The organism is Bradyrhizobium sp. ISRA464, assembly GCF_029910095.1.
In the GTDB taxonomy this organism is placed as follows: domain Bacteria; phylum Pseudomonadota; class Alphaproteobacteria; order Rhizobiales; family Xanthobacteraceae; genus Bradyrhizobium.
Map to the genome: position 1 here is coordinate 1,196,995 of NZ_CP094526.1, position 114,175 is coordinate 1,311,169.

Genomic DNA, 114,175 nt, shown 5'->3' on the forward strand with positions numbered 1-114,175 from the left:
CCAAGACCGCCTCCGACGCCGTCAGACCATCGCGCGCCCTGCGCAGGGAACCGGTCGATGCCGTCGGGGACGACAGCATGCTGCAATTGGGCGAACTGTCCGGACTGCTCGGCTATTCGTTGAAGCGCGCACAGCTCAAGGTATTCGAGGACTTCCTGCGCTGCGTCGCGCCGCTGCAGCTGACGCCGGCGCAGTTCTCGGTACTGCTCCTGCTCGACAAGAATCCCGGCCGCAACCAGACCGAGATCGCCAATACGCTCGGCATCCTGCGGCCGAACTTCGTCGCGATGCTCGATGCGCTTGAGAGCCGCGACCTCTGCGCGCGGATGCGCTCCACCAATGACCGCCGCTCCCACATCCTGGTGCTGACCGACAAGGGCCGTGCCGTGCTGGCGCGCGCCAAGAAGCTCGTTGCCAACAAGCATGAGGCGCGGCTGATCGAGGTGCTCGGCCCCGCCAACCATGCCGCGCTCTTGGAAATGCTGGCGAAGCTCGCGCAGGAGTTTTGAGGGGCGGCACGCGCCGCGTCACTCGACGTCATTGCGAGGAGCTCGCGACAAAATTGCAAAGCAATTTTGCGCTGAAGCGACGAAGCAATCCATGCCTCCGCAAGCGGCGCGATGGATTGCTTCGCTTCGCTCGCAATGACGGTGAACTAGTCGACCAGAATCACCCGCACATCGTTGACGTTGGTCAGCGTCGGTCCGGTCAGCAGCAGATCGCCGGTCTTGGCGAAGAAACCGGTGGCATCGTTGTTCTCGAGATAGGCCTTGGGATCGAGGCCCATCGATCTCATTTTCGCGAATGTCGCCTGATCGATCATGGCGCCGGCCGGATCGGTGGCGCTGCCGGCACCGCCGTCGGCGCCGTCGGTATCGGCGGCAAGCGCCGACACATTCGGCGTATCCTTGAGCAGGTCGGCGAGCGCCAGCGCGTATTCCTGGTTGGGGCCGCCGCGACCGCTGCCGCGCACGGTCACCGTGAGTTCGCCGCCGGACAGGATTGCGACGCGCTTGCCTTCGCTGCGGGCCTTGAGCGCGAGGCGCGCATGTTCGGCCGCAACCTCGCGCGCCTCGCCCTCGAGATCGGCGCCGAGCGCAATCGTCTCGTAGCCGGCGTCCTGCGCGACCTTCACCGCGGCATCGATCGAGGCTTTCGGCTTCGCCAGCAGCTCGAAGGTCGCGTGGGCGAAAGCGGGGTCGCCCGGCTTGCAGCTTTCATTGCTGACATCGTCGAGCGCGCGGCGCACGGCATCGTCGATCGATAGATTGTATTTGGCGACCAAAGCGCGGGCATCCGCCAGCGTGGTCGGGTCCGGAACCGTTGGTCCCGATGCGATCGCGGAGGGATCGTCATGCGGGACATCGGAGATCGCCAGCGTGACGATCTCAGCGGCGTGCTGGCCGGCACGGGCCAGCCGCCCGCCCTTGATGCGCGACAGGTGCTTGCGGACGGTGTTCATCTCGCCGATCGGTGCACCCGAGCGCAGCAGCGCGCGGTTGACCTGCTGCTTCTGCGCAAAGGTAACGCCTTCGACCGGCGCGATCCAGTTCGCCGAACCGCCGCCGGTCAGAAGCACCAGCAGCAGGTCGTCAGGCGTCGCCTCCGCGGCGAGCCGCAGCGTATCGTCGGCTGCCCTCAAGCCGGCCTCATCGGGCACCGGGTGGCCGGCCTCGACCACCTTGATGCGCCGCGTCGGCACGCCGTGACCATGGCGGGTGGTCGCGATGCCGACCAGCCGCGCCGGATCGAGGCCGAGCGCGTCGAGGTAATGGCGCTCGGCCGCTGCAGCCATCGCGCCGGCGCCCTTGCCGGCGGCGAGGATGATCACGCGTCCCTTCGGCACCGGTCGCAGCCGCGACGCCAGCACGACGTCGGGGTGCGCAGCGGCGACCGCCGCATCGAAGATCGAACGCAGGAAGGGACGTCGGTCGGTCATGATGATGCTTCCGCGAGCGCCAAGGTGAGATGAGATCGGGCCGGGTTGTGTCCGCGAAACGACTGCGTTCCCTCTCCCGCTTGCGGGCGAGGGTTAGGGTGGGCGTGCTGCCACGAGTCGTATTGCGGAGAAAGCCCCCACCCGGATCGCATCTTCGACGCGATCCGACCTAAGAGCGAGTTTCGCTCGTCTCGACCCCCGCAAGCGGGAGAGGTGAAGCGCGCCGGTGGAGGCATAGATTGAAACAACAGTGCTGTCCTTAGTTGCCGGAGATCTCGCCGCTGATGACGTCGCCGAACAACTGCCAGCGCTCGCCCTTGAACTGCATCAGCTGCAGCTGCTCGATCGGCTGGAAGTCGTTAGGCCCGGTGGTCAGCGTCACGCCCGGCAGCAGACCGCCTTGCGCGAACTGCTTCAGGCTTGCGGCCTGCGCCATCACATTGGCGCGGGTGAGATCGTCGCCGCAGCGGCGCAGCACCTCAACCATGGTGGTCGCCATGTTGTAGCCGGTCATCGCCGAGGATTCGACGCGGTTGGTGTCGGGCATGTACTTGGCGAGCAGTTCGTCGAAGGCCTTCATGCCGGCATCGTCCTTCCACTGCGGATCGCTGGCATCCTTGGCGTAGGCCGCCGAGATCACGCCCTGCGCATTCTCGAGCCCCGCCGGCCGCATCACCGTCGCTGTCGAGGCCGAGACGTTGGAGACGATGGTGACCGGCTTCCAGTTCATCTCGCCGAGCTTCTTGATCGCCTGCGCGCCGAACTTCGGCGTGGTGAAGAAGATGACGACGTCGGGATTGTACGATTTGAGCCGCACCACGTGGGAGTCGATGGTGGGTTCGGCGACCTCGTAGCTCTCCTCGGCGACGATGCGCGAATGATCGCTGGCGAAACCGTCCTTCAGACCCTTGAGATAGTCATTGCCCATGTCGTCGTTCTGGTAGAGCACGGCGACCTTGGCGGTCGGTTTCTCCTTGAGCAGGTATTTCGCGTAGATCAGCGACTCGCTCTGGTAGCTGGGCAGCCAGCCCATGGTCCAGGGGAAGGTCTTCGGGGCGTTCCACTTGGTCGCACCGGTCGCGACGAACAGCTGCGGCACCTTCTTGGCGTTGAGGTATTTCTGGATCGCGGTGTTGGAGGCGGTGCCGAGCGTGCCGAACAGGAGCAGCACCTCGTCGCTCTCGACGAGCTTGCGGGCCTGTTCGACCGCCTTCGGCGGCGAATAGGCATCATCGTAGGAGATGAAGTTGATCTTGCGTCCGTTGATGCCGCCTTCGTCGTTCACCTTCTTGAACACGGCGGCCATCGCCTTGCCGACCACACCATAGGCCGAGGCCGGGCCGCTATAGGGCACGATGTTGCCGATCTTGATCTCGGTGTCGCTCGCACCCGTATCGTACTTCTTCTGCGCCAGCGCGGCGTTGCCGGTCGCGGCGGCGACGGCAAGGCCGAGAAGGGCGGTTGCGACACGGTGTCGGATCGGCATCGGCATGTCCTGAAAGCTCCTTGTTTGTTGCCGCCATTCTGAGACGGCTGGTTTCTTGTTGGTCTGCCGCCGGTCTACCTAGCGCATTGCCAGGCAAAGTGTAAGCGGGCAGCGCCCGCGGCCGGTTTTTCCGGTCAGTCCGTCAGGGCTTATAGCTAACGAAAAGCCCCCTGCGACGGTATCGCAGGGGGCCGCGTCATTCGACTTTGGCGGAAGGTCAGCCGCCGACATCGGCGCTGATCACGTCGCCGAACAGTTCCCATTTCTCGCCCTTGAACTTCATCAGCTGGAGCTGGCTGATCGGGGCGAAGTCGTTCGGGCCGGTGTTGATCTTGATACCGGGCAGCAGCACCTCGGTGCGGAAGTCCTTGAGGCTCGCGGCCTGCTTCATGACGTTCTCGCGGGTGAGATTGTCGCCGCACTGCTTGAGCACCTGGACCAGGGTCTGGGCCACGCCGTAGCCGGTCACGGTGCCGCCATCGAGCTTGTCGCCTTCGGGGAAGTCCTTGGCCATGAAGACGTAGAATTCCTTCATGCCGGAATCATTGTCCCACTGTTTGTCGGAGGCGTCCTTCAGATAGGCCGCCGAGATGATGTCCTGCGCATTCGCGTAGCCGGCGGGCTTGATCACGCTGCCGACGGAGGCCGATACGTTGTTGAGGAAATGGGTCGGCTTCCAGCCAAGCTCTGCGACCTTCTTGATCGCCTGCGCCGCGAATTTCGGCGTTGCGATGTCGATGAAGACGTCGGCGCCGCTCGCCTTCAGCTTGACGATGTGGCTGTCGATGGTCGGCTCGGAGGTCTCGAAGCTCTCCTCGGCGATGATCATGCTCGCGGCCTTCTGGCCGAGCCCGTCCTTCAAGCCCTTCAGATAGTCCTTGCCGTAATCGTCATTCTGATACAGCACGGCGATCTTGGCATTCGGCAGATTCTTCAGGATGTATTTCGCGTAGATCTGGGTCTCGCTCTGGTAGTTGGGCTGCCAGCCCATGGTCCAGGGGAAATCCTTCGGATCGTTCCACTTGGTGGCGCCGGTCGCGACGAACAGCTGCGGCACTTTCTTGGAGTTCATGTATTTCTGGATCGCCGAGTTCGACGGCGTGCCGAGCGAGTTGAAGATCAGCAGCACCTCGTCGCTCTCAACGAGCTTGCGGGCCTGCTCCACGGCCTTTGGTGGCGAATAGGCGTCGTCATAGGAGATGAAATTGATCTTGCGGCCGTTGATGCCGCCGGCGTCATTGATCTTCTTGAAGTAGGCGGCCTCGGTGCGGCCGATAATGCCGTAGGCGGATGCGGGGCCGCTGTAGGGCATGATGTTGCCGATCTTGATCTCGGTGTCGCTGGCCCCGGTGTCGTATTTCTTCTGGGCAAGCGCCGCACCACCTGATGTGGCGACGAGCGCGAATGCGGCCGCAAGGACCGCCAAGCGTCGAGTAGCGGACATATTAACGTCTCTCTCCCTGTTGTCAGACTGATGTATCGCGGCCTTTTATGTCGAAGGCTCTTCTATTGTTCGACGTGATTATCATTTTGCTGGGGGCGCCTCAATGAAAAGCCCCTGCGACGTTGCCGCAGGGGCTGCGTCTTTAGTCTGTCCTTAAGGCTTAACCACCGACATCGCTGCTCAGGATGTCACCAAAGCGCTCCCAGGTCTCGCCCTTGAAACGCATCAGTTGCAGTTGCGAGATGGGCGCGAAATCGGTCGCCGAGGTGTTGACCTTGACGCCCGGTAGCAGGCCGAGAGGTTCGAAGTCCTTCAGGCTGGCCGCCTGTTTCATGACGTTCGCGCGGGTCAGGTTGTCGCCGCAGGCCTTCAGCACGTGAACAAGGCCCTGGGCGACGATGAAGCCATACATCACCGAACCGTCGGCCCGGTTGGCCTCGGGATAGTACTTGTCTAGGAACGCATTCCAGGCCTTCATTGCCGCATCGTTCTTCCATTGCGGATCAGTGGGATCCTTGAAATAGGCCGACGAGATGATGTCCTGCCCATTTTCAAAGCCTGCCGGCTTCATGACGCTGCCGATCGAAGCGGACACGTTGTTGAGGAAGTGCAGCGGTTTCCAGCCGATCTCGGCGTTCTTCTTGATCGCCTGCGCAGCGAATTTCGGCGTGGTGATGTTGAAGAACACGTCAGCGCCGGACGCCTTCAACCTCACGATGTGGGAGTCTATGGTCGGCTCCGTCACCTCGTAGCTGTCCTCGGCGACGATCATCGACGCCCCCTTCTTGCCGAGCCCGTCCTTGAATCCCTTCAGATAGTCCTTGCCGTAGTCATCGTTCTGGTAGAGCACGGCAATCTTGGCGTTCGGATGGTTCTTCAGGATGTACTTGGCATAGATCCTGGATTCGCTCTGATAGTTGGGCTGCCAGCCCATGGTCCAAGGGAAGTCCTTCGGATCGTTCCACTTGGTGGCACCGGTCGCGACGAACAACTGTGGCACCTTCTTCTGGTTCATGTATTTCTGGATCGCCGAGTTCGGCGGGGTCCCGAGCGAGTTGAAGATCAGCAGCACCTCGTCGCTCTCGACCAGCTTGCGCGCCTGCTCCACCGTCTTCGGTGGCGTGTAGGCGTCGTCATAGCTGATGAAGTTGATCTTGCGACCGTTAACGCCGCCCTCGGCGTTGATCTTGCGGAAGAAGGCTTCCTCGGTCTTGCCGATCACCCCGTATGCGGACGCCGGACCGCTATACGGCATGATATTGCCGATCTTGATCTCGGTGTCGGAGGCGCCGGTGTCGTATTTTTTCTGTGCGATGGAGGGGCTCGTGGTCGCTGCGAGCAGCGCGAGGGCGGCCGAGAAAACCCCCAATCGCAGATGGGTAGCAGGCATTTTGATCTCCCTTGGATCACGTTGGATGTGTCATGTTTTTTTGATTGGAAGCACTTCGCGGCTCCTCGCGGCATTGAATACCTTTCGCCTGGCACCAGCAACAAAAAGCCCCCCGCGACCGGGTCGCGGGGGGCGTCATTTAGTCGAAGGTGCGGGCCGGGGAACGCCTGGCCGGCGCAATCTCAGTTGCTCAGGTCGCCCGACATGATGTCGCCGAACAGTTCCCACGTCTCGCCCTTGAAGCGCATCAACTGGAGCTGCTTGATCGGCGCAAAATCGGTCGGCGAGGTGTTGATGGTGATGCCCGGCAGCAGCGTGTCGGGAGCAAAGCCCTTCAAGCTCGCCGCCTGCTTCATGACGTTGGCGCGGGTGAGATCGTCACCGCACATCTCCAGCACCTTCACCATGGTCTGCGCCGCGGCGTAACCGAAGGCGATGGCGCCGTCGAGCCTGTTGCCTTGCGGATAGTCCTTCTTCAGGAAAGCGAGGAACTTCCGCATGCCGGGATCCTTGTCCCACTGCGGATCGGAACCGTCCTTGAGAAAGGCAGCGGAGAGGACTCCTTGCGTGTTCTCGAATCCCGATGGCTGCATCACGCCGCCGACGGAGGCTGAGACGTTGGCGACGAATTGCAGCGGCGTCCACGCAATCTCAGCGACCTTCTTGATCGCTTGCGCTGCGAATTTCGGTGTCGTGATGCTGATGAAGGTGTCGGCGCCGGAGGCCTTCAGCTTGACGATGTGATTGTCGATCGTGGACTCAGAGGTCTCGTAGCTTTCCTTGGCTACGATCATCGACGCCTTGTCGCCAAAGCCATCCTTCAGGCCCTTGAGATAGTCCTTGCCGAAGTCGTCGTTCTGATAGAGCACGGCGACCTTGGCGTCCGGCTTATGGCTGATGATGTACTTCGCATAAATGTGCGCCTCGTCCTGGTAGCTCGGCTGCCAGCCCATGGTCCAAGGGAATTCCTTGGGGTCGTTCCATTTTGAGGCGCCGGAGGCAACGAACAGCTGCGGCACCTTCTTCTCGTTCATGTATTTCTGGATCGCGGAGTTGGTCGCGGTGCCGAGCGAGTTGAACACCAGCAATACCTGGTCGTTCTCGACGAGCTTGCGCGCCTGCTCCACCGTCTTGGCCGGCGAGTAGCCGTCGTCGTAGGAGATGAAGGTGATCTTGCGGCCCCTGATGCCGCCGGATTCGTTGATCATCTTGAAGTAGGCGGCCTCGGTCTTGCCGATCACGCCATAGGCCGAGGCGGGACCGCTGTACGGCATGATGTTGCCGATCTTGATCTCGGTGTCGCTGGCCCCGGTGTCGTATGTCTTCTGAGCCATTGCGGCATTGCAGCTCGTCACGATCAGCGCGAGCGCCGACGAGAGCGCCGTCAGGGACAGGCGTACTGCTGTCATGGTCTCCCCACCTCGTTTTATTGGTTCGTGCATTCAATACCATCGGCGCCGAGCGTCAACAAAAAGCCCCCGCGACATCAATCGCGGAGGCTTGTCGTTTTGTTTCTGCACTGCAGCGTTATTCCGAGGGAACGTCGCCCGAAATGATCTCGCCGAACAACTCCCACTTCTGACCCTTGAAGCGTTGCATCTGCAACTGAGCGATCGGGGCGAAGTCGGTGGCGGAGGTGTTGATCTTGACGCCGGGCAGCAGCGTGTCGGGCGTGAAGTCCTTCAGGCTCGCCGCCTGCTTCATCACGTTGGCGCGGGTGAGGTCGTCACCGCACATTTCCAGCACCTTGGCCAGCGTTTGCGCCGCGCCATAGCCGTAGACGACGCCGTTGTCGGTCTTGTCGACGCCCGGCATGTACTTGTCGAGGAACGCATTCCACTTCTTCATCCCGGGATCGTTGGCCCATTGCGGGTCGGAGCCGTCCTTGGCATAGGCCGCCGAGAGCACGCCCTGGGCATTCTCGAAGCCCGCCGGCTGCATGACGCTGCCGACCGAGATCGAGACGTTGGTGATGATCTGCAGCGGCTTCCAGCCGAGCTCGGCGGTCTTCTTGATAGTCTGCGCCCCGAACTTCGGCGTGGTGTAGATCAGCAGCACGTCCGGGTTGGCGGCCTTGATCTTGACGATATGGCCGTCGATCGACGGCTCGGATACCTCGTAGCTCTCCTCCATGATGATGCTGGAGGCCGCCTTGGCGCCGAAGCCGTCCTTGGTGCCCTTGAGGTAGTCTTTGCCGAAATCGTCGTTCTGATAGAGGATCGCGATCTTGGCGTCGGGCTTCTCCTTCATCAGCCATTTGGCATAGATGTGCGCTTCGCTCTGGTAGCTCGGCTGCCAGCCCATGGTCCACGGGAAGTGCTTCGGGTCGTTCCACTTGGTGGCGCCGGTGGCGACGAACAGCTGCGGTATCTTCTTGGAGTTGAGATACTTCTGCATCGCGGTGTTCGACGGCGTGCCGAGCGGATTGAAGACGGCGAGAACCTCGTCGCTCTCGACCAGCTTGCGCACCTGCTCGACCGCCTTAGGCGGCGAGTAACCGTCGTCATAGGTGATGAAGTTGACCTTGCGGCCGTTGATGCCGCCCTGGTCATTGATCATTTTGAAATAGGCTTCTTCGGTCTTGCCGATCACGCCATAGGCGGACGCGGGGCCGCTGTAGGGCATGATGTTGCCGATCTTGATCTCGGTATCGCTTGCCCCGGTATCGTATTTCTTCTGGGCAAACGCGGCAGTGGACGACGCAGCAAAGGCGGCGACCGCCGCGGAAGCCGCGGCGATCCGTAGTGCAAAAAGCATAGTATCTCCTGGTTGGTCTTCTTGGGGTTTCTTAGTTCTTCTTGAACTTCCCGATCAGTTGCTGGGCAACGATCGCAACCTGCCTTGCGCCGTGCGGCACGAGGAAGATGACGAGGAACAGCAGCACGCCGAACACCGCCCCCGAAAGGCCCTTGGAGACGCTCTCGGCGATGTTCGGTACGAAGATGATGAAGGCCGACCCCACGATCGAGCCGGGCAGCCAGCCGACGCCGCCGACCACCATGCCGAGGAACAGCGAGATCGCCAGCTGGATCGTGTAGCCGTCGGGCGCCACGAACTGCACGGCAATGGCCCCGAGACCGCCGGCAACGCCGGTGATGCCGGCGGAGACGCCGAACGCCAGCGTCTTGTAGAGCGAGACGTCGACGCCCATTGCGGAAGCCGCAATCTCGTTGTCGCGGATCGCCATGAAGGCGCGGCCCGAGCGCGAACGCAGGAGGTTCACGGAGGCGACGTAGATCGCGATCGTGATCGCCAGCGTGAAGTAGTAGAGCCACATGTCCTGCGAGATCTTCAGGTGGAGGCCCGACAGCACGCTTTGCAGCACCTCGGGCGCATCCGGCTTGGTCACGACGAGGCCCTGCACGCCGCCGGTCCAGTCCTCGAAATAGCCGAGCTTCAGAAGCTGCGGCATCGCGGTCGCGAGCGCGAAGGTCGCAAGCGCCAAATAGACGCCGGACAGCCGCAGCGCGGGCAGGCCGAACAGGAAGCCGAAGCCAAAGCAGATGACGCCGGCGATCGGCAGCGTCAGGGCATAGTTCATGCCCGCATGCTCCATCAGGATCGCCGACGTGTAGGCGCCGACCGCATAGAACGCGCTCTGTCCGAGCGAGAACTGTCCGCTGCCGCCCGTGAGGATGTTCAGCGCCAGCACCGCCAGCCCGTAGATCAGTAGCATCGTCAGCTGGAAGATGATGAAGTTCTTGACGAACAGCGGGACGATGAGGAGCACGGCGAGCAGGACGAGCGAGGTGCCATAGCCGAGCGTCATGGCGCGCTTGGGCACGGCCTCGACGGCTGGGGCTTCCGTGACGACTTCTTCAGCTGCGCTCATGATCAAACTCGCTTCACGATGGCGCGGCCGAACAGGCCTGCCGGTTTGACGACCAGGACGATGACGATCAGCGCGAGCGCGATCGGAAGTTTCAGTTCGTTGCCAACGCCGGGGATGTAGGTCCCGACCAGGTTCTCGAAGATGCCGACCAGGAAGCCGCCCATCACCGCACCGAACGGGCTGCTCAGGCCGCCGAGCACGGCGGCGGCAAATCCGTAGATCAGCACGCCCAGCATCATGTTCGGCTCGAGGAACACCACCGGCGCGATCATCATGCCGGCGATCGAGCCGATCGCGGCCGCCATGCCCCAACCCAGCGCGATCATCCACGAGGTGTTGATGCCGACCAGCCGCGCCGATTCAGGCAGTGCCGCGGCCGCGCGCATCGCAAGGCCCACCCGGGTGAAGCGGAAGAAGAAGAACAGCAGAACCAGCATCAACAGCGTCACACCGATCATGCCGGCCTGGTGGGTCGAGATCAGCTGGCTGCCGAGGAACGGCGCGGAGCCGAACGGCGTAGGATACTGCTTGATGGTGAAGTCCCAGATCAGGCCGGCGACCGAGTTGATGATCGCGTACAGCGCGATAAACCCGGCGACGTTGGTCAGCACCGGCGCCTTCGCCAGCGGCTTGAACAACAACCGCTCGATCACGATACCGGCGGCGAACGAGAACACGACCGTGATGACAAAGGCGCCCCAGTAGGGCACGCCCCATTGCATCAGCTGCCAGGACACGAAGGTCGAGAACATCGCCATTTCGCCCTGGGCGAAGTTCAGGTGATCGATGGCCTGGTAGATCATGACCACCGCGAGCGCCATGCAGGCATAGATCGCGCCAGTGGCGATGCCGGCCAGGATCTGGTTGGCAAAAAGCTCCATTGTGCCAGCTCCTCAGTAGCCGAGATAGGATTTGCGGACGTCTTCGTTGTTCGCGATGTCCTTGGCATTGCCCGACATCACGATCCGTCCGGTTTCGATCACATAGGCCTGGTCGGCGAGCTCCAGCGCGAGCTGCGCGTTCTGCTCGACCACCAGGATCGTCACCTTTTCCTCACGATTGATCTTGCCGAGGATCCGGAACAGGTCGCGCACGATCAGCGGCGCAAGCCCGAACGACGGCTCGTCGAGCAGCATCAGCCGCGGCCGCAACATCAGCGCGCGGGCGACCGCAAGCATCTGCTGCTCGCCGCCCGAGAGCGTGCCGGCCTGTTGCGAGTAGCGCTCCTTCAGCTTCGGAAAGTGGTCGTACATCCGCTCGATGTCGGCGACGATGTTCTTCTTGTCGGTCCGGGTGATGGCGCCGAGCTGCAGGTTCTCCTCCACCGTCATGGTGGTGAAGGTGCCGCGGCCCTGCGGCACATGCGCGATGCCGAGGCGAACGACGTTCTCGGTCGAGCGGGTGCCGATCGGCTTGCCTTCGAACTCGATCGATCCGGTCGAACGCACCATGTTGCAGATCGCCCGCAACGTCGTGGTCTTGCCGGCGCCGTTGGCGCCGAGCAGCGTGGTCAGCGAGCCTTCGTTGAGCGAGAAGTTGAGGCCGTGCAGGGCCTGGACCTGGCCGTAATAGGCGCGAAGGTCCTTGACGTTGAGCATCGCGGTCATTGGTCCTTGCTCCCCAGATAGGCTTTGATGACATCCGGGTCGGCCTGGATCTGGGCCGGCGTTCCCTCGGCGAGCTTGCGGCCGAAGTTGAGCGCGACGACATGGTCGGCGATCGACATCACGAGGCCCATGTGGTGCTCGACCAGCAGCACGGTGATCCTGCGATCGGCACGGATTTTTCGGATGAGGTCGCCGAGCACATGTACTTCCTCATGGTTGAGGCCGCCGGCCGGCTCGTCGAGCAGCAGGATCTTGGGATCCGCGGCGAGCGCGCGCGCCAGCTCGACCCGCTTCTGGGTGCCGAAGGGCAGGCCGGAGACCACCGTGTGGGCGACATTCTCGAGGTCGAGATAGGCGAGGATCTCGTGCACCTTCCTGTTCATGTCGGCTTCGCCGCGGCGGACCCAGGCAAGGCGGAGCGAGTCGCTGATGATGTCGCTCGAGGTGCGCGCATGGGCGCCGACCCGCACATTGTCGATCACGGAGAGATTGGGAAACAACGCGACGTTCTGGAACGTGCGGCCGATCCCGATCTCGGCGATCCGGTGCGGCGGACGCGTCAGGATGCTCTGGCCTTCCATCAGGATGTCGCCGGACGACGGCTGGTAGAGCCGCGACAGGCAATTGAACAGCGTCGTCTTGCCGGCGCCGTTCGGTCCGATCAGGCCGAGGATCTGTCCCTGCCGCATGTCAAAGGACACGCCGTTCAGCGCGATGATGCCGCCGAACACGACGCTGACGTCGCGAACCGCGAGCAGGGGCTGTTGTCCCTGCGCGAGCTGTGCCTGCGTCATCTCGTCTCGCCCGCCATCATTTCGCGGTGCGAGTGACCTTGCGATATGGTTCGCCGGTCGCGATGGAGGCTATCTGATCCCCTCGGCCAAACGTGCAAGTTTCCCTCCTACTCTGGACTTTTTGCTTTCTTCTTTTTTTGATTGCGGCGCCATCCCACCGAGCGCCTGCTCGATGTTCCTTACCATCGCGACAAGGCGAGGTCCAATGTCGTTGCGCAATCTATCTTCCGTGAAGCGGAATGCCGGTGCGCCGCAGTTGAAGGCATAGGGACCGGTTCCGTCATTCAGCTTCAATCCAACGCCCACCGCGGCGACATCGTTCTGCCAGTCGCCCGTCGACATCGCGAATCCGTGCTTCGCCACCATCTCGCCGGAGCGCTCGATGCCGTCGCGCATCTTGGCCCAGCGGCTGCCATAGTGGTCCCGCAGCTCGCGCAATAATGCCGTACGCTCGTCCGGCGGCAATGCCCAAATATAGGCACGCCCCATCGCGGTGGTTGCGATGGGTATCCTTGAACCGACGTCGAGTTGCACACCGAGCGTCAGGCCGTTCCGGCTCTGGCCGAAGTAGATCATGCTGTGACGGTCGCGGCCACCCACTGCAACGGCCCCGCCTGTCGCGCGCATCACTTCTTCTCGATACGGCTCGGACAAATGCCGAACCCCCAGATTTGCTAGCGCTGCATAGCCGAGCGCCATCGCCGACGGCGCAAGCTGGTACTTCTCGAATTTCGGAACGGGTGTAAGGTAACCCAGCTTGGTCAACGTATAGGTCAACCGGGAAATGGTTGGCTTCGGCAGTTTGGTGCGCGCCGCAATCTCCTGATTGCCGAGAAGCCCGTCATTGGGTTGGAATGCACGCAAGACATCAAGTCCGCGGGAAAGCGCGACGACGAAATTGCGATCGGTCGCAACTTTCTTGCCAGAACGTTTCATTCCCTGCCGCTTTGTCATGCTCGTTGACAAGGCTCGTGCTTCAAAATAACCCTCGCTGTCAAGATGTGGAATTTAATTTCGCAGTGCGAAATTAGTCGAAGCATGGCGGCGTGACGCAAGTCGCGCAGCTACTCAACACAAGTTCAAGAACAGCAGCCAGGGAGAGTCCCCGTGAGTGAAGTGGTCAAGCTCGAGCGTCATGACAACATTGCTGTCGTCACGGTTAACAGCCCCCCTGTGAACGCGCTGAGCGCTGCGGTGCGCGGCGGTATTTTCGAATGCATGAAGAGCGCGATTGCCGACCCGCAGGTGCAGGGCATCGTGCTGACCTGCGGTGGCCGCACCTTTATCGCCGGCGCCGACATTACCGAATTCGGCAAGCCGCCGAAGCCGCCCGGTCTCGCCGAAGTGCTGAGCCTGATGGACGACTCCCCGAAGCCGATCGTCGCCGCGATCCACGGCACTGCGCTCGGTGGCGGTCTCGAGGTCGCGCTGGCCTGCCACTATCGTGTTGCCACCAAGGACGCCAGGCTCGGCCTGCCCGAAGTGAAGCTCGGCCTGCTGCCGGGCGCCGGCGGCACCCAGCGGCTGCCGCGTGCGGTCGGGCCGGAACTCGCCGTCAAGATGATCGTCGGCGGCGACCCGATCAGCGCCGACGCCGCGCTGAAGGCGGGCCTGATCGAGGAGATCGTCGAAGGCCCGGCATCGGGCGGTGAGGCATTTGCACGCAAGGTGGTCGCCGAGAAGCGTCCGCTGCGCAGGCTGCGCGACGACGACTCCAAGCTCGCCGCGGCCAAGGCTGATCGCTCGATCTTCACCAATGCCGTTGCCGCCATGACCAAGAAGTCGCGCGGGCTCGAGGCGCCGTTCGCGGCCGCGGACGCGGTCGGTGCCGCGATCGACCTGCCGTTCGATGAAGGTCTGAAGAAGGAGCGCGAGGGCTTCCTCAAGCTGGTCTCGAGCGACCAGTCGAAGGCGCAACGCTACGCCTTCTTCGCCGAGCGCGAGGCCGCCAAGATCGCGGGCGTGCCCGACGGCACCAAGGCGCGCCCGGTGGCGCGCGTCGCCATCATCGGCGCCGGCACCATGGGTGGCGGCATCGCGATGTCGTTTGCCAATGCCGGCGTTCCGGTCACTCTGATCGAGACCGGCGAGGAGCCGCTCAAGCGCGGCATGGGCATCATGCAGAAGAACTACGAGGCGACCGCGGCGCGCGGTGGCATCCCAGCGGATGCCCCGGCCAAGCGGATGGCGCTGATCAACGGCGTCGTGGGACTCGAGAACGTCAGGGATGCTGACCTGGTGATCGAGGCCGTGTTCGAGACCATGGCGGTCAAGAAGGAGGTATTCGGCAAGCTGGACCAGTATGCCAAGCCCGGCGCCGTGCTTGCCTCCAACACCTCGTATCTGAACATCGACGAGATCGCGAAGGAGACCAAGCGTCCGCAGGACGTGCTGGGCATGCACTTCTTCTCGCCGGCCAACGTGATGAAACTGTGCGAGATCGTCCGCGCCGACAAGACCGCGCCGGACGCGTTGGTCACGGCTGTCTCGATCGCCCGCAAGATCGCCAAGGTGCCGGCGGTGGTCGGCGTCTGCGACGGCTTCGTCGGCAACCGCATGCTGGCGCAGCGCGGCAAGCAGGCCGAGAAGCTGCTGTTCGAGGGCGCGCTGCCGCAGCAGGTTGACGCCGTCGTGACCAAGTTCGGCATGCCGATGGGGCCGTTCGCGATGGGCGATCTCGCCGGCCTCGATATCGGCTGGCGCTCGCGCAAGGACCGCGGCATCAAGTCGGAGATCGCGGACGCGCTGTGCGAAGCCGGCCGTTTCGGCCAGAAGACCGGCAAGGGTTACTACAAGTACGAGGCGGGCTCGCGCGCGGCGCTGCCCGATCCGGAGGTCGAGAAGCTGATCGACGAGACCCTGGCGCGCCTTGGCCGCAAGAAGCGCGTGGTGACCGACGACGAGATCCTCGAGCGCATGATGTACCCGATGATCAACGAGGGCGCGAAGATCCTCGCCGAGGGCATCGCGGCACGGCCGAGCGACATCGACGTGGTCTGGCTCTACGGCTATGGCTGGCCGATCTATCGCGGCGGCCCGATGTACTGGGCCGACACGGTGGGCCTGAAGCACATCGCCGATCGTCTCGCCTTCTACGCCAAGGAGACCAACGATCCCTCGCTCGAGCCGGCGCCACTGCTCAAGAAGCTCGCGGACGAGGGCAAGACCTTCGCCTCGCTCGCCGCGCCGTCGAAGGCGGCGTGATCTTCCCCGGCGCCACGGGCTCGGTGTTCGGGTTCCCTCCCCCTTTGCGGGGGAGGGTTAGGGAGAGGGCGGCCGCATCGGGATTCCTCGAGTGAACCCCCTTCCCCATCCCCTGAGAGCGAGCTTCGCTCGTCTCGACCCCACAAGGGGAGGGGAGCCGATGCGCCGGTGCTCGCTTAACAGCAGTCAAATGTTTTTATGACCCATCCTGGCGAACAATTTTATCCGAAGGGCGTGCACTGGAGCGACGAGATCGCGCGCGGCACGCTGCCGGACCTGCTCTCGACCGCGGCCGCTGAGTTCGGCGTGCGTCCGGTGATCGAATTCCGCGACCGGCCGATCAGCTACAGCGAGCTGGAGGCCCTGGTCGAGACCGCCGCCAGCGCTTTCATGCGCGCGGGCTACGGCAAGGGCGCATCGGTCGCGCTATTTCTCGGCAACACGCCCGATCATCCGATCAATTTCTTCGGCGCGCTGAAAGCGGGCGCCCGCGTCGTGCATCTGTCGCCGCTCGACGGCGAGATCGCGCTGTCACACAAGCTCTCCGACTCCGGAGCGCGGGTGCTCGTCACCAGCAATCTGTCGGCGCTGCTGCCGACCGCACTGAAATTCCTCGACAAGGGTCTGCTCGACCGTTTGATCGTCTGCGAGGACGACAATTGGGCCAAGGTTGGTACGCCGCAAACCGCATTGCCCGACAACCCTGCGATCATCACGCACAGGCAGTTCATCGACGGTGCGACCAAGCCCGTGCAATGGCCCGCGGTCAACGTCGAGGACGTCGCGCTCCTGCAATATACCGGCGGCACCACCGGTCTGCCGAAAGGCGCAATGCTGAGCCACGGTAATCTCACGGCCGCGGTGTCGATCTACGACGTCTGGGGCAAGCCGGGCCGGCTCGAACGCAATGCGATCGAGCGCGTGATCTGCGTGCTGCCGCTGTTCCATATCTACGCGCTCACCGTCGTGCTGCTGTCGGCAATCCGGCGCGGCCATCTGATCTCGCTGCACCAGCGCTTCGACGTCGAGGCGGTGATGCGCGACATCGAGGTCAAGCGCGCGACCGTCTTCCCCGGCGTGCCGACGATGTGGATCGCGATCGCGGCGCTTCCCGATCTCGACAAGCGCGATCTCTCTTCGCTCGTGGTCGCCGGCTCCGGCGGCGCGCCGCTGCCGGTCGAGGTCGCAAAGATCTTCGAGCGCCGCGTCGGCATGAAGCTGAAGAGCGGCTGGGGCATGACCGAGACCTGTTCGCCCGGCACCGGCCATCCGAAGGAAGGGCCGGAAAAGCCCGGCTCGATCGGGCTGATGCTGCCCGGCATCGAGCTGGACGTGGTGTCGCTCGAGGACTCCACCAAGGTGATGCCGGTCGGCGAGGTCGGCGAAATCCGCATCCGCGGTCCGAACGTCACCAAGGGTTACTGGAACCGGCCGCAGGAGACCGCGGAGGCCTTCGTCGGCGACCGCTTCCTGACCGGCGACATCGGCTACATGGATGCCGACGGCTATTTCTATCTGGTCGACCGCAAGAAGGACATGATCATCTCCGGCGGCTTCAACGTCTATCCGCAGATGATCGAGCAGGCGATCTACACGCATCCCGCCGTGCAGGAGGTGATCGTGATCGGCATTCCCGACGATTACCGCGGCGAGGCGGCCAAGGCCTTCATCAAGCTGCGTGACGGCGAAAAGCAGTTCTCGATCGACGAGCTGCGCGCGTTCCTCACCGGCAAGGTCGGCAAGCACGAGCTGCCGGCCGCGGTGGAGTTCGTCGCCGAGCTGCCGCGTACGCCGGTCGGCAAGCTGTCGCGCCACGAACTGCGCGAGCGGCAACCGAAGACATCGCAACCCACACCCCACCAGACCGCAGCAGGATCTCGCTCATGACCGACGCCGTTATCGTCTCCACCGCCCGCACGCCGATCGGCAAGGCTTATCGCGGCGCGCTCAACGTCACCGAGGGCGCGACCCTGCTCGGGCACGCGATCGGCGAGGCGGTGGCGCGGGCCAAGGTCGATCCCAAGGAGATCGAGGACGTGGTGATGGGCGCGGCGCTGCAGCAGGGCGCGACCGGCGGCAACATCGCGCGCAAGGCGCTGCTGCGCGCCGGGCTGCCGGTGACGGTCGCCGGCACCACCATCGACCGCCAGTGCGCCTCCGGCCTGCAGGCGATCGCGCTCGCGGCACGCTCGGTGATCTTCGACGGCGTCGAGATCGCGGTCGGCGGCGGCGGCGAATCGATCTCGCTGGTGCAGAACGACAAGATGAACGCGTTCCACGCCCAGGATCCTGCGCTACTCAAGATCAAGGGCGAGGTCTACATGCCCATGATCGACACCGCCGAGGTGGTCGCCAAGCGCTACAACATCTCGCGCGAGAAGCAAGACGAGTATTCGCTGGAGAGCCAGCGCCGCACCGCGGCCGCGCAGCAGGGCGGCAAGTTCAAGGACGAACTCGCGCCGATCAAGACCTCGATGGCGGTCACCGACAAGGCCACCGGCGCGGTGTCGATGAAGGAGGTGACGCTGTCGCAAGACGAGGGCCCGCGGCCCGACACCACGGCTGAAGGACTCGCCGGCCTCAAGCCGGTCCGCGGCGAAGGTTTCACCATCACCGCCGGCAATGCCAGCCAGCTCTCGGACGGTGCCAGCGCCTCGGTCATCATGAGCGACAAGGAAGCCGCCAAGCGCGGGCTGAAGCCGCTCGGCATCTTCCGCGGCTTCGTTTCCGCCGGCTGCGAACCGGACGAGATGGGCATCGGCCCGGTGTTCGCCGTGCCGCGCTTGCTCAAGCGGCATGGCCTGAAGGTCGACGACATCGGTCTCTGGGAACTGAACGAGGCCTTCGCGGTGCAGGTGCTCTATTGCCGTGACAAGCTCGGCATCGATCCGGAGAAGATCAACGTCAATGGCGGCGCGATTTCGGTCGGCCATCCCTATGGCATGTCGGGAGCCCGGCTCACCGGCCACGCACTGATCGAGGGCCGCCGCCGCAAGGCGAAATACGCCGTCGTCACCATGTGCGTCGGCGGCGGCATGGGCGCGGCCGGTCTGTTCGAGGTGGTGCACTAATTCTGTCGTCCCGGCCAAGCGAAGCGCGAGCCGGGACCCATACGCCGCGGCCCTCGTAAGAGGCACAAGCGGCAGCCGGCTTTACCAGTTGCGATGGTCGGTGGTTATGGGTCCCTGCTTTCGCAGGGACGACGGGAAGAGAATGACGAGGCAGTTGAATTTCAAAAGGAGGATCCGATGGATCTCGCTTTTACCAAGGAAGAGATAGCGTTTCGTGAGGAGGTGCGGGAGTTCTTCAAGAACAACGTGCCGCCGGAGACGCGGCGCAAGCTGCAGGAAGGCCGTCATCTGTCGAAGGACGAGATGGTCACCTGGTGGCGCATCCTGAACAAGAAGGGCTGGGGCGTCACCCACTGGCCGAAGGAATATGGCGGCACCGGCTGGACCTCGGTGCAGCACTACATCTTCAACGAAGAGCTGCAGTCCTATCCGGCGCCGCAGCCGCTCGCCTTCGGCGTCAGCATGGTCGGCCCGGTGATCTACACCTTCGGCAACGAAGAGCAGAAGAAGAAGTATCTGCCGCGCATCGCCAATGTCGACGACTGGTGGTGCCAGGGCTTCTCCGAGCCGGGATCGGGCTCCGACCTTGCTTCGCTGAAGACCAAGGCCGAGCGCAAGGGCGACAAGTGGATCATCAACGGCCAGAAGACCTGGACCACGCTGGCCCAGCACGCCGACATGATCTTCTGCCTCTGCCGCACCGATCCGGCCGCGAAGAAGCAGATGGGCATCTCCTTCATCGTCTTCAGCATGAAGTCGAAGGGCGTCACGGTGCGTCCGATCCAGACCATCGACGGCGGCCACGAGGTCAACGAGGTGTTCTTCGACGACGTCGAAGTGCCCTACGAGAACCTGATCGGCGAGGAGAACAAGGGCTGGGATTACGCAAAGTTCCTGCTCGGCAATGAGCGCACCGGCATCGCCCGGGTCGGCGTGTCCAAGGAGCGGCTGCGCCGCATCCGCGCGCTGGCATCCAAGGTCGAGGCCGGCGGCCGTCCCGTTATCGAGGATCCGGCGTTCCGCGAGAAGCTCACGGCCTGCGAGATCGAGCTGAAGGCGCTTGAGCTTACCCAGCTCCGCGTCGTCGCCGACGAGGGCAAGCACGGCAAGGGCAAGCCTAATCCGGCGTCCTCGGTGCTCAAGATCAAGGGCTCGGAGATCCAGCAGACCACCACCGAGCTCCTGATGGAGGTGATCGGTCCGTTCGCCGCGCCCTACGACGAGCACGGCGATGCCGGCTCCAACGAGAGCATGGACTGGACCGCGCAGATCGCGCCGAGCTACTTCAACAACCGCAAGGTTTCGATCTACGGCGGCTCCAACGAGATCCAGCGCAACATCATCAGTAAGGCGGTGCTGGGGCTGTAAGCCACACATTCATCTGTCCCCCGCGCAGTCGGGGGACCCAGTACGCCGCGGCGGTCACGGCTCACGAAGGCGGCCGCTGAGTACTGGATCCCTGCTTTCGCGGGGATGACGATCAAGGATCAGGGCAGGCGCCCGCGTGATTTTGGAGAGATGGTAAAATGGATTTTGATCTGACCGAGGAGCAGCGGCTTCTCAAGGAAAGCGTCGACGGGCTGCTTGCTGACGCCTACGACTTCGATGCGCGCAAGAAATACATGAAGGAGAAGGGCGGCTGGAGCAAGGCGATCTGGGGCCGGCTCGCCGAGCAGGGTCTGCTCGGCCTGCCCTTCGCGGAAGCCGATGGCGGCTTCGGGGCCGGCGCGGTCGAGACCATGATCGTAATGGAAGCGCTCGGCAAGGCGCTGGTGGTCGAGCCTTATCTCGCGACGGTCGTGATCGCCGGCGGCTTCCTCCGCCACGGCGGCTCGGCCGAGCAGAAGGCGAAGTACATTCCGGGCATCATCGACGGCAGCAAGACCTTCGGCTTTGCGCAGCTCGAGAAGAACTCGCGCTACGATCTGCACGACATCGTCACCACGGCGAAGAAGAAGGGCGACGGCTGGGTAATCGATGGCGAGAAGTTCGTCGTGCTCAACGGCGAGAATGCCGACGCGCTGATCGTCACCGCGCGCACCAAGGGCGGCCAGCGCGACAAGGCTGGCATCGGCCTGTTCCTGGTGCCGGCAGACGCCAAAGGCATTACCCGGAAGGGCTATCCGACCCAGGACGGCCTGCATGCAGCCGACATCACTTTCACCAATGTCGAGGTCGGTGCTGACGCTGCGATCGGCGATCCCGAGAACGGCCTGCCCTTGATCGAGCGCGTGGCGGACGAGGCCCGCACCGCGCTGTGTGCCGAAGCCGTCGGTGCGATGGATGAATCGCTGAAGACCACCATCGAGTACATCAAGACGCGCAAGCAGTTCGGCGTCGCGATCGGCTCGTTCCAGAGCCTGCAGCACCGCGCTGCCGACATGTTCGTGGCGCTGGAGCAGGCCCGCAGCATGTCGATGTTCGCGACCATGGCGTCCGACTTCGACGATGCCAAGGAGCGTTCGTCCGCGGTCGCGGCCGCCAAGGTGCAGGTCGGTAAGTCGCTGAAGTTCGTCGGCCAGCAGTCGATCCAGCTTCATGGCGGCATCGGCATGACCATGGAGGCCAAGATCGGCCACTACTTCAAGCGGCTGACCATGATCGAGAACACGCTCGGCGACACCGACTATCACCTCCGCCGCGTCAGCGAGGGCGGCGGCCTGTTGGCCTGAGCTGTCGTTGCCGGGCTTGACCCGGCAACCGATCGCTCTTGAAAAGATGGATGCGCGGGTCAAGCCCGCGCATGACGAGTCTTTTGCAATCGTCAGGGAGGCAACAACAATGAAGAACACTCCATTCGATCTCACCGGCCAGGTCGCCGTCGTCACCGGATCGAGCCGCGGCATCGGCCGCGCGTCGGCCGAACTGCTGGCGCAGCTCGGCGCCAAGGTCGTGATCTCCTCGCGCAAGGCGGATGCCTGCAAGGAGGTCGCCGACGGCATCAACAGGGCCGGCGGCGATGCGATCGTGATCCCCTGCAATATCTCGCGCCGTGAAGAGGTCGAGGCGCTGATCTCCGGGACGATCAAGCATTACGGCAAGATCGACACCCTGGTCTGCAACGCCGCGGTGAACCCGTATTACGGCCCGCTGCTCGACATCAAGGACGAGGCCTTCGACAAGATCATGGACTCCAACGTCAAGAGCAACATCTGGCTCTGTGCGCTGGCGGTCCCGCAGATGGCCGAACGCGGCAAGGGCTCGGTCGTGATCATCTCTTCGATCGGCGGCCTGAGGGGGTCGACAGTGATCGGCGCCTACGGCATCTCGAAGGCGGCGGATTTCGCGCTGTGCCGCAGCCTCGCCGGCGAGTGGGGCCCGAAGGGCGTGCGCGTCAACTGCGTGGCGCCGGGCCTGGTGAAGACCGATTTCGCCCGCGCGCTGTGGGAGGATCCGGAGAACCTCAAGCGCCGCACCGCGTCCTCGCCGCTGCGCCGCATCGGCGAGCCGCACGAGATCGCGGGCGCGGTGGCCTATCTTGCCTCCGCGCCTCGACCTTCATGACCGGGCAGACCATCGTGATCGACGGCGGCGTCACCACGGCAGCGACGTAACTGCTGACTTGCTTCGCCTCTCCCGCAAGCGGGAGAGGGAGGACAGCTCATTCCGGGGCGTGCGTCAGCCTCAGACCTGGTCCAGCGCCTGTTCGAAATCCTCGATCAGGTCGTCGGCATGCTCCAGCCCTGCCGAGAAGCGGATGAAGCCCTCGCTGATGCCGAGCTCGGCGCGCGCCTCCGGTGCCAGGCGCTGATGCGTCGTGGTCGCCGGATGCGTGACCAGGCTCTTGGCATCGCCGAGATTGTTGGAGATGCGCGAGATCTTCAGCGCATTGAGGCAGCGGAAGGCGCCGGCCTTGCCGTCCTTCACCTCCAAGCCGACCAGCGTCGAGCCGGCTCCCATCTGCTTTTTCACCGTCTCGGCCTGCGGATGATCGGGGCGGCCGGGATAGACCAGCCGCGTGATCTTCGGATGCTTCGCCAGCGCCTCGGCGATCTTCGCCGCGTTGTCGGTCTGCGCGCGGACGCGGATGCCGAGCGTCTCGAGCCCCTTCAGCAGCACCCAGGCGTTGAACGGCGACAGCGACGGGCCGGTCTGGCGCATGAAATTATGGATGTGCTCGGCAATGAACGCTTCCGATGACAGGATGATGCCGCCGAGACAACGGCCCTGGCCGTCGATGTGCTTGGTCGCGGAATAGACCACGACGTCGGCGCCGAGCGACAGCGGGCTCTGCCAGATCGGGGTCGCGAACACGTTGTCGACGATCAGCCGTGCGCCGCCGCTGTGTGCGATCTTGGCGATTGCGGAAATATCCAGCACGTCGAGGGTCGGATTGGTCGGGCTTTCCAGGAAGAACGACTTGGTGTTCGGCCGCAAGGCGCGCTGCCACTGGTCGAGGTCGAGGCCGTCGACCAGCGTCGTCTCGATGCCGTAGCGTGGCAGCAGGTCCTGCACCACGTAAAGGCACGAGCCGAACAGCGCTTTCGACGCGACCACGTGATCGCCTGCCTTCAGCGGCGCAAGGATCGCGGTCGTCACGGCGGCCATGCCGGTCGCGGTCGAGCGCGCGGCTTCCGCGCCCTCGAGCTCGATCATGCGGCGCTCGAACATCGCGATGGTCGGATTGGAGTAGCGCGAATAGATGAAGCCGGAGTCCTGGCCCTTGAAGCGTGCCTCGCACTGCTCCGCGGTGTCGTAGACGTAGCCCTGGGTGAGAAACAGCCCCTCCGACGTCTCGCCGAATTGCGAGCGCAGCGTGCCGCCATGGACGAGGCGGGTTTCGGGGCGATAGCGGCGGGTAGCTTCAGATTCAGACATGTGACCTCCGACGCGGCCATTTTCCTTAAGAAAATAGCCACAAAAAAACCGGCCTGGAGCAACCTCCACAGGCCGGGATCACACTGTCCCCGGCCTGTTTAGCGACTTATTTTACGTGGCTGCAAGCCGGCCGGCTCAAATCACCACGGGATAAGTGTTGCTGATATTCCCTCGTGCCCTTTCCGTCAAGGCGGTCATCAGATAACCCGTAAAAGCTCATATTTTTGGGCTTGGATGGCCATTCAGGGTATGATTAGGGCCATCCTCGGGGGACCTGCGCCGTGTCATTCGAGCTGGAAAACGAAGCCAATGGAATCCTGCCCGACCGCATGATCGCGGAGATGGCGGATGCTGGCCTCATTCTGCCTGCCTATGACTTTGTCGAGAGCCAGATCCAGCCGGCGAGCCTCGACCTGCGCCTTGGCGATATCGCCTACCGGGTCCGCGCCAGCTTTCTGCCCGGCCCCGACTCCACCGTTGCCGAGCGCATCGACGAGTTGAAGCTGCACGAGATCGACCTCTCCGACGGCGCGGTGCTGGAGACCAATTGCGTCTACATCGTCCCGCTGCTGGAAAGCCTTGCGCTGCCGCCGCAGATCGTCGCCGCGGCCAACCCGAAGAGCTCGACAGGCCGGCTCGACGTCTTCACACGTGTGATCGCCGACGGCACCCGCCGCTTCGACGTGATCGGCACCGGCTATCACGGCCCACTCTATGCCGAGATCAGCCCGAAGACGTTTCCCGTGCTGTTGCGTGAGGGCTCGCGGCTCAGCCAGATCCGCTTCCGGATCGGCGATGCGGTCCTCACTGCCGACGAGCTCGACGCGCTGCATGCAGCCGAGCGACTAGTCGATATCGACGATGCGGATCTCACCCAGGGGGTTGCGCTCTCGGTCGATCTGTCCGGTGAGAGTTCGAACGGCTTCGTCGGCTACCGCGCCAAGCGCCACACCGGCGTGGTCGATATCGATCGCCGTGGCGGCTATCCGGTCGATGAATTCTGGGAGCCGATCAAGGCGCGCCCCGACGGCAGCCTCATTCTCGATCCCGGCGAATTCTATATCTTGGCGTCGAAGGAGGCCGTCCAGGTGCCGCCGGATTACGCCGCGGAAATGGTGCCGTTCGATCCCCTGGTCGGCGAATTCCGCGTCCACTATGCGGGCTTCTTCGATCCCGGTTTCGGCTATGCCGGCGCCGGCGGGAAGGGCGCGCGCGCGGTGCTCGAAGTGCGCTCGCGCGAGGTGCCGTTCATCCTCGAGCACGGTCAGATCGTTGGCCGTCTCGTCTATGAACGCATGCTGGAGCGCCCCGACGCACTGTACGGCCAGCGCATCGGCTCGAACTACCAGGCACAGGGCCTGAAGCTCTCGAAGCATTTTCGCGTGTAGCGAAATTCCGTAGGCCGGATTTCGCATCACGCCGTGATCGACAGATCGGCGTGAAGGTTCACCCGCAATCGTGCAGGTCCCCCTTGCGTTCCGCGCACGTGGAATCTGCCGCGGTCATGGTAGGGAAGCACCATGGCGCGGCTCCCGAAGATCGCGCGCGGGAGTTGAAATGTCCGATCTCGGCCTCGCCGAAATACCCGTCGATGAAGACGAACGTCCGCTGCCGCCGCCGGTGACAAGGCCGGCGCGCAACGCGCTGCTCGATGGGCCGATCCTGCGTACGCTGCTGTGGCTCGCCTGGCCGAACGTGATCGCGCTGTCCGCCGGCACCTGCGTTGTGATCGCGGAGACCTCCTATATCGGCCGCCTCGGCGTCGAGTCGCTCGCGGCGATGGCGCTGGTGTTTCCCTGCGTGATCCTGACCATGACGATGTCGGGCGGCGCCATGGGCGGCGGCGTCGCATCCTCGATCGCACGCGCACTCGGCGCCGGCGAGATCGAGCGCGCCTCGACGCTCGCGGCACACGCGCTGCTGATCGGCCTGACTTTCGGCGTCACATTCATGCTGGGCATGCTGATTTTCGGGCCGCGCCTGCTCGAGCTGCTCGGCGGCCGCGGCAACGTGCTGGCGCAGGCCATCGCCTATTCGCAGGTCTTCTTCGGCGGCGCGATCCTGCCCTGGCTGATGAACACCATGGCCGGCATCCTGCGCGGCACCGGCAACATGAAATTGCCCTCCACGATGATCCTGTCATCGGCAGTTTGGCAGATCATGTTCGGCGGCGCGCTCGGGCTTGGCCTCGGACCGGTGCCGCAATTCGGCATGCGCGGTGTCGCCGCTGGCGCGCTGATCGCCTATTCGATCAGCATCAGCGTGATGGGCTGGTATCTGTTCTCCGGCCGCGCCCGCGTCAGGCCGAAGCTCAAGGGCCTGCGTGTGCAGTGGGTGATGTTCATCGACATCCTCAAGGTCGGCGCCGTTTCCTGCTTCTCGCCGCTGCAGTCGGTCTTGACCATCTCGATCTTCACCCACTTGCTGGCACAGTTCGGCACCGCGGTGCTTGCCGGCTATGGCATCGGCGCGCGGCTCGAATTCATGCTGACCTCGGTGGCTTTCGCCGTCGGCATCGCGTCGGTCCCGATGATCGGCATGGCCGTCGGCGCCGAGCGCGTCGCGCGCGCCCGGCGCATCGCATGGACTGCGGGCACAGTGTCGTTCCTCGCGGTCGGCGTGGTCGGCAGCTTCATCGCTGTCTTCCCCGACCTCTGGGTCAATCTCTTCACTGACGATCCGCATGTGCGGAGCACCAGCCATCAATATCTCTCGACCGCCGCTCCGATGTACGCCTTCATCGGCCTTGCGATGTCGATGTACTTTTCCTCGCAGGGCGCCGCCAAGGTGTTGGGCCCGGTACTGGCGCAGACCGCGCGGCTGATCTTCATCGGCAGCGGCGGCTGGTGGCTCACGACGCATGGGGCGACCGCGCAGAATTTCTTCACGCTCGCCGCCGCCTCGATGGGTGTGCTCGGCGTGCTCTCCTGCCTCAGCGTGATCCTGACGCGCTGGGGCAAGCCCGCGCCACTCGCCAAGGCGCAGCCGGCGCTGTCGTAAACGAGGCTTCACGACTCTTGCACCGTCATCCTGAGGAACGCATAGCGCGTCTCGAAGGATGCACGGCCCCCGATATTTCGCACTGGTCACGGCGAGAGCCGGGCCGTCGCACTTCGAGACGGCCGCTTCGCGGCCTCCTCAAGGTGACGGTGACGGTTTCGAATGCGCCCGCGAAGATCTCGTTGCAGCTCACGCTGCGCTTGCCGTCCTGGCCGATTGGGCAAGCGCCGTCTGCATCGCGAGCGCGCCCTGGTCCATCTGACCGGCGATGTACGGCGCGATCTCGTTCGGCAGCAGATCGACAATCCAGGCCACGCGGCTGCGTCCGTCACCCTCGGCGAATACCTGCACCGAGGCCGAATGCTGCTTCAGCCGTTCGCTGACCACGGCATACACCAGCCGCCGCCGCGCATCATCGCAATCGACCAGCAGTTCGCGTGCCACCGTGCCGTTGGCGAAGCTGACGATGCGCGCGTCGCCGTCGAGCGTGGTGTCGGTCACGAAGCCCGGCACCAGCCGCGTGTGCAGCGCGCCGAAATCGCGCAGCGCGCCCCAGACATGGTCCGCCGGCGCGTCGATCGGGATATCCTTGTGAATGGAGGCCATGGTTCGGTCCTCTCGCGAGTTGGATAGTCGTCATTGCGAGGAGCGAAGCGACGAAGCAATCAATGGATTGCTTCGCTTCGCTCGCAATGACGATGAAGACTCAGGCGCACACCGCCTCGACATTGTTGCCGTCGGGGTCGATCAGGAACGCAGCATAGTAGGTCGGACTGTAATCCTTGCGGCGGCCCGCGGCCCCATTGTCCTTGCCGCCGGCCTTCATGCCTTCGGTGTGGAATGTCTTGATCGCCTCGTGGCTCGGGGCGCGGAAGGCGACATGGGCGCCGCCCGGAGCCTTGCCCTTGTGCAGATGCAGCCAGAGCGCCGGCTGATCCTTCGGGCCGAAGCCGGCGCCACTGTCGTCGCGTGAGCACAGGACGAAGCCGAGCGGCGCCAGCGCTGCGGTGTAGAAGCGGACACTGGCGTCGAGATCAGCAACACGCAATCCGATATGGTCGTACATGATGGTCTCCAGAAATGGGCGCGTCGGCGACGCGCGGCCTGGAGCGACCCTAGCTATTGCAGTGCAAGGCGTTCTTGGAAAATCTTGCGGTCGCCGCGGGAGGCCTGGCGGAACTTGAGGGGCGAGGCGCCGGCGGCGCGGTGGAAGCTGCGCACGAAATTGGAGAGGTCGCCGAAGCCGACGTCATAGGCGATATCGGTGATCGGGCTGTCGTCGTCGGCAAGCCGGCGCGCCGCATGGCGCAACCGCGAGCGCACGAGATATTGATGCGGGGTGACGCCGAGTACGGCGGAAAACAGCCGCAGGAAATGGAACGTGCTGAGGCCGGCCTGCTTCGCCGCATCGTCCAGATCGATCGCGCGATGCGAGTTGGCGTCGATCCACAGCGCCGCCTCCACCGCCCGGCGGCGGTCCCGCAGGCCGGCCGTGAGGGGCTTTGCCTTGCGGTCGGACACCACCTCGACGAAGCGGCTGGCAAGGAGATGCCCGACCTCGTCGAGGCCGACGTCGCTGTTGCCATCTGCCGCCGTTTGCGCGAGCTCGCCGAGCACCATCAGTTCCGGCAGCGGCGGCACCGAGCCGACCTGCCAGGCCGCGGCGCGGTCGCCAATCGTCTCCACCAGCTCCGGGTCGAGGAAGAACGACAGGCACTCGTCGCCGACGACATGGTCGTGGGTGCAGATGTATTCGTCGCCGGGATGGCCAATCAGGAATGATCCGGCCACCAACTCGTGGAAGCGGCCGCGACAATGGCAGCCGAAGCTGCCCTTGAGCACGTAGGACACCGAATGGCAGGCGAATTGCTCGGCGAACGGCTTGTCGCCAGGCTCCGCCGTGCAGCGAAACTCGTTCACGGCAATGCGATCGCGCTGCAACAGCGTGGTGCGGTTCATTCGCTGAATTTAGGGGTGGGGCCGCGGCGGCGCAACGGACAGCAGCACGTCGAACAGCGTCTTGCTCGCGGTCGGGTGCCCGCCTTCGATCGAGAGCAACCGCCGCTTGGAGACGCTGCCGCCGTTTGGCGAGATGCGGTCTGCATAGTGACCGGCCTCCAGCACGCGATGGCAGGGCACGATAATCATGAAGGGATTGCGCCTGATCGCCTGGGCCACCGAATGGGTCGCGCCGGAGGCGCGCAAGGCGCTGGCCACTTCGCCGTAGGTCCGGGTTTCGCCGCGCGGAATCGTCCGGGTCAACTGGTAGACGCGCTGGCTGAAGGCCGGGATGCCGGTCATGTCGAGCGTGACGCCGGACAGGTCCCTGTGGCCGCCGCGCAGGATCGTGGTGATGCCCTCGATCGCGATCTCGATGTCCTCAGGTGGCCGCATCTCCCGTGCGTCGGGATAGAGCTGGAACAGCCGCCTGCGAGTCTCGATCTCGCGCGTCTCGGGAAGCTGCACGCCGGCGACGCCCATCTCGCCCCATGCAATGCCGCATCGGCCGACTGCCGTGTCGAAAATGGTGTACCCGCGCCCCGCCATGACGCCACTAACCCCGCGAAAGGATCATAACAGCCTCGGGATCGCGCGCATCTGGAATCTTCACATTCGGTTAAGGATACGACGGATGGGGTAGCTGATGTCGAGCGCCTGCGTTCGCTCACCCATCTTAAAGGCTTGAGCGATATCTATTTCGCTCGAATTTGCAGCTCCGCGACATTGCGGCCTCCCGATGGGTTCGGCAGACGAATGACGAGACCAGGCGCCGATCCATCGCCGGATGACATGGCCAAAGCATCGACCGGACGCTTCCATGGTCTGGCGCCGTTGGTGCTGCTCGCCCTGGCGCTACGCCTCCCGCTGGCGTTCTGGCCCAACATCATCCATCCCGACGAGATCTTCCAATATCTCGAGCCGGCCTGGCGGCTGCTGGGTCATGACGGCATCGTCACGTGGGAGTGGCGTTACGGTATTCGCGGCTGGTTCCTGCCGACCTTGCTGGCGGGCCCGGTCGCGTTGGGTGACCTTGTCGCGCCTGATGGCGCAGGGGCCTTCGTCGTGCCTCGTCTAGTTGCCGCGCTCGCATCGGTGTCGATCGTGGTCAGCGCCTGGTTCTTTGGCGCGCGGGTCTCGCGAGCCCACGCCATCGTCGCGGCCTTCGTCGCCGCTATCTGGTTCGAGTTCATCCTGTTCGCGCCGCATACGTTGAGCGAGCCCTTGGCGACGGCGCTCATCGTGCCGGCGGCGCTGCTGCTGACCGACGGGCCGTCGCAGCGACGCCTCGTCATCGGCGGGGCCTTGCTTGGTCTCGCCTTCGTCTGCCGCTTTCAATATGCGCCGGCCATTGCCGTGCTTGCCATCGGGGCGTGCTGGCGGTGCTGGCGAAACGCGATTCCGATGGTGGCCGGCGGGCTGGTCCTGCTGGCGTTCGCGGCAGTGATCGATCTCGCGCACGGTGTAATCCCGTTTAGTTGGCTGGTCGCCAACGTCGAACAGAACCTGTTGCACGATCGCGCGGCTGAGTTCGGCGTGACGTCTTGGGTGACCTATCTCGTCAGTTTCTGGGTGGTATGGTCCGTGGCGATCGTGCCGCTGACGTGGGCGATCTGGCGGGGCTTTCGGCACGCACCGCTCCTGCTCGCAGTAGCGCTCGTGAACCTCGGCTTCCACAGCCTGATTGGGCACAAGGAATACCGCTTCATATTCCTGTCGGTGGTCCTGCTGATCATAGTGGCGGCGCTGGGATCAGCCGATTGGATCCAGTCGTTGCGTGCGAGACGCGCATGGCGGCCCTGGGCGTTGCCGATGATCACAGGCGTGTGGGCGCTGCTCTCGGTGCTGCTTGTTGGGGCGAGCCAAGAGACGCGTGACGACTGGATGCGCGGCGTCGGTGCAGCACGCCTGGCGGCAGACCTGCGCGGTGATCCAGAACTCTGTGGTCTCGCGCTCTACAATCTTCCGTTCCACCTTCTGCCGGGGCGGGAACGACTGTCGGGCCCGTCGCCGCTTTATTCGCTTCAGCCTCGCGATCCGCTTGTAAAGGGACGCCTCCCGGCCGTGGTCCAGGCGACAAACCCTGCCTTCAACCGAGTCCTCGCGCGCCCGGACTCGGCAGACGATCTCCCGGCAGGATTTTCACGGCGCAGTTGCGCCAGAGTCGGCAACGGCGACGCCTGCATCTTTGCCCGAAACGGGACCTGCAGCGCGATACCCGCCGCGGCGCCATTTACAATCAACGATGTACTAGTGCGGCTCGACTACTAGAGCATTTTCGGTTCTGATTGAATCAGAACCGAAGCTCGAGATTGTTGTTTTGACGTGTTTTCTTCGCGCGAACCGGTGTCCACTTCGCTCGAAAGCGCTCTAGTCAGGGGAGATCCGCGGACCAACGCGAATGCACGCTTGATCCCTTGCCTTGCCCCGGGCTATGGTCCGGCAGGTCTCGCAAGGTGAGGCCAACCCAAGCGACCGAGATCGCGGGCGTAGTTCAATGGTAGAACGGCAGCTTCCCAAGCTGCATACGAGGGTTCGATTCCCTTCGCCCGCTCCAACGCTCGTTTTCGTGCATCCAGATCTACGCGTCGGCATTCTGCCGCATCACAGCGTGCTGGTCCCAGTTAGCGGAAGCTGACTGCCGAGCCGCGTGAAGCTGTCGCGGATATGATCAGCGCCAGCCGAGGGCGGGCGCGATCTGTGTCAAAATCGTTTCGATGACATGTGCGTTGTAGGCGACCCCGAGCTGATTGGGGACCGTCAGCAGCAGGGTGTCGGCCTCTGCGATGGCCTCGTCGGCTTTGAGCTGCTCGATGAGCTTGTCCGGCTCGGCTGCGTAGCTGCGGCCGAAGATTGCACGCGTCTTCTCGTCAATGAAACCGATCTGATCTTCCGCCTGGTCGTTTCCGAAATAGGCGCGATCGCGGTCGTCGACCAGCGCGAAGATGCTGCGGCTCACGGAGACCCGGGGCTCGCGCGCATGACCGGCCTCCTTCCAGGCCGCACGGTAGGCTCGGATCTGGGCAGCCTGCTGGACGTGGAAGGCTTCGCCCGTTTCGTCGTTCTTGAGGGTCGAGCTCTGCAGGTTCATGCCGAGCTTCGCCGCCCACACTGCGGTGGCGTTGGAGCCGGCGCCCCACCAGATGCGGTCGCGCAGACCTTCCGAATGGGGTTCGAGCCGCAGCAGGCCGGGAGGATTGGGAAACATCGGCCGCGGATTCGGCCGCGCAAAACCCTGTCCGCGCAGCAGGTCGAGGAATATCTCGGCGTGACGCCGCCCCATCTCGGCGTCGGTCTCGCCCTCGGGCGGCTGGTAACCGAAGTAGCGCCAGCCATCGATCACCTGTTCGGGCGAGCCACGGCTGATGCCGAGTTGCAGCCGGCCGCCGGCGATCAGGTCGGCTGCGCCGGCATCCTCGATCATGTACAGCGGGTTCTCGTAACGCATGTCGATCACGGCGGTGCCGATCTCGATGCGGCTGGTTTTGGCTCCGACCGCCGCCAGAAGAGGGAAGGGCGAGGCAAGCTGGCGGGCGAAGTGATGGACGCGGAAATACGCACCGTCCGCACCCAATTCCTCGGCGGCGACGGCGAGGTCAATGGATTGCAGGAGCGTATCCGCAGCCGAGCGCGTCTGTGATTGCGGCGAGGGCGTCCAATGCCCGAACGAGAGGAATCCGATCTTCTTCATACCGGCAATGTAGTCACGTCCGACGCGGTTTGCGATCATCGATATGCCGCGACGATGGTGGAAAAGTGTTTACCAACCCACCAAAATTGACTGGAGCTGAGGCCTGGTCGTGGTGCGGATATCCGTCCCTCGCTCCTCGCATGCATCCAGCTCCTATCGCCTGCGTCGTTGCGCGGCTTGCGGTGAGGCGGCGAGCCGCCTAGCTTTCGGCCATCACTTGCCCGCCAGCACGCTCCCGCAGGTCCTGATGTCGCAGCCGCTTCTGTTTCAGCCGATCACGCTTCGCGGCGTGACCTCCCGCAACCGTATCCTGATTTCGCCGATGTGCCAGTATTCGGCGATCGACGGCCTCGCCAAGGACTGGCATCTCGTGCATCTCGGCAAGTTCGCCCAGGGCGGTGCCGGACTTGTGATGGTCGAGGCTGCCGCGGTCTCGGCCGAGGGCCGCATCACCCATGGCGACGTCGGAATCTGGAATGACGAGCAGATCGCGCCGCTCGAGCGCATCGCCGCCTTCCTGAAGGACAACGGCGCCGTGCCGTCGATCCAGCTCGCGCATGCCGGCCGCAAGGCCAGTATGCAGCGCCCGTGGTACGGTAACGCCGTGCTCGATGCGGCCGATCGTGCACGCGGCGATCTGCCATGGCGGACGGTTGCGCCGAGCGCGATCCCGATGGAGGAGGGCTGGCTGATGCCGCATGCGCTTGAGGTCGACGAGCTGGCCGCCCTCAGGGAGCAATGGCGTCTCGCCACCTTGCGCGCACTGGAGGCCGGGTTCGAGTTCGTCGAGGTGCATTGCGCGCACGGCTATCTCCTGCACGAATTCCTGTCGCCGCTGTCGAACCGCCGGACCGACGCCTATGGCGGCGATCGCGACGGGCGCATGCGCTATCCGCTCGAGATCATCGAAACCGTGCGTGCGGCCTGGCCCGCCGAGCGGCCGCTGTCGGTGCGGATTTCCTCGGTCGACGGCATCGATGGCGGCTTGCAGCTCGACGACCAGATTGCGTTTGCCCGCGAAGCCAAGGCGCGTGGCGTCGATCTGATCGACTGTTCCTCCGGCGGTCTGCTCGGCTCGGCGACCGCGGCGCGGATTCCGCGCGGCTACGGATTCCAGGTGCCCTATGCCGATGAGATCCGCCGCGCTGCCGATGTCGCCACCATTGCGGTCGGGCTGATCCTGCATCCGCAGCAGGCCGAGGACATTCTGGCCAACGCCCATGCCGATGTGATCGCGATCGGCCGCGAGGCGCTGTTCGATCCGAACTGGCCGCTGCACGCCGAGCTTGCGCTTGACGGCGGAAGCGGCGAGATTTTTGCGTCCTGGCCGAAGCAGTATGGCTGGTGGCTGGAACGGCGCGAGCCGGGTCTGCGCAGGCTCGAAGGGCCGCCGCTGCCGTTCCGCAAGGTGTGACCGATCGCAAGGGAGGTTCTGGCATGACTATTCCGGTACAGCGTCCCTATCGCGGCGTCTTCCCCGTGGCGCCGACCATCTTCGACGCCAACGGCAATCTCGATCTCGACGGGCAGCGCCGCTGCGTCGATTTCATGATTGATGCCGGCTCCCATGGCATCTGCATCCTCGCCAACTTCTCCGAACAGTTCGTGCTGACCGATGCCGAGCGCGAGACCGTGATGCATGCGGTGCTCGAACATGTGGCCGGTCGCATTCCGGTGATCGTCACGACGACGCATTTCTCCTCGGCGGTGTGCGCCGCGCGGAGCCGCCAGGCGGAAGCCGCCGGCGCTGCCATGGTGATGATCATGCCGCCCTATCACGGCGCGACCTTCCGCGTGCCGGAGGGAAGTATCTATGAATTCTATCAAGTCGTGTCGGATGCCATCAGCATTCCGATCATGATTCAGGACGCGCCGGTCGCGGGCACGCCGCTCTCGGTCGATTTCCTGGCGCGGATGGCCAAGGAACTCGCCAATATCAGGTACTTCAAGATCGAGGTGCCGATGGCCGCGAACAAGCTGCGTGGCCTGATCGAGAAGGGCGGCAGCGTGATCGAGGGGCCGTGGGATGGCGAGGAAGCGATCACGCTGATGGCCGATCTCGACGCCGGCGCCACCGGCGCGATGACTGGCGGCGGCTATCCCGACGGCATCCGGCAGATCATGGATCCATTCTTCGCGGGTCGCCGCGACGAGGCGATGCAGGCCTATGCGCGCTGGCTGCCACTGATCAATTACGAGAACCGCCAATGCGGACTGCAGGCCTGCAAGGTGCTGATGCGCGAGGGTGGCATCATCAAGTCGGACACGGTCCGGCATCCGCTGCAGCCGCTGCATCCGGCGACGCGCGCCGGCTTGATCGAGATCGCGCGCCAACTCGATCCGGTCGCGCTGCGCTGGGGCGGCTGATCACGCCGTCTGACGGCTATGCGTCCCAATCACCGGCAGATCCAGCAGTCCGCGGAACGCCCAGCCGCCGACCCGCGGCGGCTTGTCCGCCACCAGCCGCAGATTGTTCAGCCGCCCGAAGATCGCGGGCAATGCAACATCGGCTACCATGGCGCGCGAGGCCCATGCGCCGGCGCAGAAGTGCGGACCTGCGCCAAACGCGATGCTCTTGCTGGCATCGCGGCGAATATCGAATTTATCGGGCTCGTCGAAATGCTTCTCGTCGCGGTTCGCCGAGCCGAACATCAGGAACACGCGCTCATTGGTCTCGAAGGCGATGTCGCGGATCGTCCATGGCTTTGCGATCCGCCGCGGCGACATGCCGATCGGCGAGATCCAGCGGGCATATTCCTCGAAGGCCTGGAGCCACGGGATGGCGCCGCCCCTCGCCAGTTCGAGCTGATCGGGGTGCGTCAGCAGCGCCCACACCGTGCCCGCGATCGCGTCGCGGGGCTCGTTCTGGCCGCCGGAGATCGCGAGCTTGATGTTGGCGCGCACGCTCTCCATCGGCATGTCGGTTTGCAGCAGCACGCCGAGCAGGCTGAGATTGGGTGTCTTGCGCAGCACCGGGACCATGTCGTCGATCGCGGCATCGATGCCCGAGGTCGCCGCGTGGCAGCGCGCTTCGACCGCGGGATCGCCGATATAGTTGGCGATGCCGTCGATCATGCCCTGCGACCACGCGTTCATGTCCTGGTAGCGCATGTTGGTGAGGCCGGTGACCGACTTCAGGCACTCGGCCGAAAACGGCAGCGCGAAGGCCTGCACGAAGTCGATCACGCCGCCGGGCCTAAATTCGTCAAGAATGCGCGTCGCATGCCCTCCGAACTGCGCGGTCCAGTGCGATCTCACGGTCTTCGGCGAGATCGCCGGGAAGATCGCCTTGCGCTCGTTCATGTGCGCGTCGCCGTCCTTGCGCATCATGTTGTGGCCCATCAGCTTGTTCATCAGCCCTTCGGGTTGGTGCGACGAGAACACGTCGATCTGCTTCTCCGAGATGAAGATATCGTCGCGGCTGCACAGCAGCGTGCTGCCGAGTTGCGGCACGAAGGCGATCGGCGCCTCTCTCCGCATCCGCGCAAGGGTGGGATAGGGATCCTGCCAGAAGGCTGAGACGTCGATGTCGAAATGCGGCGCGGTGCTCACGGCTGTTACCTCAAGGCTCGATCCGCGGGCCAGACTAGGCCGGAGCACGGTCGCTGTCTGTCCCTACGGTTTGGGACAGGCGCCGTCTGGCCGCTTGATCAGTTCAGCTGGCGGGACGATGCCATCAGGCGCAGCGCGATGGCGAACAGCTCGTTCTGCGAGGAGATGCCGAGCTTGTCATAGGCGCGCTTGCGGTAGGTGAGGGCGGAATGCAGGCCGATGCCGAGTTCGGCTGCGATCGCTTCCGAGCTGAGGCCGGACAGGATCCGCAGGCAGACCTCCTTCTCGCGCCCGGTCAGCATGGCGAAAGACTCGGCGGTCGCAAACAGGGTCTTCAGCCGACCCATCGGATCGATATCCATGGCGTCGCGCTGGAAGTGACGGGCCACGGCCGCGGTCACCACCGGCGCGATTGCGGTCAGGCGTGCTATCTGGTCGCGGCTGAAGCGGCCCTGCGCGGTGATCTGGTAGAAGTTGACGTAGAAACAGGTGTCGTCGACCCAGATCGCGGACGCAAACTTGTCGACGATGTCGGAGTCGTCGAAGAAGATCTTGCGATAGCTGTCACTGTACATGCGGCGCGCAAAGGTCGGCAGCACGATGGGCGTGGTCAGTGCCTGTCCCCTGAACACCGCATCGCGGTTCGGGTCAGCCTGATGGAAATGCTCGGCATAGGCGATGCCGAGGTCGCGCCCGATCGGGATATTGCCGACGTCGAGAAGGCACGCGGCCGACCGCGCGCCTGCAAACGAGAACACCATGCAGTGCCCGACATCGCCGACGCGCCGCAGCGCGCCGATCAGCGCCTGCGGGAAACTGTCCCGCCCGATCGCGAGCAGGGCGGGGGTGATGTCGCTGATCGCCGATTGCCTGAAGGCCAGCTCTGCCTTCATGGTGTCCTCCCGGGTCTCTCTCGTTTTCGGGAAGACTATCAGCGACACCGGTGATGCGAAAGCGCCCGGCGGAGCGGCTACCGCCGGTGGCGGGACTTTCGCGTCACGCGCCCCGCGCGGCTGCGTCGCGGCTGACCGGTGCGCAAATACGCGCGGCCCGCGGCATGCTGAATTGGTCGGTGAAATATCTGGCCGGGCGAACCGGAATCTCTTCGGCCATCATCCGCCGGCTTGAGGAGTATAATGACATTGCACCCATGCCCGACGAAACGATGGGGGTCCTTCGGAATACGTTTTCAGATGGGGATCGAATTCTTGTTTTCGCCGGACGGCAAGCCACGTGTCCGACCACGATAAGGGCTCTTAATTTTTGTCGTCGGCTCGCTGGTTGGCTCAGTTCTTGCGATCTCTGTCGATCCAGAGTCAAAGTTCGCGCAAATTTTGCAATCTTTGATCTCGTTGCGGTACAGAAGCGCAGCTCTTTGCGCGCATGAGGCGATCTAGATTATTTTTTCCTTAACGCACTTATAAGTATTATCTCCGACATTGCTCCCACACGTAAGGCACGGGAACAGACCATGCAGAACGCAGTGGTTGCGGTGCGCCAGTCGAGCGTTTCCGGAGCGAGCTCGATGAGGATGAGCGAGACTCCAGCGGGATCGGTTCGAGGTTGCACCAAGCGCTGGCTTGACCCCGTGGCCCGGCCGCTCCCACGCATCCTTCGCCATCCCTCTCAACCAGGGAGGTGCTCGAGCCGGGCCTGATCGGTCCGCCGCCCAATTCGCTCGCCCCCCGCTGTGCCGCGCCAAGGCGCATCACACACAAATCCATTCTGCCAATAATTTTCTCAAAGGGTCCCCCAGTCATGTCCTTTAAATTGAAATTGCGCATTCGTGGCCGGCTGATTGCCTGCTTTATCGCTGTATGCGCCATCTTCGCGCTTGCGGTCGGATATACGGTTTTTGCCGTTGGTGGAGTTTCCACGGTCGTCAGTCGCATGGTGAGCCTGCGTACGCCCGTGGCGCTCGCAAGCACGGAATTGGTTGGCAATGTCTATTCCACGCTCGCGACGTTGCGCGGCTATCTGCTGACGGGAAATCCGCAAGGCAAGCTCGATCGCATGGCCATGTGGAAAGAGGTGGATGCCACGGTGGTCGCCTTCGACGAGCAGTCGGTGCATTTTACGGACCCCGAGAATAAGCGGAAATGGGCCGAGGCCAAGACCCTGCTCGCGGAGCTCCGCGCTGCTCAAGACAAGGCCGAAGCAATCGCCTTCACCTCTGACGCATATCCGGCGACGAAGCTCTTGGTTACCGAAGCAGGCCCGCGCTCCGAGGTGATATTTTCCGAGATCACCCGGATGATCAACGAGGAGGAAGGCTTGGAGGCAACGTCGGACCGCAAGAGATTGCTCAAGGCAATGGCGGATACGCGGGGCAATTTTGCCGCCGCGACAGCCCAGCTCCGCATGTATCTGTTGTCCGGTGACAAGACTGACAAGGAAAAGTTCGTCAGACCGTGGGAGCTGTTCGAAAAAGGCTTTGCCGCCGTGAGTGCGCAAAAAGCGCTCCTCACCACCTCCGAGCTGGCGTCTTTCGACAAGATCACAAGGGCACGCGGCGAATTTGCGCCGTTGCCCGAGAAGATATTCTCCCTGCGGGAATCCCCGGGCTGGAATGCTCCGGTCGAAATTCTCGTCACGCAGGCAGCACCGCGCGCGCTCAAGATCCTGGATCTGCTTGATGGACCCAAGGGCGCCGACGGCACCCGCTCCGGAGGCATCAAGACGAACCAGAAGAAGATGCTCGACCAAGAGAAGCACGAGGTGGAGTCGGGCGTATCGTTCCTCACGATCGTGCTGTGGGTATTGCTTGCGGCGGGTCTCGGAATCAGCGCGATCATTGCGCTGCTCACGGCGCGCGCGATCGCAACGCCCGTCCAGAGGATGACCGCCGCTATGGGCAAACTCGCCGGCGGCGACACATCCGTCGTGGTGCCCGGGGTCGAACGGGTCGATGAGATCGGCGAGATGGCTGGCGCCGTCCAGATTTTCAAGGATAGCATGATCGAAGCGGATCGCCTGCGCGCCGAGCAGACGCAATCGGAGGCTCGTGCCGCCGCCCAGCGCAAGGCGGACATGCACGCCCTGGCCGGCCGGTTCGAGAACGCTGTCGGGGAAATCATCGAGACGTTGTCATCGTCCTCGACCGAGTTGGAGGCCGCGGCCAACACGTTGACCAAGACCGCCGAGAACACCCAGGAGCTATCGACCATGGTCTCCGCCGCGTCCGAGGAGGCATCGGCGAACGTTCAGTCGGTGGCCTCCGCCAGCGAAGAGATGAGCGCCTCGGTCAACGAGATCAGCCGTCAGGTGCAGGAAGCCGCCGGGATTGCCGGTGCGGCGGTGGAGCAGGCGCAGAAGACCAATGATCGCGTCAATGCGTTGTCACAGGCGGCGACCCGCATCGGCGATGTTGTGGAATTGATCAACACCATCGCCGGCCAGACCAACCTCCTGGCGCTGAATGCAACCATCGAAGCGGCACGGGCCGGAGAGGCAGGGCGCGGCTTCGCGGTGGTCGCATCCGAGGTCAAGGCGCTGGCCGAGCAAACCGCGAAGGCGACCGGCGAGATCAGTCACCAGATCGCCGCCATGCAGGCAGCGACCCAGGACTCGGTGATCGCGATTAAGGAGATCAGCGGGACCATCGGCCGGATCTCGGAAATCTCGTCGACCATCGCCTCCGCGGTGGAAGAGCAGGGGGCGGCGACCCAGGAGATTTCCCGCAACGTCATGCAGGCGGCACAAGGCACCCAGCAGGTGGCCTCGAGTATCTCCGACGTGCAGCGCGGCGCGACCGAAACAGGTTCGGCGTCTAGTCAGGTGCTTGCATCTGCGAAAACGCTGTCGAACGATAGCGCAAGACTCAAGATCGAAGTCGAGAATTTCCTGACAACGGTCCGGGCAGCCTGACGCAAAGGGCGAGACGCGCAGTCCACGCGACGGGTTCGCGGGAAGCATAACCCGCCGCGGTCCTGGAGAAAGAGGAGATTGCGCCGCGGCCCGCGGGCCATCCGCCCTTCGCCTTCCGCGCTCAGCCCCCCTGCGGCACCTGGTCGAGGAAGCCGGTGATGCTCCTGATCCGGCCGTCCTTCAGCGTCGCGAAATCCGTGCCCTTGATCGGGCTGTCGACGCCGTCCGGGCCGAGACCCCAGGAGAAGCGGACGTAGTCGCCGAAGCCGTTCGGCTCACCGATCAGCTTGAACCTGAAGTCTGGAAATTTCTGCTGCACGCCGGCGATCAGAGCATCTACGCCCTCGTGACCGTCGCCGCTCATCAGCGGGTCGATATAGCGGGCATCCGCGGTCCAGTTCTCGCTCAGCATCTCGCGGCGGCGGCTCGGCGTGCGTTCGTTCCAGAGATCGACATAGCGGCGGGCGATAGTTGCGTGGTCGGTCATGATTCTCTCCTTCGATAGTGCCGGATCATTTGGCTGTCCGGACTATCGAAGGTTTGCAGCGCCCCATCGATTACCTCTGACGTCATGCTGCGCGCTACGGTGCGATCTTCAGCACCGCTTTCATGTTGGGATGGTAGCGGCAGTAGTAGTCCACTGTGCCGGGCCTCTTCAGCACCAGGGTCGCCGACTGCTTCGGCGCAAGCGTCACGTCGAAGTTGCCGTTCCTCGCGGTTGCGGTGTGGGCGAAGACGTCCTTATTGACCCATTCGACGGTGTCGCCGACCTTGGCCGAGACTTCGGCCGGCGAGATCACGAGGTTCTCCATCACGATCTGAATGGTGGCCGCATGCGCCGGGACGGCCATCGCGCCGAGCGTGAGCAGTGCAAGCATTGCGAGATGGCGTCCCGACGACATCAGGAGGCTCCCCTATTTCAGGCCGGCCGCGACGTGCTCGGCATGCTGCTCGTGGCCCTGGAAGATTTTCAGGCCGGTCTGCAGCAAGTTCTTCAGCTCGGGATTGCTGGCGGACGGGATCAACTGGGTCTCCAACGCCGTATTGACGGTCTTGTGGTAGGCGACCTCGTTGTCGATGTAGGCCTTGTCGTACGCGGCGCCTTTCAGCTTCGCGAGCTCGGCGAGCTTGTCGGCCGCCTGCTTCGACAGCGCCTTGCTGGTGTCGTTGTCTTCGGGAGTGACCTTCAACTTCTTGACGAGGTCCAGTGCCTGCTTGTTCACCGCCTCATGGTCGCGCACCATGTCCTTTGCGAATGCCTTGACCTCCTTGTTGGACGCTTTCGATTCCGCCTGCTTGGCGGCCTTGATGTCGATCACGCCCGCCGTATAGGCGATGTGCGCGATTTGTGGATCGGTGAGCTTTGCATTCTGGGCGAATGCAGCGCTGCCCAGCAGGCTCAGCGCGGCGACCGCGATGCTCAATCGAACGAACATGGTTTGACACTCCTGTTGCGCGGCGCTTGAGCCGGCGCGGGGTTGATTGCACAGGAGTTGGATGGTGCCGGAACGCGGAGGTTCCCGAAATTCTTACGTGGTGTAGCCGAGCCGTCTCAGCACCGCGTCCGTCAGCCGCTCGCAGCGCCGGCCGGCGAAGGGAAAGGCCTCCATCACCACCGGGCCGATCTTCCGCTCGACATTGTCCCGCAGCATGGTTCTGGCCCGATGCAGGCGGGTCTTCACCGTTTCCGGCTTGAGGCTGAGAATTGCGGCAGTCTCCTCGATCGTCATGCCCTCGATCACGCGGGTGATGAAGACGAGGCGGAACGCCTCGGGCAACTCATCGATCGCATGCTCGACCACCTGCTGGATTTCGCGCTGGGCCATGGATTTTTCCGGATCGTCCACTGACGACAGGGGGAACTGGATGATTTGGGCCTCGAGGGCGGCTGGCAGCTCGGACCACTCCACGCTGGCCGACTTGCGGCGCACCCGGCCGAGCGCCTCGTTGATCGCGATCCGCGACAGCCAAGTCGACAGGCTGGAGTCGCCGCGGAACTGGTCGAGATGGGTGAAGGCGCGGACGTAGGTGTCCTGCACGACGTCCTCAGCCTCGCCGTCATCGCGCAGGATGCCGCGCGCCAGCCGGAACAGCCGGCGATTGTTCGCCTGCATGATGGCGCGCACCGCAGCCTCGTCCCGCGCGAGCGCGCGCTGCACCAATCCGGCATCTCCTGCCGTGATCGGGGTGGTGGTCGTTACCTGGGCCTGGCGCATGACGGCTCTCACTCTCACGGCTGATGTGCGTTCGATGCCGGCTGAGCGGATTGGTTCCCGAAAAGTGCCGTTTCGGAAAGAGGAAAGAAAAGAAAGGGCATCCGGACAGAGCCTACGGCCTGATATAGGCCTCGGGATCGCCGCGCGCGTGGGCTTCCATCGCGTCGAGGAAGCAGCGCGCCTTGGCGGGGACAAATTGCCGCGCCGGCAGCAGCGCGTGCACGTTCAGCGGCTCGCAAGCATGGTCCGGCAGCAGCCGCCGCAACTGGCCGGCCGCGACCGCCGCGCGGGTGTAGCTCGCAGTCACCCGCAGCACGCCGTGGCCGGCGAGCGCCGCCTGCAGGCGGATATGGGCGTTCGAACTCGTGAGGCGCGCGCGATCGACCGCGAGATGCTCGACCGCCCCGCCAGGGGCGGTGATCGCCCACGGCGGATCGCTCGGGCCGGTCAGCAACGGGAGTTTCTTCAGCTCCTCAAGCGTGCGCGGCTCGCCGAATTTCTCCAGCAACGCCGGCGCCGCGAACAGGCCGCGCTCGAGGGTGAACACGCGGCGGATCACGATCCCGGCCGACGGCAGCGGCGCCTCCAGCATCGCGAATACGATGTCGTAGTTTTCGGCGATCGGGTTGACGATGTCATGCTCGACATCGATCCGAATCGCGAGCTCCGGATAGCGGCTCATCACCGCGCAGGCGACAGGCCCCGCATGATGTGCACCGAATTCGTAAGGCGCCTTGATGCGCAACGTCCCGGCGACCGCGCTGCTCATCGCCAGTGCCTCGTTGTGGGTGTCGTGCAGCGCAGCGAATAGCGGTCGTACCTTGCGATAGATGGTCTCACCGCCGTCGGTCAGCCGCAGGTGCCGCGTGGTGCGCTCGATCAGCCGCAGCCCGAGATTGGCTTCCAGTCGCTGCACCGCAGCACTCAGGCTCGATTTGGGATGCCCGAGCACGCGCGCGGCGGCCGTGAAGCCGCCGTGCTCGACAACTTCGCAAAACAGCTCCCAGTCGCGCCACTCCATGGCTGGATTGTCCATCCACCGGTACAGTGTGTCCAGCCAAATCGGATTATCCTGACCATCGGGATCACCTAACCTCGCTGCAACGAATATTGCATCGGGAGGGTGATTTGACTGATCACGACGGAATTTTCCTGCGCAACGCCTGGTATGTGGCGGCGCTGAACCAGGAGCTGATCGACGGCAAGAAGCTGGCGCGCACCATCCTGGAGCGGCCGATCGTGCTCTATCGCGGATCGAGCGGAAAGGTGGTCGCGCTCGACGACCGGTGCTGCCACCGCGCCGCGCCGCTCTCGATGGGGCGGGTCGAGGGCGATGACATCAGGTGCATGTATCACGGCATGAAGTTCGCAGCCGACGGCAAATGCATCCAGATTCCCGGCCAGGACGTCATTCCCGCCAAGCTCGGCGTGCGCAGCTATCCGGTGGTCGAGCGCTACAACATGATCTTCATCTGGACCGGGGATCCCGCGAAGGCCGATCCGAAACTGATCCTCGATTATCCGCCGCTCGAAGATCCGAAATGGCGGGGATTGCCGGGCTATATGCACTACAAGGCCAACTGGCTGCTGATCGTCGATAATCTCAGCGACTTCGCCCATCTCGCCTTCGTGCACACCAATACGCTCGGCGGTTCCGAGGAATACGCCTACAAGACCAAGCCGGTGGCGATCGAGAAGCTCGAAGACGGTTTCCGCGTCGAGCGCTGGCACATGGGCGCCGAGCCGCCGCCGTATCACAGGAAGGTCATCCCGAACAAAACCGACCCGGTCGACCGCCGCAACATCGGCCGCATGCTTATTCCCGGCATCTTCACGCTGGACACCACATTTGCGCCGGCAGGGCAGGGGGTGGAGAAGGGCGTTCAGGTTCCGGGGACGCGGCAATACCGCAATGCGCAGTTCATGACGCCGGAGACCCGCTCGAGCACTCACTTCTTCTGGAACTACCTGCACGATTTCGACATCGACAACCCTAACATCGCGCTGTCGCTGCGGCATTCCCTCGAGGAGGGCTTCAACGAGGACAAGGACTTCATCGAGGCGCAGCAGAAGGTGCTCGACGCCGACCCGAACTACCAGCTGCTTGCCATCGGCGCGGATGCGCCACTGACCTATTTCCGCTGGCTGTTCGCGCGGAAGCTCGAGGCGGAACGAGGCGCCGAGCAAGCGGCATAGCCGCTTTCACTGCTGGGTCGCACTGCCATGCCGGGATCGCGAGATCGTGACGTCCCGGCGTGGCTGCCGCGCCAGCGGGATTGGCGTAGACTGATGGATCTGAATTCGTCGGATCTTGATCGGGGTCGAGGTTGCGACGCGTGCGGGCCGAACCATCCCGCCGGCGATCGATCGGTGAATGAACTTGATCGAAAAGGTGAGCCCACCGGAACGGAGTCCGAGCGTCGACCCGACGCAGCACGTTTGGCTATGGCCGTTTGAAGCCACACGATTGGTGCTGGACTCATACTGGCAATGGTACGCCAGGCGCGCGCCCGGAGGAGCGCCTGACGAGGCGCCGCTGCCCTGGACCACGTCCAACACGGTCGCGCTGCAATTGCCGTCGATGCGCCTGCTGGACTTCTCGAGTGCGGTCGAAGGCCAGCCGTTGCTGGTGTGCGCGCCCTATGCGCTGCACCGCGCGCTGATCGCCGATCTCGCACCCGGCCACAGCCTGATGGAGGCGCTGCAGAAGGCGGGCGTTGCGCGTCTCTATCTCACCGATTGGCGCTCCGCTACAGCGGAGATGCGCTATTTCTCGATCGACACCTATCTGTCTGATCTCAATGTGGCCGTCGATGCGGTCGGGCCGCCGGTCGACCTTGCAGGCCTCTGTCAGGGCGGGTGGCTGGCGTTGCTTTATGCGGCGCGCTTCCCCGGCAAGGTGCGGCGGCTCGTGCTTGCAGGCAGCCCGATCGATGTCTCGGTGCCGTCGCAGCTTTCGAGAATGGCGGCCTCGCTTCCGCAACAGGGCTTCGAGGCGCTGGTGCATCGGGGAGACGGCATCGTCAGTGGCAAGCACATGCTGCAATTCTGGAGCATCCCCTTCGGCCTGCATGATGTGGAGACCGCGCTGCAGCGGCAGCTCGACGACAAATCGGAGGATGCAAGGGCGCTGCTCGATCGTTTTGCGCGCTGGAATTGCGAGGTGCTCGATTTGCCGGGCACCTACTACCTCGAAGTGACCGACTGGATCTTTCGCCAGAACCGTATCGCCGATGGAAACTTTGTCGCGCTCGGCCGCAAGGTCGATCTTGCCGCGGTCAAGCTGCCGGTCTTCCTGCTCGCCGCGGATAACGACATCGTTGTCCCGCGCGACCAGGCGTTGGCGACAATACGGTTGTTGGGCACGCCGCCCGCGTGGCTGGAATGCGAGACCGAGGCGAGCGGTCACCTCGGCCTGTTCATGGGCAGCAAGGCCTTGACGAATTCATGGCCCCGGATCGTGCGCTGGCTTCAGTCCGACCTCGGCGACGCCTCGGGCGAGCGGCCGCGGATCAGCGCGTGAGCTGCAAATGAAAATGCCCCGAACTGCGGTTTTGCAATCCGGGGCATCAGACATCTGTCGCGGTTAACGTGTCGCGTCTACTTCGCGGCGACCACCATGATCTCGACATTGTATTGCGGGGCCGCGAGCTTGGCCTCGACGGTGGCGCGGGCCGGCGTGTTGCCCGGCGAGACCCAGGTGTCCCACACCGCGTTCATCTCGGGGAACGTATTCATGTCGGTGATGTAGATCGTCGCGCTGAGGAGCTTCGACTTGTCGGCGCCGGCCTTCGCCAGATGACCGTCGATGATCGAAAGGATATCCTTGGTCTGGTCGGTGACGCTGCCGCCGGCGGCCTTGCCGGCCACGACGCCGGCGAGATAGACGGTGTTGCCGTGCACGACGGCCTGGCTCATGCGCGGGCCGGTTTCGAAACGCTGAATGCTCATTTGGGTCTCCACTTGAATGGCGGCAGTTTTCTATAGCGTTTTCAGGCGACGCGGCTACCGGTTCGCGTGAAGAAAACGCGTCAAGACAGGAAGGCTAGAGGTTGGGTTCTGATTTGCTCAGAACCGAACCTCTAGCGCGCCGGCGCGTCCGCCGCCACTGCGCGATTTGCAAGCCGCTTCACGGAAATCGCCTGAAGAAGGGTCGGATCGTCCGACGCCGTCGGGGCCGCGCGTCTCCACCATTCACCCAACGGCCCTTGCTGCCGCGCGGCCCGCATTGCGGCCCGAGAACAGGCAGCCGCCGAGGAAGGTGCCTTCCAGCGAGCGATAGCCGTGCATGCCGCCGCCGCCGAAGCCGGCGGCCTCGCCCGCCGCATAGAGCCCGCGGATGATCTGGTGGTCATGCCCGAACACGCGCGAGTCGAGATCGGTCTCGAAGCCGCCGAGCGTCTTGCGGGTCAGGATGTTGAGCTTCACCGCGATCAGCGGGCCGTGTTCGGGATCGAGGATGCGGTGCGGCCTCGCGGTGCGGATCAATTTGTCGCCGATATAGCGGCGCGCATTGTGCAGGTTCATCACCTGCGCGTCCTTCACGAAGGGATTGGCGATCTCGCGGTCGCGCGCCTCGATCTGGGCCTTGATGGGGGCGAGCTTCAACAGGTCGTTGCCGGCGAGCGCGTTCATGGCGCCGACGAGGTCGGCGAGGTTGTCACGCACGATGAAGTCGACGCCGTGCTGCTTGAACGCTTCCACCGGCGCCGGCGCGCCCTTGTTGGTGGCGCGCTTGATCGTCATGCGCCAGCTCTTGCCCGTCAGATCGGGGTTCTGCTCCGAGCCGGAGAGCGCGAACTCCTTCTTGATGATGCTCTGGGTCAGGATGAACCACGAATAGTCGTGGCCCGTGCTCATGATGTAGTGCAGTTGCCCAAGCGTGTCGGAGCCCGGGAACAGCGGCGCCGGCAGCCGCTTGCCTGTGGCGTCGAACCACAGCGATGACGGCCCCGGCAGAATACGGATGCCGTGGCGCGGCCAGATCGGGTTCCAGTTCTGGATGCCCTCGACATAGTGCCACATCCGGTCGCGGTTGATCACCCGTCCACCGGCGGCTTCCGTGATGCCGATCATGCGGCCGTCGACATGATCAGGCACGCCGGAGATCATGAACCTCGGCGGGACGCCGAGCCGCTTCGGCCAGTTCTGCCGCACCAGATCATGATTGCCGCCGATGCCCCCGGAGGCGACGATCACGGCCTGTGCGCGAAGCGAGAACTCGCCGATCACCGTCCGCGAGGAACTCCTGCCGCGTTCGACAGTGGTCGGTTCCAGGATCGCGCCTCTGACGCCATCGATGGCGCCATTGGTGACGCTTAGCGCATCGACACGGTGGCGGAACCTGAAAATCAGCCGTCCGTTCTTCGCCGCCTCGCGTGCTCGCCGCTCGAACGGCTCGACGATGCCAGGGCCGGTGCCCCAGGTGACGTGAAATCGCGGAACCGAGTTGCCGTGGCCCATCGCGTCATAGCCGCCGCGCTCGGCCCAGCCGACGATCGGGAAGATGCGATGGCCCATCGCGCGCAACCAGTCGCGCTTCTCGCCCGCGGCGAAGGCGACATAGGCCTCGGCCCATTTGCGCGGCCAGTGATCTTCGTCACGATCGAAGCCTGCGGTGCCCAACCAGTCCTGTAGCGCAAGGTCGAGGGAATCCTTGATGCCGAGCCGCCGTTGCTCCGGCGAATCGACCATGAACAATCCGCCGAACGACCAGAACGCCTGTCCGCCGAGGCTTTGTTCCCCTTCCTGATCGAGCACGATCACGCGCTTGCCCGCATCGGCGATCTCGGTTGCGGCGACGAGGCCGGCGAGCCCCGCGCCAACCACGATCACATCTGAATCGTCAGCCATTTCAGCCCTCCCCCAGCCCTGCCGTGATTCAAGACCGCCTCATTGCGCGCGGTCAACGTCAAACGGCCCTTGCCGGTGGCGGCGAGGCACCAAGCGGTTGCGGCAAGTTGTTCCAGTTTGGGACCTTGCAGTCTTCGACTGCAGCGTGCGCGCAACACCCAATTTGAATTTGATTTGAGGTGCCGCGCTCGTCTGGACAAAAATTCGATCTCGCAACACGCTCACGCCCATCTTGCATCACAAAGACAAACAGATTCGGTTTCGACTGGGGCTGGCCAATGAAGTTGATGAGGGGGTTGCTCGCTGCGGTTCTGCTGCTGGCGGGGATGGGGGCGTCGCACGCGGCGGTCAGGATCGCCGATGATCGTGGCGGACGGATCGGAACCTACGTCGACAGATATCAAAACCTGCGCTCATCGGGCGAGACCGTGATCATCGACGGGCTTTGCGCTTCGGCCTGCACCATCGTGCTCGGCGCTGTTCCTCACGACCGCATTTGTGTCACCTCGCACGCAAGCCTCGGCTTTCATGCCGCCTGGGATTTCGGCGCCAACGGCCGCGCCGTCACCAATCCCGAAGCAACCCATATGCTGTATTCAATGTACCCGCCCGCGGTGCGCAAATGGATCGCGGCGCGCGGCGGCCTGACGCCGCGCATGATCTTCCTGCGCGGCAAGCAGCTGCAGGCGCTCTACAAGCCCTGCTATCTCGACGCCCAGGCGTCGGCGGGCAGGCCGTTCTCGCACTGAGTCCGTCGGCGGTTTGGTTGGTCCTCGTCCCGTCACCGCCACGAGGTGGACTGGGATGATGGGCTGAGAGAGCCGGGTCGTTCCCTCGGCGGGCGAAGCCTCCGCATGACGTGATCACGCCTGCAGCCATCGTGCTTGCCGGCCGGCGGAGCCCGGCTTATCTGAAATACATGGTTCAGCCGATCTTCGCCCAGCCCCGTGATATCGCCGCCCCGACGCAGGGCCGGGTGGCGTCCATGATCCTCTGGGGCGCGGCCAGTGTCGGCGGATTGGCCCTGCTTGCTGCTGCCGTGCTCTGGTTCCATTACGGGACTGCGGTGTTCTTCGAAATGATCACCGCCGGCATCTCCGCCTGCTTCTGATAGGGGACGTATCGCCATCATGCCTAGGACCACCCGCCCGCTGGTGATCTTTGCCGCCTTCGCCGCCAGCCTGGCTGTCGGCCTTGCGCTCATGCTGTGGGCGGTCGGCGGCTTGCGCACCGTCGCCGCGCCGACCGCGATCGGCGGCCCGTTCCAGCTCACTGACCAGTCCGGCCGGACCGTCACCGACAAGGACCTCAAGGGCAAGCCGACGCTGATTTTCTTCGGCTTCACCCATTGCCCTGACGTCTGCCCGACGTCGCTATTCGAGATGTCGGAGGTGCTGAAGGCGATGGGCAAGGATGCCGACCGCGTGAATGCTTATTTCGTCTCGGTCGATCCCGAGCGCGACACCGCTGCCGCGATGAAGGATTACCTCTCGAGCTTCGATCCGCACCTGAAGGGTCTCACCGGCGATCCCGCGGCGATTGCCAAGGTGCTGTCGGAATATCGCGTCTACGCCAAGAAGGTGCCACTCAAGGATGGCGACTACACGATGGATCACACCGCGCTGATCTATCTGATGGATCGCGACGGCAATTTCGTCTCGCCGTTCAACCTGAAACGGACGCCCGACGAAGCGGCGGCCGATCTGAAACGGTATCTCTAAGCCCCTCGCTGGGCACGACCCGTGCGAGAAGCCGGCCTTCGCTTTTCGCGTCATGCCGTAATTCCGGTTCAGAATTAACCCAATCGGCGCTCGCTTCGGGCGCCGGATGGTCTATAAGCCCATCCAATTTCTTTTAAATTGCCTGTTATGCCCGATCAGTCTGTCCAGTCCGTTGCCGTCTCGTCGCGCTCCGCCGTCCGGCTGGCCGGGTGGGTGGTCGCGGCTGCGCTGCTGGGGGTGGCCGGACCAGTGACTGCTCAGACGCCGCCGGCGCAAACGGCGCCCGCGCAGACCCCATCCGCAAAGCCGGCTCCGGCGCCGGCGGCCCCCGCGCCTGCCGCCCCGGCACCAACGGCGCAGACCCCGACGCCGAAGGCCGCGCCGCAGGCGGTGCCAGGATTCTGGGACCCGCGGCGGCGGCCGGACCGGCCGGACCTGTCGCGCCTCACCGTGATCCGCTTCCTGACCGAGACCGACTACCCGCCGTTCAACTTCACCGGCCCCGACGGCAATCCGGCCGGCTTCAACGTCGACCTGGCGCGCTCGCTCTGCGACGAGATCAAGGTCACCTGCACCATCCAGATGCGCCGGTTCGAGACCCTGATCGATGCGCTCGCGACCAACCGCGGCGACGCCATCATCGCGTCGATGGCGGTGACGCCACAACTCCGCACCAAGGTCGATTTCACCGATCCCTATTACCGCGCACCGGCGCGTTTCGTATCGCGCCGCGATAACGTGATGCCGGAAATCCGTCCCGAATATCTCGAGGGCAAGAAGGTCGGCGTCATCGCCGGGACCTCGCACGAGGCCTATCTCAAGGCGATGTTCACCGACGCCGAGATCCATTCCTATCTCAATGACGACGCGCTGCGTGCGGCGCTGCGCCGCGGCGAGGTCGACTTCATCTTCGGCGACGCGATCTCGCTGGCGTTCTGGATCAACGGCACCGATTCAGCGGAATGCTGCGCCTTCTCCGGCGGTCCCTTCGTCGAGAGCCGCTATTTCGGCGAAGGCATCGGCATTGCCGTGCGCAAGGGCAATGACCTGCTCCGGCAGTCGCTGAACTGGGCGCTGTTCCGGATCTGGGAGAAAGGCCGCTTCACCGATCTATGGCTGCGCTATTTCTCGGTCAGTCCGTTCTGACGCAGAGGTCTTCACCTCGCCCCGCTTGCGGGAGAGGTCGGAATTCAAGCGCAGCTTGAATTTCGGGTGAGGGGGACCATCCGCGATTCCGTCTTCTGCAGCCGATGCGGATCGAGCCCCTCGCCAACGCTCTCCCGCAAGAGCGGGGCGAGGGAGTAGGCGCCAGCACCGGCGCATTTTGCATTTTGCCGCGAAAGCGTTAGTTTTGCGGCCTTTTTTGGAGAGAGCCTGAAGAATGTCCGTGATTGATCTTGCCGCCAGCCCGAGCGACCTGCGTGCGCTCGCCGAACAATCCAACGCCTGGCCGTTCGAGCAGGCGAAAGCGATCGTGGCGCGGCTGAAGAAAAATCCGAAGGACGAGGTGCTGTTCGAGACCGGCTACGGCCCGTCGGGCCTGCCGCACATCGGCACCTTCGGCGAGGTCGCACGCACCTCGATGGTGCGCCACGCCTTCCGCGTGCTCACCGAGGACAAGATCAAGACGCGCCTGCTCGCCTTCTCCGACGACATGGACGGCCTGCGCAAGGTGCCCGACAACGTGCCAAACAAGGAGCTACTGGAGAAGCATCTCGGCAAGCCGCTCACCAAGGTGCCGGATCCGTTCGGTACCCATCCGAGCTTCGGCCAGCACAACAACGCGCGGCTGCGCGCATTCCTCGATCAGTTCGGCTTCGATTACGAATTCGCCAGCTCGACCGAGTATTACACCTCCGGCCGGTTCGACGCCGCGCTGCTGCGCATGCTGGAGCGGATCGAGAAGGTGATGGCGATCATGCTGCCGTCGTTGCGTGAGGAGCGCGCGGCGAGCTATTCGCCGTTCCTGCCGATCTGTCCGCGCACGGGCCATGTGCTCTACGTGCCGGTGACGGCGCATGACGCCAAGGCCGGCACGATTTCCTACGAAGATCCCGAGACCAAGGAAAGCGTCACCGTCCCCGTCACCGGCGGTCGCTGCAAGCTGCAGTGGAAGCCGGATTGGGCGATGCGCTGGTACGCGCTCGGCGTCGACTATGAAATGGCCGGCAAGGATTTGATCGACTCGGTCAAGCTGTCGGGCAAGATCTGCGCAGCGCTCGGCGGCACGCCGCCCGAGGGCTTCAACTACGAGCTGTTCCTCGACGAGAACGGCCAGAAGATATCGAAGTCGAAGGGCAACGGGCTGACCATCGACGAGTGGCTGCGCTATGCCTCGCCGGAATCGCTGTCGCTGTTCATGTATCGCGAGCCGAAGGCCGCGAAGCGGCTGTTCTTCGACGTCATTCCGCGCAACGTCGATGACTACCAGCAGTTCCTCGACGGCTTCCCCAGGCAGCAAGCGCGTCAGCAGCTGCAGAACCCGGTCTGGCACATTCACGCGGGGAAGCCGCCGCAGGCCGACATGCCCGTCACCTTCCAGCTCCTGCTGACGCTGGTGTCGTCGTCGAATGCGGAAAACGCCGAGACGTTGTGGGGCTTCATCGGCCGCTACCGGCCGGGCGTGACGCCGCAGAGCCACCCGAAGCTCGATGCGATGGTCGGCTATGCCATCAACTACTATCGCGACTTCGTGGCACCGACCAAGCAGTTCCGTGAGCCCACCGAGAGTGAACGCGCCGCGTTGCAGGATTTGCGCGATGCGCTCGCCAATATGGCTCCGGACGCGACCGCGGAGGACATCCAGAACGTGGTCTACGAGATCGGCCGCCGCGAGCCGTTCCTCGACCTGAACAAGAAGGGCAAGGACGGCCGCCCCGGCGTCTCGCTCGACTGGTTCAACATGCTCTACCAGGTCCTGCTCGGCCAGGAGAAGGGCCCGCGCTTCGGCTCCTTCGTGGCGGTGTATGGCGTGACGAACGCGGTCAACATGATCGACGGCGCGCTGGCGCGGTCGTCGTAGTTTTCGCGCTGGGCGCAGTTCTCCCTCGTCCCGCTCTTGCGGGGTCGAGACGAGCGAAGCTCGCTCTTAGAGGGTTGGGGTGAGGAGCTCTTTTCGCAAAGACGATGAGAGACAGACGTGCGGAAGCCCCCCTCACCCGGATCGCATTCCGCTCCGCTGTATGCGCTCCAGCCTCCCCGCAAGCGGGGCGAGGCTAGCCGGGACCGGCTGCAGCGCAATCCGGGAATCTTGCAAGCGGTCTCAGTTGTCCCGGATTGCGCGGAGCCATCGGGCGCGCATTCGCGCGGCCCGTTGGCTCCATCCGGGCTACGGCGGTGCGAAGCCTACAGCGGCTCGCCCCTCTTCGTCGTGAACTTGTACACGCCGTCGGCTCCGAGCGCGGCGTGCATGTCGACGTCGGGATAGCTGATCTCGTCACCAGTGTTTGGCTGAGTGTTCCTTTATATCGGACCGCCAAAGCGGCCATCTTCGCAGTGCATCATCCCATAACCGTGGTGGGCCCGCAAAATCCGGATGGCAGGCCATCGGCAATTTCACCGGAGCTAGCGGCCGGATTGCGTTACAATGCTGCGCACAAAATCAACACGGCCTCCGCCGAGGGGCCGGCATAGATGGGAGTACGCGCATGCAGTTCAGGGTTTCGCCGACATCGCTGCAGGACAGCTCAAGCGCCGAGGAATGGCAGGCGCGGGTCGATCTCGCGGCGGCGCATCGGCTCGCCTACATCCACGGTTTCTCGGAAGGCATCTTCAACCACCTCACCTTCGTGGTGCCCGGCCGCACCGATCGCTACTACCAGATCCCGTTCGGCATGCACTGGTCGGAAGTGACCGCGTCGTCCTTCATGGAGGTCGGCATCGACGACGCCGAGGTGAAGCGCGGCGAGGGCGAGGTCGAGCGCTCCTGCTATTGCATCCATGCGCCGATCCACAAGGCGCTGCCGCAAGCGAAGGCGGTGTTCCACACCCACATGCCGTTCGCCAGCGCGCTGACGCGGCTTGAAGATCCGCGCATCAAGGAGATCGGGCAGACCGAGGTCGGGCTGTCGGAAGCCATCGCCTATGACGATCTTTACACCGGTCCTGCGCTCGATCCGGCTGAAGGGGCGCGGCTCGCCAAGGTGATCGGCAACAAGACCATTCTGTTCATGGCCAATCACGGCATCTCGACTGTCGGCGAAACCATCGCCGATGCCTATGACCGGCTCTACTACATCGAGCGCGCTGCACAGGTGCAGATCTACGCGATGTGGACCCATCAGCCGCTGAAGCAATTGCCGCAGCAGGTGGTTGAGAAGACCAAGCGCGATTTCCGCGACGATCACCTCTACAAGGGCCCGAGCCCGTCGCAGCGGCATTTCGACGCGCTGAAGCGGATGCTGGACCGCAGGGAGCCGGATTACGCGACATAAAGGCAGGCTGCGAGGCGCACCGCAGCATCGGACGCGCATTCGCGCGACCCGTTGGCTTGCCCGGGACGACGCCGGCGCAAGTGGCGTCTTGCGATGCCAGCTACTGGCTCGCCCACACGATGCGCGCGATCCACTCGACCTCATCGGCATCGAGCGTGCGGTCGGGATACGCCGGATTGAGGGAGGCGAGCTCCAGCACCTTGGCGGTGCGCCGCCTCAGCTCCTTCACCATCACCTCGCCGCCTGTCGTGCGCACGACGACGCGGTCGCCGCGGCGGATCGGGGTGCCCGGCGAGACCACGATGATGTCGCCCTCGCGATAGGCGGGCTTCATCGAGTCGCCCTCGATCTCCAGCGCATAGGCATGCTCGTCGTTGGTCGCGGGCAGCGCCACCTCGTCCCAGCCCTTGCCGGAGGGAAAGCCGCTGTCGTCGAAATAGCCGCCGGCGCCGGCCTGGGCGAAGCCGATCAGCGGCACCGACTGACCGCCGCGTCCGCCGTCGCCGAGCAGCTGGACGAAGGTTTCCATGCTGGAATTGGTCGCGGCCAGCGCCTTCGACACCGATTCGGTGGATGGCCAGCGCTCACGGCCATCACCGGTGATGCGCTTGGACCTGTTGAAGGTGGTCGGGTCGAGGCCGGAGCGCTTGGCGAGGCCTGAGGGCGACAAGCCAGCGCGTTCGGCGAGCCGGTCGAGGGCGGCCCAGACCTGGCTGTGGGTCAGCGGTCGAGCAGCTTTCGGCTGTTTGGCCATCGAGAGGATCCCGTGTGGAGACCTAGGAATTATTACCCCAAAATGGGCGGCGTCTGCAATTCTGCTCCGGGTGTTGCACCGCGCCGCTTGAGTTGCGTCGCCGCCGCCGATACGGTCGCTGGCTCGCCCGGTGGCGTCTGGGGCCATCGCCCCAATCCGGACAAAACCCCAAGAGACTCAAGGATAAAAGGGAAGGCCGGCACGTGCCTATGATCTACAAAATCACCCCTGCCTCGGCCTGGCGCGAGGCCGAGCGGCAGGGCGTGTACCGGGGCAGTGCGGACGACAAACGCGACGGCTTCATTCATTTTTCCACCGCGTCCCAGGTCGCCGAGACCGCGCGCAAGCATTTCTTCGGGCAGACCGGCTTGTTCCTGGTCGCGGTCGACGCGGACGCGCTGGGCGACGCCCTGCGCTGGGAGCCGTCGCGCAACGATGAGCTGTTCCCGCATCTCTATGGCGAGCTCGACCTCGGCGCGGTCGTCGAAATCCTCGACCTGCGCGCGCGGTCCGATGGCGGTCACGACGTTCCGGAGCTCAAGCCGTGATCCGCGCCTTCGACGCCTTCTCACTGCCGCTGCTCCGTTGGTTCGATCCCGAAGATGCCCATCGCATGGCAATCCAGGGTTTGAAGCTCTTGCCGCCGATCAGGCAGCGGCCGGATGATCCAAAGCTCGCGGTGCGCGCCTTCGGGCTCAACTTCCCGAACCCGATCGGGATGGCGGCGGGCTTCGACAAGAGCGCGGAAGCACCCGACGCATTGCTGCGGCTCGGCTTCGGCTTTGTCGAGATCGGCTCGGTGACGCCGAAGCCGCAGGCCGGCAACCCGCGGCCGCGGCTGTTCCGGCTCGAGCGCGACGAGGCCGTGATCAACCGCATGGGCTTCAACAATGACGGCGCGGAGGCCGTGCTGCGCCGGCTCGCCTCGCGCGCCAGCCTCGGCGGCATCGTCGGCGTCAATGTCGGGGCCAACAAGGATTCGCCCGACCGCATCGCCGATTACGTGAAGCTGATCGAGACCTTTGCGCCGGTTGCGAGCTATTTCACCGTCAACGTCTCCTCGCCAAATACGCCCGGCCTGCGCAACCTGCAGCAATCGGCCATGCTCGACGACCTGCTGTCACGCGTCATCGACACCCGCGAGCGGGTGCGTAAAAACGCCGGCGATTCACCTGTTCTGCTGAAGATCGCGCCGGACCTCAGCCTTGCCGAGCTCGACGACGTCGTGCACATCGCGCGCTCGCGCCGGGTCGACGGCATGATCGTCTCCAACACCACGCTGGCGCGTCCCTCAAGCTTGCGCGAGGAGGGCCGGGCGAAGGAGCAGGGCGGCCTGTCGGGCCGTCCGCTATTCCGGCTCTCGACGCGGATGGTGGCCGAAACCTATGTGCGTGTCGAAGGCGCATTTCCGCTGATCGGCGTCGGAGGCATCGACTCGGGCGGCGCGGCGCTGACGAAGATCCGCGCCGGCGCCAGCCTGATCCAGCTCTATTCATCGCTGGTCTATAAAGGCCTCGGGTTGGTCGATGATATCAAGCGCGACCTGTCCTCGACCTTGCTGCGCACCGGGCGCGACTCGCTGTCCGAAATCGTCGGCGCCGATGCCGCGACGATCACGGCCGATGACTGGCCGGTCAGGTAGGCGCCTGTAGCCCGGATGGAGCGAAGCGAAATCCGGGTTCACGCATTTTCATGTGCAGCGGCCCCGGATTGCGCTGCGCTCCATCCGGGCTTCTGTAACGGGCCTTGGTTAGTCAATCCCTTTTTGCGTGGTCCGCTTGCCGGGCACTTGCTTCTGTACGGGATCGGCGCGGTGGCCGTCGCCTGATGGGGTGCATTGAGGAGCCGGCCGGCCAATCTACGGAAGCGTGGTTGTGAACCGACTTCCCGGATGGCGGCCTGACCGGATCCGTCGTCCCGGCAAAGGGACTTCGCTCGGGGAAGGCCTGGTGTCGTGGCCTGCCCAGATCGGTTGAGGCTCCTTGGTTAGGTTGCGTGGGCCATCGGATTGAAGGGTTTCGCATCAGCCAGCATCCGATGCAGGATGACTGCGAGCTTGCGCGCCAGCGCCACCTTGGCCTTGCGCATGCCCGCACGTTTGGCAAGCCGCATGGCCCAGCTCTTCAGCGCCGAGCAGTTCCTGACCGGCTTGGTCAGCATGACGTGGGCGGCCTGGTACAGCGCCTCCCGCACCGACGCGTCGCCGATCTTGCTGATGCGGCCAGTGTAGTCGGTTTGCCCCGACTGATACTTCTTCGGGGTGAGCCCAAAATGCGCACCGGTCGCCTTCGAGGAACGGAACCTGTTCGGATCGTCGATCGCGGCGGCATAGGTGAGCGCCACGATCGGGCCGACGGCCGGCGTTGTCATCAGAAGCCTGGCCGGGGGATGCGATCTGGCGAGCCTCTGGGTGTGTCTGTCCAGGCCATTGAACTCGCGCAGCAACACGGCATGGGCTTCGAGCAGGGCCTGCGCCACCAGCTCAAGTCCGGGGTGGCCGGCGACGAGCTCCCGGATCCGGTTGGCGAACGTGCGCTCGGTGGTCTTGCCGACCTTCAGGCCAAAGCCCCGCAGCACGCCACGTACGCTGTTCTCGATGTCGCGCAGCTTCGACTGCAGCAGCTTGCGGGCCGTCAGAACCGCCCGCGTCTCCTGCGCTTCAATCGACTTGCAGTGGACCGGCCGGAACCAGCCGAGCCGCATCAGTTGGGCGATGCCGCGGGCATCGTTGCGGTCCGACTTCACCGGCATCGCCTTGAAGGCATCGCGGACGTGCCGGGTCTCCAGCAGCTCGACGGCAAGCCCGGCCGCGCGCAGCGCCGCGTACAGCCATTGCGACAACGGACCGGCCTCCAGTCCGATCCGCTCCATCGCCTGGCCCAGCGATCGGAACCAGGCGATCAGCGCTTCCGGCTCGCTGGCAACCTTCGCCTCCCGCAAAATCTTGCCCGCGCCATCGACAACGCAAACGCTCGAGCTTTCCAAAGACACGTCGATTCCTGCATAGTGGTACATGGTCGTCCCTTAATGATGCTTGGAGCGGGCTCGCCCGACTCCGTTTGAACACCATCAGTTTGAGGGACGACCGCCTGCCCGAAAAGCCGCACGCGAGCGCGCTTCCACATCGCGCCGTCGTGACCGGGCGGCTATATCCGTCGGCCCGTTACCCCATCTACGCAGCTACGATGGCTTAAACGACTTCCGGAATAACGCCGGATAGCGCAGGCCCTGCAGGCCGCCGCGCGCGACGTAGAAGCCGAGCAGCGCCGTCCAAAGTCCGGCGTTGCCGAACGCGCTGAACGCCCACCAGGTGGCGAGGAAGATCGCAAGCGACAGCAGCATCAGGTTGCGCATCTCGCGCGCCCAGGTCGCGCCGACATAGATGCCGTCGAAGCCGAACGCGAAGACACCGGGCAGCGGCGCCAGGATCACGAACAGCAGGAAGTCGCGTGCGCTGCGGCGGACACCGTCGCTGGTCGTCATCAGGTCGATCAGGGCGGGTCCGAACAGCGCGAACAGCGCCGAGACGACCAGCGCAAAGCCGATTCCCCACAGCAGCACCAGCCGGGTCGAGTCGGCAAAGCCTCTGGCGTCGCGCGCGCCGAAGGCGTGGCCGCAGAGCTGCTGGGCGGCGTTGGCGAGGCCGTCGAGGAAGAAGGCCGAGACCAGCAGGAAGTTGTTCAACACGGAGTTCGCCGCCAGCGTCACGTCGCCTTCGCGCGCGCCTTTCGCCGTGAAGAACAGAAACACGATGATCAGCGCCGCCGTGCGGATCATGATGTCGCGGTTGACGGCCAGCGTCCGCATCAGCTTGGCGCGATCGAACAGGGGGGCGCGCGGCACCGCGAAGCCGCCCCCGGCGAGATGCCACGCCACCATGATGCCGAGTGCGAAGCCGGTCGCCTCCGCCAGCACGGCGGCGATTGCAGCACCCGCGATGCCTGCGCCATAGACCAGCACCAGGAGCACGGTGGCCGCCATGTTGATCAGGTTGATCACGATCTGCAGCATCAGCGCCAGATTGGGACGGGCCTGTCCGACCAGCCAGCCGAGGATCACGTAATTGCCGAGCGCCAGCGGCGCCGACCAGATCCGGATCATGAAATAGGTTCTGGCCGCGTGCGTCACGCCCTCGCTGCCGCCCATCACGCTGAACGTGACAGCGGCCAGCGGCACCTGCAGCGCGATCAAGGCTGTGCCGATCAGGCCGGCGACGATGAAGCCGCGCACCAGGATCGCGGCGAACTCCTGCGTCTCGCCGGCGCCTTGCGCCTGGGCCGTGAAGGCCAGCGTGCTCATGCGCAGGAAGGCGAACAGCCAGAACAGGCAGTCGAAGATCACCGAGGCCATCGCCACGCCGCCGAGCAGCGCGGCGTCGTCGAGGCGGCCGATGGCCGTGGTCGAGACGATGCCGATCAGCGGCGTCGTCAGGTTGGCGACCATCGCGGGGCCGGCGATGGCAAATACCTGCTGCGTCGTGATCATGGGATGAATGGGCGCGTGCATGATCAGAGTTCGATCGTCATGCCGTCGCTGGCCGCGGTATAGGGCACGTCACCGACACGGCCGAGCATGTCGTCGCTCATATGGGTGAGTACGACGCGCTTCGCGTTGATGGCGGGGAGATGGGTTTCCAGCGTTTTCAGGCTGAGATGGTTCTTGACCATCCTGTCGTAGGTATAGGCTTCCGCGATGAAGAGATCGGCATTCGTTGCGGCCGGGATCAGCGCGTCGGTCCATTCGGTGTCGGCGCTGTAGGTGATGACGCGGCCTTCCGCTTCGATGCGATAGGCCAAAAACGGCCCGCCGGATTCGCCGTGCACGACCGGGTAGGGCGTCACGGTCACAGCACCGAAGCTGCTGGTATGCAAAGGTTCGAGCGTGACCACCGAGAGATCGTAGCGCTGCTTGGTCTTCGACGAATGCTCGAACATCACCTCCATAACCTGCGGCAGCTTGGTTGCGATGCCCTGCGGTCCTGCGATGGTGAGCGGCCGGGTGCGCCGAGAGAACTGCGCGTCGAGCAGCAGGAACGGCAGGCCGGCGAAATGGTCGCCGTGGAAATGCGTGATCAGGATCAGGTCGATCGCGTCGCGGTCGATCCCGAGGCGCTTCATCGCGGGAAGCGAGGACGCGCCACAATCGATCAGGACATCGACGCGCTCCCCAGTGAGATGAAAGCAGGTGTTGAAGCGGCCACCGGAGCCGAACGCGTCGCCGCAGCCGACAAATCGCAGTTGCATCGGCTGCCAGCGCTCCTCTGGATCAGCGGCCGCGCGGCGCGCCGAACAGCCGCGACAGCAACCAGACCGGAATCACGACCACGGCACCGAGCAGGAAGTAGCGCCAGGCCCAGTTAATCGCGTCGAAGCCGAAATCCCAGATGTTCTGAAACAGCTTGCGAATGCTGTAGAGGATATTCCAGGGATCGAAGCCGATCGCGGCAAGCACGACGCCGACGAGGATCGAGAGCAGGATCAGCCGGAACGCCACCGAAAGCGGCGATCCGCCGAGGAAGCGGTACAGGCCGTCATTCTGGCTGGCCGGCAAATCCCGGACGTCATTTGGCATCTCTGTCTCCTTGCGGAATCGCCGCGCATTATATGTCACGGCCGGGCACGTGGGGAACCCGGGAACCGCAATCAATGGCTGCCATGCATCGGCGGGATTTAATTTCCCGTCATGCTCATTAACAGCCGTTCAAGCGTCTCCAGCCGGTCGGCCTCGCCAGGCTTCTTGTCCCAGCGCAGGCGATTGATGCGCGGAAAGCGCATCGCGACGCCGGATTTGTGACGCGGCGAGCGCTGCAATCCCTCGAAGGCGACTTCCAGCACCAGGCCCTGGTCGGGCTCGTGCACGACATGACGCACAGGGCCGAATTTCTCCGTCGTGTTGCGGCGGACGAAGCGGTCGATCTGCAGCAGCTCCTCGTCGGTGAAGCCGAAATAGGCCTTCCCGACCGGCACGAGCTCGTTGCCATCAGTCCAGACGCCGAACGTGTAGTCGGAATAATAGGACGAGCGCTTGCCGTGGCCGCGTTGCGCATACATCAGCACGGCGTCGATGATGTGCGGATCGCGCTTCCACTTCCACCACGGTCCCTTCGGCCGCCCGGGCAGATAAGGTGCATCGCGCCGCTTCAGCATCACGCCTTCGACCGCGTCGGCATCATCGCCCGCGCCGGCGCTGCGCGGATCGGCTCGCGCCGCTGCGAGCTCCGTCCAGCTTGCGAAGGGAATCGTCGGCGACAGGTCGATGCGCGGATCGTTCAGCTTCGCGATGAAGCTCTCGAGATGCGCGCGGCGCTCGACGAAAGGCAGCTCGCGCAGATCGTTCTCGTCGTCGCCGAGCAGATCGTAGGCGCGCAAATGGATCGGGAATTCCTTGATGAGTTTTGGCGAGACCACTTTGCGGTTGAGCCGCTGCTGCAGCACGTTGAAGGTCCGCACACGCCCGTCGCGCAGCACCAGCAGTTCGCCGTCGATCGCGCCGGGCAGATGCAGCGACGGTACGAGGTCCGGGAAGCCGCCGGTAATGTCCTCGCCGGTGCGCGAATAGAGCCGCGCCTGGACGTGGCCGCGGTCGTCGCGGCCGGAGACCGCCTGCACACGGATGCCATCCCACTTCCATTCCGCGCTGAAATCCGCGGCGTCGAGATTGGCGAAATCCGCATCCTCGATCGCATGCGCCAGCATCACCGGGCGGAATGGCGCAGGATCGCGATTGATCGGCTTGTCGCCGCGGCCTTCCAGCCAGGCGAACAGGTCGAGATAGGGCGGCGACAGACCCGGCCACATCAGCTCGATCTCGTGCGGGTCCTTATTCCCGAGCGCGGCCGCCGCGGTCTTCGCCAGCCGTGCCGAGATCCCGATCCGCATCGCGCCGGTGACGAGCTTTAATAGCGCCCAGCGCCCGGTTTCATCGAGCTCATCCAGCCAGCGCGCGAGCTGCGCGGGCAGTTCGGTTTTGCCCAGCGTGCGCAGCGTGGTGACGACTTCGGTCAGTGTCGGAGGAGGCGGGTTGTTGTGGAGGGAGCTGTGTAACGGATTTTCTTCACCTCTCCCGCTTGCGGGGGAGGTCGGATCGTTCGGCGGCGCGTAAGCGCGGTCGAGCGATCCGGGTGGGGGCTCTCTCCGCTTGTCCATTGCGTGGAGAGACCCCCACCCCGGCCCTCCCCCATGAGCGGGAGAGGGGGAACTCTTCGGCCACATCAGCGCGACCGTCTCGGAGAGATCGCCGACGTAATCGTAGGAGTATCCGAACAGCACGGGATCGGCGCGCTCCGTGATCAGGTCGCGGATCAATCCCGGCTTGGCGTGCTTGAACGACAGCGCGCCGGTCAGCGCCGCCAGCGCGTAGCCGCGGTCGGGATCCTCTGTCTCCTGAAAATAAGCGACCAGCAGCTTGATCTTGTTGTTGCGGCCGGGCTCGTAGGCGAGGCGGTCGAGCAATTGAGCGAAGCGGTTCATGCACCGGCCTCGCCGGTCAACGCCGCCGTCTCGCCTTCGTCCTCGTCGCCATAGCCGACGAGATCGAGCGGCCGTGCCGCAAGTCCCCTGGTCTTGCACCAATGCACCAGCGCGTCCTCCTGGCCGTGCGTGACCCAGATCTCGCCGGCGCCGGTCGCGGCGATCGTTGCCGTCAGCCCGTCCCAGTCGGCATGATCCGAGATCACCAGCGGCAGCTCGACGCCGCCCTGCCGGGCACGGGCGCGCACGCGCATCCAGCCCGAGGCGAAGGCGGTGACCGGATCGGGGAAACGCCGGGTCCAGATATCGGAAGTCGCGCTCGGCGGCGCCAGCGTGATGGTGCCGGCAAGATCGGTTTTCTTCATGCCGCGCGCGGGTCTGAGCTCACCGAGCGGGATGCCGCGCTCCTGATAGTAGTAAGTGATCTTCTCCATCGCCCCATGCAGATAAATCGGCGCGTCGTAGCCCGCTTCGCGTAGCAATGCGATGACGCGCTGCGCCTTGCCGAGCGAATAGGCGCCGACCAGATGCGCGCGCTCCGGAAACAGCTTCACCGAGGCCAATAGCTTCTTCACCTCGTCGGCCGCGTCGCCATGGCGGAACACCGGCAGCCCAAACGTCGCCTCGGTGATGAAGACGTCGCAGGGCACAAGCTCAAATGGCGCGCAGGTCGGATCCCGCGCGTCCTTGTAGTCGCCTGAGGCGACGATGCGGGTGTCCTGGCAGGTCACCGCGATCTGCGCCGAGCCCAGCACGTGGCCTGCGGGATGGAACGAGACTGTGACACCGCCGAGCTTGATGGTCTCGCCATAGCTGACCGCCTGGGTCGAGCCAGCGAAATTGTCGCCGTGGCGCAGCCGCATCATGTCGAGCGTCTCTTGCGTCGCAAGCACGGCGCCATGGCCGGAGCGCGCATGGTCGGAATGGCCGTGGGTGATCAACGCACGCTCGACCGGCCGGACAGGATCGATATGGAAGCCGCCGGGCTTGCAGCAAAGCCCGGCCGGGACGGGCATCAGGATGTCTTGCGGGCGCATTGTCCCTATATAGGCGCTCGATCCGCCGTGTTTAGCCGTCACGCGCAGGCTTGACCCGCACATCCATCTCCGGAAAAAGTCGCTGCTTTGATGGCTGGCCGGGTCTCCCCGAACGGGTGTGGACCGGCATCAGGCCATGGCAAGATTGGTTTCTTTAGACGAAATGCCTCTGCGCCTGTTCCTGACCTCCGGCGATCTCGTTGCCGACCGTCGCTTCGAGTTCGCGCGCGACCTGCAATTGAAGGGCGATCTGCCCGCCGCCGCCGACCTGCTCGAGCAGGCGATCGAGATCGCGCCGAAATTCGCCTCCGCCTGGTTCACCCTCGGCGAGATCCACCGGCAGCTTGGCCGGGATAAGGCGGCGATCGCGGCCTTTCGTGCCGCGCGCGATGCCGATCCTGAGGATCGTCACGGCGCGGGCCTGCGTCTGATGCATCTCGGTGCGGAGGCCGTGGCGTCGATGCCGCCGGCCTATGTGCAGACCTTGTTCGACCAATATGCGCCGCGCTTCGAGGCCGCGCTGGTCGGCGATCTCGGCTATCGCGGCCCGGCGCTGCTGTTCAAGGCGGTACTCTCGGTGCGGGCGGCTGCCAAAAAGCCCGCCTTCTTCAAGCGTGCGATCGATCTCGGCTGCGGCACCGGGCTCGCGGCCGGCGCCTTCGCGAAGAACGTCGACCGCTTCATCGGCATCGATCTGTCGCCGCGCATGGTCGAGAAGGCACGGGCCACCGGGCACTATGCCGAGCTCGAGGTCGACGACATGCTGCAGGGCATTCGCAGTAAGCCCGATGCCAGCGCCGAACTGGTCCTCGCCACCGATGCGATGGTCTACGTCGCCGATCTCGCACCTGTGCTCGCGGAGGCAAGGCGCGTGCTGGTCGCCGGCGGCGTGCTGGCCTTCACCACCGAGACCCATGACGGCGAGGACGTGATCGTCGGTGAAGGCCTGCGCTACGCGCACAGCGGGTCTTACGTGCGCGCGTCCGTTGCCGCCGCGGGGCTGACACTGGTACAGCTCGAAGATCTCTCCGCCCGCAACGAAGACAATAACCCGGCCCCCGGACTCGTCGCCGTCGCGATCAAGCCGTGACGCTTTCACCTTCTCCCACAAGGGGAGAAGGGAAAAGAGAACCGTGTTCGCGTCTCACAACTTGAGTCTACACGCTACACATTTGCCGTCGCGCGGCATTGCGTCGCGAGCTCGCCACTTCTCGCTTGCCCGGCGCGAAGCGGAATGCGAGAGCTTTCGCTCCAGGGAGAGAAAACCAAAATGAAGAAGCAAACACGGCGCGAGTTCGGCGCCACCGCGTTGTCGGCCATAGCAGCCTCCGTCCTGCCGGCGCCTTTCGTCCGGGCCGCAGACAAGAAATATGATCCCGGCGCGAGCGACACCGAGATAAAGCTCGGCCAGACCGTGCCGCATTCCGGTCCAGGCTCGCTCTATGGCGTGTTGGGGCGCGTCGGCGAAGCCTATTTCCAGATGCTGAACGAGAAGGGCGGCATCAACGGCCGCAAGGTGAAATTCTTCACTATGGACGACGCCTACAGCGCGCCGAAATGCGTCGAGGCGACGCGACGGCTGGTCGAGCAGGAGGAGGTGCTGGCGCTCTACGGCTCGCTCGGCACCGCACCGCAGACCGCCGTGCACAAATACCTCAATTCGAAGGGCGTGCCTCAATTGTTGTTGAACACCGGCGCCTCGAAGTGGAATGATCCGAAGAATTTCAAGTGGACCATGGCGGGCCTGCCGCTCTATCCGACGGAAGCCCGCATCCTGGCCAAGCACGTCGTCAGCGTGAAGCCGAACGCCAAGGTCGGCATCCTCTACCAGAACGATGACTTCGGCCGCGACTTCCTCGGTCCCTTCAAGAAGGTGCTGGCCGATGCCGGCGGCACCGCGAAGGTGATCATGGAGCAGACCTACGATCTCACCGATCCGACGGTCGATTCCCAGCTCATCAATCTCTCGAAGTCGGGCGCCGACGTTTTCTACAACATCACCACCGGCAAGGCGACGTCGCAGTCGATCCGGAAAGTGGCCGAGCTCGGCTGGAAGCCGCTGCAGCTGTTGTCGGCGGGCTCAACCGGCCGCTCGATCCTCAGCGCCGCGGGGCTGGAGAACGCCAAGGACATCGTCGCGATCCGCTACAACAAGGAAGTCGGCGTGCCCCGCTACGAGAAGGACGCCGACGTGATCGCGTTCGAGGAGCTGCGCAAGAAGTACCTGCCGAACATCGATCCCGACAACACCATCGCCTTCGCCGGCTACGGCCAGGCGGCGACGATGGCGGAAATCCTGCGCCGCTGCGGCGACGACCTGACCCGCGCCAACGTGCTGAAGCACGCCGCGACGCTCGCCGGCTTCCACTCGCCCTATTTCCTCGACGGCATCGACTACGCCTACACGCCCGACGACTACACGCCGATGAAGACGCTCTACATCGCGATCTTCAACGGCAAGGATTGGGATCTCTCCGGCCGCCCGATGACGGAGTAGGGAGGGACTCTAGTCTCGCTCGATGCTCTGCCTCTCCCTGCTCTTCGCGGGGGCTTCAACCTCGCCCCGCTTGCGGGGAGAGGTCGGATCGCATCAGGAGATGCGATCCGGGTGAGGGGGTACAGGTCTCACCACGCTGAGCGCTCGCCGAAGCAGCCCCTCACCCCGACCCTCTCCCCGTAAGAACGGGGAGAGGGAGCGAATGAAGCTTCGCCCCTGCCATCTGCTGCCATTTTCACGCAACCCTCGACGAAGCCGCCTGAACCGCTTACCTCTTGGGCGTGTCGACGCTCGATCTCTTCACCGTCACGCCGTCGGAAACGGCCCACCCGCTGCCGCGCCGGTTTCGCGACTGGTTCACTTCTCGTGGCTGGTCGCCGCGCGAGCATCAGCTTGCGCTACTAGCCAGGGCGCGCGAGCAGCGCTCGGCGCTGCTGATTGCGCCGACCGGCGCCGGCAAGACGCTGGCGGGATTCTTGCCGACATTGGTGGAGTTGAGCGGAGAAGAATCTGACCTCGGTGTTCCTGCTCACCTCCCCCTGAAAGGGGGAGGTCGGCGCGTATCGGCGCGCGGCAGCGCGGCCGAGCGCGACGGGTGGGGGTCAGCCGCAGGCACGGAGCAAGCGGCTGACCCCCACCCCAACCCTCCCCCTTTCAGGGGGAGGGAGCCTGATGATCTCGCAAGTGGAGAAGAAGCTGAATCGGCGAAATCGCGCCCAACGCTCATCTCCACTGGCCGCTCGGTCCGTCGCACCGGCGGGCTGCACACGCTCTACATCTCGCCGCTGAAGGCACTGGCCGTCGACATCGCGCGCAACCTGGAAACGCCGGTTGCCGAGATGGGGTTGCCGATCAGGATCGAGACCCGCACCGGTGACACGCCGGTGTCGCGGCGGCAGCGGCAGCGGCGCTATCCGCCGGATATCCTGCTCACCACGCCCGAGCAGCTGGCGCTGCTGCTAGCGTCCGATGATGCGCCCTATCTGTTCGCCTCGCTGAAGCGCGTCGTGCTCGACGAGCTGCATGCGCTGGTCACTTCGAAGCGCGGCGATCTGCTCTCGCTCGGGCTCGCACGGCTCTGGAAAATCGCCCCGCAGGTGCGCGCCATCGGGCTCTCGGCGACGGTCGCCGAGCCTGAGCAGCTCGCACGCTTCCTGGTGCCGCAGCCGGGCAGTGCGAGCGTATCCGCCGACGTCGTCACCGCCGGCGGCGCGGCGCCGCCGATCGTCGAGATGCTCGACACCAGAGAACGGCTGCCGTGGTCCGGCCACAGTGCACGTCATGCGCTGCCCGAGGTGTACGAGCTGATCAAGCGCAACAAGACCACACTGGTGTTCGTCAACACGCGCAGCCAGGCCGAGATGCTGTTCCAGGATCTCTGGCGCATGAACGACGATGGGCTTGCGATCGCGCTGCATCACGGCTCGCTCGACGTCGCGCAGCGCCGCAAGGTCGAGGACGCGATGGCTGCCGGCCGCCTGCGCGGCGTGGTCTGCACCTCCTCGCTCGACCTCGGCGTCGACTGGGGCGACGTCGACCTCGTCATCAACATCGGCGCGCCGAAGGGCTCGTCGCGGCTGATGCAGCGGATCGGCCGCGCCAATCACCGCTTCGACGAGGCTTCGCGTGCCGTGCTGGTGCCGGCCAATCGCTTCGAGGTGCTGGAATGTTCCGTCGCGATCGACGCGATCGCCGAGAATGCGCAGGACACGCCACCGCTGCGCTCCGGCGCGCTCGACGTGCTGGCCCAGCACGTGCTCGGCTGCGCCTGCGGCGAGCCGTTCCTGTCGGATGAACTTTATGCCGAGGTGTTGACGGCAGCGCCGTATGCCAATCTCGCGCGCGCGGATTTCGACGACGTCGTCGAGTTCGTCGCGACCGGTGGCTACGCACTGAAGACCTATGAGCGCTTCGCCCGCATCAAGCAGGACAAGCAGGGCCGCTGGCGCGTCGCCAATCCCAAGGTGCGGCAGAGCTATCGCCTCAACGTCGGCACCATCGTCGAAGAGACTATGCTGAAGGTGCGGCTGGTGCGCTCGCGCGCCGGCGGCCAAGGAAAGAGCAAAGGATCGACCGGCGCGATCGCGCGCGGCGGCCGCCTGTTGGGGCAGATCGAGGAGGTTTTCATCGAAGGCCTCGTGGTCGGCGACACCTTTGTGTTCGGCGGCGAGGTGGTGCGCTACGAGGCCCTGGTCGAGGACCAGGTCTATGTCTCGCGCGCCAATGACAGGGATGCCAAGGTGCCGTCCTACATGGGCGGCAAGTTCCCGCTCTCGACCTATCTTGCCGAGCGCGTCCGCAAATTGCTCGACAACAGCCGCGCCTGGAAGGCGCTGCCGGATCAGGTCCATGACTGGCTGTCGTTGCAGCGGAAGTTCTCGCGCGTGCCGGCGGTGCGCGAGCTCCTGGTCGAAACCTTCCCGCGCGGCGGCAGCCACTATCTGGTCTGCTATCCCTTCGAGGGCCGGCTCGCCCACCAGACGCTCGGCATGCTCCTGACACGCCGGCTGGAGCGCGCCCGTGCCCGTCCGCTCGGCTTCGTTGCCAATGAATATGCGCTCGCGGTGTGGGGCGTCGGCGATCTCTCCTTCATGATCAGGCAGGGCAAGCTCGATCTCAACGCGTTGTTCCATCCGGATATGCTCGGCGACGACCTCGAGGCCTGGCTGGAAGAATCCGCGCTGATGAAGCGTACCTTCCGCAACTGCGCCATCATCTCCGGCCTGATCGCGCGCCGCTTCACCGATGAGGAGAAGTCACGCCGCCAGGTGCTGTTCTCGACCGATTTGATCTATGATGTGCTGCGCAAGCACCAGGCCGACCACGTGCTGCTGCGTGCCGCGCGCGCCGATGCTGCCACCGGACTGCTCGATCTCCGCCGTCTCGGCGACATGCTCTCGCGCATTCACGGCCGGATCACCCACAAGGATCTCGACCACGTTTCCCCGCTTGCCGTTCCTGCGCTGCTGGAAATCGGCCGCGAGTCAGTTTATGGCGAAGCATCCGACGAGCTCCTGGCCGAAGCGGCCGAGGAACTGGTGCGGGAGGCGATGACATAACGCCGGAGCGTTTCGAGCGAAGCCTGTCCCGGACTTGATCCGGGATGGATACCGGTTCGCGTGAAGAAAACGCGAATAAACAAAAGGATAAGAGTATGATCCGATTCAATCGGATCATACTCTGGGGAACGGGACGTGACGGCAGGCGCGCAGGCTTCGGGAGACAGTGACGACATGCGCGTTTCGAGGGTCACGGTCGCGGACGTGCCGTTGCTCGCGGATTTCTCCGGCGCGCTGTTCTGGGAAGAGCAGCGCCTGCTCGTTGTCTCCGACCTGCATCTGGAAAAGGGCTCGAGCTTTGCCGCGCGCGGCGTGCTGCTGCCGCCCTACGACACGGTGGCGACGCTGAGCCGGCTCGCCGCCGTGATCGCGCGCCACGATCCGCGCCAGGTGATCGCGCTCGGCGACAGTTTTCACGATCGCGATGCGCATGAGCGGCTGTCGGAATCCGATCGCGAGGCGCTGACCGCGCTGCAGGCACGGCGCAACTGGATCTGGATTTCGGGCAATCACGATCCGGCGCCGCCCGCCGATCTCGGCGGCGTTGTCGCAAGCGAGGTCGCGATCGGCCCGATCGTGTTCCGGCACGAGCCGACCGGGGCAAGCGGTGAGATTGCCGGCCATCTGCATCCCAAGGCGCGCGTGCCGACCCGCGGCCGCTCGATCGAGCGCCGCTGCTTTGCCAGCGACGGCGAGCGCGCGGTGATGCCGGCCTTCGGCGCCTACACCGGAGGCTTGAGCATCCGCGACGCCGCGTTTGCAAAGATCTTCGGCTCGCCGGGCTTCATGGCGCATGTGCTCGGCGACAACCGCGTGCACGCCTTTGCCGCGTCGCGGTGCTATTGAGGCCCTTCGTCATTCCGGGGCACGCCGCAGTTCGTAGGATGGGTAGAGCGTAGCGAAACCCATCATCCATCCTCGCGGCGACCGCGATGGTTTCGCTTCGCTCTACCCACCTGCGTGAACGAGTGTGACGGAGAGGGAGTGTCGCCCTGCGACAAATCACCCCGACGGGCAAAATTCCGCTTCGTGTTTGACCCAACTCAGCAGTCTAATACGCCGGTCTCACCCGATTGAGGGGCGCGTCGCGATCGTCACGAGTGTTGCGGTGAGATGCGGTGGACGTGGATCATGTGACTGACGAGCACGTGTGAAGCGGACGGTGAAATCGTGCAGACCTGACGCCCTAGTGGCAGGTGTCTCTTCGTAAGGTGCCGATGCGCTTTGCGAAGACGGTGACAAAAAAGCCCAGTCTCGCCGGGGAGAGCACGTATAAGCCGTAGCCCATCGCGCAGGGAAAGCCGGGATTGCTCCGGTTTCACCTGTGGTCCTACCCCCGGTGCTTTTTTGTTGCACCGGGCCCATGGGTGCGATCGGCACCCGGCTTTCCCTGCGCCCTCTGATCACGAGAGGGCGGAACGAAATTCAAAACTCGGACAGATCATGTCGCGAAAATGTAGACGCGCGTCATATACACCCGTCATGCCCCGCGAAGGCGGGGCATCCAGTACGCCGCTGCCCCTCGGCTCATGCACCGCCGTCTCTGGAATACTGGATCACCCGCATGCGCGGGTGATGACATCGAGAGCTTGGCTATTTGATCTTGAATCGGGAACGATCTCCGATGTCGTCTCCGCGGTTCGCCGGGACGATCGACGGCATGACCTCCCCTACGCCGCCTTCGCCTGCACCGTGTCGCAATACTCGGCGAGCCGGTCAGCGAGCCGCAATGTCGCGGGGCTGGCCTCGGGGGCCGCGACGAGGGCGACCTCGGTTTTGTCGATCGGCGCAAAGCCGTCTTTCGCCGTCAGCACGCGATGATCGGCCTGAATCGACATCTCCGACAGGATGCTCAGCCCCAGGCCGGCCGCGACGGCAGCCTGGATGCCGGCGAGGCTGGAGGAGGTGTAGGCCATGTGCCAGTTGCGGCCGGCACTCTCCAGCGCATGGATGGCGCGGGCGCGATAGAGGCAGCCCGAGGCGAAACCGATCAACGGCACCGAGCCGGTCGCAATGTCGCGCGGATGGCTCTTGCTGGTGACCCAGTGCACGCGCTCCGGCCACACCGCGATGCCGCCCTTCTCGCTGGCATCGCGCTTGATCAGCGCAAGATCGAGATCGCCGCGCTCCAGATCGCGATACAGAAACAGGCTCTGGCCGGTATGCACGTCGAGCCGCAGGCTCGGATGGCTGCGCGAGAAGGTCGCGAGCAATTTTGTCAGCCGATACGCCGCAAAGTCCTCGGTGATGCCGATCCGGATCGCGCCTTCGCTGCCGGGACGCGAGAGCACGTCGCGCGCTTCCTCCGCCAGCGCCAACAGCCGCCGCGCATAGGTCAAAAGCCGTTCGCCGGCTTCGGTCGGAGTGACGTCCTTGCCGCTGCGGATCAGAAGCGCCTGACCGACATCCTCCTCCAGCCGCTTGATCTGCTGGCTCACCGTCGATTGCGTGCGGTGGACGCGTTCGCCCGCGCGGGTGAAGCCGCCGGCATCGACCACCGAGACGAAACTGCGCAGCAACTCGAGGTCGAGCATCGCAGCCTCCATTCGAAAATCAACTGAATGCCAGTCTATCATTTAATTTCCAAATATCAAAGCACGAGCCTAGATCATGGGCAAAGGAGACCCTCCCATGTCAGTCGCCCCCGCCGTCGCGATGCCCCGCACCCGCTTCAACGCGCTGCCGTTGCTGATCGCCCTGTTCTGCCTGCTCTGGAGCTTCGCCTTCGTCGCCGGCAAGATCGGCGTCACGGATTGCCCGCCGCTGATCCTGCTCGCCGCGCGTTTCTCGCTCGCCGGCGTGCTGATTCTCGCTATCTCGTTGCTGCGCAGGGACGAATGGGACCTCACCTGGCGCGATGTTGCCGTGTTCGCCGTGCTCGGCGTCGCCAACAACGCACTCTATCTCGGCCTCGGCTACACCGGGCTGAAGACGGTCTCCGCCGGTCTCGGCGCGTTGATCGTGTCGGCCAATCCGGTGTTCACCGCCGTCCTGGCGGCGCTGTTCCTCGGCGAGGCGCTTACCTGGCGCAAGGTCACGGGCCTGCTGCTCGGCATTGCCGGCGTCGCTTTCATCGTCTGGCATCGCATGTCGGTTGGCTCAGACAGTCCGCACGGCATCCTGTTCACCTTGGCCTCGCTCGCCTCGATCGTCGGCGGCACCATCCTGTTCAAGCTGCTGGCGCCCAAGGGCAGCCTGTGGATCGGCAACGGCATCCAGAACATCGCCGGCGGCCTTGCGGTGATGCCGTTCGCCTTTGCATTCGCCAAGGTCGGCGAAATCGTGCCGAGCGCGCGGCTCGCCGGCGCCTTCGCCTTCCTCGTGCTCGGCGGTTCGATCCTCGCCTATCTGCTCTGGTTTCATCTCCTGAAAGTGTGTGGCGCCACGGCCGCAAGCGCCTATCACTTCCTGATGCCGCCGCTCGGCATGCTGTTCGCCTTCCTCGTGCTCGGCGAGCACGTCGAATTCCGCGACCTGCTCGGGATCGTTCCGGTGGCACTCGGCATTTATCTGGTGACCCGCCCTGCGGCTGCCGCATCGTCCAAGAGGAGCGTGACATGAGCATCACCATCACCCTGATCGGGGGACCCACGGCATTGATCGAGATCGACGGGTTCCGCTTGCTGACCGATCCGACCTTCGATGCGCCCGGCGACTATCAATTGCCGCATGTCAAGCTGGAGAAGCTGACCGGCCCTGCGCTCGGCGCGCGCGACGTCGGTGAGATCGATGCGGTGTTGCTGAGCCACGACCAGCACTCCGACAATCTCGATCATGCCGGCCGCGATTTCCTGAAGCAGGCGAAGCGCGTGCTGACCACCGAGGCCGGCGCCAAGCGGCTCGGCGGCACGACCGAGGGCTTCGTGCCGTGGGGCTCGACTGTATTGAAGAAGGGCGATCGGTCGCTGACCATCACCGCAACGCCGGCACGGCATGGGCCCGCGGGGATCGAGCCGCTGTCCGGCGATGTCATCGGCTTCGTGGTGGAGTCGAGCAGGGCAGGCAACCGCCCGATCTATGTCAGCGGCGACACCACCTGGTTCGACGGCGTCGCCGAGGTCGCGCGGCGGTTCAATTGCGGCGTGGTGCTGCCTTTCGCCGGCGCGGCGCAGACCCGTGGGCCGTTCCATCTCACCATGGACACCAATGACACGATCGAGACTGCGCGCGCGTTTGCGGATGCGGTGATCGTGCCGGTTCATACCGACGGCTGGGCGCATTTCCGGCAGAATGCCAACGACCTGCGGATGTCCTTCGACACCCTCGGCTTCGGCCGCCGGCTGCGGATTCTCGAGCCCGGTGTCGCCACCGTCATCGAGCCATGATGAGGAATCCGATCTGAGGATTCATGGAAGGAGATCGACGCAGGAAACCGTCGCGGCTAGAGCAAGATGAGATTGGGTTGAATCGGTCTCGCGGCAGACGCGCTGCACCTCTCCCGCTTGCGGGGGAGGGAGCGCAGTCCCGTCGCGGCAGCGCTTTAGTCCTTGCGGAACACGATCGAGGCCATCCAGCCCGTCATCAGCGCCATGAGCGCGGTGACGAGGCCGTAGGCGAAGCCGTTCTGTCGCGCGGTGGTCGCGACGAACTGCTCGAAACCGACCTTGACGATCTCGAAAGCGGTCTCGGTTTTCGTCACCAGTTTGCCGTCGGCGAACAGCTTGATCTCGACATTGTAGATGCCGATCGGCACCTCCGCCGGCAGCGGAATGCCGGTGCGGAACAGGGTCGGCGTCAGGAATGTCACGGCCGAGGTCGCCTCGCGATAGAGCCCGTGCTCGGAGCGCAGCCGCACGAAGGCGCTGCGGAAGGCGTCGTTCGGCACCACGTCGGCATAGTCGGAGCCGACGCGCTGCATCAAGAGCACGTTGTTGAGCCCGAGCTGCTGGCGCCGCTGCACGTCGGGGGACGCGATCGCGTCGAACGGGCGATTGGAGAACAGCGCCAGATAGCCCGGCACTTGCAGGAACTGCCGGGAGTCGGTGTTGATCCAGATGCCGAACCGGCGCTCCTTGCGGCGCGTGACCATGTCGGCGCGCGGGCCGGAGACGGTGACGACGAGGTCGTAGCTGCCGCGGCCGGGCGGTGTCCTGGCGTCCTTCTCGACCGAGCCGAACAGCACGAGCTCGCCGCCGGAATAGTTCGGCGTCACGGTGACGCGGTGGTTGGAGACCGACGCGATCAGCCGCTCGGCATGGGCCGGCGCCGCCGCCAGCGCGACGGCGAAGAGACCCATGAACGCAAGCCGCGCGCACAGTCTCATGGTGGGACTCCGCCGCTTTCACGGATGCTGTAGAGGTCCTGAGGCCGGATCACCAGCTCGACCGCGAAGCGGATGCCGACCGCGAGCACCAAGAGGCCGAGCAGCAGGCGCAGATGCTCGCCGCGGATCTTCTGACCGGCGCGCGCGCCGAACTGCGCGCCGGTGACGCCGCCGACCATCAGGATCAGCGCCAGCACGGCGTCGACCAGATGGTTGGTCATGGCATGCAGCATGGTGGCGATCACCATGGTGACGAAGGTGAGCACCATCGAGGTGCCGATCACGGTCGAGGTCGGCACCCGCAGCAGATAGATCATCAGCGGCACCAGGATGAAGCCGCCGCCGATGCCCATGATCGCGCCGATGAAGCCGATGACGAGGCCGACCACGATGACGGGAATGACCGAGAGGTAGATCTTGGAGCGCTTGAAGCGCAGCTTCAGCGGCAGGCCGTGGATCCAGCCATGGCTGCCGGGCTTGCGCAGCGTGACCGCGCCGCCGCGGCGGGCGCGCAGCATCGCGCGCAGGCCTTCCCAGAACATCAAGCTGCCGACCGTGGTCAGCAGGATGACATAGGACAGCGCGATCATCAGGTCGAGCTGGCCGAGCGAGCGCAGATAGGTGAAGGTCCACACCCCGAGCGCGGTGCCGAGCGTGCCGCCTATCAGCAGGACCGTGGCCAGCAGCGGGTCGATCGCGCGTCGGCGCCAATAGGAGATCGCGCCCGAGAACGACGAGGCCGCAATGTGGCTCGCGACGGAGGCGACCGCGACCGCGGGTGCGATGCCGACGAAGATCAGAAGCGGCGTCATCAGGAAGCCGCCGCCGATGCCGAACATGCCGGAGACGAAGCCCACCGCCGCGCCCATCGCCAGGATGAGGAAGACATTGACCGGAATGTCGGCGATCGGGAGGTAGAGCTGCACGCGCGTCGCTTCTTCTCGGTTCGCCGCGGTCAGCCGCAAGACTGCGCCACGGCGTGGTGTCCTGGTCGGGCATTCTCGGGCAGAGCAATCCGGTCGGCGCGCTAACGAGCAGGCGAACGCGGGTCGAGTGCCAGGTTCCTGCATAACCGAAATCGGCCGGAGGAGGGACTAAAGAATCCGATCCCGGCGGCTTTTTTGCCGCATGTCGCCGCGGCTCCGCCGATGTGGTTGATGCTTCAGATGAATGACGGCCACATCGATTCAGGGCCGATCGACCGGTGTGGTGATGAGGTTCATCGCAAACGCGTCTTTCGGATTGAGCCAGCGAATATCCGAGGTCTGCGACATGAGCTCGACGATTCTGGAGGAAACGCCCATCTTGGTCATGTAGCCGAGCACCCGGCCCTGGGTGCGCTGGGTCTCCGCGACGGGATCGTGCATCGGCCCTTCCGTGGTGAAGCGGTGGACGCCGAGCAACGATCCATGAATGCCGTAGCGGGTCTTGCCGCCGGCATAGACCAGCACGCAGGCGCTGGCGCAGGACGCCGCGCGCACCTGTCCAGAAGCGTCCGCCGTGCCGACCGCAGTGGCGAGCCCGTGCGCACGGATGATCTCGCCCATGATGGTACCCTGGTTCAACTTGCCGCCGTCGGACGACAGCAGGATCACATCACCCGGCGAGAGTTGCGCCTTCTTAAGCTGATCGTGAAGCCAGCTTGCGCTGGCCACGCCGATGTCGCCGCTGATGGCAAGCGCCCGCCGGCCTCGGCCCGAGCCGTCAATGTCAACGTTCGGAATGACCGCCGACTTCATGCTCGGCGCGACGAGGGTTTCGCGCGAATAATCCCAGGCGCCCGGCCGCGACAGATCGCGATAGGCGCGAATCGCGACACCCGACAGTAGCAGGACGAAGATCACCACGGACCAGACGGAAGGTCTGAAAATGCCGTGCTGAGGGGGAACGTTTGCGCGGCGAGGTGCGGCTGCGCGAGGCGGTCCGTCGCGATACGGCGGCTGGCGCGGCGGCGCGATGCGCGGACCGGTTGGCGACGAACGGTGCACTCCCGTTCCTTCGTCCAGGCGGTCGTCGGCAGACAAGCGGGGTCCTCCCAGCGGCAAGCGCTGTTCGTGCGGCGCGTGCCTATCTACACGGTTAGATTGCTGAGGGATAGGACCGCCAAGCCGGGATGGTGCCCGGCTGAGCTGCGTTAGTGGGCGACCAGCGCCGCGGTTCGCTTCGCCGGCTGCCTGACCGACTTCGCTGCCGCAGGCCGTGCGGGGGTGGCGTCCCAGCCGCCGGGCGGGGTCAGCACATTGACCGCGTCGCTGGGCTGCTGCTCGGCGGTGAAGGTCTGGATCGCGAGCTTCGCCGCCGCCAGCGACTGTGGGTCCAGCCGCTTGGCGATGTCGTCGCGCTTGTGGCCGGCGTCGGCGTCACCCTGCGCGGCGGCCAGGCTGAACCATTTGAAGGATTCGGCAAGGTTCTGTTCGACGCCGATGCCGCGGGCATAGAGGATGCCGAGGTTGAACTGGCTGTCGGCAACGCCGCGATCGGCGGCCTTGCGGAACCACTGCGCCGCGCTCTTGTAGTCGGCGCCCTTGCCGCCGCCGTCGGCGTCGAGCACGGCGAGATTATGCATCGCCTTGGCGTTGCCGCGCTCGGCGGCCTGCACATAATAGCGCCGCGCCATATCGACGTCGCGCTTCACGCTGAGGCCCTTCTCGTAGAAGGTGCCGAGCCGGAAGATCGCCGGCACCAGGCCGGCCTGCGCCGCGCGGCCATACCATTTGGCGGCTTCGTCGAGATTGGCGGCGACGCCCTTGCCCTCGGCATAGCGCACGCCGACCTCGTAGGCCGCGGCCGGATCGCCCTTCATCGCGGCGGCACGCAGCGCCGGTCCGCCGATCGCGTCAGGCAGCTTCTCGCCCGCCGGAATCTGGATCGTGCCGAGCTTGCCGGGAATAGCCGACGGCGCCGAGGTCGCCGGAATCGTGCCGGTGACGTCGTTATTGACCGGCGGCGGCGCCACTGGAGCAGCGGCCGGGGCTGGCGCGGGAGACGAAGGGATCGTCACCTGCGCGCTGTCGAGCGTGTTCGGCGCGGAGCTGTTGTTGGACTGCCGGTCGAGCGGGGTCGGCGAGGTCATCGACGGCCCGGAAGCCGCCGATGGCGCGGCGGGCGCCGGTGGGGCGAGGTTTTGAGGGGGCCGCTGCACCGGGGCTGCGGCCGGCTCGCTGCTTTCCATCGCAGGCAGCTGCGGCGCCGAGCCGGTGTCGAGCAGGTTCATCGCGATCTTGAAAGTGCCGAGCACGATCACGACCACGCTCGCACCGACCAGCAGCGAGCGGATCTTGGAGGTGATGGTCGACGGCTGGCCTTCGGGCGAGCCGGCCTTGATCGCGGCCTTGGCCTTCTCGGCCTTGTCAGCCTTCTCCTTGGCCTTCGCTGCAGCCTTGCTGGCGGCGCGCGCCGCCTTCTCGTTGACCGGCTGAGCGGCGGCAGCCTGCGCGGCGCGGCGCGCGGCGGCGATGAAGCTCGATGTCGAGACCGGCTCCTTCTTGCCGGCGGGAAGATCTCTGATCGCGCTTTCGGACGCGGCGATCCGCTCCGACGGCGACGACATGCGCCCCGCAGGACGCGTGCCCGGCTCGAGCGGATGATCCGGCGGCAGTTCGGGCGCGATCGCGGCGCGCGCCGCATGCGGCTCGAGGATCTCGCTGATGGCGCGCGGCGGGGTCGGCGGCAGCGGTGGCGGCGTGGCTGCGGCCTGGGGCTCGGCGGCGTGGAAGTCGCGCGGCGCGGCGGCGAAGTGCTCCTGCGCGAGGGCAGGATTGGGCAGCTCGGGCTTGTACTGTTCAGGCTTGGGCTGCGCGACCGGCTGCGGCACCGCCGCCCGCGGTTCGGCCACAGCGGGCGCCGGCGGCGCGGTGCGAACCGTGCGCAAATCGTTCTCGATCATCGCCAGGCGATCAACGACATGACCGAGCGTGCTGTGGACCGTCTCCAGCGAATCCTGAGTGCGGCGATCGGTCTCCGCCTGGCTGAAGCGGATGTCGGACAGCTCGCGCTTCATCATGTCGACGATGCCGCTGTCCATCGTCGGCTGCGGGGCGGACGTGGCGCTGAAGTTGCGGGTGGCGTCGGCGAGCGAGGCGATGTGGGCGTGCTGGGCCTCGAGGTGCCGCATGATGTCATGCAGCCCTTCCTCGACCCGGCCGAGATTGCCGGTGCGCTGATCGGCGGCTTCGAGACGCTCGAGCAGATACGACACGCGCTGTTCGAGATGGGCGAAGGCCGATGCGCTGTCGTTGCCGACCTGCAAGCGGTCGATCCGCTCCGACAGGGCGCGCACCGCATTCTCGATCGCGTCGCTATTGTCGTGACCGGCCGGCCGTTCGCGGCCTTCCAGCGTCGTGGCCAGCGCGGCGATCCGTTGTTCGAGCATCGCGAAGGCATCGCCCTGACCGTCGGCGCGCGACATCTGCGAGAGCTGGTCGACCTTCGCCGACAGCGCGTGGACGTCCTCGGAGAGCCGCAGCAGCGCGTCGTTGGAGGCGACGTTGGAGACGATGGCGCGCAGCGCCGCAATTGCGCCCTCGAGCTGATGCACCGTCGACGGATCGTCGTTGGCGCGCAGGATCATGTCGAGCTTGGCGCCGAGATTGCGGATCGCTTCGTCGTAGCCGGTGAGCTGCTCGGCCGGGGTCAGCGTGCGCAGCACCTCGCGGATCTCGGACAGGGCACGCTCGATACCGGCGATCGCCTGGCCGTTACCGTTGTTGCTTTCGAGCCGGATCTCGTCGATCCTGCGGTGCAGCGAGCGGATCTCGTTCTCGATCGATTCGATCGCCCGGCGCGGCATCGCCTCGGTGATGGCCTGGCGGATTTCCGCAAGCTCGCCACGGAAGGCAGCGATCGATTGCTCGATATGATCGGGACGCTGCAGCGCCTCGATCTGGCTCGTGATCTTGAGCAGGTGCCGCTCGAGCGAAGAGAAGTCCGGTCCGCTGGGCGCGGCCTGCGGCGGCGCATTGCGTGGCGGCGTCTGCGCGGGCGCGGGAGCGTCGAGCTCGTTCTGACGCGCGGCGATCTCCGCGATCGCGGAATCGAACGAGGCCGGGCTCAGCGGCGGCGAGGGGCGATAGATCTGCGCGGCGGCACGCTCGACCGCCTCAGCCTGGCGCTGCCGCTCCTGCTGCGGGCGGTCAGGCATCTGCGGCTCGCGGGCCGGTTGCGGCCTGGAAATCTGTGAGAGGCGAGCATCGAGGCGCGAAATGGCGTCGTTCAATTGCCGGGCGACGGCCGGCTGGCCGCGCGGCACCTCGGCGCGCACGGCCTCGCCGCGCGACACGGGCCTCGCAATCTGTTCGATCTGGCGGGTGATCGCGTCCAGCCGCTGGTGGATGTCGGCGACCTCGCGGCTCTCCCGGCTCGGCATCGGCGGCCGTTGCTCGTAGGACGCGCGCCAATCCGGCGGCGTTGCATCGCCGACGGTTGAATTCAGCCAGTCGTTCAGCGACATGCCGGCGCGGCGCGCTGCCGCCTCCGCCCTCTCGCGGACGGAGGGATCGATGCCGTCAACACTCCACGATACGCGCGAATTCATGATTCCGTCCGGTCCCGACTCCGGCGCCACACCCTGCGCCCACAGCCTCCCCGCGCATTCCGGTTAAGAGACAATCGAATTCTGCGCGGGTCGTCTGCCTCAGCTGCCGACTTTTTCCCGTCACGGTAAATAACGGGTTAAGGAATGGGGCTAACGAACCTTAAAGTTCGGGAATCGCGGAACCAGTTGCGCCGGATCAGGACAGCGGAGCGGTTTCGAGCGAGGCAGATACCGGCTCGCGTGAAGAAAGCGGGTCAAACAAAAAAACTTGAAGATCGGTTCTGATTCAATCAGAGCCAATCTCGGCCGTCAGCCGCCGCTTTCGCGCTTGCTGTCGTCGAGCTGCAGCACCTTGCCGCGACCAGCGATCGCGGACAGCGCGTCGAGAGCTTCCTCGCACCATTCCACCACCACGCGCTCGTGCCGCATCCCGATGCGCAAGCCGAGCATCTTGCCAAGATCGGCCGGCGGCGCGCTGCCGTCGGGAAAGCGCTTGTTGAGCAGGCGTTCGTAGCGCTCATAGCGGTCGCGGTGATGCTCGAGCCGCGCCATCAAATCGGCACGCAGCGGCTCGATGTCGACGCTGTCCAGCGCATAGAGCCGGACCAGCAGGTCATCCTTGATCGACGGCGGCACGCTCGGCCGCGCCGCCCAGTGCTTCAGCGCCGCGCGGCCCTCCGGCGTCAGGGTGTAGACCAGCTTGTTGGGCTTGCCCGATTGCACCACCTCGCGGCCCTGGACATGACCCTTGTCGCGCAGCCGGGACAGCTCGCGATAGATCTGCTGGTGGTCGGCCTTCCAGAAGAAGCCGATCGAGGCATCGAACGTCTTGGCGAGCTCATAGCCCGTCATCGGACGTTCCGTGAGGCATGCGAGGATTGCGTCACCGAGCGCCAACGCCCACCTCCATCTCAGTTCCCAGACCGCATTCTGAAGTTCGCTTGACTTTATGCATTGTTGTGCATATGCGTCAATATGCATATGCGGATCCTCTAGCCTTTATGAGGCGCGGATCGATCTTCAGGCTCCTAACCCACCGCAGGAGACGTCCGATGAAGAGACCGGGCCTCGACAAGTGGTACGCCTACATGAAGTCCCACGACACATCGGCGCTATGGGACCTCCTGCATCCCGACGCGGTGTTCGAAAGCCCGGTGGTGCACACGCCGCAGCGCGGCCGCGACATCACCTTCAAATATCTGACCAGCGCCGCCAAGGTGCTCGCCGGCCCGACTTTCAGATATCTCGGAGAATGGACCAACGAGACCGGCGCCGTGCTCGAATTCGAGAACGAGATCGACGGCATCAGGATCAACGGCGTCGATATCATCAGCTTCGATGCCGACGGCCGGATTACGCATTTCAAGGTGATGGTGCGCCCGCTCAAGGCCATCAACATGCTGCATCGGCTGATGGGAGACGAGCTGATGAAGCAGGGCGGCGCAACGTCGCAAGCTCAGTCTCAATAGTGTCACTGCCGCGGACCTCCGGAAGCGGATAAGGTCCATTCAAGGGAACCCCAGGAAAAAGCTGCGCTGCCAATGCCAGCCAGCCGGGAGAACATCATGCCGACTTACAAAGCCCCCGTCGAAGACGTCAGCTTCCTGCTCAACGACGTCTTCCAGATCGATCGCTACGACAATCTTCCGGGCTTCACCGATGCGTCGGCCGATGTGCGTGAAGCGATCCTCGGCGAGGCCGCGAAGCTCAGCGAGGAGGTGCTGCAGCCGTTGAACCGCACCGGCGATCTCGAAGGCTGCAAGCGCAATGATGACGGCAGCGTCACCACGCCGAAGGGCTTCAAGGATGCGTTCAAGCAGGTCGCCGAAGGCGGCTGGCTCGGGCTCTCGGCGCCATCAGAATATGGCGGGCAGGGCCTGCCGGTGGTGCTCAGCCAGGCGGTCAACGAATTCCAGATCTCCGCCAACATGGCGTTCTCGATGTATGGCGGGCTGACCATGGGCGCGACCGCGGCGCTGCTGGTGCATGGCACCCCGGAGCAGAAGAAGACCTACGTGCCGAAGATGGTTGCGGGTGAGTGGACCGGCACCATGAACCTGACCGAGCCGCATTGCGGCACTGACCTCGGTCTCCTGCGTACCAAGGCCGTGCGGCAGGCCGACGGCAGCTTCAAGATTTCCGGCACCAAGATCTTCATCTCCGCCGGCGAGCACGACCTCGCCGAGAACATCATCCATCTTGTGCTGGCGCGCATCGAAGGCGCGCCGGCCGGCATCAAGGGAGTCTCGCTCTTTGTCGTTCCCAAGGTGCTGGTCAACGCCGATGGCTCGCTGGGTGCGCGCAACGGCGTCAGTTGCGGCTCGATCGAGCACAAGATGGGCATTCACGGCAATTCCACCTGCGTGATGAACTACGACAGCGCCACCGGCTGGCTGATCGGTGAAGAGAACAAGGGCATGCAGGGCATGTTCGTGATGATGAACGAGGCTCGCCTCGGCGTCGCCGTGCAGGGCCTCGCGCAGTCCGAAGTCGCCTATCAGAACGCGGTCGCCTATGCGCGCGAGCGCCTGCAGGGCCGTTCGCTGACGGGACCGAAGGCGCCGGACAAGCCGGCCGATCCGATCATCGTGCATCCCGACGTGCGCCGCGTGCTGCTCTCGATCCGCGCCTTCAACGAAGGAGCGCGCGCGATGGTGATCTGGACCGCGCTGAAGAGCGACGTCGCCCACCGCTCCAACGATCCGAAGGATCGCCAGGAGGCGGACGATCACATGGGCCTGATGACGCCGGTGCTGAAGGGCGTGCTCACCGATACCGGCTTCGCCAACACGGTTGCCGCCCAGCAGGTGTTCGGCGGCCATGGCTACATCGCCGAGCACGGCATGGAGCAGTTCGTGCGTGATGCGCGCATAGCCATGATCTATGAGGGCGCCAATGGCATCCAGGCGCTCGATCTGGTCGGCCGCAAGCTGCCCCGCGACGGCGGCCGCGCCGCGATGGCATTCTTCGGCGAGGTTGGGGCCCACGCCAAGGAGCATGGCGGCGACGAGGCGATGAAGCCGTTCATCACCCCGCTCTCCACCGCGCTCGGCCATCTGCAGCAGGCGACCGGCTGGCTGATGCAGAACGCGCTGACCAAGCCCGACAATGCCGGCGCCGCTGCGACCGATTACATGAAATTGTTCGGCCTCGTAGCGCTCGCTTATATGTGGGCGAAGATGGCCAAGGTGGCGCAGGACAAGATCGCGGCCGGCGCCGCGACGCCGCACCTGACCACCAAGCTCGTGACCGGACGCTTCTTCATGGAGAAGCTGCTGCCGGAGACCGCCGTGCACCTGGCGCGCATCCAGAGCGGCAGTGCGACCACAATGGAACTGGCCGCGGAAGCGTTCTGAAAATTGTCGCCGCCCCGCTCGCGGCGGCGCTCCGTTTTGTTATATATTATGATCCTCATATAAGGAGGGCGTCATGCCTGAGGCATATATCTACGATCACGTTCGCACCCCGCGCGGCCGCGGCAAGCCCGATGGCGCGCTTCACGAGGTCACCGCGCTGGCGCTCGCCACGGTGCCGCTGAAGGCGCTGAAGCAACGCAACAACCTTCCCGAGGACAGTGTCGACGACGTCGTGCTCGGCGTGGTCGATCCGGTCGGCGAGGCGGGCTCCGACATCGCGCGTTTCGCCGCGCTGAACGCCGGCCTTGGTGAAAAGGTGCCGGGCGTGCAGATCAGCCGCTTCTGCGCCTCCGGTCTCGACGCCGTGAATTTTGCGGCAGCCCAGATCATGAGCGGACAACATGAGCTGGTGATCGGCGGCGGCGCGGAATCGATGAGCCGCGTCGGCATCGGTGCCTCCGGCGGAGCCTGGCCGATGGATCCCTCGATGGCGGTGCCGGCCTATTTCATGCCGCAGGGTGTCTCGGCCGATCTGATCGCGACCAAATACGGATTTTCGCGCGATGATGTCGACGCCTACGCCGTGCAGAGCCAGCAGCGCGCGGCCAAGGCCTGGGACGAGGGCCGCTTCAAGAATTCGGTGGTGCCGGTCAAGGACGTCAACGGGCTGACCATCCTCGCCAAGGACGAGCACATGCGTCCCTCGACGACGATGCAGTCGCTCGCGCAACTGCAGCCGTCATTTGCGGCGGTGGCGGCGATGGCCGGCTTCGACGCGGTGGCGGTGCAGTCGCACCCCGAGGTCGAGAAGGTCAACTACGTGCACCATGCCGGCAACTCGTCCGGCATCGTCGACGGCGCCGGCGCGGTGCTGCTCGGCAGCAGGGAGGCGGGCACCAAGCACGGCCTGAAGCCGCGTGCGAAGATCCGCGCCTTCGCCAATATCGGCTCGGAGCCGGCGATGATGCTGACCGGTCCGGTCGACGTCACCGAAAAGCTGTTCGCGCGCTCCGGCATGACAAAGTCGGACATCGACCTGTTCGAGCTCAACGAGGCCTTTGCCTCGGTGGTGCTGCGCTACATCCAAGCCTTCGACATCGACAATGCCAAGATCAACGTCAATGGCGGCGCGATCGCGCTCGGCCATCCGCTGGGCGCGACCGGCGCGATGATCCTCGGCACCGTGCTCGACGAACTCGAGCGCACCAACAAGGAGACGGCGCTGGTGACGCTGTGCATCGGCGGCGGCATGGGCACCGCCACCATCATCGAGCGCGTCTGAGGCGAGGGGAGCGAACAACATGGCTTACAAGAATTTCAAGTTCGAAACCGACGCCGACGGCATTGCGCTCGTCACCTGGGATATTCCGGGGCGCTCGATGAATGTGCTCGACGAGACCTCGATTCTGGAGATCGAGGAGATCGTCAAGCAGACCACGAATGATCCCGCGATCAAGGGCATCGTCACCACCTCGGCCAAGGAGGCGTTCTGCGCCGGCGCCGATCTTTCGATGCTCGAGGGCATGAGCCGCACCTATTCCGATCTCCTGAAGGAGAAGGGCGAGGAAGCCGCCAACCAGGTGCTGTTCGACCAGAGCCGTCGCTTCTCGCAGGCGTTCCGCTCGATCGAGATCTCGGGCAAGCCGTGGGTCGCCGCGATCAATGGCCTGGCGCTCGGCGGCGGCTTCGAGATCACGCTGTCCTGCCACTACCGGGTTGCGGCGGAGAATCCGAAGACGCGGCTCGGCCTGCCCGAGATCAAGGTCGGTCTGTTCCCCGGCGCCGGCGGCACCCAGCGCGTGCCGCGCATCGTGCCGCCGCAGGACGCGATGACGCTGTTGCTGAAGGGCGAGGCGGTCAATCTCGCCCGCGCCAAGGCACTCAATTTGATTCACGCCATCGTTCCCGCGTCCGACCTGATCAAGGCCGCGAAGGACTGGATCAAGGGCGGCGGCAAGGCGGTCGCGCCGTGGGACGAGAAAGGCTTCAAGCTGCCCGGCGGTCCGGTGTTCTCGAAGGCCGGCATGCAGATGTTCCCGGCCGGCAACGCGATCTACCGCCGCGAGACCTACGACAACTATCCGGCCGCGCGCGCCATCATGAGCTGCGTCTATGAAGGCCTGCAGCTGCCGATCGACGCCGCGTTGCGCGTCGAATCACGCTACTTCGCCAAGATCCTGCGCTCGAACGAAGCGGCCGCGATGATCCGCTCGCTGTTCCTGTCGATGCAGGAATTGAACAAGGGCGCGCGGCGTCCGGCCGGCGTGCCGCCGACCAAGGTGAAGAAGCTCGCCGTGATTGGCGCCGGCTTCATGGGAGCCAGCGTCGGCTATGTCTCGGCGCAGGCCGGCATCGACGTGGTGCTGGTCGATCGCGACCAGGAGAGCGCCGACAAGGGCAAGGCCCACGCCAAGACCGTGATCGACGGGCAGGTTGCCAAGGGACGCATGAAGCAGGAGGCGGGCGACGCCGTCCTGTCGCGCATCACCGCAACGGCTGATTACAACGCGATCAAGGAGTGCGACCTCGTCATCGAGGCCGTGTTCGAGGACCGCAAGGTCAAGGCGGACACCTTCGCCAAGGCGCAGCCGCTGTTGAAGGAAGGCGCGATCTTCGCCTCCAACACCTCGACCCTGCCGATCAACTCGCTGGCGGAGGAGTTCAAGGACCAGGGCCGCTTCCTCGGCATCCATTTCTTCTCGCCGGTCGAGAAGATGATGCTGGTCGAGATTATCCTGGGCAAGAACACCGGCGATGTCGCGCTGGCGACCGCGCTCGACTATGTGCGCGCGATCGGCAAGACCCCGATCGTGGTCAACGACTCGAGAGGCTTCTTCGCCAATCGCTGCGTGATGCGATACATCGCGGAAGGCAACGAGATGCTGCTCGAAGGTGTGCCGCCGGCGATGATCGAGAACACCGCCAAGATGGCCGGCATGCCGGTCGGCCCGCTGTCGCTGCAGGACGAGGTCGCGCTCGATCTCGGCCTGAAGATCACCAAGGCGACCGAAGCCGATCTCGGCCCCAACGCGGTCAACCAGGCGCAGAAGAAGCTGATGGTCGAGATGGTCGAGAAGCAGGGCCGCTTGGGCCGCAAGAACGGCAAGGGCTTCTACGACTATCCCGAGAAGGGCAAGGGCCAGAAATGCCTGTGGCCCGGGCTCGCCGGTCTGCAGCCGAAGCATCTCGACCCCGACACGCTCGACGTCGAGGAGCTGAAGCAGCGCTTCCTGGTGGCGCAGGCGGTGGAGGCCGCGCGCACCGTCGAGGACCGCGTCATCACCGACATGCGCGAAGCCGATGTCGGCTCGATCCTCGGTTTCGGCTTCGCGCCGTTCACCGGCGGCACGCTGTCCTATATCGACTTCATGGGCACCAGGAAGTTCGTCGAGCTGTGCCACACATTCGAGAAGAAGTACGGCTCGCGCTTCACGCCGCCCAAGCTGCTCGAGGAAATGGCCGCCAAGGGCGAGACCTTCTACGGCCGCTTCCCGCCGAAGAAGCCGGCCGCGCAGGCCGCGGAGTAATCGCACGGCGTTGCTCACCTCCCCTTGAAAAGGGGAGGTCGCTTTGCTCGCGAGAGCAAAGCGGGTGGGGATCTTCTCTCCACATCCGCCGGTGCCTGTGGCTGGACCCCCATCCCGACCTTCCCCCTTTCAGGGGGAAGGAGAAGGGCTTCGTAGCCCGGATGGAGCGGAGCGAAATCCGGGACCGGATTATCCGCGGATGGGCTTGCCCCGGATTGGGCGGAGCCCGCCATTGGGCGCGCATTCGCGCGACCCGTTGGCTCCATCCGGGCTAGGCGTTTTGCATTGCTGTAAACACAAAGGGCCGGATCGTCGATCCGGCCCTTTCGCTATGCTTGGAAATTGCGGCCTCACGCCGCCTTCAGCAGGCCTTCCTTCTTCAGGGCCTCCTGCACCTTCGGGCGCGTGGCAACGCGGGCCTTGTAGGCCATGACGTTGGGCAGGCCGGAGAGATCGAAGCCGAGCCGGTCGGTCGCCCACATGATCATGGTAAAGAGGTAGCCGTCGGCGACGGTGAACTGGTTGCCCATCAGGTAGTCGCGGCCGGCGAGCTGGCTGTCGACATATTTGAACTTGCCCATCGCGCGGTCCTTGAAGAACGCCTTGGCATCGTCGGACAGCACGGGCGAGAACATCGGGCCGAGATTCTTGTGCAGCTCGGTCGTGATGTAGTTCAGCCATTCCAGCAGCTTGTAGCGCTCGTTGGAGTCACGGGCAGGCGCCAGCTTCTTGTCCGCGACCTTGTCGGCGATCATCTGGATGATGATCGGTCCCTCGGTGACCAGTTCCCCGGAATCGAGCGCCAGCGCCGGCACCTGGCCCTTCGGGTTCACTTTCAGGAAATCGTCGCCGTTTTCGAGCTTCTTGGCACGCAAATCGACCTTCACGAGGTCGTAGGGCAGGCCGGCTTCGAGCAGCGCGATATGGGGCGAGAGGGAGCAGGCACCGGGGGTGTAATAAAGCTTCATGGGTATTTCCTTCCCTTGTTCTTGGCGGCGGGAGAGGGATTGCCTACATGCACCTGCATGAAATAGTCAAGATTGATGCAGATGCATTTAGTGCGGTAGACTTTGTTCCGGGAGTTATGGGCTAGACCATGAAACGCAAGCTATCGAGCGAGGCGACTGCCGCCTGGATCCGCCTGATGCGGGTGCCGAGTCGGGTGCTCGACTGCGTCGAGCATGATCTGAAGAAGGCCGGTTTTCCGCCGCTGGCCTGGTACGACGCCCTGCTCGAGCTGTCGCGCGCGCCGTCCGGCGAGCTGCGCCCGGTCGAGCTCGAGCGGCAGATGCTGATCCCGCAATACTCCACCTCGCGTCTGATCGACCGCCTGGTCGACGAGGGGCTTGCCGCCCGGCGCGAATGCAAGATCGACAAGCGCGGCCAGTTCGTCGAGATCACCGAGGCGGGACGCGAGCTGCAGAAGCGGATGTGGAGCGCGTATTCCGCCGCGATCGACAAGCATGTCGGCTCCAAATTGTCCGACACTGAGGCAGCCAAACTGTGCGGCCTGCTCGACCGGCTGGGCTGCTCCTGCAGCGACGCCAAGGGCGAAACTAAGGGCGAAACCAAGAGCGAGACCAGGACGGCCCCCGCGCGAGACGGCGTGGTCGTCCGATGATATCCTTGATCCCACCAACCGCGGCCCTTCGGGCCTGCGGACCCTGCCACCGCGCGCATTCGATCGAAGCGCCCTTGAGTTGGATTTCGTATGGCGCGTGACCAGATCGATATGACGCCGCTGCAGTCGCGCGACGAACTCGTGGCGTGGCTTGAAGCTGGCGTGAAGCCAGAGTCCGAATTCCGGATCGGCACCGAGCACGAGAAGACACCGTTCACGCTCGAAGGCCACCACCCCGTGCCTTACGAGGGCGCCAAGGGCATCGGTGCGCTGCTCGAGGGCATGAAGCTCCTGCTCGGCTGGGAGCCGATCATGGAGCGCGGCAATATCATCGGCCTCTATGACGTCACCGGCGGCGGCGCGATCTCGCTCGAGCCCGGCGGCCAGTTCGAACTGTCGGGTGCGCCGGTCGAGACCGTGCACCAGACGCAAGGCGAACTGATGGCGCATCTGGCGCAGGTGCGCGAGATCGCAACCCCGCTCGGCATCGGCTTCCTGGGTCTCGGCATGACGCCGTCCTGGTCGCGGGCGCAGATCCCGGTGATGCCGAAGGGCCGCTACAAGATCATGACCAACTACATGCCGAAGGTCGGCAAATACGGCCTCGACATGATGTACCGGACCTGCACGGTGCAGACCAATCTCGACTTCTCCTCCGAAGCCGACATGGTGAAGAAGCTGCGCGTATCGCTGGCGCTGCAGCCGGTCGCGACCGCCTTGTTCGCCAACTCGCCGTTCACCGAAGGCAAGCCCAACGGCTTTTTGTCGTTCCGCTCGGAGATCTGGCGCGACACCGACAATGCGCGCAGTGGCATGTTGCCGTTTGCATTCGAGGACGGCATGGGCTTCGAGCGCTATGTCGACTACGCGCTCGACGTACCCATGTATTTCGTCAAGCGCGGCGACGAATATATCGACGTGTCCGGCACCTCGTTCCGCGATTTCTTCGCCGGCAAGAACCCGGCCTTCCCCGGCCAGCGGCCGACGCTGTCGGACTGGGCCAATCACCTCTCGACGATCTTCCCCGAGGTGCGGCTGAAGCGTTATCTCGAAATGCGCGGCGCCGACGGCGTGCCGTGGGGCCGGCTGCCGGCGCTGCCGGCCTTCTGGGTCGGGCTGCTCTACGATAACGACAGTCTCGAAGCCGCCTGGGACATCGTCCGCCACTGGACCGCGCCGGAGCGGCAGGCGTTGCGCGACGACGTGCCGCGGTTCGGCTTCAAGGCGCGGATCAAGGACCGTTACCTGTTCGAGATCGCCAAGGAGTGCCTCATCCTGTCGCATGCCGGATTGCGGCGGCGTGGCCGTATAGATCATCTCGGGCGCGACGAAAGCCGCTATCTCGAACCGCTGGAGCGGATTCTCGAGGCCGGCCGTTCGCCCGCGGAAGAGATGCTGGAGAAGTTCAACGGTCCCTGGAATGGCTCGGTGGAACCCGCGTATCAGGAATACGCCTTCTAGGAGTCTCTCCAGACTAGGCCGGCCTCAATCAATTTCCGACGGTGCCGGACGTCGCGTCCTGGCTCGCGGTTCCGCGCCGTTCATCCGCCATACAGGTTCATGGCGCTCAAATGACTGCCCGCGAAAGTCGCGGGGCTGCGCAAATTTGAAAGCAATCTCATGGGGATAGGCCGCCTCTTTCGGGCGTGTGTGGTGACGTTCGCCGTTTTGGCGGCAATTGCCGGGACGCGCCCTGCGCTGGCGCAGACCAATTTCGACCGCCCCGGCGGTGACTATCTGAACTCGCCGGTGACGTCGGGCGATCCCGCCGATTGTGCGCTCGCCTGCGAGCGCGACCGGCGCTGCCGCGCCTGGAGCTTCAACTATCCGACCGACGTCAACAATGGCGCGGTGTGCTGGCTCAAGAGTACGGTGCCGCCCCGCGTGCAGGACACCTGCTGCGTCTCGGGCGTCCGCGGCGCGGGCGTGGTCGAACCGCGCAACGGCGCGATCGAGACCTCGATCGACCGGTCCGGCGGCGACTACAAGACCTTTGAATTGAAGAGCAGCGACGGCACAGAAGCCTGCCAGGCTGCCTGCACCGCCGACAACAAATGCCGAGCCTGGACTTATGCCCGGCCCGGCTATGCCGGTCGCAACGCGCACTGCTCCCTCAAGAAGGAGATCAAGCCGCCACGGCGGAGGGCGGGGTTCATCTCGGGCGTGGTGCGCTGAATCCGTAGCCCGGATGGAGCCAACCGGTCGCGGGAATGCGCGCCCGATGACAGGCTCCGCACAATCCGGGAGCTCCCATCCCGCTTGAAACGGCCCCGGATCATGCTTCGCTCGGTCCGGGCTACGACCGTGCATTCACTCCGCTTGCAGCACCGTGATCTCCGGCCACAGCGCCTTCCAGCGCGCGGCCTTCTTCGCATAGTTCGCCGCCGAGAAGTTCGCAGTGTGGTGCGGCCGTACGATCATGCCGGCAACATCGTCGAATCCGTTCGGGGCATAGACGTCGTAGCCGGTGATGGTGCGGCGGATGCCGACACGCGTGGTCTCGGTGAGGAAGCGGTCGATACCATCGGTCGAGCACGACAATGGCTGGTAGGGCACGCCGTTCTTTTCGGGGTACCAGAGATGGACGCGCGCCTGGTTGCGCGCCTCGATCACCACGCCGAGCTCGCCGAGACGCGCCTGCAAGTTGCGGATCACGGCATCCTCGGCTCCCCATGAGGTGTCAGGGTCGAAACAGAAGATGTCGTAGTCGCTGATGCCGTAGCCGACCGGCCGGTTGGTCTGCACATTCCACGCGCTCTGCACCAGGCAGCCGGAGACGATCCACGCGTCGGGCAAAGCGAGGCGAAACAACTCGTCGGCGATCATGCGATTGGCCGGATTGCCGAGCGCGGCGGCGAGGAATTGGTCTTGGGTCATAATCATAATAGAGAATCGTAGGTGCCGTAGGGTGGGGTCACCGCAGCGTAACCCACCATCTTTCGTGCCGCGCACGGTGGGTTACGCATTCGGCTAATCCACCCTGCGATCTCTACGATCCCCGCGCATCGTAATCCTTGAGCGCCTTCTTCGATGCCTCGACCTCCGGCCACGCCAGCGCGATATATCTGACGTCGTCGAAGGTCATGGCATTGCCCATCCGGGCTACGACGTCAATTCGATCAATGCACCGAGGTGAAGAAGCGTGCGAGGCGGAAGCCGGAGAGCCAGGTCCAGACCGGCTGGCTGCGCATGCCCATGTCCCACGAGCCGACCACCGCGTCGGCACGGCCGATCAGATTGTCGATCGGCAGCAGGCCGACGCCGCCGTCGCGCACCGGCACGCGGCTGTCAGCGGAATTATCCCTGTTGTCGCCGAGCACGAACAGCTTGCCCGGCGGCACGGTCACCTCGGGCGTGTTGTCAAGCGGACCGTTGTCGCGCATCTTGAAGATCGCGTGGCTGACGCCGTTCGGCAGCGTCTCGACATAGCGATACGCGTCCTCGCCGCCGCCGCGGTCATCCTCGGCGAAGCCAGTGCCGTCCGCCTTCAACGCCGCCGGATGATCATTGATGAAGAGCTGGCCCTGCCGCATCTGGATGCGGTCGCCGGGCAGTCCCACCACGCGCTTGACCCAGGCCTGCGAACGGTCGCCTGGCCAACGGAACACCACGACATCGCCGCGCTTCGGCGTCTCGCCGAACAGGCGGCCGGTTTCCGGCAGCGTGATCTGGATCGGCAGCGAAGCCGCACCGTAGCCGTAAGGGTATTTCGAGGCGACCAGCGCGTCGCCGATCAGGAGCGTCGGCTCCATCGATCCCGACGGCACGTAGAACGGCTCGGCGATCGCGCCCTTGGCGAGGAACACGACGGCGACGATCGCGGCCAGCTGGGCGGCTTGTGAGCGCCAGGTCGACGGCTTGGCCGTCACGGTTTCGTTTCCGCTGCTCACTAGCCTGTACCTCCGACCGTAATCCGTTCCATTCGTAGCGTCGGCTGGCCGACGCCGACCGGCACGCCCTGACCGTTCTTGCCGCAGGTGCCGATTCCAGTGTCGAGCGCAAGATCATTGCCGATCATGGTGATCCTGTGGAGATCAGTCGGCCCGTTGCCGATCAGCATCGCGCCTTTCAGCGGCGCGCCGAGCTTCCCGTTCTCGATTTTGTAGGCCTCGGTGCACTGGAACACATATTTGCCCGAGGTGATGTCGACCTGGCCGCCGCCGAAATTGGCGGCATACATGCCGTTCTTCACCGAAGCGATGATCTCGGCCGGATCGCGATCGCCGGCCAGCATGTAGGTGTTGGTCATGCGCGGCATCGGCACATGGGCGTAGCTCTGCCGCCTTCCGTTGCCGGTCGGCTTCATACCCATCAGCCGGGCGTTCTGGCGGTCCTGCATATAGCCGACCAAAATGCCGTCCTCGATCAGCACGGTGCGGTTAGTCGGCGTGCCCTCGTCGTCGATGGAGAGCGAGCCACGCCTGGATGCCATGGTGCCGTCATCGACCACGGTCACGCCTTTGGCGGCGACCTGCTGGCCCATCAATCCTGCAAAGGCGGAGGTCTGCTTGCGGTTGAAATCGCCTTCGAGCCCGTGGCCGACTGCCTCATGCAGCATCACGCCGGGCCAGCCGGCGCCCAGCACGACATCCATCTCGCCAGCGGGCGCGGGCACCGATTCGAGATTGACCAGCGCCTCGCGCAGCGCGCCGTCGGCGGCGTCGCGCCAGGCCTTGGTCTCGATAAAGCGGGCATAGCCCTCGCGGCCGCCATAGCCCTTGCTGCCGGTCTCCTGCCGGTCGCCCTGGCCGGCGACCACGGAAATGTTGACGCGCACCAGCGGGCGGATGTCGCGGTAGCTCTCGCCGTCCGGCCGCAGGATTTCGACGACCTGCCAGGTCGCGGTAAGGCTGGCGGAGACCTGCCGCACCCGCGGATCCTTGTCGCGGATATAGGCGTCGATCTCGCCGAGCAGCTTGACCTTGGCCTCGAAGCCCGGCGCGTCCAGCGGGTTCTCGTCGCCATAGAGCTTGACGTTGGTGTGCGCCGGCGCCGCGGCGAAGGTCCCGGCGTAGCCGCCGCGGACGGCCGCGACCGCATCAGCGGCGCGGATCAGCGCGGGAATCGAGACATCGGAGGAATGCGCATAGCCGACCGCGTCGTCCTTGACCGCGCGCAGGCCGAAACCCTGCGAGGTGTCGTAGGTCGCCTGCTTCAGCCGGCCATTGTCGAACACCAGCGCTTCGGTCTGCCCGAACTCCAGGAACAACTCTCCGTCGTCGGCGCCCGCAAGTCCGCGCGCCACCTCGCGGCGGACGGTATCGCGGTCAAGATTGGCACGGTCGAGCAGGGAGGTCGTGGCGGGATTGGTCATGGTCACTCCAGCGAACTGCGAATTCTCGCCATCCCTGCCTTGGGCGCAACTAAATACCAGCGCAAGGGGAACCTGCAGCCAACATTTTCGCGATCTAAGCAGAGATGAGCACGAAACTCATCTTACATCCCGGAAACCTGCGGCTGCCGGTCCCGGGTCGGCCCGGGCGCTTGTGATGAAAGATAGTGCTTATGGCTGCAAACCGGGAGAGCCTGCGACAGTGCGGTCGATCACGGCAACTTGTCATATCCTTCCGCCAGCCCGTTCAGGCTGAGCGGAAAGCCGATGCCCTCTTCCGGGGTCTCGAAGATGATGAAGGTGGCGGTCTTGGCGGCCTTGAGCTGGCCGAGCAGCTTGTCGTCCAGCACGACCTCAGCCACGCAGCCATTGGGCAGGCAGCGAACGAAGCCGGCGCGGCCGACATCCTGGTTGTCGAGCTTCAGCCCGAGGCCGGAGGGCAGCAGCACGCCGAGCGGCGCGACCACCCGCATCAGGCGGCTCTTCTGGTCGGCGGTCTTCAGCACGATCACGGTCAGGCCGGCATTGGAGCGGTCCTCCGCCACCACGCTCTGGATCAGCGCGCATTGCTCGGCCTGCGCGCCCGGCGGGGTGTCGCAACGGATCTGCCAATCGCCATGGACCGAGCGGACCGCCCCTTGCGCGTTCGCCGCCTGGGTCAGGCCGAGAAACAGGGCTGCCGCCAGCAGACCTCCCAGCCAGCCTGCTTGCGCCTTTCGCCTTGTTGCCTGAATGTTCGAAGCGCCCATCCGGGTCGATCCTTTAGAATGTTCGGTCGGGCCCGGCCGTCCGTTCGGCCGCCGGTCGCACGCACCCGTCGACTGTATCGCAATGACGGCGCCTTGAAGGCGATCTTGAAGCCATTTCCGCGCCGGATCGGGGCATCCACGAGCGAATCAGGTTCCTGTGGAGCGCCCGCCTGTGGGTACATCCGGCAATCCCCCTGTCAAGCAGCGTCGGTGATCGACCCGGCGACTTTCGCTTGATTTTGCGGGAAAATTCGCGGTCGGCAGATTAGTCGCAGGCGCATGGCGTTCGGCCTTACTACTGCATTGCGAGCGCCTGCGAATTATGGTTTGAGAGGCTGGATTTCGACGCGTTCTAGCGATCTGGCTCCCGTACCCTTCTTGACTTGAACGCGGGTACGTCCGGTAGGCCGTTTGTCAGGGCGGATCGTGCCGCATTTCCGGCAAAGCGCCGGGGTGCGTTGGGGAAATATCTAGGGAGCGCGAGCGGCATGAAGATGTCGATTGGCCGGATTGGCCGACAATTGCTGGGATTTGCGGTGGCGGGCATGGCGTCGATCGCCGCAGGATCGGCCTTCGCCGAGATGGGACAGCCGGCACCTTGGGAGCACACGCTGCAGGAAGGCGCGACTCCAGTGATGGAAAACATCATCTGGTTTCACAATTTCCTGCTGGTGCTGATCACCCTGATCACGCTGTTCGTGCTGGCGCTGCTCGTGATCGTCGTGGTGAAGTTCAACGCTCGCACCAACCCAGTGCCCTCCCGGACCACCCACAACACCCTGATCGAGGTGGCCTGGACGCTGATCCCGGTGCTGATCCTGGTCGGCATCGCGGTGCCGTCGTTCCGCCTGCTGTTCCTCGAGCTCGACGTGCCGAAGCCGGATCTCACGGTCAAGGTCACCGGCAAGCAGTGGTACTGGTCCTACGCCTACCCGGACAACGGCAAGTTCGAATTCGATTCGCTGCTCGACAAGGACAAGCAGCCCCGCCTGCTCGGCGTCGACAACGAGATGGTCGTCCCGGTCAACAAGGTAGTGCGGATCCAGACCACCGGCGCGGACGTGATCCACTCCTTCGCGGTGCCGGCTTTCGGCATCAAGATCGACTCGATCCCCGGCCGTCTCAACGAGACCTGGTTCAAGGCCACCAAGACCGGCATGTTCTACGGCCAGTGCTCGGAACTGTGCGGCAAGGACCATGCTTTCATGCCGATCGCGGTGCGGGTCGTCAGCGACCAGGAATTCGCGGCCTGGGTTGACGGCGCGAAGAAGAAGTTTGCGGCCAACCCGGCGAATACCTACGCGTCGGCTGGTCAGGCGGCGCAGTAGGCGCGATTGGAAGAATAAGGGCGACGGGACCGCAGGGTCCGAGAGGGACTGCAAGGCAGGATTTGGAACATGGCTACAGGCGCAGCGACACACGACGATCACGCCCATGATGATCACGCCCATCATCCGACCGGATGGCGGCGCTACCTCTACTCCACCAACCACAAAGACATCGGTACGATGTACCTGATCTTTGCGGTGATCGCGGGCATCATCGGCGCCGCGATGTCGATCGCGATTCGCGCCGAGCTGATGTATCCGGGCGTCCAGATCTTCCACGAGACCCATGTCTACAACGTGTTCGTGACCTCGCACGGTCTGATCATGATCTTCTTCATGGTCATGCCGGCGATGATCGGCGGGTTCGGCAACTGGATGGTGCCGCTGATGATCGGCGCGCCGGATATGGCCTTCCCGCGCATGAACAACATCTCGTTCTGGCTGCTGCCGGCGTCCTTCGCGCTGCTCATCATCTCCACCTTCGTCGAGGGTGAGCCGGGCGCCAATGGTGTCGGTACGGGCTGGACCATGTACGCACCGCTATCGACCTCGGGTCATCCGGGGCCGGCGGTCGACTTCGCGATCCTGTCGCTCCATCTGGCCGGTGCGTCGTCGATCCTCGGTGCGATCAACTTCATCACCACGATCTTCAACATGCGGGCGCCGGGCATGACCCTGCACAAGATGCCGCTGTTCGTCTGGTCGATCCTGGTGACGGTGTTCCTGCTGCTGTTGTCGCTGCCGGTGCTCGCCGGTGCGATCACCATGCTGCTGACCGATCGCAATTTCGGCACCACCTTCTTTGCGGCTGACGGCGGCGGCGATCCCGTGCTGTTCCAGCACCTGTTCTGGTTCTTCGGTCATCCCGAAGTGTACATCCTGATCCTGCCCGGCTTCGGCATGATCAGCCAGATCGTCTCGACCTTCTCGCGCAAGCCCGTGTTCGGCTATCTCGGCATGGCCTACGCCATGGTCGCGATCGGCGGCATCGGCTTCGTGGTCTGGGCGCACCACATGTACACCGTCGGCATGTCGTCGGCGACGCAGGCCTACTTCGTCGCCGCCACGATGGTGATCGCGGTGCCGACCGGCGTGAAGATCTTCTCCTGGATCGCCACGATGTGGGGCGGCTCGATCGAGTTCAAGGCGCCGATGCTGTGGGCGATCGGCTTCATCTTCCTGTTCACCGTCGGCGGCGTCACCGGCGTCGTGCTGGCCAACGCCGGCGTCGACCGCGTGCTGCAGGACACCTATTACGTGGTGGCGCACTTCCACTACGTGCTGTCGCTCGGCGCCGTGTTCGCGATCTTCGCGGGCTGGTACTACTGGTTCCCGAAGATGACCGGCTACATGTACTCGGAGACCATCGCCAAGCTGCACTTCTGGGTCACTTTCATCGGTGTGAACCTGGTATTCTTCCCGCAGCACTTCCTCGGTCTGTCGGGCATGCCCCGCCGCTACGTCGACTATCCGGATGCCTTCGCCGGCTGGAACCTGGTCTCCTCCTGGGGTTCCTACATCTCCGGTGTCGGCGTGCTGATCTTCATCTACGGCGTGATCGATGCCTTCGTCCGCAAGGAGCAGGCCGCGAACAATCCGTGGGGTGCGGGTGCGACCACGCTGGAGTGGACGCTGACCTCGCCGCCGCCGTTCCACCAGTTCGAAGTGCTGCCGCGCGTGCAGTGACCTGAGACGACGCGGCGCACCCTAAAGTGCGCCGCGCTTTTTGAGAGAAGTGAGACCTGATCTTGTCGGTTGTCGATCACAGCGCCATTGAGTTGCCTCGGATTTCCGAGGCCGAAGTGGGCGACTACATCGCGCTCTTAAAGCCGCGCGTGATGTCGCTGGTGGTCTTCACCGCGCTGGTCGGGCTGATGATCGCGCCGGTTCACGTCCACCCGGTGCTGGCGTTCACGTCGATCCTCTGCATCGCGGTCGGCGCCGGCGCCTCCGGCGCGCTCAACATGGCCTATGAGGGCGACGTCGACGCCCTGATGACGCGGACCGCCAACCGGCCGATCCCGCGCGGCCGCATCACCCCGCCGGAGGCGGCGGCGTTCGGCATCACGCTCGCCTTCTTCTCGGTGATGACGCTCGGCATCCTGGTCAACTGGGTGGCGGGCGCGCTGCTCGCCTTCACGATCTTCTTCTATGCCGTGATCTACACGATGTGGCTGAAGCGCTGGACCGCGCAGAACATCGTGATCGGAGGGGCTGCCGGCGCGCTGCCGCCGGTGGTGGCGTGGGCCGCGGCGACCGGCTCGCTGTCGGTGGAGCCGATCCTCCTGTTCCTGATCATCTTCTTCTGGACGCCGCCGCATTTCTGGGCGCTGGCGCTGTTCCGCAGCGACGACTACGCGCGTGCCGGCATCCCGATGCTGCCCGTCGTCGCCGGTCCCGATGCGACGCGGCTGCAGATCCTGCTCTACACCATCGTGCTGGTCGCGATCGCGCTGGCGCCGTGGCCGCTCGGCTATTTCGACTGGATCTACGGCATCACGTCGCTGGTGTTCGGCGCCGGCATGCTGTGGCTCGCGATCCAAGTCTATCGCCGCCGCGAGGGCGTTGCGGCCAATCGCGCCACGCGACGGCTGTTCGCTTTCTCCATCCTTTATCTGTTCGCGCTGTTCGCCGTCCTCCTGGCAGAGGTTGTCGTCCGCGCGATCGCGCCTATCGTCTTTGGGTAGGGGCGCCAAGGGCAAGATGGGGGCGCATGGGTTACAAATGGACGAGAAGCAGGAACCAGAAGGAATCGTCCTCACCGAGGCGCAGCTCAAGAGCCGCCGCCAGCGCTCGATCGCCACGGCGCTCGCGCTCGGCGTGCTCGTTCTGCTGTTCTTCGCTGTCACCCTCGTCAAGGGGCCAGCCGTGCTGGTGCGGCCGCTGTGAGTGAGATGGCGAACCAGCCGACCAACCAGGATCCGCAGGGCCGGGATCTGCGGGACGATGGCGCCAAGGTCACGCGGCGCGTGCTGACGCGCGACGCGATGGTCGCTTCGATCTGCGGCGTCGTCGTGGTGCTGATGGTCGGCGCGTCCTACGCCGCGGTGCCGTTCTACAACTGGTTCTGCCGCACCACGGGCTTCAACGGCACCACCCAGGTCGCGACCTCGGCCCCGACGGCCGCGCCGCTCGACCGCACCATCACGGTCAGCTTCGATTCCAACGTCGCGCCGGGCCTGCCCTGGAAGTTCGAGCCGGAGCAGAACAACATCGACGTCAAGATCGGCCAGGTCGTCACCGTCTACTACACCGTGACCAACCAGTCGGCGCGGACCACCACCGGACAGGCTGCCTACAACGTCGCGCCGCTGACGGTCGGCGCCTACTTCCAGAAGATCAACTGCTTCTGCTTCACCGAGCAGACCATGGCGCCGGGCGAAAAGCGCGAGATGGCCGTGGTGTTCTACGTCGATCCGGCGCTGGCAAAAGACAGCGAGAACGACACGCTGAAATCGATCACCCTGTCCTACACCTTCTTCCCCGTGCGCGATCCGGCGCCGAAGCCCGTCGCGGCGGGCGAGGCGGAGCAGCGGAAGGGCGGCTAGCGATTTTTGGAATTTGAGACGAATACGTGCCTGACGGCACGCGAATGGAGAGACTGCAATGGCTGAGGCGCAAGTCAAGCATCACGACTATCATCTCGTCGACCCGAGCCCGTGGCCGGTAGTCGGCTCGATCTCGGCCTTCATCATGGCGTTTGGCGCGATCGGCTGGATGCATCACATGTACTCGGCGGCTCCGATCGTGTTCGGCGTCGGCACCGTCGGCGTGCTCTACACGATGGCGAGCTGGTGGGGCGACGTGATCAAGGAAGCCCAGTACAAGGGCGACCACACCCGCGTGGTGCAGATCAGCCACCGCTACGGCATGATCCTGTTCATCGCCTCCGAGGTGATGTTCTTCGTCGCCTGGTTCTGGGCGTTCTTCAACTCCGCGCTGTTCCCGGCCGATGCGGTGCATGCCACCCGCGACGCGGTGTTCGGCTGCGGTCCCGGCACCGCGATGGGCGCCTGCAATGTGCCCGGCACCTGGCCGCCGAAGGGCATCGAGACCTTCGACCCCTGGCATCTGCCGCTGCTCAACACGCTCTTGCTGCTGACCTCGGGCACGACGGTCACCTGGGCGCACCATGCGCTGCTCGAGAACGACCGCCAGGGCCTCAAGCAGGGCCTGATCCTGACCGTGATCCTTGGCGCCTGCTTCACCTGCGTGCAGGCCTATGAGTACGCACACGCGACGTTCTCCTTCGCTGGCAACGTCTATGGCGCGACCTTCTTTATGGCGACCGGGTTCCACGGTTTCCACGTGCTGGTCGGCACCATCTTCCTGCTGGTCTGCCTGTTCCGCGCCTACGCCGGTCACTTCACGCCGAAGCAGCACCTCGGCTTCGAGTTCGCCGCCTGGTACTGGCACTTCGTCGACGTGGTGTGGCTGTTCCTGTTCATCTGCATCTACGTCTGGGGCCACGGTGCCGAGACCATGGCCCACGGCGCGCACTAACCGCACGTCCTATGTGCTAAAGAGGGGGCGGCCGGACTGGCCGCCCTTTTGCTTTCAAGAGCATGGTCTGGAAAATCAAGGACCGGTTTTCCCTCGCGACAAACGCGGAACGTTTGCGCGGAGATCATGCTCCAACAAGGAGATGAGATCATGATGCGGTTCCCTGCAATCGTATCATGATCGAAGAGAACCGATGACGGATACACCACCCACCGTGACCGAGAGCGCCTTGCGCGGCATCGCCTGCAAATGTCCGCGCTGCGGCAAGGGCAAGCTCTACTCAGGTTTCCTCACGCTCGCGCCGCGCTGCGAGAACTGCGGCCTCGACTACGCCTTCATCGATTCCGGCGACGGCCCGGCGATCTTCATCATCATGCTGGCGGGTGCGATCGTGGTCGCGGCCGCGCTGATCGTCGAGGTGAAGTACCAGCCGCCGTTCTGGGTGCATGCGGCGCTGTGGCTGCCGCTGATCGTCGTCACCACGATCTTGCCGCTGCGGTCGATGAAGTCGCTGCTGATCGCGCTGCAATTCCATCACAAGGCCGCCGAAGGCCAGTTGATCCGCCGCGACCCGTCATGAGCAGTACAGCTATTCGCCGGCCCAGCGCCGCCGGCTTCGGCATCTTCACGCTGATCCTGATCGTGGTCTTTGTCGGTCTCGGCATCTGGCAATTGCAGCGCCGGGTCGAGAAGCATGCCCTGATCGCGCAGCTCGACGCCCGGCTTGCGGCGGCGCCGGAGGCGCTGCCGCAGCCGTCGGTGTGGCCCACACTGACCTCGGCGAAGGACGAATTCCGTCGCGTCACCTTCACCGCAACCTATACGACACTGCCGGACGCGATGGTCTACGGCTCCGGCTCCGGGGTGCGCGCCGATATCAGCGGGCCCGGCACCTGGGCGTTCCTGCCGGCGAAGCTGCCGAGCGGCGAGACCGTCGTGGTCAATGGCGGCTTCGTGCAGAACACGATGCAGGATCGTTCTTTCGAGGATCGCATCGTCGGCCGTCTCGTCACCGGCCAGCCGGTCACGCTCACCGGTTACATCCGCTTTCCCGAGCGTCCCGGCCGGCTGACGCCGGCGGAAAACGTGCCGAAGCGGCTGTGGTTCGCGCGCGATCATCGCGGGATGGCGCAGGCGCTGGGCTGGGGCGAGGTGGCGCCGTTCTACATCGACCTGGAAGCGCCGGTACCCGACAGCGGCACGCCGAAGCCGGGTCCGCTGCAGGTGCATCTCAGGGATGACCACATGCAGTACGCCATCACCTGGTTCTCGCTGGCCGCGGCCGTCCTGATCGCGTTCGGCGCGTGGTGGCGCGGCCAGCGCCGCAGGGGCGCCTGACGGCAGGTCGCACGAAGCGAGCGCGTCGCCTGGAGCGGAAACGCGCCTGCTATCCGCCTATCGCGGGCCATGCTCAGTGTCCGACATGGACGGCGCCGCCGAGCTTGACCTTGCGCAGCGTCAGCGCGAGCGGCACGGCCGAGAGCGAGATCAGCATCAGCACCCAGAACGCGTCCATGTAGGACAGGAACGACGCCTGGGTCTGCACCTGCTGGCCGATCCATTGGATCGCCTGGTCGTGCGCCTGCGCCAGCGAGCTGCCCTGACCGGCGAAGAAGCTGGTGATCTGATGCAGCGTTTCCTGATATTGCGGGCTCGACGGCGTCACCTGCTCGACCAGCCGGCTCTGATGGAATTGCTCGCGATGCGTCAGCACGTTGGAGACGATGGAGACGCCGATCGAGCCGCCGGTGTTGCGCGCCGCGTTGATCAGGGCTGAGGCCTGGTCGGTCTTGGCAGGCGGGATGCCGTCATAGGAGGCCGCCATGATCGGCACGAAGATCAAGGGCAGGCCGACGCCAAGCAGCATGCGCGAGCGCGCCATGAACCAGAAGCCGAGATCGCCATACACGTTGGTCATGCCGTACATGGAGATTGCAATGACCAGTGCCCCGATGACGATCAGATATTTCGGCTGCACCTTGGCCGCGAGGCGGCCGACGGCGAACATCATCAGCATGGTGACGACGCCGCCGGGCGACAGCATGAGGCCGGCCCAGGTCGCGGTGTAGCCGAAATCCTGCTGCACCAGTTGCGGCAGGAACTGGGTGGTCGCGAGCAGGATGGCGCCGGTCGCCAGCATCACCAGGAAGCAGGCGCCGAACTGGCGGCTTGCCACCATCCGCAGATCGATCATCGGATTGCGGCGGGTCATCTCCCACGGGATCATCAGCACGAACGCCGTGCCGCAGATCACGGCGAAGGTGACGATGAAGGGGGAGGCGAACCAGTCGTCCTCCAGGCCGCGGTCGAGCACCACCTCGAGGGCGCCGAGGAAGGTCGCGACCAGCGCGAAGCCGATGAAATCGAACGTGTTGTCCTGCCGCTCCTTTGCCTGCTTGGCAGGCTCGTGCAGCACCGCCGCGATCAGGGCGATCGCAAAGGCGCCGACCGGGGCGTTGATCAGGAAGCACCAGTGCCAGGAGAGATTGTCGGACAGCCAGCCGCCGAGTGTTGGCCCGACCACCGGCGCAACCACCACGGCGATGCCGAACACCGCAAAGGCCTGGCCGCGTTTCGCCGGTGGAAACGCATCGGCCAGGATCGACTGCGCAACCGGCACCATGCCGCCGCCGCCGAGACCTTGCAGAATGCGGAACAGCAACAGCGCGTTCAGGCTCGGCGCGAACCCGCACAGGATCGAGCTCACGGTGAAGATGCCCAGGCAAATCAGGAAGAACGTCTTGCGTCCCAGCATCCGCGCGAGAAAGCTGGAGGCGGTCAGGATGATGGCGTTGGAGACCAGATAGGTCGTGACCACCCAGGAGGCTTCGTCCTCGCTCACGCCCATGCCGCCTGCGATATAGGGCAGCGCCACGTTGGCGATGGTGGTGTCGAGCACCTCCATGAAGCTCGCGAGCGCAACCACGATGGCGATCAGCCACGGATTGGCGGCGGCGGTGCTCGGAGCAGGGATACTTCTTGCGTCGATCGCAGCCGCACTCATAGCAGCCTCCCCAGGCGCTCGAGCAGCGACGGCGAGGAATCGATGCGCACGGTCGGGACCACGGACATGCCCGGGCCGAGGGCCAAGTCGGTCGGCGGGTTGTCCATCACGATCTTGACCGGCACGCGCTGCACGATCTTGACGTAGTTGCCGGTGGCGTTCTGCGCCGGCAGCAGCGAGAACGCGGTGCCGGATCCGGGGCTCTTGCGCTGCGCCTTGAGCGACTCGACCTGGCGCTGCGCCAGGTTAAGCGTCGCCTTCGCGCTGAGCAGCGCGGACTGCTGCTGATGCAGTTGCGAGGTGTACTGCTCGGAGTTCTGAACCGTGCCGTAGCCGGTCTGCTCCAGATGCTGGTAGCGCGTCGCCTGCTGCTGGGCGAACACCAGCGCCGCCTCGCTCTGGTCCACCTGCGCCTGGTTGGCGGCGATCTGGGCCTGCTGCACATCGAGCTGCGCGTCGATGTTCTCGATGCTGGCGCGCGCCGCCGCGACCTGGGCCTCGGCCTGCGCGAGCGCGACGCGGTAGTCGCGGTCGTCGAGGCGGGCGATCACCTGTCCGGCGGCGACGTGCTCGTTGTCGGTGACCGGAACTGCGGTGATGTATCCGGACAGTTTCGGGGCGATCGCGGACTGCCGCGCCGCGATGAAGGCGTCGTCGGTTGATTCGAAATGCCTGGAATAGTCCATGTAGAGATAGCCGCCGCCGATCGCCGCGGCGAGCAACACGGCGCCGATCGCGGAGACCACGGGGCGGCGGCGCAGGACACTGTCCCGGCGCGCCTTGTCGCTGGCCTGCGGCTGGGCCGTCCCGGGCTGAGGCGCCTTGCCGGCCGGGCCTTCATTCGGGGCGGGAGCGCGCGCCGCGGGCTCCGGCTGGTGGGATTTGACGCCGGGCTCACGCGAGGTCGCAGCGGAAGGCGGGCTTTCAGCGCCCTCGAGCCCTGGTGCGCCTCGTTCCAAAACACTGTCTTCGAACATGATCGCTGCTCCTGCGGCCGGCGAGGTCCGCAAGGCGGGCCTCGCATAAAGGAACGGAGCCGTTCCGTTCTGTGCTACAAATAGCCCGGTCTCGCAGGTGCGTCAATAGGAACGGAACTGTACCGTTCTATTTACAAGCGGATGTGATAAGGCTAGATTGACCTGCAACGCTGCCCCGTCGGCGGCATCGAACCCGGTGCGATCGCGATGAACACCCGCACTCTGAAGAAGACACCGTCATCGAGGCCCAAGCGCGCCGAGGTGCGCCTGGGCCGGCCGCCGAAGGAGCTGATCGGAGAGGTTGACGAGCGCATCCTCGATGCCGCCCGCATGGTCTTTCTGCAGCGCGGGTTCGAGGGCGCGAGCATCGACGAGATCGCCGAGGTCGCCCGCTCCGGCAAGCGCACGATCTATGCGCGCTTTGCGGACAAGCGGGCGCTGTTCACCGAAGTGGTGACGCGGGACATCCTTGTGCGCATCGCCGAGTACAAGGTCGAGGCGCCGACCGGCGCCACCGTCGAGGAGCGCCTCACGAGCGCTGCGTCCACCATGCTGCACTGGGGGCTCGACACCGACAGGATCGGACTGATGCGGCTCGCCATCGCGGAGGCGCGCCGCTTCCCCGATCTGGCTGCCACAGTCAACCGAAGGGCGCGCGAGCTCAGCACCGAGCTGGGGGTTCACCTCCTGCGCGACCTGACGAAGTCGGACGAGTTCGGGACGCTGCCGGCCTTCGCGCCGGAGCACCTCGCGACCACGGCGCGGCTGTTCCTCGATCTCGTCGCGGTGCCGATGCTGCTCAGGGCGCTGTATGAGGTCGACCTCAAGGTGCTTGACCCGGAGATCGACGCGCATGTGGCGCGCGCTGTTGCGTTCTTTCTCGCGGCCTGCCGCAACGGCTGGGTTGAGAGTGGGAAGCAGTAGAGCGGGACGAAGTTGGATTGAATCGGTCTCGCAGCAGACTCGCTGCAGCTCTCCCGCTTGCGGGGCCGAGACGAGCGAAGCTCGCTCTTAGGTCGGATCGCATCGGTAGATGCGATCCGGGTGGGAGCTCTCTCCCCACAAAGAGCGATGATCGCGGAGAGACCCCCACCCCAGCCCTCGCCCGCAAGCGGGAGAGTGGGTGGAGTTCCTTGACGGATCAACCCGGCGCGCGCTCGACGGCGTGACGCAGCCAGACCATTCCGCCCTCGAGCGTTTCGCAGTGGGTCAGCCGCAGCGCCTGCCCGGCGCCAGGGCGATCGCCTTCCGGCCCGTGATAGTCGACGATGCTCTGCGTTCCGGCCACGCCGTCGACGGCCGGATGGATCAGCGTGCTGAATTCGTCGATCAGCCCATGCTTGAGGAAGGCGCCATTGATCCCGCCGCCGCCTTCCAGCAGCAGCGTCTTGGCGCCGAACAGAGCCGCAAGCTGCTCCATCGCGTCCGGTAGATCGTCGCCCTTCGCGCCGGCAAAGATGTAGGACGCGCCGTCCTCGCGCAGTTCGGCGAGATGGGCATCGGACACTTGTTCGCCCAACACCGCAACGGCGTGATCGCCGCCGACATTGTCTTTCCCGAAATGCACGCGGCCCGAAGGATCGATGCCGACCGCAAGCTTGCGGCCGTTGCGGTTGGCGATGTGCGCCTCGCGCGGCAGCTTCGGCGGGTTGGCGATGTGCCGCCCGGATCCCTTGGCCATCTCGTTCATGGTGACGCGGCCGATGATCCATCCGTCGGCATTGAAGCCGTCGTGGATCCGCTCGTAATGTCCGCGCAGAATGTCGGCCGAGATGCCCGCAGCCGGCTTGGTGAAGCGGCTGGGATGAAGTTTGCCGTCGATGGACGTGCCCATGTGGCAGATGATGTGGGGTCGCATGAGTGTACTCTTCAGTGGAACGTTGCAATGACGAGCCGCTGTCGCGGATTGGGGGCACGGTCTCATCTAGAGGGCCGCTGGTCTATTCTCAACTTCAGTAACGGGGCGGTGCTTCAACCTCGCGGCGCAGTGCTTTACGTACTCAAAATTCGTCACGCCGCCTTCCTCTCGAAAGCGGGCGCCAGATCGCGGCGAGCGAGAAAAACACACCTGCGGTGTGATCGCGTGATATATCGTTGGCAAACAGGTACTTCTTCAACCTGCCTGCCTCGCGCATTGGGGACGCTCAGCACATCATTCCTGCAAGAAGGACGGAACTGGTGTCTCTCCGCACCCCGCTGATGCTTCTCCTGATATCCCTGGGCGCCGTCGCCGCGGTGTGGTGGTGGCTGGGCATCCCGGCCAACCTGGCGTACGCACCGATCGATCCAAATCGTAAAGTACAATGCATCTCATACGCTCCCTTCCGTAACAATCAGACGTCACTTTCGTCGGCGACGCAGGTGTCGCGGGAGCAGATCGCGGAAGATCTCGCCCAGCTTGCGAAGATAACCGACTGCATCCGTACCTATGCGACCGATCTTGGTCTCGATCAAATTCCCGAGCTTGCGGCGAAGGCGGGGCTGAAAGTCATTCAGGGCATTTTTCTTGATAGGGACCGGCAGAAGAATTCAACTCAGATATCAACGGGGATACGTCTCGCCAGGAAATATCCGGAAACCATCATCGCGCTCGTGGTCGGCAACGAGGTCTTGTTGCGTAAAGAAATGACAGCTTCCGACCTCGCCGCCACGATCCGCTCGATCAAGGCGCAGGTCACTGTGCCCGTCACCTATGCCGACGTCTGGGAGTTCTGGCTGAGCAATCGCGAACTTTACGACGCCGTCGATTTCGTCACGATTCACATCCTGCCATATTGGGAAAATGTTCCAGTCCGGGCGGAATTTGCTGCCGCTCACGCTGACACGATTCGCCGGCAGATAGCGTCGGTTTTTCCGGGCAAGGAAATCGTGATCGGAGAAATCGGCTGGCCGAGCGAGGGGCGAATGCGCGAGTCAGCTCTACCGTCGCGCATCAATCAGGCGCGGGTGGTCTCGGAGGTCCTCGACCTTGCTCGGCGCGAGCATTTCCGCGTCAATCTGTTCGAGGCCTATGATGAATCGTGGAAGCGAGAGATCGAGGGTACGATCGGCGGATCTTGGGGCTTGTTCGATTCCGAGCAGCGCAGGCTGAAATATCCGCCCGGCGTGCCCATCAGCAACTTTCCGCTCTGGAAGCTGCAAATGTGCAGCGGAATGGCGCTTGCGATCCTGGTATTCGCTGCGGCGTGGCCGACTTTACGGCGCAAGCCCAGGGAGTCCGGGTTCGTCTTGTGGTTTGCGGTCGGAATATCGGCGACCACAGCCGGAATCCTGTTTGGGGTGGCCGCTCAAAAAATGTTCTATGAGAGTTACGGAGCGGGCGGCTGGCTTCTATGGGGCTCACTTCTGGCGGCGGCGACTGCTTCGCCGGTGTTTGGCGCCAACGCCCTTATGTCGGGTCGCGCATCCCCCAGTTTTTTGGAATTGTTGGGTCCGAAGGGCTACCAGACTGAATCGGTGCTGGCGACCATGCACGGATTGGTCTTGATCGTAACCTGCGTGATCGGTACAGCGACCGCAGTCGGCCTTGTGTTTGACCCGCGCTTCATTGATTTTCCTTTTGCGGCTCTCACCATGGCGGCGGTGCCTTTTGCGGCTACGACGCTGCTCAATCCTCCCAAGAAAGGAATCCGCCCTATGGCGGAATCGCTATTCGCGGGCTTTTTTTTTGTAGCGGCAATCTATATAGGGTTCAACGAAGGGCCGGCCAACTGGCAGTCGCTGTGGACTTGCGCGGCCTTCATGCTGCTTGCGGTTACGCTGTGGCGGGCGCGTGCCTGAGAATGGCAAAGCGGTCCGATTCCTTCGAGGGACATCAATAAACATTCCGGCAGTCACCGGCTCCTGGAGCATCACGAAGGGACCAGGCCAATGCGCGCCCCATGCCACTGAGTTGCCCGACGGCGCAAGTGTCCGTCGCAAAAATATTTCTGTTTTCCAGAAGTGCAGATCAGTGTATAGATTGCCCCATCTCACCCGCTTGAGGGGCGCTTCGCGATCGTCACGAGTGTTGGGTCGAGATGCGGTGGACGCCGATGTCACGGCTGACGAGCGTGGCAGATAGCGGACGGTGAAGTCGTGCAGGCCTGACGCCCTAGTGGCAGGTGTCTCATCAGTAAGAGCAAGCTCTCTCCCTGATGACGGTGACAACAAAGCCCAGTCTCGCCGGGGAGAGCACGTATAAGCCGTAACCCATCGCGCAGGGAAAGCCGGGATTGCTCCGGTTTCACCTGTGGTCCTACCTCCCGTGCTTTCCATTTGCACGGGACCCATGGGTGCGATCGGCACCCGGCTTTCCCTGCGCCCTCTGATCGAAGAGCGGCGAGAATTGCAGCAAACCTCGGACGCCGCGCCGCGAGAGTGCGAACGTATGACTCACAAGCGGTGCGACAAACTCGATGTCGTCCTGGCGAAAGCCAGGACCCATTATCTCAAATGCTCATTGTTGAGCGGCGCTGGGGCCATGTTCCCGTTCACAATCAAATGCGGTGGTTATGGGTCTGGCTTTCGCCGGGACCACAGCGGTGGATGTGGTGCAACGTCGGCTCTGGCCTTCGCCGGAACGTCGAGGCGGAGAGAGCCATCCCCGCATGCCGCGGCCGCAGGGCCGTTTGAGCGGCGCCCGGAGGCATCGTTCGGGCTACCCTTTGTCAGTCCGATCTTCTATGGTGCCCGCTCGGTTCGCAGGCGGCGAACATGATAATTCCATGATATCAAAGGCTTATGGCTCGGATAGAAGCCTTTGGAGGGCAGTTTGACGCGGTATATTTCAACCAGGGGCGAAGCCCCGAGTTTGGGCTTCTGCGATGTGATGCTGACCGGGCTCGCCCGGGACGGCGGGCTTTACGTGCCCGAGACCTGGCCGCAGCTCACACCCGAGACCATCGCTTCCTTCTTCGGCCGGCCCTATTGGGAGGTCGCGGTCGAAATCATCCGTCCGTTTGCCGCCGGCGAGATTTCGGATGCCGATCTCGGCCGCATGGCGAACGAGGCTTACGCCACCTTCCGCCACCCCGCGGTGGTGCCGCTCGACCAGATCGGGCCGAACCAATTCCTGCTCGAGCTGTTCCACGGACCGACGCTGGCGTTCAAGGACGTCGCGATGCAGCTGATCTCGCGGCTGATGGATCACGTGCTCGCCAAGCGCGCGGAGCGCACCACCATCGTGGTCGCGACCTCGGGCGATACCGGCGGCGCCGCCGTCGAGGCGTTTGCCGGTCTCGACAATGTCGACCTCGTCGTGCTGTTCCCGAACGGGCGCATCTCCGACGTGCAGCGGCGCATGATGACGACGACGGGCGCCGCCAACGTGCACGCGCTCGCGATCGAGGGCACCTTCGACGATTGCCAGGCGATCGTGAAGGCGATGTTCAACAATCACCGCTTCCGCGACGCGGTGGCGCTGTCGGGCGTCAATTCGATCAACTGGGCGCGCATCGTGGCGCAGGTGGTCTACTACTTCACCTCGGCGGTCGCGCTCGGCTCGCCGCAGCGCACGGTCGACTTCACCGTGCCGACCGGCAATTTCGGCGACATCTTCGCCGGCTATGTGGCGAAGCGGATGGGACTGCCGATCCGCTGGCTGCGCATCGCCGCCAACGTCAACGACATCCTGCCGCGCACGCTGAAGACCGGCAATTATGAGGTGCGCGAGGTTCACGCCACGACGTCGCCGTCGATGGACATCCAGGTGTCCTCGAATTTCGAGCGGCTGCTGTTCGAGGCGAGCGGCCGCGACGCCGACAGCGTTCGGCGCCTGATGGCCTCGCTCAAGCAGTCCGGCCGTTTCGTGCTGCCGGATGCGACGCTTGCCGCCGTGCGCCGCGATTTCGACGCGGGCCGCGCCGACGAAACCGAGACGGCGGCGGCGATCCGCGCCGCCTGGCGCGAGGCGGGCGATCTGGTCGATCCCCACACCGCGGTCGCGCTTGCGGTCGCCGACCGCGACACCTCGGACTCGAATATCCCGAACATCGTGCTGTCGACCGCGCATGCGGCGAAATTCCCCGACGCGGTCGAGGCCGCCTGTGGGGTGCGCCCGCATCTGCCGGCCTGGCTCGGCGGCCTGATGACCAAACCCGAACAGATGACTGTCATGAAGAACGATGCCGCCGAGGTCGAGCGCTTCGTGCTGTCGGTCAGCCGTGCCGCCAAGCAGGGAGCTATCGGATGAGCGTTGAAGTCACCAAACTTCCGAGCGGCCTGACCATCGTCACCGACACCATGCCGCATCTGGAAACCGCCTCGCTCGGCGTGTGGGCCGGCGTCGGCGGCCGCGACGAGAAGCCGAACGAGCACGGCATCTCGCATCTGCTCGAGCACATGGCGTTCAAGGGCACCGCACGGCGCTCCTCGCGCGAGATCGTCGAGGAGATCGAGGCGGTCGGCGGCGACCTCAATGCCGGGACCTCGACCGAGACCACCGCCTATTATGCGAGGGTGATGAAGGCCGACGTGCCGCTGGCGCTCGACGTGCTCGCCGACATTCTCGCCAACCCGTCCTTCGTGCCTGATGAGCTCGAGCGCGAGAAGAGCGTGATCGTGCAGGAGATCGGTGCGGCGCAGGATACGCCCGACGATGTCGTGTTCGAGCACCTCAACGAGCTCTGCTATCCGGACCAGCCGATGGGCCGCTCGCTGCTCGGAACCGCCAAGACGCTGAAGAGCTTCAACCGCGACATGCTGCGCGGCTATCTCTCCACGCATTACCGCGCGCCCGACATGGTGGTGGCCGCCGCCGGCGCCGTCGACCACAAGCGCATCGTCGAGGACGTCGCGCAGAAGTTCGCCGGCTTCGACGCCACGCCGGCACCGAAGCCGCAGGCGGCGATGTTCGGCAAGGGCGGATCGCGCGTGGTGCATCGCGAGCTCGAGCAGGCGCATCTGACGCTGGCGCTCGAGGGCGTGCCGCAGACCGACCTGTCGCTGTTCTCGCTGCAGGTGTTCACCAACGTGTTGGGCGGCGGGATGTCGTCGCGGCTGTTCCAGGAGGTACGCGAGAAGCGCGGGCTGTGCTACTCGATCTATACGTTCCACGCGCCCTACACCGACACCGGCTTCTTCGGCCTCTACACCGGGACCGATCCCGCCGACGCGCCTGAAATGATGGAGGTCGTCGTCGACGTCATCAACGACGCCGTGGAGACGTTGACCGAGGCCGAGGTGGCGCGCGCCAAGGCGCAGATGAAGGCCGGCCTGCTGATGGCGCTGGAAAGCTGCTCGGCCCGGGCCGAACAATTGGCCCGCCATGTGCTGGCCTATGGCCGGCCGCAGACCGTGGAGGAGCTGGTGACGCGGATCGATGCCGTCAGCGTCGAATCGACCCGCAACGCGGCCCGCGCGCTGCTGTCGCGCAGCCGCCCTGCGGTTGTTGCATTGGGCAGCGGCAGGGGTCTGGACACGGCGGTATCTTTCGCGGAAGGATTGACGAAGTCGAAGGCAAAGACGCTGCTACATTAGGGATTCGGTCCACCTTGTCCCGCTCTTGCGGGGAGAGGTCGAAGCCGAAGGCTTCGGGTGAGGAGGGTCTATCCGCAAATTGCGTCTGCGGAGAGGGCCCCTCACCCCAACCCTCTCCCCGCAAGAGCGGGGCGGGGGAGAAGAGGTGGTCCGGCGGGGGAGTATTGGGCTATGGCCCTGTTTCGTTTGCCATCCAGCGGGCCGGCCGCGCTGATGCCGCGCGGCCACGGGCTGCTGCTGCGGGCGCCGCAGATGTCGGATTTCCCGCAATGGGCGCAATTGCGGGAATTCAGCCGGGCCTATCTGACGCCCTGGGAGCCGATCTGGCCCTCCGACGATCTGACCCGTTCGGGCTTCCGCCGCCGGCTGCGCCGCTACGCCGAGGACATCGCCACCGACCGCTCCTACCCGTTCATCATCTTCCGCGAATCGGACGGGGTGATGATCGGCGGCATCACGCTTGCCAATGTCCGACGCGGCATCGTCCAGGCCGGGACCATCGGCTATTGGGTCGGCCAGCCCTATGCGCACCGCGGCTACATGACCACCGCGCTGCGGGTGCTGCTGCCGTCGCTGTTCGGCGAGCTCAACCTGCACCGCATCGAGGCGGCCTGCATCCCCTCCAACGCGCCGTCGATCCGGGTGCTGGAGAAGTGCGGCTTCACCCGCGAGGGCCTGGCGCGGCGCTATTTGTGCATCAACGGGATCTGGCAGGACCACCTGCTGTTCGGCCTGCTGCACGAGGATTTCCGCGGTTGATATCAGCCTTTTGGCTGATGCCGCGGCCGTCCCGGCGCCTCTCAAGATGCCTTGGGTTCGCCGCCATTGCCTTGCTATAACGCCGCGCAATAGGAACCTCGGTTGGAGGCATTGAGGATATCGATGGGTGACAGGGTGATCAGGCTCGCGATCGCGGCGGCGGTATCGATTGGTCTCGGTGTAACCCTGCTGCCCCCGGCGGCGTCGGCGCAGTCCCTGAGCGACCGCTTCAAGAGCCTGTTCGGCGGCGGCTCGTCGGACTCCAAGCCGGCCACGCCCGCCGCACCGCCCGCGCTCAATGAAAACGATGCCGAGCTGACCTGCCCGCCGGTCCAGATTCGCTCCGGCGCCTCCACCTATGCGGTGGCCGCGCCCGGCAAGCAGCCGATTGGCAACGACATCAAGTTCCTGGCCTCGATCTCGCGCATGGCGCGGCAGTGCAGCCTGGACAATGGTCAGATCACCGCGAAGATCGGTATCCAGGGGCGGGTGATCGTCGGACCTTCGGGCGCGCCGCCGACCGTCGAGGTGCCGCTGCGCGTCGCCGTGGTGCAAGGCGGCGTCGGCGAGAAGACGATCATGACCAAGGCCTACACGACCACGGTCCAGATCGACGAGACCGGCAGCGTGCCGTTCAGCCTGGTTGCGGAGGATGTCGTCTATCCGGCGCCGTCGCCTGCGGACAACGACAACTACGTCTTCTATATCGGCTTCGACCCGCAGGCCTTGAAGCCGGAGCCCAAGCCCCGCGGCCACAAGAAGAGATAGGGCGCCGCGGCCGAGAGCTGATCGCGCAAACAAAAAAGCCGGCGCGAGATGATCGCGCCGGCTGTTTGTCGTGGATCGGGGCGGCTTCAGTTCAGCTTGGAGCGGACTTCCGCGATGCCCTTGCTGACGAGGTCGTCGGCGACCGAGCCCTTGACCGACTGCGACAGGATGGTCGAGGCGGCGGTGACCGCAGCGTTCGCTGCGGCGGCGCGGACATCGGCCAGGGCCTGGGCCTCGGCCTGGGCGATCTTGTTCTCGGCGGTCTTGGTCCGCCGCGCAACAAAATCTTCCATCTTGGTCTTGGCCTCGGCCGCGATTCGCTCGGCTTCGGCCTTGGCGCTGGCGATGATCTCCTCGGCCTCGCGCTCCGCGCTGGTCCGGCGGGCCTTGTACTCGCCGAGCAGCTTGGCGGCCTCCTCCTTCAGACGGCGGGCGTCTTCGAGCTCGGCCTTGATGCGTTCGGCGCGGTGGTCGAGCGCCGTCAGCAGTGTGCGATGGACACCGAAATAGCCGAACACGATCATCATGATGACGAACGCGACCGCAACCCAGGTTTCCGGTTCGTAGAGCATCGGTCTATCCCTTCAGCGAAGCGTCGACGGCGCTGTTGACCGCATTCGCGTCCGGCGTCACGCCGGCCAGCCGCTGGACGATGGCGCCTGCCGCATCCGCCGCAATCCCGCGGACGTTGCTCATGGCGCTCGCCCGGGTTGCCGCGATCTGCTTCTCGGCGTCGGCAAGCTTCACCGCCAGTTTGCCTTCCAGCGCCTTGCGTTCGGCTTCGGAGGCCGCGCTCAGCTTCTCGCGGGTCTCGTTGCCGATCGCCTGCGCGCGGGCGCGGGCGTTGGCCAGTTCGCTCTCATAGGCCTTCAACGCAGCGTCGGACTCGTCCTTCAGCTTCTGCGCCGCGGCCAGGTCGCCCTCGATCTTGTTCTGGCGTGCATCGATCGTCCCGCCAACGCGCGGCAGGGCGATACGCGACACGATCAGATAGAGCGCGACGAATGCAATCGCCAGCGACACCAACTGCGAGGGGAAATTGGAGGTATCGAAGGGCGGAAAAGCTCCGCCGTGATGTCCGCCATCGGCCTCGGTGTGGGCGCCGGCATTCTGGCCTTTTGCCTCGCCATGACTCTCAGCCATGGTGTTCTCCTGTAGCTGTCATGCGCGCCGCCCGAAGGCGGCGCGAAGGGGTGCCGCTCAGAGCGGAACGAACAGCAGAAGCAGCGCGATCAGCAGCGAGAAGATGCCGAGCGCTTCGGTCA

At 64.7% G+C, this 114,175-nt stretch carries 99 protein-coding genes, 1 tRNA gene, 1 pseudogene and 1 riboswitch (2 of these 102 running past the window's edge); of the genes and pseudogenes, 51 read left to right on the forward strand and 50 right to left on the reverse strand.

Annotated features, from left to right (window positions below; genetic code table 11):
- Positions 1 to 509, forward strand: partial view of a MarR family transcriptional regulator gene (locus tag MTX19_RS05595; RefSeq protein ID WP_280982777.1) — the 3' portion only. 10 nt of this gene lie to the left of the window's left edge; 509 of the gene's 519 nt are visible here — the last part of the coding sequence; its start codon lies beyond the left edge, outside the window; its stop codon occupies positions 507 to 509.
- A gap of 146 nt (positions 510 to 655) precedes the next feature.
- On the opposite strand, the gene MTX19_RS05600 is transcribed toward MTX19_RS05595, so the two are convergent.
- From MTX19_RS05600 to MTX19_RS05650, 11 genes are all read right to left on the reverse strand, one after another.
- Positions 656 to 1,939, reverse strand: coding sequence for a glycerate kinase (locus MTX19_RS05600; RefSeq protein ID WP_280982778.1), 1,284 nt, complete (start codon positions 1,937 to 1,939; stop codon positions 656 to 658).
- 259 nt (positions 1,940 to 2,198) lie between these two features.
- Positions 2,199 to 3,431 carry an ABC transporter substrate-binding protein gene (locus MTX19_RS05605; protein WP_280982779.1) on the reverse strand — a complete coding sequence of 411 codons (1,233 nt, stop codon included), beginning with the start codon at positions 3,429 to 3,431 and terminating at the stop codon, positions 2,199 to 2,201.
- 211 nt (positions 3,432 to 3,642) lie between these two features.
- Positions 3,643 to 4,869, reverse strand: a complete 1,227-nt coding sequence (locus MTX19_RS05610) for an ABC transporter substrate-binding protein (RefSeq protein WP_280985873.1) — start codon at positions 4,867 to 4,869, stop codon at positions 3,643 to 3,645.
- 160 nt (positions 4,870 to 5,029) lie between these two features.
- The gene (locus MTX19_RS05615) at positions 5,030 to 6,259 is read right to left on the reverse strand and encodes an ABC transporter substrate-binding protein (protein WP_280985874.1); all 1,230 of its coding nucleotides are present in this window, start codon (positions 6,257 to 6,259) and stop codon (positions 5,030 to 5,032) included.
- A 182-nt stretch (positions 6,260 to 6,441) separates the two neighbouring features.
- Positions 6,442 to 7,668 (reverse strand): ABC transporter substrate-binding protein, encoded by a 1,227-nt coding sequence (locus tag MTX19_RS05620; protein WP_280982780.1) that lies wholly within the window; start codon positions 7,666 to 7,668, stop codon positions 6,442 to 6,444.
- A 118-nt stretch (positions 7,669 to 7,786) separates the two neighbouring features.
- On the reverse strand, positions 7,787 to 9,016 hold the full coding sequence (locus tag MTX19_RS05625) for an ABC transporter substrate-binding protein (protein ID WP_280982781.1): 1,230 nt from the start codon (positions 9,014 to 9,016) through the stop codon (positions 7,787 to 7,789).
- 31 nt (positions 9,017 to 9,047) lie between these two features.
- Positions 9,048 to 10,091 carry a branched-chain amino acid ABC transporter permease gene (locus MTX19_RS05630; protein ID WP_280974060.1) on the reverse strand — a complete coding sequence of 348 codons (1,044 nt, stop codon included), beginning with the start codon at positions 10,089 to 10,091 and terminating at the stop codon, positions 9,048 to 9,050.
- Positions 10,092 to 10,093: 2 nt separating this feature from the next.
- Positions 10,094 to 10,972 (reverse strand): branched-chain amino acid ABC transporter permease, encoded by an 879-nt coding sequence (locus MTX19_RS05635; protein ID WP_280974059.1) that lies wholly within the window; start codon positions 10,970 to 10,972, stop codon positions 10,094 to 10,096.
- A 12-nt stretch (positions 10,973 to 10,984) separates the two neighbouring features.
- On the reverse strand, positions 10,985 to 11,698 hold the full coding sequence (locus MTX19_RS05640) for an ABC transporter ATP-binding protein (RefSeq protein ID WP_280974058.1): 714 nt from the start codon (positions 11,696 to 11,698) through the stop codon (positions 10,985 to 10,987).
- Entirely contained in the window at positions 11,695 to 12,492 is a 798-nt protein-coding gene (locus MTX19_RS05645; RefSeq protein WP_280982782.1) for an ABC transporter ATP-binding protein, read from the reverse strand. The genes MTX19_RS05640 and MTX19_RS05645 overlap by 4 nt, the downstream gene beginning before the upstream one ends.
- Before the next feature lie 69 nt (positions 12,493 to 12,561).
- A complete protein-coding gene (locus MTX19_RS05650) occupies positions 12,562 to 13,428 on the reverse strand; it encodes an IclR family transcriptional regulator (RefSeq protein WP_280985875.1) in 867 nt (288 codons plus the stop codon).
- A gap of 171 nt (positions 13,429 to 13,599) precedes the next feature.
- Here MTX19_RS05650 and MTX19_RS05655 point away from each other — a divergent pair, with 171 nt between their 5' ends.
- The 6 genes and pseudogenes from MTX19_RS05655 (at position 13,600) to MTX19_RS05680 (ending at position 22,321) form a co-directional block, all read left to right on the forward strand.
- On the forward strand, positions 13,600 to 15,696 hold the full coding sequence (locus MTX19_RS05655; protein ID WP_280985876.1) for a 3-hydroxyacyl-CoA dehydrogenase NAD-binding domain-containing protein: 2,097 nt from the start codon (positions 13,600 to 13,602) through the stop codon (positions 15,694 to 15,696).
- A 198-nt stretch (positions 15,697 to 15,894) separates the two neighbouring features.
- Positions 15,895 to 17,583: a dicarboxylate--CoA ligase PimA gene (gene pimA / locus MTX19_RS05660; protein ID WP_280985877.1), complete on the forward strand. Its 1,689-nt coding sequence runs from the start codon at positions 15,895 to 15,897 to the stop codon at positions 17,581 to 17,583.
- On the forward strand, positions 17,580 to 18,767 hold the full coding sequence (locus tag MTX19_RS05665; RefSeq protein WP_280982783.1) for an acetyl-CoA C-acyltransferase: 1,188 nt from the start codon (positions 17,580 to 17,582) through the stop codon (positions 18,765 to 18,767). Before pimA ends, MTX19_RS05665 begins: the two co-directional genes overlap by 4 nt.
- Positions 18,768 to 18,944: 177 nt before the next feature.
- A complete protein-coding gene (gene pimC, locus MTX19_RS05670; protein WP_280982784.1) occupies positions 18,945 to 20,135 on the forward strand; it encodes a pimeloyl-CoA dehydrogenase large subunit in 1,191 nt (396 codons plus the stop codon).
- Between the two features lie 158 nt (positions 20,136 to 20,293).
- Positions 20,294 to 21,439: a pimeloyl-CoA dehydrogenase small subunit gene (gene pimD / locus MTX19_RS05675; RefSeq protein ID WP_280982785.1), complete on the forward strand. Its 1,146-nt coding sequence runs from the start codon at positions 20,294 to 20,296 to the stop codon at positions 21,437 to 21,439.
- Between the two features lie 109 nt (positions 21,440 to 21,548).
- A pseudogene (locus MTX19_RS05680) lies at positions 21,549 to 22,321 on the forward strand (SDR family oxidoreductase).
- 70 nt (positions 22,322 to 22,391) lie between these two features.
- Here the strand turns inward: MTX19_RS05680 and MTX19_RS05685 are convergent.
- Positions 22,392 to 23,585 carry an O-succinylhomoserine sulfhydrylase gene (locus MTX19_RS05685; protein ID WP_280982786.1) on the reverse strand — a complete coding sequence of 398 codons (1,194 nt, stop codon included), beginning with the start codon at positions 23,583 to 23,585 and terminating at the stop codon, positions 22,392 to 22,394.
- A gap of 77 nt (positions 23,586 to 23,662) precedes the next feature.
- Positions 23,663 to 23,742: riboswitch (SAM riboswitch) on the reverse strand.
- Positions 23,743 to 23,866: 124 nt separating this feature from the next.
- On the opposite strand from MTX19_RS05685, the gene MTX19_RS05690 reads away from it, so the two are divergent.
- Positions 23,867 to 24,973, forward strand: coding sequence for a 2'-deoxycytidine 5'-triphosphate deaminase (locus MTX19_RS05690; protein WP_280985878.1), 1,107 nt, complete (start codon positions 23,867 to 23,869; stop codon positions 24,971 to 24,973).
- A gap of 169 nt (positions 24,974 to 25,142) precedes the next feature.
- Complete coding sequence (locus tag MTX19_RS05695; RefSeq protein WP_280985879.1) at positions 25,143 to 26,585, forward strand: MATE family efflux transporter; 1,443 nt, start codon at positions 25,143 to 25,145, stop codon at positions 26,583 to 26,585.
- Between the two features lie 189 nt (positions 26,586 to 26,774).
- Here MTX19_RS05695 and MTX19_RS05700 read toward each other — a convergent pair whose 3' ends face one another.
- The 4 genes from MTX19_RS05700 to MTX19_RS05715 form a co-directional block, all read right to left on the reverse strand.
- Positions 26,775 to 27,191, reverse strand: coding sequence for an SRPBCC family protein (locus tag MTX19_RS05700; RefSeq protein WP_280982787.1), 417 nt, complete (start codon positions 27,189 to 27,191; stop codon positions 26,775 to 26,777).
- Between the two features lie 100 nt (positions 27,192 to 27,291).
- Entirely contained in the window at positions 27,292 to 27,651 is a 360-nt protein-coding gene (locus MTX19_RS05705; RefSeq protein WP_280982788.1) for a VOC family protein, read from the reverse strand.
- 53 nt (positions 27,652 to 27,704) lie between these two features.
- The gene (locus tag MTX19_RS05710; protein WP_280982789.1) at positions 27,705 to 28,544 is read right to left on the reverse strand and encodes an AraC family transcriptional regulator; all 840 of its coding nucleotides are present in this window, start codon (positions 28,542 to 28,544) and stop codon (positions 27,705 to 27,707) included.
- 9 nt (positions 28,545 to 28,553) lie between these two features.
- Positions 28,554 to 29,132 carry a methylated-DNA--[protein]-cysteine S-methyltransferase gene (locus tag MTX19_RS05715; RefSeq protein ID WP_280982790.1) on the reverse strand — a complete coding sequence of 193 codons (579 nt, stop codon included), beginning with the start codon at positions 29,130 to 29,132 and terminating at the stop codon, positions 28,554 to 28,556.
- Positions 29,133 to 29,375: 243 nt separating this feature from the next.
- Between MTX19_RS05715 and MTX19_RS05720 the strand changes: the two genes are divergently transcribed.
- Positions 29,376 to 30,854 carry a 4-amino-4-deoxy-L-arabinose transferase gene (locus MTX19_RS05720; RefSeq protein WP_280982791.1) on the forward strand — a complete coding sequence of 493 codons (1,479 nt, stop codon included), beginning with the start codon at positions 29,376 to 29,378 and terminating at the stop codon, positions 30,852 to 30,854.
- A gap of 212 nt (positions 30,855 to 31,066) precedes the next feature.
- A tRNA-Gly gene (locus MTX19_RS05725) sits at positions 31,067 to 31,140 on the forward strand.
- A 114-nt stretch (positions 31,141 to 31,254) separates the two neighbouring features.
- On the opposite strand, the gene MTX19_RS05730 is transcribed toward MTX19_RS05725, so the two are convergent.
- A complete protein-coding gene (locus MTX19_RS05730) occupies positions 31,255 to 32,274 on the reverse strand; it encodes an LLM class flavin-dependent oxidoreductase (protein ID WP_280984703.1) in 1,020 nt (339 codons plus the stop codon).
- A 247-nt stretch (positions 32,275 to 32,521) separates the two neighbouring features.
- Between MTX19_RS05730 and MTX19_RS05735 the strand changes: the two genes are divergently transcribed.
- Both MTX19_RS05735 and MTX19_RS05740 read left to right on the forward strand, forming a co-directional pair.
- Positions 32,522 to 33,688: an NADH:flavin oxidoreductase/NADH oxidase gene (locus MTX19_RS05735; protein WP_280982792.1), complete on the forward strand. Its 1,167-nt coding sequence runs from the start codon at positions 32,522 to 32,524 to the stop codon at positions 33,686 to 33,688.
- A 23-nt stretch (positions 33,689 to 33,711) separates the two neighbouring features.
- A complete protein-coding gene (locus tag MTX19_RS05740) occupies positions 33,712 to 34,641 on the forward strand; it encodes a dihydrodipicolinate synthase family protein (protein ID WP_280982793.1) in 930 nt (309 codons plus the stop codon).
- On the opposite strand, the gene MTX19_RS05745 is transcribed toward MTX19_RS05740, so the two are convergent.
- Complete coding sequence (locus MTX19_RS05745) at positions 34,642 to 35,826, reverse strand: cytochrome P450 (protein ID WP_280982794.1); 1,185 nt, start codon at positions 35,824 to 35,826, stop codon at positions 34,642 to 34,644.
- Between the two features lie 98 nt (positions 35,827 to 35,924).
- Positions 35,925 to 36,719 (reverse strand): helix-turn-helix transcriptional regulator, encoded by a 795-nt coding sequence (locus tag MTX19_RS05750; protein ID WP_280982795.1) that lies wholly within the window; start codon positions 36,717 to 36,719, stop codon positions 35,925 to 35,927.
- 745 nt (positions 36,720 to 37,464) lie between these two features.
- On the opposite strand from MTX19_RS05750, the gene MTX19_RS05755 reads away from it, so the two are divergent.
- Positions 37,465 to 39,693 carry a methyl-accepting chemotaxis protein gene (locus tag MTX19_RS05755; protein WP_280982796.1) on the forward strand — a complete coding sequence of 743 codons (2,229 nt, stop codon included), beginning with the start codon at positions 37,465 to 37,467 and terminating at the stop codon, positions 39,691 to 39,693.
- A gap of 121 nt (positions 39,694 to 39,814) precedes the next feature.
- Here the strand turns inward: MTX19_RS05755 and MTX19_RS05760 are convergent, their stop codons facing one another.
- The 5 genes from MTX19_RS05760 to MTX19_RS05780 all read right to left on the reverse strand — a co-directional run bounded on the left by MTX19_RS05760 (position 39,815) and on the right by MTX19_RS05780 (position 42,945).
- Positions 39,815 to 40,180: a nuclear transport factor 2 family protein gene (locus tag MTX19_RS05760; RefSeq protein WP_280985880.1), complete on the reverse strand. Its 366-nt coding sequence runs from the start codon at positions 40,178 to 40,180 to the stop codon at positions 39,815 to 39,817.
- Between the two features lie 94 nt (positions 40,181 to 40,274).
- Positions 40,275 to 40,595 carry a cupredoxin family copper-binding protein gene (locus tag MTX19_RS05765; protein ID WP_280982797.1) on the reverse strand — a complete coding sequence of 107 codons (321 nt, stop codon included), beginning with the start codon at positions 40,593 to 40,595 and terminating at the stop codon, positions 40,275 to 40,277.
- Positions 40,596 to 40,607: 12 nt separating this feature from the next.
- Entirely contained in the window at positions 40,608 to 41,129 is a 522-nt protein-coding gene (locus tag MTX19_RS05770) for a DUF4142 domain-containing protein (protein ID WP_280982798.1), read from the reverse strand.
- A 93-nt stretch (positions 41,130 to 41,222) separates the two neighbouring features.
- A complete protein-coding gene (locus MTX19_RS05775) occupies positions 41,223 to 41,909 on the reverse strand; it encodes an RNA polymerase sigma factor (protein WP_280982799.1) in 687 nt (228 codons plus the stop codon).
- Positions 41,910 to 42,021: 112 nt separating this feature from the next.
- Positions 42,022 to 42,945, reverse strand: coding sequence for a LysR family transcriptional regulator (locus tag MTX19_RS05780; protein ID WP_280982800.1), 924 nt, complete (start codon positions 42,943 to 42,945; stop codon positions 42,022 to 42,024).
- A 92-nt stretch (positions 42,946 to 43,037) separates the two neighbouring features.
- On the opposite strand from MTX19_RS05780, the gene MTX19_RS05785 reads away from it, so the two are divergent.
- Together MTX19_RS05785 and MTX19_RS05790 are read left to right on the forward strand one after the other, a co-directional pair.
- Positions 43,038 to 44,105 carry an aromatic ring-hydroxylating dioxygenase subunit alpha gene (locus MTX19_RS05785; protein WP_280985881.1) on the forward strand — a complete coding sequence of 356 codons (1,068 nt, stop codon included), beginning with the start codon at positions 43,038 to 43,040 and terminating at the stop codon, positions 44,103 to 44,105.
- Positions 44,106 to 44,283: 178 nt separating this feature from the next.
- Positions 44,284 to 45,432, forward strand: a complete 1,149-nt coding sequence (locus MTX19_RS05790; RefSeq protein WP_280982803.1) for an alpha/beta fold hydrolase — start codon at positions 44,284 to 44,286, stop codon at positions 45,430 to 45,432.
- A gap of 77 nt (positions 45,433 to 45,509) precedes the next feature.
- On the opposite strand, the gene MTX19_RS05795 is transcribed toward MTX19_RS05790, so the two are convergent.
- Positions 45,510 to 45,860 (reverse strand): RidA family protein, encoded by a 351-nt coding sequence (locus MTX19_RS05795; protein ID WP_280982804.1) that lies wholly within the window; start codon positions 45,858 to 45,860, stop codon positions 45,510 to 45,512.
- Positions 45,861 to 46,103: 243 nt separating this feature from the next.
- A complete protein-coding gene (locus MTX19_RS05800) occupies positions 46,104 to 47,762 on the reverse strand; it encodes an FAD-binding dehydrogenase (RefSeq protein ID WP_280982805.1) in 1,659 nt (552 codons plus the stop codon).
- 278 nt (positions 47,763 to 48,040) lie between these two features.
- On the opposite strand from MTX19_RS05800, the gene MTX19_RS05805 reads away from it, so the two are divergent.
- From MTX19_RS05805 to MTX19_RS05830, 6 genes are all read left to right on the forward strand, one after another.
- Positions 48,041 to 48,511, forward strand: coding sequence for a hypothetical protein (locus MTX19_RS05805; RefSeq protein WP_280982806.1), 471 nt, complete (start codon positions 48,041 to 48,043; stop codon positions 48,509 to 48,511).
- A gap of 110 nt (positions 48,512 to 48,621) precedes the next feature.
- Positions 48,622 to 48,873, forward strand: coding sequence for a hypothetical protein (locus tag MTX19_RS05810; RefSeq protein ID WP_280982807.1), 252 nt, complete (start codon positions 48,622 to 48,624; stop codon positions 48,871 to 48,873).
- Between the two features lie 19 nt (positions 48,874 to 48,892).
- Positions 48,893 to 49,483 (forward strand): SCO family protein, encoded by a 591-nt coding sequence (locus MTX19_RS05815; protein WP_280974026.1) that lies wholly within the window; start codon positions 48,893 to 48,895, stop codon positions 49,481 to 49,483.
- Positions 49,484 to 49,630: 147 nt separating this feature from the next.
- A complete protein-coding gene (locus MTX19_RS05820; RefSeq protein ID WP_280982808.1) occupies positions 49,631 to 50,629 on the forward strand; it encodes a transporter substrate-binding domain-containing protein in 999 nt (332 codons plus the stop codon).
- Positions 50,630 to 50,864: 235 nt separating this feature from the next.
- Positions 50,865 to 52,505, forward strand: a complete 1,641-nt coding sequence (locus MTX19_RS05825; protein ID WP_280982809.1) for a lysine--tRNA ligase — start codon at positions 50,865 to 50,867, stop codon at positions 52,503 to 52,505.
- Between the two features lie 625 nt (positions 52,506 to 53,130).
- Positions 53,131 to 53,916, forward strand: coding sequence for a class II aldolase/adducin family protein (locus tag MTX19_RS05830; RefSeq protein WP_280982810.1), 786 nt, complete (start codon positions 53,131 to 53,133; stop codon positions 53,914 to 53,916).
- 100 nt (positions 53,917 to 54,016) lie between these two features.
- On the opposite strand, the gene MTX19_RS05835 is transcribed toward MTX19_RS05830, so the two are convergent.
- Positions 54,017 to 54,670: a helix-turn-helix transcriptional regulator gene (locus MTX19_RS05835; RefSeq protein WP_280982811.1), complete on the reverse strand. Its 654-nt coding sequence runs from the start codon at positions 54,668 to 54,670 to the stop codon at positions 54,017 to 54,019.
- A 203-nt stretch (positions 54,671 to 54,873) separates the two neighbouring features.
- Between MTX19_RS05835 and MTX19_RS05840 the strand changes: the two genes are divergently transcribed.
- Together MTX19_RS05840 and MTX19_RS05845 are read left to right on the forward strand one after the other, a co-directional pair.
- Positions 54,874 to 55,218: a DUF952 domain-containing protein gene (locus MTX19_RS05840; RefSeq protein WP_280982812.1), complete on the forward strand. Its 345-nt coding sequence runs from the start codon at positions 54,874 to 54,876 to the stop codon at positions 55,216 to 55,218.
- Entirely contained in the window at positions 55,215 to 56,312 is a 1,098-nt protein-coding gene (locus MTX19_RS05845; RefSeq protein WP_280982813.1) for a quinone-dependent dihydroorotate dehydrogenase, read from the forward strand. The genes MTX19_RS05840 and MTX19_RS05845 overlap by 4 nt, the downstream gene beginning before the upstream one ends.
- 344 nt (positions 56,313 to 56,656) lie before the next feature.
- Here MTX19_RS05845 and MTX19_RS05850 read toward each other — a convergent pair whose 3' ends face one another.
- The 6 genes from MTX19_RS05850 to MTX19_RS05875 all read right to left on the reverse strand — a co-directional run bounded on the left by MTX19_RS05850 (position 56,657) and on the right by MTX19_RS05875 (position 63,176).
- Positions 56,657 to 57,685: an IS110 family transposase gene (locus MTX19_RS05850; protein WP_280982097.1), complete on the reverse strand. Its 1,029-nt coding sequence runs from the start codon at positions 57,683 to 57,685 to the stop codon at positions 56,657 to 56,659.
- Positions 57,686 to 57,850: 165 nt separating this feature from the next.
- Positions 57,851 to 59,176 carry an MATE family efflux transporter gene (locus MTX19_RS05855; protein ID WP_280982815.1) on the reverse strand — a complete coding sequence of 442 codons (1,326 nt, stop codon included), beginning with the start codon at positions 59,174 to 59,176 and terminating at the stop codon, positions 57,851 to 57,853.
- 2 nt (positions 59,177 to 59,178) lie between these two features.
- Positions 59,179 to 59,913 carry an MBL fold metallo-hydrolase gene (locus tag MTX19_RS05860; protein WP_280982816.1) on the reverse strand — a complete coding sequence of 245 codons (735 nt, stop codon included), beginning with the start codon at positions 59,911 to 59,913 and terminating at the stop codon, positions 59,179 to 59,181.
- 22 nt (positions 59,914 to 59,935) lie between these two features.
- Entirely contained in the window at positions 59,936 to 60,241 is a 306-nt protein-coding gene (locus tag MTX19_RS05865) for a DUF6460 domain-containing protein (RefSeq protein ID WP_280974017.1), read from the reverse strand.
- A 98-nt stretch (positions 60,242 to 60,339) separates the two neighbouring features.
- Positions 60,340 to 62,139, reverse strand: coding sequence for a cisplatin damage response ATP-dependent DNA ligase (locus tag MTX19_RS05870; RefSeq protein WP_280982817.1), 1,800 nt, complete (start codon positions 62,137 to 62,139; stop codon positions 60,340 to 60,342).
- A complete protein-coding gene (locus MTX19_RS05875) occupies positions 62,136 to 63,176 on the reverse strand; it encodes a ligase-associated DNA damage response exonuclease (RefSeq protein WP_280982818.1) in 1,041 nt (346 codons plus the stop codon). Before MTX19_RS05875 ends, MTX19_RS05870 begins: the two co-directional genes overlap by 4 nt.
- Positions 63,177 to 63,339: 163 nt before the next feature.
- Here MTX19_RS05875 and MTX19_RS05880 point away from each other — a divergent pair, with 163 nt between their 5' ends.
- From MTX19_RS05880 to pdeM, 4 genes are all read left to right on the forward strand, one after another.
- Complete coding sequence (locus MTX19_RS05880; RefSeq protein ID WP_280982819.1) at positions 63,340 to 64,266, forward strand: methyltransferase domain-containing protein; 927 nt, start codon at positions 63,340 to 63,342, stop codon at positions 64,264 to 64,266.
- A gap of 180 nt (positions 64,267 to 64,446) precedes the next feature.
- Positions 64,447 to 65,673: an ABC transporter substrate-binding protein gene (locus MTX19_RS05885; protein WP_280985882.1), complete on the forward strand. Its 1,227-nt coding sequence runs from the start codon at positions 64,447 to 64,449 to the stop codon at positions 65,671 to 65,673.
- Between the two features lie 281 nt (positions 65,674 to 65,954).
- Positions 65,955 to 68,732, forward strand: a complete 2,778-nt coding sequence (locus MTX19_RS05890; RefSeq protein WP_280986162.1) for a ligase-associated DNA damage response DEXH box helicase — start codon at positions 65,955 to 65,957, stop codon at positions 68,730 to 68,732.
- 174 nt (positions 68,733 to 68,906) lie between these two features.
- On the forward strand, positions 68,907 to 69,578 hold the full coding sequence (gene pdeM, locus MTX19_RS05895) for a ligase-associated DNA damage response endonuclease PdeM (RefSeq protein ID WP_280982821.1): 672 nt from the start codon (positions 68,907 to 68,909) through the stop codon (positions 69,576 to 69,578).
- Positions 69,579 to 70,402: 824 nt separating this feature from the next.
- Here the strand turns inward: pdeM and MTX19_RS05900 are convergent.
- A complete protein-coding gene (locus MTX19_RS05900) occupies positions 70,403 to 71,266 on the reverse strand; it encodes a LysR family transcriptional regulator (RefSeq protein ID WP_280982822.1) in 864 nt (287 codons plus the stop codon).
- 97 nt (positions 71,267 to 71,363) lie between these two features.
- Here MTX19_RS05900 and MTX19_RS05905 point away from each other — a divergent pair, with 97 nt between their 5' ends.
- Positions 71,364 to 72,293, forward strand: a complete 930-nt coding sequence (locus MTX19_RS05905) for a DMT family transporter (protein ID WP_280982823.1) — start codon at positions 71,364 to 71,366, stop codon at positions 72,291 to 72,293.
- A complete protein-coding gene (locus tag MTX19_RS05910) occupies positions 72,290 to 73,057 on the forward strand; it encodes an MBL fold metallo-hydrolase (RefSeq protein WP_280982824.1) in 768 nt (255 codons plus the stop codon). Before MTX19_RS05905 ends, MTX19_RS05910 begins: the two co-directional genes overlap by 4 nt.
- Before the next feature lie 155 nt (positions 73,058 to 73,212).
- On the opposite strand, the gene MTX19_RS05915 is transcribed toward MTX19_RS05910, so the two are convergent.
- The 5 genes from MTX19_RS05915 to MTX19_RS05935 form a co-directional block, all read right to left on the reverse strand.
- Positions 73,213 to 73,995, reverse strand: a complete 783-nt coding sequence (locus tag MTX19_RS05915) for a TIGR02186 family protein (protein WP_280982825.1) — start codon at positions 73,993 to 73,995, stop codon at positions 73,213 to 73,215.
- A complete protein-coding gene (locus MTX19_RS05920; protein ID WP_280982826.1) occupies positions 73,992 to 74,921 on the reverse strand; it encodes a sulfite exporter TauE/SafE family protein in 930 nt (309 codons plus the stop codon). The genes MTX19_RS05915 and MTX19_RS05920 overlap by 4 nt, the downstream gene beginning before the upstream one ends.
- Positions 74,922 to 75,182: 261 nt before the next feature.
- On the reverse strand, positions 75,183 to 76,019 hold the full coding sequence (locus tag MTX19_RS05925; RefSeq protein ID WP_280985883.1) for a hypothetical protein: 837 nt from the start codon (positions 76,017 to 76,019) through the stop codon (positions 75,183 to 75,185).
- A gap of 110 nt (positions 76,020 to 76,129) precedes the next feature.
- Positions 76,130 to 79,528, reverse strand: a complete 3,399-nt coding sequence (locus tag MTX19_RS05930) for a hypothetical protein (protein ID WP_280982828.1) — start codon at positions 79,526 to 79,528, stop codon at positions 76,130 to 76,132.
- Between the two features lie 309 nt (positions 79,529 to 79,837).
- Positions 79,838 to 80,425, reverse strand: a complete 588-nt coding sequence (locus tag MTX19_RS05935) for a PadR family transcriptional regulator (protein WP_280982829.1) — start codon at positions 80,423 to 80,425, stop codon at positions 79,838 to 79,840.
- 155 nt (positions 80,426 to 80,580) lie between these two features.
- Between MTX19_RS05935 and MTX19_RS05940 the strand changes: the two genes are divergently transcribed.
- The 4 genes from MTX19_RS05940 (at position 80,581) to MTX19_RS05955 (ending at position 86,411) form a co-directional block, all read left to right on the forward strand.
- On the forward strand, positions 80,581 to 80,997 hold the full coding sequence (locus tag MTX19_RS05940) for a nuclear transport factor 2 family protein (protein ID WP_280982830.1): 417 nt from the start codon (positions 80,581 to 80,583) through the stop codon (positions 80,995 to 80,997).
- Positions 80,998 to 81,093: 96 nt separating this feature from the next.
- On the forward strand, positions 81,094 to 82,884 hold the full coding sequence (locus MTX19_RS05945) for an acyl-CoA dehydrogenase C-terminal domain-containing protein (RefSeq protein ID WP_280982831.1): 1,791 nt from the start codon (positions 81,094 to 81,096) through the stop codon (positions 82,882 to 82,884).
- Positions 82,885 to 82,957: 73 nt separating this feature from the next.
- Positions 82,958 to 84,166, forward strand: coding sequence for an acetyl-CoA C-acetyltransferase (locus tag MTX19_RS05950; RefSeq protein WP_280982832.1), 1,209 nt, complete (start codon positions 82,958 to 82,960; stop codon positions 84,164 to 84,166).
- Between the two features lie 19 nt (positions 84,167 to 84,185).
- Positions 84,186 to 86,411 (forward strand): 3-hydroxyacyl-CoA dehydrogenase NAD-binding domain-containing protein, encoded by a 2,226-nt coding sequence (locus tag MTX19_RS05955; RefSeq protein ID WP_280982833.1) that lies wholly within the window; start codon positions 84,186 to 84,188, stop codon positions 86,409 to 86,411.
- 350 nt (positions 86,412 to 86,761) lie between these two features.
- On the opposite strand, the gene gstA is transcribed toward MTX19_RS05955, so the two are convergent.
- Positions 86,762 to 87,379 carry a glutathione transferase GstA gene (gene gstA, locus MTX19_RS05960; RefSeq protein WP_280982834.1) on the reverse strand — a complete coding sequence of 206 codons (618 nt, stop codon included), beginning with the start codon at positions 87,377 to 87,379 and terminating at the stop codon, positions 86,762 to 86,764.
- A gap of 128 nt (positions 87,380 to 87,507) precedes the next feature.
- Here gstA and MTX19_RS05965 point away from each other — a divergent pair, with 128 nt between their 5' ends.
- The 3 genes from MTX19_RS05965 (at position 87,508) to MTX19_RS05975 (ending at position 90,207) form a co-directional block, all read left to right on the forward strand.
- Positions 87,508 to 88,032 (forward strand): helix-turn-helix domain-containing protein, encoded by a 525-nt coding sequence (locus MTX19_RS05965; RefSeq protein WP_280982835.1) that lies wholly within the window; start codon positions 87,508 to 87,510, stop codon positions 88,030 to 88,032.
- A 90-nt stretch (positions 88,033 to 88,122) separates the two neighbouring features.
- Positions 88,123 to 89,493, forward strand: a complete 1,371-nt coding sequence (locus MTX19_RS05970) for a glutamate--cysteine ligase (RefSeq protein WP_280982836.1) — start codon at positions 88,123 to 88,125, stop codon at positions 89,491 to 89,493.
- Between the two features lie 159 nt (positions 89,494 to 89,652).
- Positions 89,653 to 90,207: a PAN domain-containing protein gene (locus MTX19_RS05975; RefSeq protein WP_280982837.1), complete on the forward strand. Its 555-nt coding sequence runs from the start codon at positions 89,653 to 89,655 to the stop codon at positions 90,205 to 90,207.
- Between the two features lie 135 nt (positions 90,208 to 90,342).
- Here the strand turns inward: MTX19_RS05975 and MTX19_RS05980 are convergent, their stop codons facing one another.
- The 4 genes from MTX19_RS05980 to MTX19_RS05995 all read right to left on the reverse strand — a co-directional run bounded on the left by MTX19_RS05980 (position 90,343) and on the right by MTX19_RS05995 (position 94,113).
- Positions 90,343 to 90,909 (reverse strand): nucleotidyltransferase family protein, encoded by a 567-nt coding sequence (locus tag MTX19_RS05980; RefSeq protein ID WP_280984704.1) that lies wholly within the window; start codon positions 90,907 to 90,909, stop codon positions 90,343 to 90,345.
- Positions 90,910 to 91,151: 242 nt separating this feature from the next.
- Positions 91,152 to 91,922 (reverse strand): signal peptidase I, encoded by a 771-nt coding sequence (gene lepB, locus MTX19_RS05985; protein ID WP_280982838.1) that lies wholly within the window; start codon positions 91,920 to 91,922, stop codon positions 91,152 to 91,154.
- Positions 91,922 to 93,346, reverse strand: coding sequence for a metalloprotease TldD (gene tldD, locus MTX19_RS05990; RefSeq protein WP_280982839.1), 1,425 nt, complete (start codon positions 93,344 to 93,346; stop codon positions 91,922 to 91,924). Before tldD ends, lepB begins: the two co-directional genes overlap by 1 nt.
- 230 nt (positions 93,347 to 93,576) lie before the next feature.
- Entirely contained in the window at positions 93,577 to 94,113 is a 537-nt protein-coding gene (locus MTX19_RS05995) for an invasion associated locus B family protein (RefSeq protein WP_280973996.1), read from the reverse strand.
- A gap of 488 nt (positions 94,114 to 94,601) precedes the next feature.
- On the opposite strand from MTX19_RS05995, the gene coxB reads away from it, so the two are divergent.
- The 8 genes from coxB to MTX19_RS06035 all read left to right on the forward strand — a co-directional run bounded on the left by coxB (position 94,602) and on the right by MTX19_RS06035 (position 101,282).
- The gene (gene coxB, locus MTX19_RS06000) at positions 94,602 to 95,441 is read left to right on the forward strand and encodes a cytochrome c oxidase subunit II (RefSeq protein WP_280982840.1); all 840 of its coding nucleotides are present in this window, start codon (positions 94,602 to 94,604) and stop codon (positions 95,439 to 95,441) included.
- A 69-nt stretch (positions 95,442 to 95,510) separates the two neighbouring features.
- Entirely contained in the window at positions 95,511 to 97,127 is a 1,617-nt protein-coding gene (ctaD, locus tag MTX19_RS06005; RefSeq protein ID WP_280973994.1) for a cytochrome c oxidase subunit I, read from the forward strand.
- 62 nt (positions 97,128 to 97,189) lie between these two features.
- Positions 97,190 to 98,128, forward strand: coding sequence for a heme o synthase (locus tag MTX19_RS06010; protein WP_280985884.1), 939 nt, complete (start codon positions 97,190 to 97,192; stop codon positions 98,126 to 98,128).
- 37 nt (positions 98,129 to 98,165) lie between these two features.
- The gene (locus tag MTX19_RS06015) at positions 98,166 to 98,330 is read left to right on the forward strand and encodes a CoxF protein (RefSeq protein WP_066512975.1); all 165 of its coding nucleotides are present in this window, start codon (positions 98,166 to 98,168) and stop codon (positions 98,328 to 98,330) included.
- 5 nt (positions 98,331 to 98,335) lie between these two features.
- Positions 98,336 to 98,989 carry a cytochrome c oxidase assembly protein gene (locus MTX19_RS06020; RefSeq protein ID WP_280982842.1) on the forward strand — a complete coding sequence of 218 codons (654 nt, stop codon included), beginning with the start codon at positions 98,336 to 98,338 and terminating at the stop codon, positions 98,987 to 98,989.
- Positions 98,990 to 99,047: 58 nt separating this feature from the next.
- Positions 99,048 to 99,944 (forward strand): cytochrome c oxidase subunit 3, encoded by an 897-nt coding sequence (locus MTX19_RS06025; protein WP_280973992.1) that lies wholly within the window; start codon positions 99,048 to 99,050, stop codon positions 99,942 to 99,944.
- 193 nt (positions 99,945 to 100,137) lie between these two features.
- On the forward strand, positions 100,138 to 100,524 hold the full coding sequence (locus MTX19_RS06030) for a DUF983 domain-containing protein (RefSeq protein ID WP_280973991.1): 387 nt from the start codon (positions 100,138 to 100,140) through the stop codon (positions 100,522 to 100,524).
- Positions 100,521 to 101,282: an SURF1 family cytochrome oxidase biogenesis protein gene (locus MTX19_RS06035; RefSeq protein WP_280982843.1), complete on the forward strand. Its 762-nt coding sequence runs from the start codon at positions 100,521 to 100,523 to the stop codon at positions 101,280 to 101,282. Before MTX19_RS06030 ends, MTX19_RS06035 begins: the two co-directional genes overlap by 4 nt.
- Before the next feature lie 73 nt (positions 101,283 to 101,355).
- Here the strand turns inward: MTX19_RS06035 and MTX19_RS06040 are convergent, their stop codons facing one another.
- Together MTX19_RS06040 and MTX19_RS06045 are read right to left on the reverse strand one after the other, a co-directional pair.
- Positions 101,356 to 102,948 (reverse strand): DHA2 family efflux MFS transporter permease subunit, encoded by a 1,593-nt coding sequence (locus tag MTX19_RS06040; RefSeq protein ID WP_280982844.1) that lies wholly within the window; start codon positions 102,946 to 102,948, stop codon positions 101,356 to 101,358.
- Complete coding sequence (locus MTX19_RS06045) at positions 102,945 to 103,925, reverse strand: biotin/lipoyl-binding protein (protein WP_280982845.1); 981 nt, start codon at positions 103,923 to 103,925, stop codon at positions 102,945 to 102,947. The genes MTX19_RS06040 and MTX19_RS06045 overlap by 4 nt, the downstream gene beginning before the upstream one ends.
- Positions 103,926 to 104,132: 207 nt before the next feature.
- On the opposite strand from MTX19_RS06045, the gene MTX19_RS06050 reads away from it, so the two are divergent.
- The gene (locus MTX19_RS06050) at positions 104,133 to 104,849 is read left to right on the forward strand and encodes a TetR/AcrR family transcriptional regulator (protein WP_280982846.1); all 717 of its coding nucleotides are present in this window, start codon (positions 104,133 to 104,135) and stop codon (positions 104,847 to 104,849) included.
- Between the two features lie 217 nt (positions 104,850 to 105,066).
- Here the strand turns inward: MTX19_RS06050 and MTX19_RS06055 are convergent, their stop codons facing one another.
- Positions 105,067 to 105,783 carry a RibD family protein gene (locus tag MTX19_RS06055; RefSeq protein ID WP_280982847.1) on the reverse strand — a complete coding sequence of 239 codons (717 nt, stop codon included), beginning with the start codon at positions 105,781 to 105,783 and terminating at the stop codon, positions 105,067 to 105,069.
- A 341-nt stretch (positions 105,784 to 106,124) separates the two neighbouring features.
- Between MTX19_RS06055 and MTX19_RS06060 the strand changes: the two genes are divergently transcribed.
- From MTX19_RS06060 to MTX19_RS06080, 5 genes are all read left to right on the forward strand, one after another.
- Entirely contained in the window at positions 106,125 to 107,705 is a 1,581-nt protein-coding gene (locus tag MTX19_RS06060; protein ID WP_280986163.1) for a glycosyl hydrolase family 17 protein, read from the forward strand.
- 973 nt (positions 107,706 to 108,678) lie between these two features.
- The gene (gene thrC / locus MTX19_RS06065) at positions 108,679 to 110,097 is read left to right on the forward strand and encodes a threonine synthase (protein WP_280982848.1); all 1,419 of its coding nucleotides are present in this window, start codon (positions 108,679 to 108,681) and stop codon (positions 110,095 to 110,097) included.
- The gene (locus MTX19_RS06070) at positions 110,094 to 111,383 is read left to right on the forward strand and encodes a pitrilysin family protein (protein ID WP_280973983.1); all 1,290 of its coding nucleotides are present in this window, start codon (positions 110,094 to 110,096) and stop codon (positions 111,381 to 111,383) included. Before thrC ends, MTX19_RS06070 begins: the two co-directional genes overlap by 4 nt.
- 171 nt (positions 111,384 to 111,554) lie before the next feature.
- Positions 111,555 to 112,142 carry a GNAT family protein gene (locus tag MTX19_RS06075; RefSeq protein ID WP_280985885.1) on the forward strand — a complete coding sequence of 196 codons (588 nt, stop codon included), beginning with the start codon at positions 111,555 to 111,557 and terminating at the stop codon, positions 112,140 to 112,142.
- Between the two features lie 123 nt (positions 112,143 to 112,265).
- Entirely contained in the window at positions 112,266 to 112,910 is a 645-nt protein-coding gene (locus MTX19_RS06080; RefSeq protein ID WP_280982849.1) for a hypothetical protein, read from the forward strand.
- Positions 112,911 to 112,996: 86 nt separating this feature from the next.
- Here MTX19_RS06080 and MTX19_RS06085 read toward each other — a convergent pair whose 3' ends face one another.
- The 3 genes in view from MTX19_RS06085 to MTX19_RS06095 are tightly spaced (at most 57 nt apart) and all read right to left on the reverse strand, a layout consistent with a single transcriptional unit that may run on beyond the window.
- Positions 112,997 to 113,482 (reverse strand): ATP F0F1 synthase subunit B, encoded by a 486-nt coding sequence (locus MTX19_RS06085; RefSeq protein ID WP_280982850.1) that lies wholly within the window; start codon positions 113,480 to 113,482, stop codon positions 112,997 to 112,999.
- A 4-nt stretch (positions 113,483 to 113,486) separates the two neighbouring features.
- Entirely contained in the window at positions 113,487 to 114,053 is a 567-nt protein-coding gene (locus tag MTX19_RS06090) for a F0F1 ATP synthase subunit B (RefSeq protein WP_280982851.1), read from the reverse strand.
- A gap of 57 nt (positions 114,054 to 114,110) precedes the next feature.
- Positions 114,111 to 114,175, reverse strand: the 3' portion of a protein-coding gene (locus MTX19_RS06095) for a F0F1 ATP synthase subunit C (RefSeq protein WP_016847054.1). Its footprint extends 166 nt past the window's final position; only the last 65 of its 231 coding nucleotides appear in the window; its start codon lies off the right edge, out of view — the gene reads right to left on this strand; the stop codon is at positions 114,111 to 114,113.

Excerpts from the sequence above, each read along its gene's own strand:
- MTX19_RS05600 (WP_280982778.1), bottom strand. The coding sequence starts at position 1,939 with ATGACCGACCGACGTCCCTTCCTGCGTTCGATCTTCGATGCGGCGGTC.
- MTX19_RS05605 (WP_280982779.1), bottom strand. The coding sequence starts at position 3,431 with ATGCCGATGCCGATCCGACACCGTGTCGCAACCGCCCTTCTCGGCCTT.
- MTX19_RS05610 (WP_280985873.1), bottom strand. The coding sequence starts at position 4,869 with ATGTCCGCTACTCGACGCTTGGCGGTCCTTGCGGCCGCATTCGCGCTC.
- MTX19_RS05615 (WP_280985874.1), bottom strand. The coding sequence starts at position 6,259 with ATGCCTGCTACCCATCTGCGATTGGGGGTTTTCTCGGCCGCCCTCGCG.
- MTX19_RS05620 (WP_280982780.1), bottom strand. The coding sequence starts at position 7,668 with ATGACAGCAGTACGCCTGTCCCTGACGGCGCTCTCGTCGGCGCTCGCG.
- MTX19_RS05625 (WP_280982781.1), bottom strand. The coding sequence starts at position 9,016 with ATGCTTTTTGCACTACGGATCGCCGCGGCTTCCGCGGCGGTCGCCGCC.
- MTX19_RS05630 (WP_280974060.1), bottom strand. The coding sequence starts at position 10,091 with ATGAGCGCAGCTGAAGAAGTCGTCACGGAAGCCCCAGCCGTCGAGGCC.
- MTX19_RS05635 (WP_280974059.1), bottom strand. The coding sequence starts at position 10,972 with ATGGAGCTTTTTGCCAACCAGATCCTGGCCGGCATCGCCACTGGCGCG.
- MTX19_RS05640 (WP_280974058.1), bottom strand. The coding sequence starts at position 11,698 with ATGACCGCGATGCTCAACGTCAAGGACCTTCGCGCCTATTACGGCCAG.
- MTX19_RS05645 (WP_280982782.1), bottom strand. The coding sequence starts at position 12,492 with ATGACGCAGGCACAGCTCGCGCAGGGACAACAGCCCCTGCTCGCGGTT.
- MTX19_RS05650 (WP_280985875.1), bottom strand. The coding sequence starts at position 13,428 with ATGAAACGTTCTGGCAAGAAAGTTGCGACCGATCGCAATTTCGTCGTC.
- pimA (WP_280985877.1), top strand. The coding sequence starts at position 15,895 with ATGACCCATCCTGGCGAACAATTTTATCCGAAGGGCGTGCACTGGAGC.
- MTX19_RS05665 (WP_280982783.1), top strand. The coding sequence starts at position 17,580 with ATGACCGACGCCGTTATCGTCTCCACCGCCCGCACGCCGATCGGCAAG.
- pimC (WP_280982784.1), top strand. The coding sequence starts at position 18,945 with ATGGATCTCGCTTTTACCAAGGAAGAGATAGCGTTTCGTGAGGAGGTG.
- pimD (WP_280982785.1), top strand. The coding sequence starts at position 20,294 with ATGGATTTTGATCTGACCGAGGAGCAGCGGCTTCTCAAGGAAAGCGTC.
- MTX19_RS05685 (WP_280982786.1), bottom strand. The coding sequence starts at position 23,585 with ATGTCTGAATCTGAAGCTACCCGCCGCTATCGCCCCGAAACCCGCCTC.
- MTX19_RS05695 (WP_280985879.1), top strand. The coding sequence starts at position 25,143 with ATGTCCGATCTCGGCCTCGCCGAAATACCCGTCGATGAAGACGAACGT.
- MTX19_RS05700 (WP_280982787.1), bottom strand. The coding sequence starts at position 27,191 with ATGGCCTCCATTCACAAGGATATCCCGATCGACGCGCCGGCGGACCAT.
- MTX19_RS05705 (WP_280982788.1), bottom strand. The coding sequence starts at position 27,651 with ATGTACGACCATATCGGATTGCGTGTTGCTGATCTCGACGCCAGTGTC.
- MTX19_RS05710 (WP_280982789.1), bottom strand. The coding sequence starts at position 28,544 with ATGAACCGCACCACGCTGTTGCAGCGCGATCGCATTGCCGTGAACGAG.
- MTX19_RS05715 (WP_280982790.1), bottom strand. The coding sequence starts at position 29,132 with ATGGCGGGGCGCGGGTACACCATTTTCGACACGGCAGTCGGCCGATGC.
- MTX19_RS05720 (WP_280982791.1), top strand. The coding sequence starts at position 29,376 with ATGGCCAAAGCATCGACCGGACGCTTCCATGGTCTGGCGCCGTTGGTG.
- MTX19_RS05730 (WP_280984703.1), bottom strand. The coding sequence starts at position 32,274 with ATGAAGAAGATCGGATTCCTCTCGTTCGGGCATTGGACGCCCTCGCCG.
- MTX19_RS05735 (WP_280982792.1), top strand. The coding sequence starts at position 32,522 with ATGTCGCAGCCGCTTCTGTTTCAGCCGATCACGCTTCGCGGCGTGACC.
- MTX19_RS05740 (WP_280982793.1), top strand. The coding sequence starts at position 33,712 with ATGACTATTCCGGTACAGCGTCCCTATCGCGGCGTCTTCCCCGTGGCG.
- MTX19_RS05750 (WP_280982795.1), bottom strand. The coding sequence starts at position 36,719 with ATGAAGGCAGAGCTGGCCTTCAGGCAATCGGCGATCAGCGACATCACC.
- MTX19_RS05760 (WP_280985880.1), bottom strand. The coding sequence starts at position 40,180 with ATGACCGACCACGCAACTATCGCCCGCCGCTATGTCGATCTCTGGAAC.
- MTX19_RS05765 (WP_280982797.1), bottom strand. The coding sequence starts at position 40,595 with ATGTCGTCGGGACGCCATCTCGCAATGCTTGCACTGCTCACGCTCGGC.
- MTX19_RS05770 (WP_280982798.1), bottom strand. The coding sequence starts at position 41,129 with ATGTTCGTTCGATTGAGCATCGCGGTCGCCGCGCTGAGCCTGCTGGGC.
- MTX19_RS05775 (WP_280982799.1), bottom strand. The coding sequence starts at position 41,909 with ATGCGCCAGGCCCAGGTAACGACCACCACCCCGATCACGGCAGGAGAT.
- MTX19_RS05780 (WP_280982800.1), bottom strand. The coding sequence starts at position 42,945 with ATGGACAATCCAGCCATGGAGTGGCGCGACTGGGAGCTGTTTTGCGAA.
- MTX19_RS05790 (WP_280982803.1), top strand. The coding sequence starts at position 44,284 with ATGAACTTGATCGAAAAGGTGAGCCCACCGGAACGGAGTCCGAGCGTC.
- MTX19_RS05795 (WP_280982804.1), bottom strand. The coding sequence starts at position 45,860 with ATGAGCATTCAGCGTTTCGAAACCGGCCCGCGCATGAGCCAGGCCGTC.
- MTX19_RS05800 (WP_280982805.1), bottom strand. The coding sequence starts at position 47,762 with ATGGCTGACGATTCAGATGTGATCGTGGTTGGCGCGGGGCTCGCCGGC.
- MTX19_RS05805 (WP_280982806.1), top strand. The coding sequence starts at position 48,041 with ATGAAGTTGATGAGGGGGTTGCTCGCTGCGGTTCTGCTGCTGGCGGGG.
- MTX19_RS05815 (WP_280974026.1), top strand. The coding sequence starts at position 48,893 with ATGCCTAGGACCACCCGCCCGCTGGTGATCTTTGCCGCCTTCGCCGCC.
- MTX19_RS05820 (WP_280982808.1), top strand. The coding sequence starts at position 49,631 with ATGCCCGATCAGTCTGTCCAGTCCGTTGCCGTCTCGTCGCGCTCCGCC.
- MTX19_RS05825 (WP_280982809.1), top strand. The coding sequence starts at position 50,865 with ATGTCCGTGATTGATCTTGCCGCCAGCCCGAGCGACCTGCGTGCGCTC.
- MTX19_RS05830 (WP_280982810.1), top strand. The coding sequence starts at position 53,131 with ATGCAGTTCAGGGTTTCGCCGACATCGCTGCAGGACAGCTCAAGCGCC.
- MTX19_RS05835 (WP_280982811.1), bottom strand. The coding sequence starts at position 54,670 with ATGGCCAAACAGCCGAAAGCTGCTCGACCGCTGACCCACAGCCAGGTC.
- MTX19_RS05850 (WP_280982097.1), bottom strand. The coding sequence starts at position 57,685 with ATGTACCACTATGCAGGAATCGACGTGTCTTTGGAAAGCTCGAGCGTT.
- MTX19_RS05855 (WP_280982815.1), bottom strand. The coding sequence starts at position 59,176 with ATGCACGCGCCCATTCATCCCATGATCACGACGCAGCAGGTATTTGCC.
- MTX19_RS05860 (WP_280982816.1), bottom strand. The coding sequence starts at position 59,913 with ATGCAACTGCGATTTGTCGGCTGCGGCGACGCGTTCGGCTCCGGTGGC.
- MTX19_RS05865 (WP_280974017.1), bottom strand. The coding sequence starts at position 60,241 with ATGCCAAATGACGTCCGGGATTTGCCGGCCAGCCAGAATGACGGCCTG.
- MTX19_RS05870 (WP_280982817.1), bottom strand. The coding sequence starts at position 62,139 with ATGAACCGCTTCGCTCAATTGCTCGACCGCCTCGCCTACGAGCCCGGC.
- MTX19_RS05875 (WP_280982818.1), bottom strand. The coding sequence starts at position 63,176 with ATGCGCCCGCAAGACATCCTGATGCCCGTCCCGGCCGGGCTTTGCTGC.
- MTX19_RS05880 (WP_280982819.1), top strand. The coding sequence starts at position 63,340 with ATGCCTCTGCGCCTGTTCCTGACCTCCGGCGATCTCGTTGCCGACCGT.
- MTX19_RS05885 (WP_280985882.1), top strand. The coding sequence starts at position 64,447 with ATGAAGAAGCAAACACGGCGCGAGTTCGGCGCCACCGCGTTGTCGGCC.
- pdeM (WP_280982821.1), top strand. The coding sequence starts at position 68,907 with ATGCGCGTTTCGAGGGTCACGGTCGCGGACGTGCCGTTGCTCGCGGAT.
- MTX19_RS05900 (WP_280982822.1), bottom strand. The coding sequence starts at position 71,266 with ATGCTCGACCTCGAGTTGCTGCGCAGTTTCGTCTCGGTGGTCGATGCC.
- MTX19_RS05905 (WP_280982823.1), top strand. The coding sequence starts at position 71,364 with ATGTCAGTCGCCCCCGCCGTCGCGATGCCCCGCACCCGCTTCAACGCG.
- MTX19_RS05910 (WP_280982824.1), top strand. The coding sequence starts at position 72,290 with ATGAGCATCACCATCACCCTGATCGGGGGACCCACGGCATTGATCGAG.
- MTX19_RS05915 (WP_280982825.1), bottom strand. The coding sequence starts at position 73,995 with ATGAGACTGTGCGCGCGGCTTGCGTTCATGGGTCTCTTCGCCGTCGCG.
- MTX19_RS05930 (WP_280982828.1), bottom strand. The coding sequence starts at position 79,528 with ATGAATTCGCGCGTATCGTGGAGTGTTGACGGCATCGATCCCTCCGTC.
- MTX19_RS05940 (WP_280982830.1), top strand. The coding sequence starts at position 80,581 with ATGAAGAGACCGGGCCTCGACAAGTGGTACGCCTACATGAAGTCCCAC.
- MTX19_RS05945 (WP_280982831.1), top strand. The coding sequence starts at position 81,094 with ATGCCGACTTACAAAGCCCCCGTCGAAGACGTCAGCTTCCTGCTCAAC.
- MTX19_RS05950 (WP_280982832.1), top strand. The coding sequence starts at position 82,958 with ATGCCTGAGGCATATATCTACGATCACGTTCGCACCCCGCGCGGCCGC.
- MTX19_RS05955 (WP_280982833.1), top strand. The coding sequence starts at position 84,186 with ATGGCTTACAAGAATTTCAAGTTCGAAACCGACGCCGACGGCATTGCG.
- gstA (WP_280982834.1), bottom strand. The coding sequence starts at position 87,379 with ATGAAGCTTTATTACACCCCCGGTGCCTGCTCCCTCTCGCCCCATATC.
- MTX19_RS05965 (WP_280982835.1), top strand. The coding sequence starts at position 87,508 with ATGAAACGCAAGCTATCGAGCGAGGCGACTGCCGCCTGGATCCGCCTG.
- MTX19_RS05970 (WP_280982836.1), top strand. The coding sequence starts at position 88,123 with ATGGCGCGTGACCAGATCGATATGACGCCGCTGCAGTCGCGCGACGAA.
- MTX19_RS05975 (WP_280982837.1), top strand. The coding sequence starts at position 89,653 with ATGGGGATAGGCCGCCTCTTTCGGGCGTGTGTGGTGACGTTCGCCGTT.
- MTX19_RS05980 (WP_280984704.1), bottom strand. The coding sequence starts at position 90,909 with ATGACCCAAGACCAATTCCTCGCCGCCGCGCTCGGCAATCCGGCCAAT.
- tldD (WP_280982839.1), bottom strand. The coding sequence starts at position 93,346 with ATGACCAATCCCGCCACGACCTCCCTGCTCGACCGTGCCAATCTTGAC.
- MTX19_RS05995 (WP_280973996.1), bottom strand. The coding sequence starts at position 94,113 with ATGGGCGCTTCGAACATTCAGGCAACAAGGCGAAAGGCGCAAGCAGGC.
- coxB (WP_280982840.1), top strand. The coding sequence starts at position 94,602 with ATGAAGATGTCGATTGGCCGGATTGGCCGACAATTGCTGGGATTTGCG.
- ctaD (WP_280973994.1), top strand. The coding sequence starts at position 95,511 with ATGGCTACAGGCGCAGCGACACACGACGATCACGCCCATGATGATCAC.
- MTX19_RS06015 (WP_066512975.1), top strand. The coding sequence starts at position 98,166 with ATGGACGAGAAGCAGGAACCAGAAGGAATCGTCCTCACCGAGGCGCAG.
- MTX19_RS06020 (WP_280982842.1), top strand. The coding sequence starts at position 98,336 with ATGGCGAACCAGCCGACCAACCAGGATCCGCAGGGCCGGGATCTGCGG.
- MTX19_RS06025 (WP_280973992.1), top strand. The coding sequence starts at position 99,048 with ATGGCTGAGGCGCAAGTCAAGCATCACGACTATCATCTCGTCGACCCG.
- MTX19_RS06030 (WP_280973991.1), top strand. The coding sequence starts at position 100,138 with ATGACGGATACACCACCCACCGTGACCGAGAGCGCCTTGCGCGGCATC.
- MTX19_RS06035 (WP_280982843.1), top strand. The coding sequence starts at position 100,521 with ATGAGCAGTACAGCTATTCGCCGGCCCAGCGCCGCCGGCTTCGGCATC.
- MTX19_RS06040 (WP_280982844.1), bottom strand. The coding sequence starts at position 102,948 with ATGAGTGCGGCTGCGATCGACGCAAGAAGTATCCCTGCTCCGAGCACC.
- MTX19_RS06045 (WP_280982845.1), bottom strand. The coding sequence starts at position 103,925 with ATGTTCGAAGACAGTGTTTTGGAACGAGGCGCACCAGGGCTCGAGGGC.
- MTX19_RS06050 (WP_280982846.1), top strand. The coding sequence starts at position 104,133 with ATGAACACCCGCACTCTGAAGAAGACACCGTCATCGAGGCCCAAGCGC.
- MTX19_RS06055 (WP_280982847.1), bottom strand. The coding sequence starts at position 105,783 with ATGCGACCCCACATCATCTGCCACATGGGCACGTCCATCGACGGCAAA.
- MTX19_RS06060 (WP_280986163.1), top strand. The coding sequence starts at position 106,125 with ATGCTTCTCCTGATATCCCTGGGCGCCGTCGCCGCGGTGTGGTGGTGG.
- MTX19_RS06070 (WP_280973983.1), top strand. The coding sequence starts at position 110,094 with ATGAGCGTTGAAGTCACCAAACTTCCGAGCGGCCTGACCATCGTCACC.
- MTX19_RS06075 (WP_280985885.1), top strand. The coding sequence starts at position 111,555 with ATGGCCCTGTTTCGTTTGCCATCCAGCGGGCCGGCCGCGCTGATGCCG.
- MTX19_RS06080 (WP_280982849.1), top strand. The coding sequence starts at position 112,266 with ATGGGTGACAGGGTGATCAGGCTCGCGATCGCGGCGGCGGTATCGATT.
- MTX19_RS06085 (WP_280982850.1), bottom strand. The coding sequence starts at position 113,482 with ATGCTCTACGAACCGGAAACCTGGGTTGCGGTCGCGTTCGTCATCATG.
- MTX19_RS06090 (WP_280982851.1), bottom strand. The coding sequence starts at position 114,053 with ATGGCTGAGAGTCATGGCGAGGCAAAAGGCCAGAATGCCGGCGCCCAC.